This window comes from Pseudomonas deceptionensis, assembly GCF_900106095.1.
GTDB classification, from domain to species: domain Bacteria; phylum Pseudomonadota; class Gammaproteobacteria; order Pseudomonadales; family Pseudomonadaceae; genus Aquipseudomonas; species Aquipseudomonas deceptionensis.
The window spans coordinates 885,172-1,000,514 of the sequence record NZ_FNUD01000002.1 but is presented as its reverse complement, the minus strand read 5'-3'; the positions used below and the strand labels follow the sequence as shown (position 1 = coordinate 1,000,514).

Sequence of the window (115,343 nt, the reverse complement as noted above, 5' to 3'; positions counted from 1 at the left end):
CGAACAGCCGAGCACAAAAGGGGCATCGACCTGGCCTTTAGTGAGTTCTGCGCATAGATTTCGCAGCCGATCAAAGGCTTCGCTACTGGTGTCACGCAGACGGATACCGGCGTCCGTGAGCTTCAGACCGCGCCCTTCCTTGACGAACAGACTCACGCCCAGGTGCTCTTCAAGCACTTTTAGCTGACGACTGACCGCGCCGTGGGTGACGTTCAACTGCTCGGCAGCCTGGCTGACGCTGCCCAGGCGGGCGGTGGCTTCAAATGCGCGCAAGGCATTAAGGGGCGGGAGGTCGCGGCTCATGATATATGTGAGTTTTCCTGACAGGTTACGGCGATCTTATCGGTTTTCATCCTGGGCTGTCGCGGGTAAAGTCAGGCCATCGACCTTCGTAACTTTTTATCTGGAGCGTCACATGACTCAATCCACTTTGCGTACCGGCCCTGATGCCAATGGCCTGTTTGGCTCATTCGGCGGCCGTTACGTGGCTGAAACCCTGATGCCGCTGATCCTCGACCTGGATCGCGAGTACGAGCGGGCTAAAAAAGACCCTGAGTTCATCAAGGAACTGGCCTACTTCCAGCGCGATTACGTGGGCCGCCCGAGCCCGCTGTACTTCGCCGAGCGGCTCACCGAGTTCTGTGGCGGCGCCAAGATCTACCTCAAGCGCGAAGAGCTGAACCACACCGGCGCGCACAAGATCAACAACTGCATCGGCCAGATCCTGCTGGCACGGCGCATGGGCAAAAAACGCATCATCGCCGAGACCGGCGCCGGCATGCACGGCGTGGCCACCGCCACCGTGGCGGCCCGCTTTGGTCTGCAGTGCGTGATCTACATGGGCACCACCGACATCGAGCGCCAGCAGGCCAACGTGTTCCGCATGAAGCTGCTGGGCGCTGAAGTGATCCCGGTCGTTGCGGGCACCGGCACCCTGAAGGACGCGATGAACGAAGCCCTGCGCGACTGGGTGACCAACGTCGACGACACCTTCTACCTGATCGGTACCGTGGCTGGCCCACACCCGTACCCGGCGATGGTGCGCGACTTCCAGGCCGTGATCGGCAAGGAAACCCGCGACCAGATGCAAGCCCAGGAAGGCCGCCTGCCGGACAGCCTGGTGGCGTGCATCGGCGGGGGCTCCAACGCGATGGGCCTGTTCCACCCGTTTCTGGATGACACCAGCGTCGAAATCATCGGCGTGGAAGCCGCGGGCTACGGCATCGAAACCGGCAAGCATGCGGCAAGCCTCAATGGCGGCGAGCCGGGCGTGCTGCACGGCAACCGCACCTTCCTGCTGCAGGACGACGATGGCCAGATCATCGACGCCCACTCGATTTCTGCCGGTCTTGATTACCCCGGCATCGGCCCTGAGCACGCGTGGTTGCACGACATCGGCCGCGTCGAATACACCTCGGTGACCGACAACGAAGCCCTGGAGGCATTCCATAAATGCTGCCGCCTTGAAGGCATTATCCCGGCCCTTGAAACCGCCCACGCGCTGGCCGAAGTTTTCAAGCGCGCACCTACCCTGCCGGCCGATCACCTGATGGTGGTCAACCTGTCCGGGCGAGGCGACAAAGACATGCAAACCGTGATGCACCACATGGAAAACTCCCAGCAGGAGAAACACTGATGAGCCGCCTGCAAACGCGTTTTAACGAACTCAAGGAACAAAACCGCGCAGCGCTGGTGACCTTCGTCACCGCCGGTGACCCGGATTACGCCACCTCGCTGGCGATCCTCAAGGGTTTGCCTGCAGCGGGTGCCGACGTGATCGAGCTGGGCATGCCCTTCACCGACCCAATGGCCGACGGCCCGGCGATTCAGCTGGCCAACATCCGTGCGCTGGCGGCCAAGCAGAACCTGGCGAAAACCCTGCAAATGGTTCGCGAGTTCCGTGAAGGCAACAGCGATACGCCGCTGGTGCTGATGGGCTACTTCAACCCGATCCACCACTACGGTGTGCCCGCGTTTGTGGCCGAGGCCAAAGCGGCCGGCGTAGACGGCCTGATCGTGGTCGACATGCCACCTGAGCACAACAGCGAGCTGTGTGACCCGGCACAGGCCGCCGGCCTGGACTTTATCCGCCTGACCACGCCGACCACGGACGATGTGCGCTTGCCGACCGTATTGGCGGGCAGCTCGGGATTTGTGTACTACGTGTCGGTGGCAGGCGTGACCGGCGCAGGTTCCGCGACCACCGAGCAAGTGAGCGCGGCCATTGAGCGCCTGCGTCGCCATACCGACTTGCCGATCAGCGTGGGCTTCGGCATTCGCACCCCTGAGCAGGCGGCCGCGATTGCCCGTTTGGCGGATGGCGTGGTGGTCGGTTCGGCACTGATCGACAAGATCGAAAATGCCGCGACCCCTGAACAGGCGGTGGATGGCGTGCTGAGCTTGTGCGCTGCACTGGCAGAAGGCGTGCGCAACGCTCGCTAGGTCAAGAGCGCCCTCACCCTAACCCTCTCCCAAAGAGAGGGGGACTGATTGGGGGATGCCATCCATCTGCGTCACACCACAAATCGGCTCCCTCTCCCTTTGGGAGAGGGCTGGGGTGAGGGCAAAAGGCCTATACCGTCTTACTTCTGCGTACCGTCATCGTGCAGCAAGTTGGCCTGGGTCAGGTTGCAGCCCGCCGGCACACTGCGGGTCAGCCACACGTTGCCGCCAATGGTCGAGCCCTGACCAATGGTAATACGGCCCAGAATCGTAGCCCCGGCATAGATCACCACGTCATCCTCAACAATCGGATGGCGCGGATGACCTTTTTGCAGCTGGCCCGACTCGTCCGCCGGGAAGCGCTTGGCCCCCAGGGTCACTGCCTGATAGATCCTCACACGTTCGCCGATGATCGCGGTTTCTCCGATCACAACACCCGTCCCGTGGTCGATAAAGAAGCTGCGGCCAATCTGCGCGCCCGGGTGAATATCAATGCCGGTGGCCGAGTGCGCAATCTCTGAACTGATCCGCGCCAGCAACGGCAACCCGGCGCGGTACAGGTGATGCGCCAGACGGTGGTGAATCACCGCCAGAATCCCCGGATAGCACAACAGCACTTCATCCACACTGCGCGCCGCCGGGTCGCCGTGGTAGGCGGCCAGTACGTCGGTGTCCAGGACAGTGCGCAGGCCCGGCAACGCCAGGGCGAAATCCTGAATCAGCAAGGTGGCCGTGTCGCTGACGCCATCATCAGGCTGGCCGCTCTGGCGCGCCGCATAGCGCAACTCCAGCTTGGCCTGGGCCAACAAGGCATTAAGCGCTACGTCGAGGGTGTGGCCGACGTAAAAGTCTTCACTCTCTTCACGCAAATCCACCGGGCCCAGGCGCATTGGAAACAATGCACCGCAGAGGGCTTCAAGAATATCGGCCATCGCGGCACGCGACGGCAGCTCGCGGCCCCCCTGCTCACCACTGACACGCCCGTTTTGCGTGCGCCACTGGTTTCGCGCCGTGCGCAGTTGGCAGACGATGGCCTGCAATTGCCAAGGATTGGAACGATCACTCACGATGAATACTCCGCACGCTGGCGGCTGGTTTAACCAGCCGCGAATTGGCAATGATTTTACGGTATCAAAGAGTTTCTGAGTGGAGCAATGAGCGCTTAACGTCGACGCCAGATGCGCCAGCCCACAGCGGTGATGATCAGCAACGCCAGCCCGCCCAGGATGGCCATGCTCAAGCCGTGGTAACTGAACAGTGGCTTCTCGATGCGCACATACCCGGGCTCGGCAAACAACTCGCGCATCGCCATGTTGGCCTGCTCAAGGCTGATGGCCTGGAGCTGCCTCGCGGGATCGGTGAAGTGGCCCTCGTCATAGTCACCCAGCGAGGCCCAGTAGTAATCGGCCAGGGCGCTGTTGCCTTGCACTGTCCACGCCTTGCGGGCAATGGCAGTGTTCTTGAGCCGGGCAAACATTTGGGGGTCCAGCCCGTCCTTGAGCAATCGGGCCTTGAGTTGTTCAACAACCTGCCGGGCCTGAGGCAACTGATCGCGCTCAAGGTCCGCATTGAGGCTTAAAAAGCTCACGCCGCCGAACACCTCGCGCTCAGCCCATGGCCCGTAAGACAAGCCGTGCTTGAGCCGCAGCTCGCTGTACAGCGCCCACTCCAGATAATCGCGAAGCAGGTTCCAGGTTTCATCGGACTGACCCTCAATCACCGGCTCCGGCAACAGCCAGTGCAGGGTCGCGCTATCACCGACGACGCCGCGCACCAGTTCGCGCTCGGCGTCGGCCTTGGCATCGATTTCGGCCAAGGGCCGGTGTTCGCTGGGCTCGACCGGCTCGAGAGCACCGTAGGTGCGCTCCAGGTAGGCCGGCAGCAGCCGGTCAAGGTCGCCGACGATAATCAGCGTCATGTTGTTGGGCGCGTACCAGTTCTGGCGCACGGTCTCTAACTGCTGACGCGTGAGGTCATGCACCTCGGCCCGCTCGGCGCATTTGAGACCCAGCTCAACCGCCAGCTGATTGCTGGCACTGTGACCCAGATCCTGACGGTCCAGCCACCGCTGCAAATGCGAATAGTGGCCGCCGTCTTCGCGCTCAACCACTTGCTTGGCGTCGCTGATACGTTGCTCGGTGAGTTGCGTATGGGTGATCAGCCCCAGGAGCAAGTCGAGGATCTTGCGCTGGTTTTTGGCCGGGGCTTCGATCACAAAGGTGGTGTCGGCGCTGCTGGTAAAGGCGTTCCACTCGCCACCCAGGGCTTGCATGCGCTCCTCCAGGCCACCTTCGCCGGTATCGTCAGTGCCACTGAACAGCAAGTGTTCCAGCAGGTGCGGCAATTGCTGATCGGCACACGTGAAGTCGTCCAGCCCCACGCCGACCACGAGGCGAATGGCCACGTGCCCGCGATCATTGCCGGGTTTGAGGATCAGTTGCAGACCATTGGGCAGTTGGTAGCCCTCGACGCTGTAACGATCAAGGGCAAAACCCTGACCTGCACCAAGCAGCAAACAGATGAGCAGCAGGCAACGCATAAACCATCCCTGAATATTTGAGTCCGTGTTGAAGCAGTGGTGCAGCTTAGCCGCTGCTTTACGACTGACAACAGGCCCGAGGGCAACGTTCAAGGAAAATGCTGGGTATCCGCGGCGGCATCCACCTCCAGCGCACCGATTTCAGAGGTTTCCAGCACCACGTAAGCACTGCCGCAAAACAGCGAGTTCAAGCGCCTCATATCAGCAATCAGCTCCAGGTGCATGGAACTGGTCTCGATACTTTGCGTGATTTTACGCTGCAGACGACTTACATGAGCGTGGGCCAAACGTCGCTCCTGGGCGCGGAAGCGGCGCTTCTCGCGCAGCAGTTGGCGTGCACTTTGCGGGTCTGAATTCAGGAAGACGGTGAGCCCAAGCCGCAGGTTGTCGATCAAGTGAGTATGCAGACCCACCAGTTCTTCCAGCCCTGTCTCTGAGAACGATCGGCGCTGCGAGGTTTTCTGTTGTTGCACTTTGCGCAGCATGCGTTCGATCACGTCACTGGCGAGTTTGAGGTTGATCGCCAGCTCGATGATTTCTGCCCAGCGCCGGCTGTCCTGCTCGCTCAAATCCTCCCGTGGCATCTGTGCCAGGTAGAGTTTGACCGCGCTGTACAACACCTCGACTTCATCGCTCAGGGTGCGCATTTCCTGGGTCACGGCCGTTTGCTTGCCGCGCAGTACGTCGAGCATATTGACCAACATGGTGTCGATCAGGTCGCCAATGCGCAGGGTTTCACGTACCGCATTGGTCAGTGCCAGGCTGGGCGTGTCCAGTGCGGTCGGGTCCAGATGGCGCGGCTTCACCACGCCGTTGGCCTGCTCGCGTTCGGGCAGCAACCAGGCGCAAATGCGGGCCATCACGCCTACCGTCGGCAACATCAGGAAGCAGCGAACCGTGTTGTAGAGCAGGTGAAAACCGATCACCAACTCCTGGGCGCTGTAGCTCAGGCTGTCCATCCAGGCCACCAGCGGATTGAGCACGGGCATGATCAGCAACAGACCAATCAGCTTGTACAGCAGGCTACCCAGTGCCACCTGACGCCCGGCGGCGTTTTGCATATTGGTACTCAGGAACGCCAGCACGCCGCTGCCAATATTGGCGCCAATCACCAGACCGATTGCCACGTGCAGGCTGATCACGCCCGCGCCGGCCAATGTTGCGGTCAGCAGCACGGCGGCCAGGCTTGAGTAGGAGATCATTGCGAACAGGGCGCCGACCAGGGCATCCAGCAGGATGTCGCCGGTCAACGAGGCGAAGATCACCTTCACGCCCTGGGCATGGGTGATGGGTGCCGCGGCTTCGACGATCAGTTGCAGCGCCAGAATAATCAGGCCCAGACCAATCCCGACCCGGCCCAGTTGCCCGGCGCGGGTTTGCTTGCGGGTCAGAAAGAAAATCACACCCAGAAAAATCAGCAGCGGCGACAGCCACGAGAGGTCGAACGTCAGTACCCGGGCCATCAAGGCCGTACCGACATCGGCGCCGAGCATGGTCGCCAGCGCGGGGGTCAGCGCCATCAGCCCCTGACCGACAAAGGAAGTCACCAGCATGGCTGTGGCGTTGCTGCTTTGCACCATGGCGGTGACCACGATCCCGGCGACAAAGGCAAACATGCGTCTGGATACGTTTTGCCCGATGACATGGCGCAGGTTTGTGCCGTAGACCCGCAGAATGCCGGTTCGGACGATGTGTGTGCCCCAGATCAGCAAGGCCACAGCAGAAAGCAAATTGAGCAGGGTCAGCATGCTGGCTCCCTGTGATGGATGTTTCTAAGGATCAGATAGCTACGAGCCGTTCCTACAGATGTTTCTTAAGATGTAGTCGGGAATTGAGCAGAGCGCCAGCATCGCATAGCGGGGGGAAGGTTGAAACATTTGTAAACACGACACCCCCGTAGCAGCCTTCGTTCCTTGGCAGCTGCTACGGGATTGCAGTGTTAAAGCGTGCTGAACAGCGGGAATGTCCCCAGAAGCAGCGCCGCAACCATGATGACCAGGCACACCAGAATGGCCCACTTGAGGGTGAAACGCTGGTGATCGCCAAACTCGATACCGGCCAGAGCCACCAGCAAGTAAGTCGATGGCACCAACGGGCTCAGCAAATGCACTGGCTGGCCAACAATCGAGGCGCGGGCCATTTCGGCGGCCGTGATGCCGTAGTGGCTGGCCGCTTCGGCCAGTACCGGCAATACGCCGTAGTAGAACGCATCGTTGGACATAAAGAAGGTAAACGGCATGCTCACCAGCGCGGTTATCACGGCCAGATAAGGCCCGAGCGCAGGTGGAATCACAGCCAGCAGGCTTTTTGACATGGCGTCGACCATGCCGGTGCCCGACAGGATGCCGGTAAAAATACCCGCGGCAAAAATCAGTCCGACCACTGCCAATACGCTGCCGGCATGGGCGGCGACGCGGTCTTTTTGCTGTTGCAGGCACGGGTAGTTAACGATCATCGCAATGCTGAACGCGACCATGAACAGCACGGGCAAAGGCAGTAGCCCGGCAATCAACGCGATCATCAGCACCAGCGTCAGCGCGCCGTTGAACCAGATCAGTTTCGGCCGGCGGGCATCAGGGTACTGCGAGACGCTGATTTCGCTGTGATCGATTTCATCACCCAGCAGGTGCAACTCGCCCAGACGCGCACGCTCACGTTTGCCATAGAACCAGGCGATGGCCAGGATGGCGACGCAGCCTGCAAGCATGGCCGGGATCATCGGTACAAAGATGTCCGAAGGGTCGACATGCAGCGCACTGGCAGCACGTGCGGTCGGGCCACCCCAGGGCGTCATGTTCATCACGCCACCGGCCAGAATGATCAGCCCGGCCATGATCCGCGGGCTCATGCCGATGCGGCTGTAGAGCGGCAACATGGCGGCTACGCAAATCATGTAAGTGGTCGCGCCGTCGCCATCCAGGGATACCACCAGCGCCAGCACCGCGGTGCCTACCGAGATCTTGAGCGGGTCGCCCTTGACCAGTTTGAGGATCTTGCGCACCGCCGGGTCGAACAGGCCGGAGTCGATCATCAGGGCGAAGTAGAGGATGGCGAACATCAGCATCACCCCGGTCGGGGCCAGCTTGGTGATGCCTTCAAGCATCATCGGGCCGATCTTCGGCGCAAAACCACCGAACACCGCAAACAGGATGGGCACCAGGATCAGAGCGATCAGCGCGGACAGGCGCTTGGTCATGATCAGGTACATGAAGGTAATGACCATGGCGAAGCCAAGGAAGGTCAGCATAAAAGTCACCGTTGTTATTGTTGTTTGGTTGGCGCTGACAGCATGTGGGGGGTGCTGTTCAGGCCGGCCGGTCTATTGCCGGAGATGACGGGATGCTAGAGGGGAATACTTTCAGCCAGCTTTCGCCGGTAAAAAATCTTACTGAAGGGAGTGAAACTCTGTTGCGGGTCAAGGCGGCCCTGTGGGAGCGAGCAGGCTCGCTCCCACGGTTTGAATCGCCTTCTCTGTACGGGCTTTAATCCAGCTTAAGCACTTTGGCCAACACGATTTTCGGGCCCTTCATCTTTTTGATGATGATGCGCAGGCCTTCGACTTCCAGCTGTTCTTCTTCGGCAGGTACCCGCTTGAGGGTGTCGTAGATCAGGCCTGCGACGGTTTCAGCTTCGATGTGGTCCAGGTCCACACCCAGCAGGCGCTCGATCTTGAACAGCGGCGTATCACCGCGTACCAGCAGTTTGCCGGGCTGATAAGACAGGATGCCGCGCTCGGCCTTGCGGTGTTCGTCCTGAATGTCGCCCACCAGCACTTCCAGCACGTCTTCCATGGTCAGGTAGCCAACGACCTTGCCGTCAGCCTCTTCGACCAGGGCAAAGTGGGCACCGCCCTTGCGGAACTGCTCAAGCAATTGCGACAGCGGCATGTGGCGCGAAACGCGCTCCAGTGGCCGGGTCAGCTCTTCAAGGTTGAAGGTCTCGGGCAAGTGATCAAGGTCGGCCAGTTCGAGCAGCAGGTCCTTGATGTGCAGCAAGCCGACGAAGGTGTTGGTGTCTGCGTCGTAGACCGGATAGCGGCTGAATTTGTGGCGACGGAACAGTGCCAGGATTTCCTTGAGCGGGGCCTTGGAATCCAGGGTCACCAGGTCTTCGCGGGAGTTGGCCCAGTCGACCACTTCCAGCTCGCCCATTTCGACGGCCGAAGCCAGCACACGCATGCCCTGGTCACTCGGGTCCTGACCACGGCTTGAGTGCAGGATCAGTTTGAGTTCTTCGCGGCTATAGGCGTGATCGTGATGCGCGCCGGGCTCACCTTGACCAGCAATACGCAAGATGGCGTTAGCGCTGGCGTTGAGCAGGTAAATGGCCGGGTACATGGCCCAGTAAAAGAGGTACAGCGGCACGGCGGTCCACAGCGACAGAGTCTCTGGCTTGCGAATGGCCCACGATTTCGGGGCCAGCTCGCCGACCACGATGTGCAGGTACGAAATGATGAAGAAGGCCGTAAAGAACGATACACCCTTGATCACTTCAGGCGACTCGACACCGATCGCACCCAGCAGCGGCTCAAGGATGTGCGCGAAGGCCGGCTCACCGACCCAGCCCAGGCCCAGCGAGGCCAGGGTGATACCCAACTGGCACGCCGACAGGTAAGCGTCGAGCTGGTTGTGAACGGTGCGCAGGATCTGTCCGCGCCAGCCGTTGTCCTCGGCAATCGCTTCGACCCGGGTCGAACGCAGTTTGACCATGGCAAATTCGGCCGCAACGAAGAAGCCGTTGAGCAAAACCAGGATCAGAGCAAAAAGAATCATGCCGAAGTCGGCGAAGAGTGTGGCGAGGGTAAAGCCTGGGGAAGGGTCCATGATGGAGTTTTAAGGGTTCCGTCGTTTCAAATAGGGGGAAAGGGTCAAGCAATGTAGCGGCTGACGTGGCCCTTGCCTAGTGGGAAAAGGCCGCAGGGCCTAGTCGACCAGCGTCCTGGGCTGCGATTTTGTCACCTGAGCGGGCGCAAAATGGCAGGTAAACGTGCTGCCGTGGCCCAGCACGCTGCTGATCTCCAGACGCGCACGATGACGCAACAATACATGCTTGACGATGGCCAGCCCCAGCCCGGTGCCGCCCGTGTTGGCGTTGCGGCTGGAGTCCACCCTGTAGAAACGCTCCGTCAGGCGCGACAGGTGCTTGTTGTCGATACCCACGCCCGAGTCCTGGACGCTCAGGTGCGCGCCCGCCTTGTCCGCCCACCAGCGGATGTGGACCTTGCCGCCATCCGGGGTGTACTTGACCGCGTTAAACACCAGATTGGAAAACGCGCTGCGCAGTTCGGCCTCACTGCCTTTGAGCGAGACCTGCGGCTCGACCTCCAGTGTGATCGTCTGGTTACGCTGCCCGGACAACGCCTGGCCGTCGCTTTTGATCGAGCGCAGCAACGCGTCGATGTCCACCGGCTGGTTGTCCGAGGGGTAGTCCGTGGCTTCAAGCTTGGCCAGCAGCAGCAAGTCGTTGAGCAAGGTTTGCATGCGCTCGCCCTGTTGCTGCATTTGCGACAGAGGGCGTTTCCAACGCGGGTTCACGTCGTCGACGTTATCGAGCAGGGTTTCCAGATAACCGCAGATCACCGTCAACGGTGTGCGCAGCTCATGGGACACGTTGGCGATAAAGTCTTTGCGCATCTGCTCCAGCTGATGAATCCGGGTGACGTCGCGCACCAGCATCAGGTGTTCGTTGTTGCCGTAGCGAGTGATGTAGAGCTGGATGTGCAGGTGGTCGTTGACCGGTGAAGGGATATCCAGCGGCTCGGCGTAGCTGCCTTGCTCGAAATATTCTTTGAAGCGCGGGTGGCGTACCAGGTTGCTGACGGGCTGGCCGCTGTCCTGAGGTGTCTTGAGCCCCAGCAACGTTTCGGCGGCGCGGTTCCACCATTCCAGGTTGCCGTCGCTGTCGAGCATCACCACGGCGTCCTTGAGGGCAGCCGTAGACTCCTGGACCCGATCGATCACCGCTTGCAGGCGGCCACGGACCCGCTGATCGCGGCGTTGCAGGTGGTAGATACTGTCAAACACTTCGCCCCACAGGCCGTAGCCATCGGGGGGCGCTTCGTCGGGCTTATGCTGGCGCAGCCATTGGTGCAGGCGCAGCAACTGCTTGAGGGTCCAGCCCAGATAAAACGCCAGACCAATGGCCAGGCTCCAGCCGTAATAGCCACTGAGCAGCCCGACCACCAGGCAGCCGGTGACCAGAAGCAACAAATGACGAATCAGAGTGCCATGCCAGTTTTGATTCACGTCGCGCGGGTCCTTGCTTGCCGTTGGATCAGATAAAGCCGGTATCAGGCCTTGGTCGAAAATCGGTAACCGGTGCCACGCACGGTTTGTACCAGATTTTCATAGGCCTCACCGAGGGCTTTGCGCAGTCGGCGGATGTGCACGTCCACGGTGCGCTCTTCCACGTACACATTGCCGCCCCAAACCTGGTCGAGCAATTGGCCGCGGGTGTAGGCGCGTTCCTGGTGGGTCATGAAGAATTGCAGCAGGCGGTATTCGGTGGGGCCCATTTCGGCGGGGGTGCCGTCGATGGTTACGCGGTGGCTGATGGGGTCGAGCAGCAAGCCGCCGATTTCGATCGGCGATTCAGCATCGGCCGGGCCTGCGCGGCGCAGTACGGCCTTGAGGCGGGCAACCAGTTCACGCGGGGAAAACGGCTTGGTGATGTAATCATCCGCGCCGACTTCCAGCCCCTGGATCTTGTTGTCCTCTTCACCCTTGGCCGTGAGCATGATGATCGGGATATCGCTGGTCAGCTCTTCGCGCTTGAGGCGACGGGCCAGCTCGATGCCCGAAGTGCCGCCGGGCAGCATCCAGTCGAGCAGGATCAGGTCCGGCTTACGGTCCACGATGATGGCATGGGCGTCCTGAGCATTATCGGCTTCAAGGCAGTCGTAGCCTGCCATTTCCAAGGCCACGGCGATCATTTCACGAATCGGCGCCTCGTCATCAACGATCAAAATGCTCCTGCCAACCATGCCGTTCCCCTCATGTCATTAAACTGTCTTGTGGCGCATTAGATAACGGAATTATTGCAGTCGTGTGACAGCTTTGGGGATGGAGCGCGCGCTAGCGGTTGGTGAACTACGCTTTGAGTGCAAATCGTACAACCACAATGAGGACGATTCCGATGACTTATAGCTCGTTTTCCCTAAAGACATTGCTGTTAGCTGCAGCCTTTACCTTGCCAGGTCTGGCGTTTGCGGCTGATCCGGCGATGACCAAGGATGGCATGCTCGTCGACCACAAAGGCATGACGCTCTACACCTTCGCCAAGGATGCGGGCGGCAAATCGATGTGCAATGACAAGTGCGCAGCCAACTGGCCACCACTGGCCGCAGAGAGTATGGCAAAGGACATGGGCAAGTGGACCGCCATCAAGCGCGATGACGGCCATATGCAATGGGCCTATGACGGCAAGCCGCTGTATACCTTTGTCATGGACAAGAAGGCCGGTGACATGATCGGCGACGGCAAAATGGACGGCGCGTGGAAAGTGGCCAAGCCTTAGGCCCTTTTAAAAAGACCATAAAAAAACCTCGCCTCCCTTTCACGGGAGGCGAGGTTTTTTATGGCGCTGGTTTTAAGCCGCGTTTGTCGATTGCGGACGACGCACGTCAGGCTGTTTCCAGGAGTCGGCAGTCGCTTCGTCGATGGCTTGCTGGATCGCCTTTTTGCGGTGCTCTTCAGCACGGCGGCTGAAGAACCACACCATGAAGGTCACCAGCGATACCGCCAGCAGAATCAGGCTGGCCACGGCGTTGATTTCGGGTTTAACCCCCAGACGCACCGCCGAGAACACTTCCATCGGCAAGGTCGTGGAGCCCGGACCGGACACGAAGCTGGCCAATACCAGGTCATCGAGTGACAGGGCAAAGGACATCATGGCGCCCGCTGCCAGAGACGGCGCGATCATCGGGATGGTGATCAAAAAGAACACCTTCCACGGCTTGGCACCCAGGTCCATGGCCGCTTCTTCGATCGACAGGTCCAGCTCACGCAAGCGGGATGACACCACCACGGCCACATAGGCCGAGCAGAACGTGGTGTGGGCGATCCAGATCGTGACGATGCCACGCTCTTGCGGCCAGCCGATCATCTGCGCCATGGCCACGAACAGCAGCAACAGCGACAGACCGGTGATCACTTCCGGCATTACCAGCGGCGCAGTCACCAGGCCGCCAAACAGCGTGCGGCCCTTGAACTGGCTGATACGGGTCAGCACGAATGCCGCCAGCGTACCCAGTGCAACCGCTGCAATCGCCGTGTAGAAGGCGATTTCAATGGAACGCATCACCGACCCCATCAACTGGGTGTTGTCCAGCAGGCCCACGTACCACTTCAGCGACCAGCCGCCCCATACCGTCACCAGCTTGGAGGCGTTGAACGAGTAGATCACCAGGATCAGCATCGGCAGGTAGATGAACAACAACCCCGCGACCAGCATAAAACTAGAGAAACGGATGCGATTCATATCTTGCCCTCCAGCTCTTTAGCCTGGCTGCGGTTGAACAGAATGATGGGCACGATCAGGATCGCCAGCATGACGACAGCCAGCGCGGACGCTACGGGCCAGTCACGGTTGTTGAAGAACTCTTGCCACAACACTTTACCGATCATCAGGGTTTCCGGGCCGCCCAGCAGTTCCGGAATCACGAACTCGCCCACCACCGGGATAAACACCAGCATGCAGCCGGCGATAATGCCGTTTTTCGATAACGGGACAGTGATTTTCCAGAAGCTGTTGAACGTGCTAGAACCCAGGTCTGACGCGGCTTCCAGCAGGCTGGTGTCGTGTTTCACAAGGTTGGCGTACAGCGGCAGGATCATGAACGGCAGGTACGAATACACAATACCGATATACACCGCGATGTTGGTGTTGAGGATCTGCAACGGTTCGCTAATCCAGCCCATCGACATCAAGAAGCCATTGAGCAGGCCGTTGTTGCTGAGGATGCCCATCCACGCGTAAACGCGGATCAGGATCGCGGTCCAGGTCGGCATCATGATCAGCAGCACCAGCACGGTCTGCATTTCTTTGCGCGCATTGGCGATGGCGTAAGCCATCGGATAACCGATCAGCAGGCACAACGCCGTGCTGAAAAAGGCCATCTTCAACGAACCCAGATAGGCGGCGATATACAACTCATCGTCGCCCAACATGGCGTAGTTGCCCAGATTCAGCAGCAGCTGAATTTTTTGGTCAACGTAGCTGTAGATCTCGGTGTACGGCGGAATTGCGACGTCGGCTTCAGCAAAACTGATCTTCAGAACGATGAAGAAGGGCAGCATGAAGAACAGAAACAGCCACAGGAATGGAATCCCGATGACCATATGGCGGCCACCGGGGGTTATTCGTTGCAGTCGGCGCTTGAGCTTTCGCATGTTCATGAGCGCAGTACCACGCCGCTGTCGTCTTCCCACCACACGTAGACTTCATCGTCCCAGGTAGGGCGGGCGCCACGGCGTTCGGCGTTGGCCACGAACGACTGCACCAGCTTGCCGCTCGGCAGCTCGACGTAGAACACCGAGTGACCGCCCAGGTAGGCGATGTCATGCACCTTGCCGCGCGACCAGTTGTATTCGCAGGTCGGCTTCTCGGTGGTGACGAGCATTTTTTCCGGGCGGATTGCGTAGGTGGTGTGCTTGTCTTCCACCGAGGTGCTGACGCCGTGACCGACATAAATGTCGTTCTCCAGCTCCGGGCAGTTGATGCGCGCATAGCCTTCGGCGTCGTCGACCACTTCACCTTCGAACAGGTTGACGTTGCCGATGAACTCGCACACCAGACGGCTGACCGGGGTTTCGTAGATGTCGATCGGGCTGCCGATCTGGGCAATCCAGCCCTGGTGCATGATGGCAATGCGCTGGGCCATGGTCATGGCCTCTTCCTGGTCGTGGGTCACCATGACGCAGGTCACGCCAACGCGCTCGATGATCTCTACCAATTCGAGCTGCATTTGCGAACGCAGTTTTTTATCCAGAGCACCCATCGGCTCATCGAGCAGCAGCAGCTTTGGACGCTTGGCCAGCGAACGAGCCAGGGCCACACGCTGACGCTGACCACCGGACAACTGATGCGGCTTGCGCTTGGCGTACTGGCTCATGTGCACCAGCTTGAGCATCTCACCCACCCGGGCATCGATCTCGGCATTGGACATTTTGTCCTGCTTGAGGCCGAAGGCGATGTTCTGGGCCACGGTCATGTGCGGGAACAGGGCGTAGGACTGGAACATCATGTTGATAGGCCGCTCGTAGGGCGGCATGTCAGTGATGTCTACGCCATCGAGGAAAATACGGCCTTCTGTTGGGCGCTCGAAACCGGCGAGCATACGCAGCAAGGTAGATTTGCCCGATCCCGATCCGCCGAGCATGGCGAAAATTTCGCCTTTGTTGATTTCCAGGGACACATCGTCCACGGCAATCGTCTCGTCGAATTTTTTCGTGACCCGGTCGATTTTGACCAGCACCTGTTTAGGTGTCTGATCGCCCTCGAGGGCTTTCTTATAGGCGCCGGAGGCAACAGCCATTTACGAAACTCCCAACAAATTTAGCAGCCCGACCTAGATGGTCGGGCCTTGGATAGGTGGTCTTGCGAGCTTATCTACCCGTCTTGACCTTGGTCCACGTACGCGTCATCAGACGCTGTATTTTCGGCGGCAACTCGGTTGAGACGTAGGTTTTGTCCAGCACCGCCTGAGTGGGGTACACCGCCTCGTCGGTACGAATCGATTCTTCCATCACCTTGTCAGCGGCCGGGTTAGGGTTTGCATAGCCCACATAGTCGCTGACCTGAGCAATCACTTCAGGCTTGAGCAAGTAGTTGATGAACGTGTGGGCTTCCTTGACGTTGCTGGAATCCTTGGGGATCGCCAGCATGTCAAACCACAGTGCGCCGCCTTCCTTGGGCACGATATAGGCGATGTTGACGCCTTTTTTGGCCTCTTCGGCGCGCGCTTTTGCCTGGAACACATCACCTGAGAAGCCAATCGCAACACAGATATTGCCGTTGGCCAGGTCGGAAATGTACTTGGAAGAATGGAAGTAGGTGACGTAAGGACGCACCGACATCAGTGTCGCTTCAGCCTTTTTGTAATCTTTAGGGTTGGTGCTGTTGGCATCCAGCCCCAGATAGTTGAGCACGGTCGGCAGCATTTCATCGGCCGAGTCCAGGAAGGCCACGCCGCACGATTGCAGCTTCTTCATGTTCTCGGGTTTGAACACTACGTCCCAGGAATCGATGGTGTCGACGCCCAGCACTTCTTTGACCTTGTCGACGTTGTAACCAATCCCGTTGGTGCCCCACAGATACGGCACGGCATATTGGTTGCCCGGGTCGTTGGCCTGAAGGCGCTTGAGCAAGGCCGGGTCGAGGTTGGAATAATTCGGCAACTGCGACAGGTCGAGCTTCTGGAACGCACCCGCCTTGATCTGCTTGCCCAGGAAGTGGTTAGACGGAACGACCACGTCATAACCGGTACGGCCGGCCAGCAGCTTGCCTTCCAGGGTTTCGTTGGAGTCGAAGACGTCATACACCGGCTTGATGCCGGTGGCTTTCTCGAAATCAGCCAGGGTGTTCGGCGCGATGTAGTCCGACCAGTTATAAATGTGCACGGTAGGTGCCGCCTGTACGCTGACGGCAAGCGTCAAACCAGCTCCGACCAGCAAGGTCTTGCGAAACAAAGATATAGACACGTGGTGGTCCTCTAAATAGTTGGGCCTGAGTGGCCCGCGTCACACACCAGCCTGAACTGGCAAAGACAAAACCGGCGCGCAACTTACCCTCGATAAACCGGCACAGCAAAGTTTTCCGTGATTAATTGCCGTAACACTCTGATTTAGTCCGAAATCTGCCCCGCAGGAGCTGCCGTTGGCAGCCCCTGCGGGAATTACGGGTTACTTGCCGGATTTGATCTTGGTCCAGCTGCGCGTCAGCAAACGCAAGGTAGTTGGCGGCAAATCGCTGATGGCGTACAGCTTGGCTTTCACTTCATCCGACGGGTAAATGCTCGGGTCGCCAGAGATGTCTTTATTCACTAGCGGCGTTGCAGCCTTGTTACCGTTCGGGAAGCGCACGCTGTTGGTGATTTCAGCCATTACCTCTGGCTGCATCAGGAAGTTCATCCAGGCGTAAGCGGCGTCGACGTTCTCGGCATCCTTGGGAATGGCGACCATGTCATAGAAGCTGCCAGCGCCTTCTTTCGGAATGGCGTACTTCAGCTTGACCTTGTCACCCGCTTCTTTGGCGCGAGTAATGGACTGTTCGATGTCACCCGAGTAACCCACAGCCACGCAGATGTTGCCGTTGGCCAGGTCCGAGATGTACTTGGACGAGTGGAAGTAGCCCACCGAAGGACGAATCTTCAGGAACAGTGCTTCGGCTTCGGCCAGTTGTTTCTTGTCTTGCGAGTTGGTCGGGTAGCCCAGGTAATGCAGCGCTGCCGGGATCATCTCGGTTGGCGAGTCGAGGAAGCTTATGCCGCAGCTTTTCAGCTTGGCCGCGTTCTCCGGCTTGAACAGCACGTCCCAGGAATCGATGGTGTCGACGCCCAGTGCGGCTTTGACTTTTTCAGGGTTGTAGCCGATGCCGATGGTGCCCCACATGTAAGGGAACGCATGTTTGTTGCCTGAGTCGCTGGCATCGCCCACGGCTTTGAGCAGCGCAGGGTCGAGGTTTTTCCAGTTGGGCAGCTTGGACTTGTCCAGCTCCTGGTAAACCTGGGCCTTGATCTGCTTGGCCAGGAAATTGTTGGACGGCACGACGATGTCGTAGCCGGACTTGCCCGCCAGCAGTTTGGCCTCAAGGGTCTCGTTGCTGTCGAACACGTCGTAGACCACCTTGATACCGGTCTGGTCTTCGAATTTTTTAACGGTGTCCGGTGCGATGTAATCGGACCAGTTGTAGATGTGCAGCACTTTATCTGCTGCTTGAGCTGCCCCGGCCATCACACCCATCAAGGAGAGGGCGAGAAGGGTCTTGCCAGCTTTTTTAAAACCTGATGCCTTCATCTGTAATGCTCCAATTGTTCTTTTAAACCACCGTTTCAGCGACCTGATCTCAAGGTGACTAAAGCCGGCGGCTAGTCTGGCAAGATCCGTGGCAGGCTTTCAAGGGAAGAGCCTTGATTCTTAAGGCTCTGAGCGCAATTGCCTGCTTTCAAACTGCAGTTGTCCTGCGCCCAAAGCCTAGCAGTTAACCTTGCAATACTTCCAAGGTCAGATCCAGGCACTTACGGGCCTTGGTCACCAACTCGTCGATCTCGTCTTTGCTGATCACCAGAGGTGGCGAAATGATCATGGTGTCGCCTACGGCGCGCATGATCAGGCCGTTATCAAAGCAGAACTGTCGGCAGATCATGCCAACGCCACGGCCTTCGTAACGTTTGCGCGTGGCTTTGTCCTGCACCAGTTCAATGGCGCCCAACAGACCCACACCGCGCACTTCGCCCACCAACGGGTGATCGTTCAGTTCACGTAGACGCTTTTGCAAATACGGTGCCGTTTCGGCGTGAACCTTCTCGATAATTTTTTCTTCGCGCAGGATGCGGATGTTTTCCAGAGCCACTGCCGCCGCTACCGGGTGACCCGAGTAGGTGAAGCCGTGGTTGAAATCGCCACCTTCATTAAGTACCGCAACCACTTCGTCGCGCACGATCAGGCCACCCATCGGGATATAACCCGAGGTCAGGCCCTTGGCGATGGTCATCATGTCCGGCTTGAGGTCGTAGAAATCGCTACCAAACCACTCACCGGTGCGACCAAAACCACAGATCACTTCGTCGGCAACAAACAGGATGTCGTACTTGGCCAGAATCTCTTTGATGCGCGGCCAGTAGGTGGCTGGCGGAACGATCACGCCGCCCGCGCCCTGAATCGGCTCGGCAATAAAAGCACCGACATTGTCGACGCCCAGTTCGAGAATTTTCTCTTCCAGCTGATTGGCAGCCCAGATGCCGAACTCCTCCGGGGACATGTCGCCACCTTCACCAAACCAGTACGGCTGGGCAATGTGGGTGATGCCCGGGATCGGCAAGTCGCCCTGTTCGTGCATGTACGTCATGCCGCCCAGGCTGGCGCCGGCCACGGTGGAACCGTGGTAGCCGTTCTTGCGGCTGATGATGACTTTCTTGTTGGGCTGGCCCTTGATCGCCCAGTAGTGGCGAACCATGCGCAGCATGGTGTCGTTGCCTTCAGAGCCGGAACCGGTGAAAAACACGTGGTTCATGCCTTGCGGCGCGATATCGGCGATGGCTTTGGACAGTTCAAGTACCGGCGGGTGAGCCGTCATGAAAAACAGGTTGTAGTACGGCAGTTCGCGCATTTGCTTGCTGGCGGCTTCAGCCAGCTCGTCACGTCCGTAGCCGATGGCAACACACCAAAGACCGGCCATGCCGTCGAGAATTTTGTGGCCTTCGCTGTCCCACAGGTACACGCCTTTGGCGTGCGTAATAATGCGTGGGCCGACTTCTTTCAACTGTTTGAAGTCACTGAACGGTGCCAGGTGGTGATCGTTGCTCAGTTGTTGCCATTCGAGGGTTTGCGGGTTCTTGCTAGTCATACAACTCTCCTTGATTCAGTAGAGGAGGGGCTGCGCATCCCAGGCGCAGCCCCCCGGCGTGTCAGACGGCGAACAGCAGGAATTCCCGCTCCCACGAACTGATGACGCGCTTGAAGTTTTCATGCTCGGCACGTTTGACTGCCACGTAGCCTGCGATGAACTTGGTACCCAGGTATTTCTCAACGGTCTTGCTGCTTTCCATCCGTGCCAGTGCTTCTTCGAGGGTCAGGGGCAGGCGCAAGTTGCGACGCTCATAACCACGACCCACCACTGGCGCGCTCGGATTGATACCTTCAACCATGCCGATGTAGCCACACAACAGGCTGGCGGCAATCGCCAGGTACGGGTTGGCATCGGCACCCGGCAAGCGGTTTTCAACACGGCGGTTTTGCGGGCCGGCATCCGGCACACGCAGCCCCACGGTGCGGTTCTCTTCACCCCATTCCACGTTTACCGGTGCCGAGGTATCCGGCAGGAAGCGGCGGAACGAGTTCACGTTCGGTGCAAACAGGGGCAGCAGCTCAGGAATGAACTTCTGCAAACCGCCGATGTGATTGAGGAACAGTTGGCTCATGGTCCCGTCTTCATTGGAGAAGACGTTTTTGCCGGTTTCGATATCAATGATGCTCTGGTGCAAGTGCATGGCGCTGCCAGGCTCACCGGTCATGGGTTTGGCCATGAAGGTAGCGGCTACGTCGTGCTTGAGCGCGGCTTCGCGCATGGTGCGCTTGAACACCAGGATCTGGTCGGCCAGCGACAGTGCGTCGCCATGACGGAAGTTGATTTCCATCTGCGCCGTGCCGTCTTCATGGATCAGCGTGTCCAGATCCAGCTCTTGCAGTTCGCACCAGTCGTAGACGTCTTCGAACAAAGGGTCGAATTCGTTGGCGGCTTCTATAGAGAAGGACTGACGGCCGGTTTCCGGGCGACCGGAGCGACCAATCGGCGGCTGCAACGGGTAGTCCGGGTCGTCACTGCGCTTGGTCAGGTAAAACTCCATTTCTGGCGCCACAATCGGCTGCCAGCCGCGATCGGCATAGAGTTTCAGTACCTTTTTAAGCACGTTGCGCGGCGACAACTCAATCGGGTTGCCCTGCTTGTCATAGGTGTCGTGAATCACCTGAGCGGTCGGCTCAATGGCCCACGGCACCACAAATACTGCGTTCTGGTCGGGACGGCAGATCATGTCGATGTCTGCCGGATCGAGAAGCTCGTAATAGATGTCGTCTTCGACATAGTCGCCCGTTACGGTTTGCAGCAATACGCTCTCGGGCAGGCGCATGCCTTTTTCGGCAATGAACTTGTTGGTCGGCGAAATCTTCCCGCGAGTAATCCCGGTGAGGTCGGCGATCATGCATTCGACTTCTGTGATCTTGTGGTCTTTCAACCAATCGGTGAGCTGGTCGAGGTTGTTACTCATAAATGCCTCTGGGCTGAGTGTCCTGACTTGAATAAGTCAGGCGTTTACTGACGCATCCGCGTCGCGTTGTGTCGCGCGCCGTCTACAGGCATCTCCAAATGCCTGAAAGATGGCGAGGTAAATCGGGTTAGAGCTTACCTGCCATTCAGGGTGCCACTGAACCGCTAAAGCAAAAGCCTTGCCGCCCTCCACCGAAACCGCCTCAACCAGGCCGTCCGGGGCAACAGCTTCAACCCGCAGGCCCGGCGCCACGCGCTCGATGCCCTGGGTGTGAATCGAGTTGACCGAGAACTCCGGTGGCAAGCCCAGGCCGGCCAGTACACCACCGGGCTGCACGTGCATCCCGTGGCTCGGCGCGTATTGCACGTCAACCGGTGCGCTGGGGTCTTCGCGGTGCTCGATATAGCCGTCGACTTCGTGCAGTTTCTGGTGAAGTGAGCCACCCAGGGCTACATTCAACTCCTGAAAGCCGCGGCAAATGCCGAGCACGGGTACGCCGGCAGCCAGTGCGGCGCGAATCAGGGGGAGGGTGGCGCGATCACGGTCAGGGTCATGCAGCGTGCCAGGCGCGCTGGCAGGACCGTGATATAAATGAGGTTCGATATTGGAAGGCGACCCGGTAAAAAGCAGGCCGTCCAGACTGTCCAGAATATCGTTCGGATCTATCAGTTCCGCCATTGACGGAAGGATCAGAGGCAAGCCTTTGGCGGCCACCGCGACTGCTCGCACGTACTTATCGCCGGTGACGTGATAAGGATGCAAACCGATCTGCTTGGTGCAGGCGGTGACGCCGATTAACGGCAGGCGTGACATGTAACACCCCGGTATTATTGCTGTTATGGGTTTGAATCGAGCTTAGCCTTGTTCATTTTTTTACACAACACCCCCGTAAAAAATACAACACGGCCCGCTCAAGCCTGCGGGCGGCAAGGCTTCAAAAAGGTGAAAGACGCCCTAAAAAGCGTCAAAAATGGCCTTTAGGCGCTTTTTGAGGGCAAAAAAGAGGCTGCTTGACTTCGGTATGCCGTTCGGGTTGACTGAAACCCGTAGCGCTCAATGATTGATATTTTTAACAACAAAGGTGTTGCATCATGTCGGTACCCCCGCGTGCCGTTCAGCTTAACGAAGCGAACGCGTTCCTTAAGGATCATCCTGAGGTTCTGTACGTAGACCTTCTCATTGCGGATATGAATGGTGTGGTGCGCGGTAAGCGCATTGAACGCACCAGCCTCCACAAGGTTTACGAGAAAGGCATCAACCTGCCTGCCTCTCTATTTGCGCTTGATATCAATGGCTCAACGGTGGAAAGCACCGGCCTGGGTCTGGATATCGGCGACGCAGACAGAATCTGTTATCCCATCCCTGACACCCTGTGCAATGAGCCATGGCAAAAGCGCCCAACCGCGCAACTGCTGATGACCATGCACGAAATTGAAGGTGAACCTTTCTTCGCCGACCCTCGCGAAGTATTGCGTCAAGTTGTTACTAAATTTGACGATCTGGGCCTCACCATCTGCGCCGCTTTCGAGCTGGAGTTCTACCTGATTGACCAGGAGAACGTTAACGGCCGCCCACAACCGCCACGTTCGCCTATTTCCGGCAAGCGTCCGCACTCGACTCAGGTTTACCTGATCGATGACCTCGATGAATACGTCGACTGCCTCCAGGACATTCTGGAAGGTGCCAAAGAACAAGGCATCCCGGCTGACGCCATCGTTAAAGAAAGTGCCCCGGCGCAGTTCGAAGTGAACCTGCACCACGTTGCCGACCCGATCAAGGCCTGCGACTACGCGGTACTGCTCAAGCGACTGATCAAGAACATCGCCTACGACCATGAGATGGACACCACGTTCATGGCCAAGCCTTATCCGGGCCAGGCGGGCAACGGGCTTCACGTCCATATTTCGATTCTGGACAAAGAGGGCAAAAATATTTTTGCCAGCGAGGATCCCGAGCAGAACGCCGCACTGCGTCACGCGATCGGCGGTGTGCTGGAGACCCTGCCAGCGCAGATGGCCTTCCTTTGCCCTAACGTCAACTCCTACCGTCGTTTCGGCGCACAGTTCTACGTGCCGAACTCGCCGTGCTGGGGCCTGGATAACCGTACCGTGGCCATTCGCGTACCCACCGGCTCGTCCGATTCGGTACGTATCGAACACCGGGTTGCTGGTGCCGATGCCAACCCGTACCTGTTGATGGCCTCTGTTCTGGCCGGTATTCACCACGGTCTGACCAACCAGATCGAACCGGGTGCGCCGGTCGAAGGCAACAGCTACGAGCAGAACGAGCAAAGCCTGCCAAACAACCTGCGTGATGCGTTGCGCGAGCTGGATGACAGCGAAGTCATGGCCAAATACATCGACCCGAAATACATCGATATTTTTGTCGCCTGTAAAGAGAGCGAGCTGGAGGAGTTCGAACACTCCATCTCCGACCTCGAATACAACTGGTACCTGCATACCGTGTAAACGATTGCAGTCCAAAAAAAACGCCGTCGGCTTTACAGCCCGCGGCGTTTTTTTATGCGCCTGCCTTGTACACCCTCGTACAATGCCGACTGCCCCGCAGGAGAGACTCATGACGCGCCCCGCCACACCTCGAAAGCCACGCGTTCGCAGCCAGGCCCGGATCGATTTGATACTGGCGGCTGCCCGAACATTGCTGGCGACTGAAGGGGTGTCCAGTTTGTCGATTTACAGCGTGGCCGAACGCGCCGCAATCCCGCCGTCGTCGGTCTATCACTTTTTCGCAGGCGTGCCCGCGCTGCTCCAGGCATTGACCGGTGATGTGCATGCGGCCTTCCGCGCCTGCCTGCAAGCGCCGATAGAGCATCAAGGATTGAACAGCTGGCGTGATTTGTCGCGCGTGGTCGAACAACGCATGTTGGCGATTTACAACGAAGACGCGGCTGCCCGGCAATTGATTCTGGCCCAGCATGGCCTCACCGAAGTCACTCGGGCCGACCGCCAGCACGACCTTGAATTGGGCCAACTGATGCAGGCGCTGTTTATGCACCATTTTGAACTGCCGGTCCTGCCACAGGATGTGGATGTTTTTGCGCTGGCGATGGAGTTGGGGGATCGGGTGTACGCGCGCTCCATCCAGCTGCACGACAGCATCACCCCGCGCCTGGCCGAAGAAGGCTTGCGAGTGGTTGATGCGTATTTAGGGTTGTACTTGCCACCGTATCTGCCCAAGCGCGAGATCCCCGCAGGGAACCTGTAGCCGCTGTCGAGGCACGCGGCTACACCTCATGCGGTGTTCATCAAAACGGCGCATCACCCAAAATGGTCGCGCGGTGCATAACGCGGCGATTGGGGCGGTAATCGTCCACGGCGTAATGCTGGGTCGAACGGTTATCCCAGAACGCCACGTCGTTTTCCTGCCAGCGCCAGCGAATGGTGTATTCCGGGCGGGTGGCGTGGGCGAACAGCAGCTTGAGGATCGCTTCACTTTCAGCCTCTGAAAGTTCATTGATCTTGGTGGTAAAGCCTTCGTTGACGAACAGCGACTTGCGCCCGCTCACCGGGTGAGTGCGCACTACCGGGTGCGACAGTGGCGGGTTGTTTTTGCGGGTTTGCTCCCAGCGCGCCAAATCTTCAGGGGTCGAACCGAAACGCTCCAGCGGGAACGATTTGGTGAAATCGTGCGTCGCGGTCAAACCATCCAGCAGCACTTGCAGAGGTTTGGACAGCCCCTCAAACGCGGCAATCCCGCCCGCCCACAAGGTGTCGCCACCAAAGGCCGGCAACTGCTTGGCACTGAGCACCGCGCCCATCGCAGGCGTCGGCAAAAAGGTCACGTCGGTGTGCCACACCGCGTTGTCGCGCACGTCGGTCACCGCCGTGTCCAGTACCAGCACTTCTGGCTGCTCCGGCACGTTGGGGTAAATCGGGTGAATGTGCAGGTCGCCAAAGTGGGCGGCAAAACGTGCCTGCTGCTGCGGCGTGATCGCCTGGTTCTTGAAAAACACCACATGGTGCGCAAGCAACGCCTGCTCGATGGCATTGCGATGTTCCAGGTTCAGGGGCAGGGTCAGGTCAACGCCGTCAATCTGGGCGCCAAGGGCAGAGCTAATCGGGGTGATGGTCAGGCTCATGGTCAATCTCTTAATCAGCGCGCCGATTGATCAGCGGCGAGTGTGTTTAGTGAGCCTGGCCGTGCCACGGCACCAGCTTGCGTTGCAGGGCGCGCAGGCCCATTTCCATGGCGAAGGCGATGATGGCAATCACCAGAATCCCCAACACCACCACATCGGTGACCAAAAACTGCGCGGCGGACTGCACCATAAAACCCAGGCCGCTGGTGGCGGCGATCAGCTCGGCAGCCACCAGGGTCGACCAGCCCACACCCAACCCGATTCGCACACCGGTCAAAATATCCGGCAGGGCGCTGGGCAAAATCACATGGCGGATCAACTGCCAGCGCGTAGCGCCCAACGATTGCGCTGCACGCACTTTTGCCGGGTCCACGGTGCGCACGCCGGTGGCGGTGGCAATCGCAATTGGGGCAAAAATCGCCAGGTAAATCAGCAGCACTTTCGACAACTCGCCAATCCCGCACCAGATCACAATCAGCGGCAAATACGCCAACGGCGGAATCGGCCGGTAAAATTCAATCAGCGGGTCGAAAATCCCCCGCGCAATGCGGTTGTGACCAATGGCGATACCCACCGGCACGGCCGTTAAAATCGCAAAGCCCAGGCCCAGGCCGATACGGCTCAAACTCGCGCCCAAGTGCTGCCACAAAGTGGAGTCCATGTAGCCTTTGGTCGCCAGCAACCAGCCTTTTTCCAGCACGGCGGACGGCGGTGGCAAAAACAGCGGCTCGATCAACCCGGCAGCGGTCACGGCCCACCAGATGGCAATCAAGGTCACGAGGGTCAAGACGCTGATTAAGCGCGTGCTCAGGCTGCGCTTGATCGGGCGCGGGGCGTGGGGCGCCGCAACCGGGGCGGCGGCGACTGCTTCATAACTGCTCATGCGCGCTCCTGCCGCTGGGCGGCACCGCGTTGTGAAAACACGCGCTCAAGCACGTGCTCACGGGTTTCGATAAAACGAGGGTCGGACTTGATCGAACGTGCGGATTCGCCAGCGTTGTAGCGCTGGCCGAAATCCAGGGTCAGACGCTCAACGATGCGGCCCGGATTGGGCGCCAGCAAAATCAGGTCAGTAGCTAGAAACACCGCTTCTTCAATGTCGTGGGTAATCAGGAACACCGGCTTGTCGGTACGGCGGCACACTTGCAGCAGCAGTTCTTGCATCTGCTCACGGGTGAACGCATCGAGGGCGCCAAAGGGTTCGTCCATCAACAGCACCCGAGGATCGGCCGCCAGGGCACGGGCCAGGCCGACCCGCTGTTTTTGACCGCCCGACAGCTCCCACACGCGGCGATGCTCAAAGCCCGACAAGTCGACCAGGGCGAGCATTTCACGGGCGCGGATCTCGCGTTTGTCACGGGGTACACCGGCCAGCTCAAGGCCGAAGGCCACATTGGCCAGCACGTCTTGCCACGGCAGCAACACGTCGTCCTGAAACACCACACCGCGTTCGGCGCTCGGGCCTTTGACCGGCGCGCCATCAAGGGTGATGCGCCCGGCGCTGGGCTCCACAAAACCCGCAATCAGGTTCAGCAAAGACGTTTTGCCGCTGCCCGACGGGCCAAGTGCGACCAGCAGTTGCTGAGGGCCGAGGCTGACGGAAATATCCGACAGCACCGGCTCGGCGGCGCCTGGGTACTGTGCGCTGATGCGCTCCAGTGATAACAAGGCCATGACGGTCGACTCCTCAGCGCGGGTTGATTATTGGGTGATAAAGGTGGCGTTGACCGACGGCGCGTAGTCCGCCAGCACGGCATCGACCTTGCCCTGCTCTTTGAGGAAGGCGGCGGTGTCGGTCAGGGCTTTGGTGGTCGGCGCGCCGAGCAAGGCAATCTGGTCATTGGCCAGCGGGTACACGTTGCCTTGCAGCAGTACCGGAATGTCCGAAGCCTTGGCGCCCGACAGTTTCACCACCTTGTCGACATTGCTCTGATTGGCCAGCCAGGCTTTCGGGTCCTTGCGGTAGTCGGCGTAGGCATCCAGGGTGACTTTGGCAAATTCCTTGACGATTTCAGGGTGCTTGGCGGCGAAGTCTTTGCGCACGATCCAGGCATCAAACGTCGGCGCGCCCACCTTGGCCAGCTCGCCCGACGTAATCAGCACTTTGCCGTTCTCTTTGGCTGCGCCCAGTGCCGGGTCCCATACGTAGGTGGCGTCGATATCGCCACGCTTCCAGGCCGCCACAATGGCCGGTGGCGCGAGGTTCAAAATCTGTACTTTGGCCGGGTCGATATTCCAGTGCTTGAGCGCTGCCAACAGGCTGTAGTGACCGGTGGAGACAAATGGCACGGCGACTTTTTTACCGATCAGATCCTGCGGACCGTTAATCCCGGAACCGTCGCGGGCCACCAGTGCTTCAGCGCCGCCAATCTGGGTAGCAATCAAAAAGGTTTCAACCGGCACCTTGCGGGTGATCGCAGCCGTCAGCGGGCTCGAACCGAGGTAACCGATTTGCACATCGCCCGAGGCGATGGCGGCAATGATGTCCGAACCGTTATCGAATTTGCGCCAGTTGATCTTGGCCCCGGTGGCTTTTTCATAAGCGCCGTCGGCCTGGGCGACTTTTGCCGGATCAACGGTAGTTTGGTAAGCAACAGTGACATCGGTGGCGGCCTGCGCGAAGAAGCTGGCACCCGCCAGGGACAAAGCAGCCAAAAGGCGTAGGGGGGAGTGCAGTTTCATCAGGAAGCTCCTCGGCAGGCGGCCGGACATCGGCAGAACACGAGGTTAAATGATCTAAGAACCGGTAAATAAATAACTTTTAAGCATTAGCTTATGTGGTTCCGAAACATCCAGAAACGCACACGGTGGTCATCTGCTATGGCGTTTTGAAGAGCATGTGATCAGGTCGCGTTTTTAAGAACCAAACGCTATTAAAAGATTCATAAAATTATGTTTAAGGATTAGACGAAAGCCCGATAGCATTCCTTCACATGCGCGCAGGAAATATTCTGCGATATGCCTATTTGATCTGAAAAGCTTAGAAACAATTCTTTTTGGCTTTATCAAATAGGCATTACTCTGCGCCCAAACGGAAAATGACTAGACAAAGGTCGTAGACACTCTTGGTTACGATTGACTTGCCGGTCACCGTCTGGCGCTAATCGCGCATCTGTAGCACCCGGACGTCAGATTCGGGGCTAAAGAACTACAAAAATTAGAAACGCAAAGGAGCAACACAATGAACAAGTCCACCTTGGCCATCGCTGTGGCCGTAGGGTTGTTGGCACAACAAGCAAGCGCTGCTGGCTTTATTGAAGACAGCAAAGCCACGCTGAAACTGCGTAACTTCTATATCAACAACGACAACCGTGATTCGGAAGCAGGCACTGCTGCCAACAAAAAAGCAGGCGTGCAAAGCAAAGTTGAAGAGTGGGGCCAGGGCTTCCAGCTGGACTTCACCTCCGGCTATACCCAGGGCACAGTCGGTTTTGGTGTGGATGCCATTGGCCTGCTCGGCGTCAAGCTGGACTCGAGCGCTGGCAAGCACGGCAACCCGACCGGTGCAAACTCCGGCGGCTCGGTATTCCCAAGCGATGGCAACCACGCTGTAGACGATTTCTCCAGCCTGGGCCTGACCGCTAAAGCCAAGGTTTCCCAGACCGAACTGCGCATCGGTACCCTGCAGCCAAAACTGCCGGTTATCGTCACCAACGACGGTCGCATGCTGCCGCAAACCTTCCAGGGCGGCCAGATCACCTCCAGCGAGTTCAAGGACCTGACCTTCACCGGCGGTCAGATCGAACACGCCAAGGGCCGTAACTCGAGCAACAACGAAGGCCTGTCGATTGCCGGCGCCAACGCTGGCTCGAACTACGCCAAAGGCGAGTTCGTCAACAAGTTCTACTACGGCGGAGCGGACTACAAGGTCAACAAAGACCTGTTGCTGCAGTACTACTACGGCAACCTGGAAGATTTCTACAAGCAACACTTCCTGGGCCTGGTTCACAACTGGTCCATCGGCCCGGGCGTGTTGAAATCTGACCTGCGCTACTTCAACAGCTCTGACGACGGCAAGAACGGCCACGATGCTGCCTACTACACCTCGGGCGACTACCACACCCAGGCCAGCGGCAAAGGCAAGGTTGATAACAACCTGATCAGCGGCCTGTTCCTGTACACCGTTGAAGGTCACACCTTCGGTGGCGGTTACCAGGTCAGCAACGGCAGCAGCGACTTCCCGTTCCTGAACCAGGGCGACGGCGCGTCGGCTTACATCCCTACCGACATGCAGATCTCGAAATTCGCCCGTGCCGGCGAACGCACCTGGCAGGCGCGTTACTCGTATGACTTCGCCAAAGTGGGCGTTCCTGGCCTGACAGCAGGCGCCGTTTACCTGCGTGGCGACAACATCGACACCTACAACAGCAGCAAAGTACAAACCAGCAATGGCGCTTCCGAGTGGGAACGCGATATCACCGTGGCTTACGTTATCCAGGAAGGCGCGTTGAAAAACCTCGGCCTGACGTGGAAAAACGCCATGTGGCGCAACGATATTGCTTCGACTCGCGACCAGGACGAAAACCGTCTGATCGTCAGCTACTCGATCCCGTTGTTGTAAGCAGGTTGTAGTAAAAGGTAAGAAAAATCCTGCCCGGCGCAATGCCGGGCAGGGTGTTTACCGAAGACCAGAACGATCAATTCGCAACACATTAATAGTCGTAGCTCCCTGCCACTCCCCTTGCCTAAACCTGTGTCCAGAGTGGACCCGGGGCTTTGTTGCGTCCAATGAAACAGTTTTTAATATTCTTTTTAGCGCTAACTAAATCGATATTTATTCTTTTTAATTCGCTTATGTCGCAGGCAGAGTAGGCCCATCACGCCCTGCCATTCCCTATAAAAAGGAGCTGCACCATGAGCCTCAGACTCGGCGACATCGCCCCCGATTTCGAACAGGATTCCAGCGCCGGCAAGATTCACTTTCATGAATGGCTGGGCGACAGCTGGGGCGTGCTGTTCTCGCACCCCGCGGACTTCACCCCGGTGTGCACCACCGAGCTGGGCTTTACCGCCAAGCTCAAGGACGAGTTCGCCAAGCGGGGCGTCAAAGCCATCGCACTGTCGGTAGACCCGGTGGACTCGCACCACAAGTGGATCGAAGACATCAACGAAACCCAGAACACCGTGGTCAACTTTCCGATCCTGGCCGATGCCGATCGCAAGGTGTCGGACCTCTATGACCTGATTCACCCCAATGCCAGCGACACCCTGACCGTGCGCTCGCTGTTCGTGATTGATCCGAAAAAGAAAATCCGCCTGACCATCACTTATCCGGCCAGCACCGGGCGCAACTTCAACGAAATTTTGCGCGTGATTGATTCGCTGCAACTGACCGACAACTACAAAGTCGCGACCCCGGCCAACTGGCAGGACGGCGACGACGTCGTGATCGTGCCGTCGATCAAGGACGAGGACGAAATCAAGCAACGCTTCCCCAAAGGCTACCGCGCCGTGAAGCCCTACCTGCGCCTGACGCCACAGCCCAACAAGTAACCCACACACCCTGTAACCGCTGCCGCAGGCTGCGATGGGCTGCGCAGCAGGCCCAATATTACTGAAGGTCCTTCGGACCTTATCGCAGCCTGCGGCAGCGGCTACAAATTTTACCGTCTTCCATGCAACAGGGTTTCAGGCCGTTTCGACGGCCTTTTTTTTGCATTTTATTTAACAAAATCGCATATGCATTTTAAGAATAAACAAATGAATAAATATGATTTATAGATATATAAATCACCTGTTAAGGTCTGTTCACTCAAGCGAAAACGCTGACAGCGAAATGCGCATATTCATTCAAGGAAACGTCTAGATGCTGGTCGTGACTCTCGGAGGAAGCCCAAGCCAACGATCCCGTTCGGGAGTGTTGCTGGACTACGCCAAACACTGGTTGAACCAGCAAGGCGTTGAAGTGGTGAGTTATCAGGTACGTGACTTCCCGGCCGAAGACTTGCTGCACGCACGCTTCGACAGCCCGAAAATTATCGACCTGCTGCAACAGATTGAAAACGCCGACGGCCTCGTGATCGCGACCCCGGTGTACAAAGCCTCGTTCAGCGGCGCACTGAAAACCGTGCTCGACTTGCTGCCTGAACGCGCCCTGAGCCACAAAGTGGTCCTGCCCATCGCCACCGGCGGCAGCATCGCCCACATGCTGGCCGTGGACTACGCCCTCAAGCCCGTACTGTCGGCCCTCAAGGCCCAGGAAATGCTGCACGGCATTTTTGCCGATGACAGCCAGATTGCTTACGGCGAAGGCAGCGCGAAGGCGCAGCTTGCACCGGTGTTGGAACAACGTTTGAGCGAGGCTCTTGAGCAGTTCTACAGCGCCCTGGCCCGCCGCCCGAAACCGCTGGACCCCAACATCCTCAACGACCGGCTGCGCACCGCGCGCTGGAGTATCTGAGCCAACACATTACTCAACTGTGGGAGCGAGCCTGCTCGCGAAAGGATCACGGCGGTCTGTCAGAAAACCAAACCGCCTGAATCGCGAGCAGGCTCGCTCCCACAGAAAAAGCTCCACCACCTTACTGACCCGCTAACGGCTCGGCAGGTGCAACCCGAATCTCGAACTGCAAATAGGAGAGCGCCATGCGCACTGTCATTTTGCGTCGTGGTCTGGTCGCACTGTTAGCTGCGGCTGTGTCCTTCGGCGCTGTTACCCAGGCTCAAGCCGATACCCTGCGCATCGGTTATCAAAAATACGGCACGCTGATGCTGCTCAAGGCCAAAGGCACGCTGGACAAGCGTCTGGCCGAGCAGGGCATCGACGTGCAATGGACCGAATTCCCCGGTGGCCCGCAACTGCTTGAAGGCCTGAACGTGGGCTCCATCGACTTCGGCGTAACCGGCGAAACCCCGCCTGTGTTCGCCCAGGCAGCAGGCGCCGACCTGCTCTACGTCGCCTACGAACCGCCAGCCCCTACCAGTGAAGCCATCCTGGTCCCCAAAGACTCACCGATCACCTCGGTCAAAGACCTCAAAGGCAAAAAAGTCGTCCTCAACAAAGGCTCCAACGTTCATTACCTGCTGGTGCGTGCCCTTGAAGACGCCGGCCTGAAATACACCGATATCCAGACCGTCTTCCTGCCTCCGGCCGATGCCCGTGCGGCGTTCGAGCGAGGCAGCGTCGATGCCTGGGTCATCTGGGACCCCTACCAGGCCGCGGCCGAACAGCAACTGCAAGCGCGCACCCTGCGTGACGCCAGCGGCATTGCTGACAACCACCAGTTCTATCTGGCCACCAAGCCGTACGCCGAACAGCATCCCAAGGTGATCGAAACCCTGGTCGATGAAGTGCGCAACATTGGCGAATGGGCCAAGGCCCACCCTGAAGACGTGACTCAACAAGTTGCGCCGCTGCTGGGCCTGTCACCAGAAATCACCCTCACGGCGGTCAAACGCCAAGGCTACGGCGCGCAGTTCTTGACCCCGGAAGTGGTCAACGCCCAGCAAAAAATTGCCGACAGTTTTTACCAGCTCAAGCTGATTCCCAAGCCGCTGGTTGTGAAAGACGTGATCTGGACGCCACCGGCCAATCTGGCCAAAGCCAACTAACGCTTGCTGCCCCCCATTTAGGAGACCACTCCATGAGCCTCAATATTTTCTGGTTCCTGCCTACCCACGGTGATGGCCATTACCTTGGCACCTCCGAAGGCGCCCGCGCGGTTGACTACGGCTACCTGCAACAAGTCGCCCAGGCGGCTGACCGTTTGGGGTTTGGCGGGGTACTGATCCCTACAGGGCGTTCGTGCGAAGACTCGTGGCTGGTGGCCGCGTCGCTGATCCCCGTGACCCAGCGCCTGAAATTTTTGGTGGCGCTGCGCCCTGGCATTGTTTCGCCCACCGTGGCGGCCCGTCAGGCTGCGACCCTGGACCGTCTGTCCGGTGGCCGTGCGCTATTCAACCTAGTGACCGGCGGTGACCCGGAAGAACTGGCCGGCGATGGCCTGTTCCTCAGTCACGAAGAGCGCTATCAGGCCTCGGTTGAATTCACCCGCATCTGGCGACGCGTGCTCGAAGGCGAAACCGTGGACTACGACGGCCAGCACATCACCGTCAAAGGCGCGAAATTGCTCTACCCGCCAATCCAGCAACCGCGTCCGCCGCTGTACTTCGGCGGCTCGTCGGAAGCGGCGCAAGACCTGGCAGCCGAACAAGTAGAAATGGTGCTGACCTGGGGCGAGCCACCGGCCGCCGTCGCTGAGAAAATCGAACAGGTTCGGGCCAAGGCCGCCAAACACGGGCGCACCGTTCGCTTCGGCATTCGCTTGCACGTGATCGTGCGCGAAACCAACGACGAAGCCTGGAAAGCGGCTGACAAACTTATTTCTCACCTGGACGACGACACCATCGCCCGCGCCCAAGCCTCACTGGCACGATTTGATTCGGTCGGCCAGCAACGCATGGCCGCGCTGCATGGCGGCAGCCGCGACAACCTCGAAGTCAGCCCCAACCTGTGGGCCGGCGTAGGCCTGGTACGCGGCGGCGCAGGTACGGCCCTGGTCGGTGACGGCCCAACCGTGGCGGCGCGGGTCAAGGAGTACGCGGACCTGGGCATCGACACCTTTATTTTTTCTGGCTACCCGCACCTGGAAGAGTCGTACCGCGTGGCCGAATTGCTGTTCCCGCATCTGGATATCGAGCGCCCTGAGCTGCCAAAAAGCGCCGGCTATGTGAGCCCGTTTGGAGAAATGGTCGCCAACGACATCCTCCCTAAAGCTGCATCGCAGAGCTGAGGTCCCCATGAGTACAGGCAAGGCCTTGGGCCTCAATAAAATCGGTCACACCCTGGCGCCCTGGGCCTTGCCTGTGTTGCTGCTGGCGGTATGGCAGCTGTCTGTGTCGGCGGGCTGGTTATCGACACGCATCCTGCCCGCCCCCAGCGCCGTCATCGCGGCCGGGATCGAGCTGGTGCGCAGTGGCGAGATCTGGAAACACCTGGCCATCAGCGGCTGGCGCGCCGGGTTGGGCTTTGCCATCGGCGGCAGCATCGGCCTGGCGCTGGGCTTTATCACCGGCTTGTCGAAGTGGGGCGAACGCCTGCTCGACAGCTCGGTGCAAATGATCCGCAACGTGCCACATCTGGCGCTGATTCCGCTGGTGATTCTGTGGTTCGGTATCGATGAATCGGCAAAGATTTTTCTGGTGGCGCTGGGCACTTTGTTTCCGATCTACCTCAACACCTACCACGGCATCCGCAACGTTGACCCGGCCCTGGTCGAGATGGCGCGCAGCTACGGCTTGTCGGGTTTTCGCTTGTTCTGGCAAGTGATCCTGCCCGGTGCCTTGCCTTCGATCCTGGTGGGCGTGCGCTTTGCGCTGGGCTTTATGTGGCTGACATTAATCGTGGCCGAAACCATCTCCGCCAGCTCCGGCATTGGCTACCTGGCGATGAACGCCCGGGAGTTTTTGCAAACCGACGTGGTGGTGCTGGCGATTGTTTTGTACGCCGTACTCGGCAAATTGGCCGATACCGCAGCCCGGGGGCTGGAGCGCGTATGGCTACGCTGGCACCCGGCGTATCAAGTGGCTAAAGGCGGTGCAGCATGACAGCTCAACAACCCCCGCGTTTGCGTCAGGGCATACCGCTTGCCATCAATGGCCTGCAAAAGGCATTCGGCGAACGTCAGGTTCTGCGCAACATCAATCTACACATCCCGGCCGGGCAATTTGTGGCCATCGTGGGGCGCAGCGGCTGCGGCAAAAGCACCCTGATGCGCCTGCTGGCCGGGCTTGATCAGCCCACGGGCGGCGAACTGCTGGCCGGCAGTGCACCGCTGCAAGAAGCCCGCGATGACACGCGGCTGATGTTTCAGGAAGCGCGCCTGCTGCCCTGGAAAAAAGTCATCGACAACGTGGGCCTTGGCCTCAAGGGCGATTGGCGGCCCAAGGCGCTGAAAGCGCTGGAAGAAGTGGGCCTGGCCGAACGCGCCAACGAATGGCCCGCCGCGCTGTCGGGCGGGCAAAAACAGCGTGTGGCCCTGGCCCGCGCCCTGATTCACCAACCGCGCCTGCTGTTGCTGGACGAACCGCTGGGCGCGCTGGATGCCCTGACCCGCATCGAAATGCAGCAACTGATCGAACGCCTGTGGCGCCAGCATGGTTTCACCGTGTTGCTGGTGACCCACGACGTGAGCGAAGCCGTTGCGATTGCAGACCGTGTGATTTTGATTGAAGAGGGCGAGGTGGGGCTGGACCTCATCGTCGAACTGCCGCGCCCACGGGTACGCGGCTCGCACCGGCTGGCCGCGCTGGAAACCGAAGTACTCAACCGCGTACTGGCGTTGCCAGGCGCACCGCCCGAACCCGAACCCGTCGCACCGCTGCCCACGCAACTGCGCTGGGCGCAATAACCTCACTTTTTTTATCCCAAGACAGGAATCGACACCATGACCATTAAAGCCATCAACGTTCGCAACCAGTTCAAAGGCCACATCAAGGAAATCGTGCTGGGCGACGTACTGTCGGAAATCGACGTACAAACCGCATCCGGCATCGTGACCTCCGTCATCACCACCCGCTCGGTCAAAGAGCTGGAACTGGTCGTGGGCAGCGAAGTGATTGCCTTCGTAAAATCCACCGAAGTGTCCATCGCCAAGTTGTAAATCATGCGTGATCCACACCCCCGAACGGCGTGAGCCCTTCGGGGTTTTTTGTGGCTCACATTTGCCCTTGCGCGGGATCAGGCGTCTTGCAGCACCAGCACTTGCAGTACATCACACCCTTGCTGCAACAACAAAGACGACGCCTCGCACACGGCGCTCAAGTCGTGAGGGTCATGGCTGCGGGCGCTCATCAGCGCCAAACAGCGCAACAAATTCTTGGCCGCCTGAATGCGCTGCTCGGCACAGGCCAGCAGGGCAGATACAGAGGCGTGGGTATCGATTAACAAGACGTTTGAGCCGACGGGGTTGTCGGTTTGGGGAAAGTACTGGGACATGTTTTTAACTCCTAAAGAGAAGGAGCCACTTCAATCAGCTTGCACGCAGAAAGAGGGTGGCAATTGTGCGCGGGTGTGCAAGACCGGTCCCAGACAACCCGGCAGATCCGAAGATCTCCCGCGCACAACCGCCATAACGCCGATTGCAGGCGCAGAGCCTACCAAGCGAAATGAAAAGTTGGAAATCTGAGAGTCAGGCTTGCACGCCTGATCGCCGATTTTTCAGCGACGGGGCGGACTATAGGCAGCCCGCTGGGGGCATCACAATGGGGGGCAGAACGTGAAAGCCCGATCCCACACAAGTGCGCGAAAGGTCTGTAAATACCGACCTCAACTGTGGGAGCGAGCCTGCTCGCGAAGGCCATTCGCGAGCAGGCTCGCTCCCACACACACCTTCGGTTTTTTCGAGTGCAAACTGCACTTCGTCGTGGACCCAAGGGCAGGGCCCGCCCATTGCAGGCGGGCCTTGGCTGTCAACGTACCAAATGCAAAAACTGCATATGACGCTCGTACTGGTCGAGGATGTCGTTGATGATTTGCTCTTTGGTGTAGCCCGTCAGGTCGTAGTCCTGGCTGCCTTCGGCCAAATGCACTTCCGCACGGTAGTAACGGCGGTTGCGCAGTTGCTCTTTTTTGCCGAAACCACCCCGCGCAAATGACGGCGTGAAGTAACCACGCATCTGTACCTGATAGATGAACGGATGCTCTTCGCCGTGGCCGATTTCCAGGCTCACGTTGTCGTTGGCCGGGTCCGGCTGTGTGACAACGTTAAGCCCTTTCTCCAGGAAGACCGCGCTCACTTCTTCAATCGCCGGGCGCACTGTGGTGTCCATGAAGCGGTACACCTCGTCACGGGACGGGAAGTGTACGGCCTGGCTCAGGCGCTGACGCCAGCCGCCTCGACGCGAGTGCGAAACCGGCGCCAGGGAGTGCATCTGCGCGATTTGCTTCTGCGACTCAAGGTAGAACGCCTTGTGCAGGCCCCACATCATCAGCAGCAATATCAGCGAGAACGGCAGCGAGGTGAGCACCACCGCCGACTTGAGCGCATCGATACTGCCCGAGAACAACAGCGCACTGGTGACCAGCGCGGTCATCGCACCCCAGAACACCCGCAGCCATTTCGGACCGTCTTCGTCGGCGTTGTTGCCACGCGCCGAGAGGGTAGACAGCACCACGGTGCCGGAGTCAGCCGAGGTCACGAAGAACACGAAGCTGATGAACACCGTCACCGCAATCACGGTTCGGCTCCACGGGTAGGTCTCAAGCAGCAGGTAAAGCGTGCGCGACGGGTCGTCGATAGCCGACTGGCCGAGGGCAACCATGCCGTGGTTGAGCACCTGGTCGATGGCGCTGTTGCCGAAGATCGACATCCACGCCAGGGTGAAGCCCAGCGGGATCAGCAGCACGCCGAACACGAACTCGCGGATGGTACGGCCACGGGAGATACGCGCAATAAACAAGCCCACAAACGGCGACCATGCGATCCACCAGGCCCAATAGAACACGGTCCAGCCGCCCAGCCAGTCGTTGGGTTTGTCGTAGGCGTACACGTCGAAACTCTTGGTCGGCAACGCGCCCAGGTAGTCACCGATGTTCTGCACCAGGGTATTGAGCAAATGCTGGGTAGGGCCTGCGAACAGCACAAACAGCAGCAGCGCGCACGCCAGCAGCATGTTGATGTCGGACATCACCCGCACGCCTTTATCGACGCCGGCAATGGCCACCAGAATCGCCGCACCCATCATCAGGGTGATCAACCCTACCTGCACCCATTGGGTGTGAGGCAGGCCGAACAGGTAATCGAGCCCGGAGTTGAGGTGCAACACCCCAAAGCCCATGTCGGCGCCAAGGCCAAACACGGTGGCGATGATGCCGAAGCCATCCACCGCATAACCGATCGGCCCGTTGATGCGCTTGCCGATCAGTGGGTAAAGCGCCGAACGCAGCGCCAGCGGCAGGTTGTGGCGATAAGCGAAGTAGGCCAGCGCCATGCCGACAAAGGCGAACACCCCCCAGCCATGCAGGCCCCAGTGCAGGAACAGCAACTGCATGCCTTGGCGCGCAGCCTCTGACGTGCCGGCCGGGCCTTGAGGCGGGGCGAGCATATGGGTCAGGGGTTCGGAAACGCAGAAGAAAAATAGCGTGATGCTGATCCCGGCGGCAAACAGCATGCCCGCCCAGGACAGGTAACTGAACTCGGGTTCGTCGTGGTCGGCACCGAGCTTGATCTTGCCGTAGCCGGACAAGGCGGTGACGACCACGAAGATCAGATACAGGGTCATCGCTAACATGTAGTACCAGCCGACCGTATTGGCCGCCCAGTTTTGTGCTGCCAGCAGCCATTCACCGGCCGCTTGTGGCATGGCGATTACCACCAGACCGAAGATCAGGATAAACGCGGCGGCAAAGTAAAACACCGGCGGGTTCATGCGGATCACAGACGTCTCCGACGTCGTGGGTACACTCATCGGATGTGCACCTTATAGAGGTAAAACGGGATCAAAAAGAGCGGATTCGGCAAGGGTTAGCCTCCTGTTGTGAGCGGGCAGCGGACCACCGGTTTAAGTTGAACGAGCATTCAAGTTAAACATGGATGGCCTTTCAGCACTAATCGCAGCCCACGGCTACACGTGTCATACGTTAGCTCATGGCAGGGTATGACACATGGCCATGATCAACGTTCAACCGTTATAGCGTGGGGCTATCAGGGGGTTGCTGTGGGTTGAGAGCGGGGAGGATTTATGGCTGTGAAAAAAAATTTCAAGGCCACATAAAATTTGGGTGACGTAAAGCAAATCCTTGTTCATCCACCGCCCCAACTCACGCATTCTCATTTCACGCGATGGTGTTGGCACAATATAACCATCGCAAAGCCGCCGTTCTTAATGTCGGATATTTCCGTAACTAAATTTATTATGTAGGAGAGGGTTAAAGCGGGCGCTGAAGTGCGCGCCCCAGTTTAAAAAACAGACAAATCCAGCGGCCGAATAGCCCCCATCCAGATTGCATGGTCGGTGTGGTCGCGCAGGTCATCGCCGGTGTTGGGGTGCATAAACACCACCAACCCGTTGCGGTTGAGCGCCAGCCACGGCAACACCACACCCACCAGTTCAGGGCCGAAGGCCAATTGGCAGCTCCAGTCCGGATGCGGGCCCACCGGGCGTTCGTGGACGCGGCCCATGGTGACGCCGAACAGTTGCGCAGCCTCCAGGCACAAGGCGCGGGCTTGATCGAGGGTGGTGGCGTCGAAGTAGACGTGGGCGTGGTAGCCCTTGATTCGTTGCATAGGGGGGCCTCGTGAAAGGATGCATTTAATGGGTCAGCTGGCTTGCACCCGCATTCTGCTCCGCCAGCATCCAGTCGACAAAGACCTGGACCAGTCTGTTACGCCGTTTTCGGGCAGGCATCACCGCGTAATAGCCAAATGCCGATTGCGCCGACTCAACGAAAGGCCGACACAACACGCCCTGCTCCAGCAAGTTATCCACAAGGTGCTTCCAGCCAATGGCCATGCCTTGCCCGGCTATCGCGGCCTGAATCAGCAGGGTGTAGTTGTCGAAGCGTAGCTGGCCCGGCGCAGGCGCCTGCCCAAGCTGGAAGGCGTCAAATAGCCGGTACCAGTCGAACCACTGGCGGGCATGTTCGCCGCGCAATTGCAGCAACGGGAAGTCGCCCAGGGCTTGAGCCGATAACGGCAGCACCTTCCCGGACAACAGGTGCGGGCTGCACACCGGGAATACTTCTTCGTTGAACAACCACTGGGATTCACCCTGGGTAAATCGCCCCTGGCCAAACAATACCGCCACGTCGATATCGCCATGCAGGGCGTCATGGCTACGCTCGCGGGTAATCAGGCTCACATCGATGTGTGGATAAAGCCCATGAAAACGCGGCAGACGCGGCATCAACCAATAGGCCGCAAACGCAAAGTCGGTGGCGACTTGCAGCACTTCACGGGCAGGTTGTTCACGTAACGCCTGCAAACCTGCGTCGATTTGTTGCAAACCCGCCTGAACATGCAAGAACAGGCCAAGGCCCGTCTCGGTCAGGGCAATACCGCGATAGATACGATCAAACAGGCGAACACCCAAGCGCTGCTCCAGCCGTTTGAGTTGCTGGCTGATGGCTGGCTGGGTAGTGCCCAGTTCCTGTGCCGCAGCGGTAAAACTGCGATGTCGGGCTGCCGCCTCAAAAGTGCGCAGCAGGTCGAGGGACACGTCACCCAGAGCTTCATACATTAGCAGTGCTTATCCGAGTCATTGCGGTGCATGGGTTTTACCACGCCAAACGTGGCCTTCATGCTGCTGGTCAGCACTTTCGCATAAATTTTTGAAAGGTCGCCCGCCTATGTCGCGCAAAAATATCCTGTTCATCATGGCTGACCAAATGGCCGCCCCGTTGTTGCCAATTTACGGCCCGTCCCCGATCAAACTCCCGCACCTGAGCCGTTTGGCGGCTCAAGGCGTGGTGTTCGACGCGGCGTACTGCAACAGCCCGCTGTGCGCGCCGTCGCGCTTCACCCTGGTCAGCGGCCAGCTGCCGAGCAAAATCGGCGCCTACGACAACGCGGCAGACTTGCCCGCTGATGTGCCGACCTACGCACACTACCTGCGCCGCTTGGGTTACCGCACGGCACTGGCGGGCAAGATGCACTTTTGCGGGCCCGACCAGTTGCATGGCTTTGAAGAGCGCCTGACCAGTGATATTTACCCCGCCGACTATGGCTGGTCGGTCAATTGGGATGAGCCGGATGCGCGGCCCAGCTGGTACCACAACATGGCCTCGGTGCTGCAAGCCGGGCCGTGTGTGCGCACCAATCAGCTGGATTTTGACGAAGAAGTGGTGTTCAAGGCCCAGCAATACCTGTTCGACCACATTCGCCAGGACGGCGACCAGCCGTTTTGCCTGACCGTGTCCATGACCCATCCACACGACCCGTACACCATCCCCAAACCGTTCTGGGATTTGTATGGCGACGAAGAGATTCCGCTGCCCGACACCCCGCCACAAGCCAGCCTCGACCCGCACTCGCAACGACTGCTCAAGGCCTACGACCTGTGGGACAAACCACTGCCTGTGGATAAAATTCGCGACGCCCGCCGCGCGTATTTCGGCGCGTGCAGCTACATCGACCACAACATCGGCCGACTGCTGCAAACCCTTGAAGAGACCGGGCTGGCCGATGACACGGTGATCGTGTTTTCCGGCGATCACGGCGACATGCTGGGCGAACGCGGGCTCTGGTACAAAATGCACTGGTTCGAGATGGCCGCACGGGTGCCGCTGCTGGTGTACGCACCGGGGCAATTTGATGCGGCGCGCATAGGCGCCGCCGTTTCGACTGCCGACCTGTTGCCCACTTTTGTCGAGCTGGCGGGTGGCACGCTGGAGGACAATCTGGCGCTGGACGGGCGCTCGCTGGTGCCTCACCTGCTCGGCGAAGGCGGGCATGACGAGGTGTTCGGCGAGTACATGGCCGAAGGCACCATCAGCCCGTTGATGATGATCCGACGTGGCGCCTACAAATTTATCTACAGTGAAGACGATCCCTGCCTGCTATATGACCTGCACAACGACCCGCGCGAACGGGAAGAGCTCAGTCAGTCACCCGGGCATCAGGCGCTGTTCAACGCATTTTTGGCGCAGGCACGGGCCAAATGGGACATCCCGCTGATTCACCGGCAAGTGCTCGCCAGCCAGCGTCGCCGACGGCTGGTCACACAAGCACTGGCCACGGGCAAGCTCACCAGCTGGGATCATCAACCCTGGGTCGACGCCAGCCAGCAATATATGCGCAACCACATCGACCTCGACGACCTGGAGCGCACGGCACGTTATCCACAGCCTGGCGCCTTGCACCCGACAGGGTTAAACGACACTCTGCCCAAGACCGATATTTGAAGAGTCCTACATGGCCTGGCCCAAACTCCCATACTTATTGCCCTTTTTAAGCTGGCTACCCAAGCAAACCCGCGCCAGCGTGAGCCGCGATGCAGTGGTGGGGCTCAGTGGTGCAATTCTGGCGTTGCCGCAGTCCATCGCCTACGCCCTGATTGCCGGGTTACCGCCCGAGTACGGACTGTATGCGGCCATTGTGCCGGTGATCATCGCCTGCCTGTGGGGCTCGTCGTGGCATTTGATTTGCGGCCCTACGGCGGCGATTTCCATCGTGCTGTTTGCCAGCGTCAGCCCGCTGGCGGTGCCCGGCACTCAGGACTACATCAGCCTGATCCTGCTGCTGACGTTCCTGGCCGGGGTGTTTCAGTGGCTGCTCGGGATGCTGAAGTTTGGCGCGCTTGCCAATTTTGTCTCGCACTCGGTGGTGCTCGGTTTCACCTTGGGCGCGGCGGTGGTGATTGCGCTGGGCCAGTTGCCGAACGTGCTGGGCCTGAATTTATCGAGCAAGGCCACTGCTCTGGACAGCCTGTTGACGCTACTCGCCCATGTCCGCCAATTCGATCCCGCCTCGCTGGGGCTGGGGGCAAGCACATTGGCGCTGGGCATCGCGCTCAAGCTGTGGCTGCCACGCTGGCCCACGTTGCTGATTACGCTGGTGCTCGCCAGCCTGGCGGTGTGGCTGTTGCCGCACGTGTTCGGGCATGTCGAGCTGGTGCAATCGTTTGTAGGGCGCTTGCCACCCTTCAGCCCGCTCCCGCTGGATGTGGAAACCATCTTGCGCTTGCTGCCTGGCGCCGTGGCAGTGGGCATGCTGGGGCTGGTGACCAGCCTGTCCATTGCCCGCTCGTTAGCGACACGTTCGCAGCAGATGCTCGACGCTAACCAGGAAGTTCGCGCACAAGGCCTGTCCAACGTGGTGGGCTCGCTGTTCTCCGGGTATTTGTCGTCGGGTTCGTTTACGCGCTCGGGGTTGAGCTACGAAGGCGGTGCCAGTTCACCACTGGCCGGGGTGTTTTCAGCGCTGTGGGTGGCGTTGTTCGCCGTGGCCGGCTCGAAGCTGATCGCGCACATTCCAATCCCTGCGATGGCGGGGAGTATTTTGCTGATTTGCTGGGGGCTGGTGGACACGCGGGGTATTCGGGCGCTGTGGCGGGTGAGCCGCGCCGAGTTCGCCGTGATGGCGCTAACCTGCGTGGCGACCTTGTTGCTGGAGCTGCAAACGGCGATTTATGCCGGGGTGCTGGCTTCGCTGTTTTTCTACCTTAAGCGCACGTCACGCCCGCGCATCCACCAATGGCGCGAGGGTGACGAGGAGGTGCTGCGGGTCGGCGGGTCGATTTTTTTTGGCGCCAGCCATTACCTGCAAGTTCGCTTGCAACGTACCCAGGGCCAGCGCGTGGTGATCGAGGCGCAGCACATCAACTTTATCGATTATTCAGGGGTTGAAATGTTGCATCAGGAGGCCCGCAGGTTGCGGGGCCTGGGGCGCAGCTTGACCTTGCGCCGGGCGCGGGCACAGGTGGTGGAGGAATTGAAAAAACTGGAAGGGGCGGATAAATGCCCGATTCTGTTTGAGGCCTAAGGTTGGCCCTCAGCCCAACCCTCTCACGGAGGGATGGGCTGAGGGCTTGCTTTACAGCGCCAACAACCTGCGCAACTCGGCCAGCGCCGGGGCCGTGTCCGGACGCACGCCGCGCCACAGGTAGAACGCTTCGCCCGCCTGTTCGGCGAGCATCCCCAGACCATCCATCACCTGACCCGCGCCATGTTCGGTGGCCCACAGGCAAAACGGTGTTGGCGCCTTGCCGTACATCATGTCGTAACACAGGGTTTTACCCGGCTCGATCAGGCTGCTGGCAATCGATGGCAATTCGCCGCTCAAGCTGGCGGAGGTGGCGTTGATGATCAGGTCGACCGGCTCGTGCAGCCAGTCAAAACCACTGGCCGCCACCGGGCCCAGGTCGCTGAACAGTTCGGCCAGCAACTCGGCCTTCTCAACCGTGCGATTGGCGATGGTCACAGAAGCCGGCCCTTCGGCCAGGATGGGCTCCAATGCACCACGCACCGCACCGCCCGCGCCAAGCACCAAAATGCGTTTGCCCTTGAGGCTGAAGCCGGCATTGACCGTGAGGTCACGCACCAGGCCGGCACCGTCGGTGTTGTCCCCCAGCAAACTGCCATCGGGCTGTTTGCTCAGCGTGTTGACCGCTCCTGCGCGCTGCGCCCGGGCGGTCAGCTGATTGGCCAGCCGATAAGCCTCTTCCTTGAAGGGCACGGTGACGTTGGCGCCACGCCCTGCTTGAAAGAACGCCTTGGCGCAGCCGGCAAAATCATCCAGCGGCGCGAGCAAGGTGTCGTATTGCATGACCTGGCCGGTTTGTTCGGCAAACAGGCGATGCAGTACCGGGGATTTGCTGTGGGCAATCGGGTTACCAAAAACGACGTAACGATCCATCAGGCAAACTCCTCGGGCAATGTCAGGCGTTGGCTAACCAGTCGCGGTCTTGCAGGAAGTATTCCGTCAAACGCGCTTCCGGGCTGCCCGGCTCGGCTTTCCAGTCGTAGCCCCAGCGAACTTGCGGCGGCAGCGACATCAGGATCGACTCGGTGCGACCGCCCGATTGCAGGCCAAACAGGGTGCCACGGTCATAGACCAGGTTGAACTCCACGTAGCGGCCACGGCGGAATTCCTGGAATTCACGCTGCTGGGCGGTGTATTCGTCGTTTTTGCGGCGCTGAACGATCGGCAGGTAGGCGTCGATATAGGCGTCGCCAATGGCACGAATAAACGCGAAGCAGGTGTCGAAATCCCACTCGTTCAGGTCATCAAAAAACAGACCGCCAATGCCGCGCGGCTCGTTGCGATGCTTGATGTGGAAGTAGGTATCGCACCAGGCTTTGTAGCGCGGGTACACATCGGCGCCAAACGGTGCGCAAGCCTGCTCGGCCACGCGGTGCCAATGCACGCAGTCTTCTTCAACGGCGTAGTAGGGCGTGAGGTCAAAGCCGCCACCGAACCACCAGACCGGCTCTTCGCCTTCTTTTTCGGCGATGAAAAAACGCACGTTAGCGTGGGAAGTCGGCACATGCGGGTTATGCGGGTGGATCACCAGCGACACACCCAGGGCTTCAAAACCACGGCCCGCCAGTTCAGGGCGATGGGCGCTGGCCGATGGCGGCAGGCCGCTGCCAAACACGTGGGAAAAGTTAACCCCGCCTTTCTCTATCACGTGGCCATTTTCGATCACACGGGTGCGACCGCCGCCCCCCGCCGGACGCTGCCAAGCGTCTTCGATGAATTGCGTGCCACCGTCTTCAGTTTGCAGTGCGTTGCAAATGCGGTCTTGAAGGTCGAGCAGGTAGGCTTTTACAGCCTCGGTGCGAGTAGTCATGACATCACCTTAAATCGGGCAAAGCGACGCGGCACTTCGTTCTGAGCGGGGCCGGCGGCAAAGGGCCGCTAGCATAACACCGCACCCCGCATCACCGCTGTTGACGAAGGTCACGCTTAAGCGTTGGATGGTGGCTTCGTGAAATGAGCGAGGACAGTGCAGATGGCTAAGCGTATCCAGTTTCGGGCCCACGGCGGCCCTGAAGTACTTGAGTATGTCGACTACCAGCCCGCCGAGCCGGGCCCGCAACACGTGCGGGTGCGCAACCAGGCCATCGGTCTGAACTTCATTGATACCTATTACCGTGGTGGCTTGTACCCGCTGCCCGAGCTGCCGTCCGGGCTGGGCAATGAAGGCGCCGGGATCGTTGATGCGGTGGGCAGTGAAGTGCACACCGTTAAAGTCGGCGACCGCGTGGCTTACGGAACCGGCCCGCTGGGTGCCTACAGCGAGCTGCATGTATTGCCCGCCGCGAACGTGGTGAAGCTGCCCGATGACATTTCGTTTGAACTGGCCGCCGCTGTGATGCTGAAAGGGCTGACAACACAGTACTTGCTGCGTCAGACCTACGAGCTCAAAGGTGGCGAAACTATCTTGTTTCATGCCGCCGCCGGTGGCGTCGGTTCGATTGCCTGCCAATGGGCCAAAGCGTTGGGCGTAAAACTGATCGGCACCGTCAGTTCAGCCGAAAAAGCCGCTCACGCCAAAGCGCTGGGCGCGTGGGAAACCATCGATTACAGCCATGAAGATGTAGCCAAGCGGGTACTGGAATTGACCGACGGCAAGAAGTGCCCGGTGGTCTACGACGGTGTCGGCAAGGACACCTGGCTGACCTCTCTGGACTGCGTGGCACCTCGCGGGCTGATGGTCAGCTTTGGTAATGCCTCTGGCGCAGTGACGGGCGTGAACCTGGGGATTTTGTCGCAGAAGGGTTCGCTGTACGTCACCCGGCCGACACTGGCTACGTACGCCAATAACACCGAAAACCTGCAAAAAATGGCCGATGAACTGTTTGGGATGATTCGCAGTGGCAGCATCAAGGTCGATATCAGCCAGCGTTTTGCGCTGAGCGATGCGGCCAGGGCGCAGACTGAGTTGTCGGCACGTCGCACCACGGGTTCGACGATTTTGTTGCCTTAATAAAAACACCTCGATTGATCACTCCCCCGTGGGAGCGAGCCTGCTCGCGAAAGCCTCAAGAGCGCCGCGTTTATCCAGTGAACGCGCTATCGTTAAGGACCTTCGCGAGCAGGCTCGCTCCCACAAGGATGGGAGTGCTTTTTAAGACGGGCGAACCACCTTGCCGGTGGCCAGGTCGCGGATCATGCTCGGGTTTTTACGCCCGCCCAGATTACCGCCCAGCACATGATCGATCTGCCCACGGAAGTACTGCTCAACTTTTAACCGTGTACGCGCAGCAGGCAAGCCCGCAGGGTTGGCCGAAGTCGATACAACCGGTCCCACCAACGCGCACAGCTCTCGCACCTGCGGGTGATCGCTCACGCGCAACGCCACGGTGTCATGCACGCCAGTGATCCACTCGGGCAGCAAGCCCTGATGCGGCACCAGCCAGGTGTTCGGCCCCGGCCAGGTGCTGGCCATACGGTCGAGCCATTCCTGCGGGAAATCTTCAAACAGAAAGTCGAACTGGTGAATGTTGTCTGCCACAAGAATCAGGCCTTTATCCACAGGCCGCGATTTGATCGCCAGCAACCGCTCGACCGCCTCTTCATCCCACGGGTTGCAGCCCAAACCCCAGACTGCCTCGGTCGGATAAGCAATCACCGCGCCTGCGCGAATGGCTCTTGCAGCTTGTTGGACGCGCCAGGTGCTGATCATTGAATGTCTCCAGATATGTACTGTGCGCAGTGTACTTAGCTGGCGCGAGCAAACCAACGCCCACCCTCCAGCACCACACGCCCCTCCAGCTCAAGTTCGGTGAGGGCGGCCAGCAATCGGGGCAACTCCCAACCGCTGGCGCTGACCAGTGCTTCGCTGGTGTAAGGCGCTGCCTGCAACAGTTGCACTAATGGATGACAGCTTGGCGTAAACGAATCCGCTGTGGATAACGGCATTGAGCGCCAGCCACGCAGGCCTTCCAGAATATGTTCGACCGTCTCGACCAGCGTGGCGCCATCGCGGATCAATTGATGACAACCCCGCGCACCGGGGTGGTGGATTGAGCCGGGTATTGCGTACACCTCGCGCCCCTGCTCGGCGGCCAGGCGGGCGGTGATCAGCGAACCGCTGGCCACGCTGGCTTCGACCACCAGCACCCCAAGTGACAAACCGCTGATGATTCGATTACGCCGCGGGAAGTTGGCCGCCTGCGGCCCGGCATCCAGAGGGAACTCCGAAACCACCGCGCTGCCACTCGCAATCATCGCGTCCGCCAGGGCGCGGTGGCGCTGTGGATAAAGTTTTTGCAGGCCGGTGCCCAATACCCCCACCGTCTGCCCGCCGACGTCCAGCGCCGCTTGATGCGCCGCGCCATCTACCCCCAGCGCCAGCCCGCTGGTGATCACAAAACCGGCACCGGCCAGGCTGCGGGAAAAGGCTGAGGTCGTGTCCAGACCCGGCCGTGAGGCGCGTCGGCTACCGACCATTGCCAACTGCGGTTTTTCCAGTATGGAAGGGTCACCGGCCACAAATAACACCGGCGGCGCATCGCTTAGCTCACTCAATAGTGCCGGGTAATCGGCATGGTCGTGCAGCAGCACATGATGGCTGGAGCCCTCAAGCCAGCGCAATGCAGCGCTGGCGCCATCGCGAACTTCAGGGCTGCGCCGCGCCTGGGCACTGGCGGCGGGGAGCCCCAGGGCGGTCCATGCACTGGCCGGCGCGCTAAGCGCCGAACTGGCCGAGCCGAAGGCTCTGAAGAGGGTGTAATAGCGACGTGGCCCAACCTCGGGCAAGCGTTGCAGGCGCAACCGGGCTTCCAGCTCGGCCGGAGAAAAATCTGACAGCGGCATGGGATCATCCTTGATCTGTTTTTTATCGAAACGCAAAGAACAAGCTGTGGATAAGTCTGTTAACAAGTTGTTTGGAAAACGATGAGAAACGCCGGATTGAGCACCCGGGCGACCCTTGAAATCGAATGTAGAAACCCAACCTTAGTTGAACGTCGTACAGAGGCTGCGCACGTTGGTTTCAAATTGAGACATGCGGCCGTGCAGCACGGCAGCTAGTCGTTTCATCCGCGGGTGAATCCCTTTATTATGTGCGCTCGCGTGAAACGCCAGAGCCCGAGCGGGTTCTCTCTGAAGGAGACGTTTTGCACAGGTTGCTCGAGTCCACAGGACCCACCTGACAACCGTTTTTGAATCTTTCACACAGTGCACCAATCAAACTTATGGCTATTTTAAACATCCTCGAATTCCCGGACTCGCGACTGCGCACCATCGCCAAACCTGTGACGGTTGTGGACGACGAAGTCCGTCAATTGATCGATGACATGTTTGAAACCATGTACGAGGCGCCGGGCATCGGCCTGGCCGCCACTCAGGTCAACGTCCACAAACGCATCGTGGTCATGGACCTGAGTGAAGACCGCAGCGAACCGATGGTGTTTATCAACCCCGAGTTCGAGACCCTGACCGACGAGATGGGCCAGTACCAGGAAGGCTGCCTTTCGGTACCGGGTTACTACGAGAACGTTGATCGCCCGCAGCGCGTCAAGATCAAGGCCCTGGACCGTGACGGCAAGCCTTTCGAGCTGATTGCCGAAGGCCTGCTGGCGGTGTGCATTCAGCATGAGTGCGACCACCTCAACGGCAAGCTGTTCGTCGATTATCTGTCTACGCTCAAGCGTGACCGGATCAAGAAGAAGCTGGAAAAACTGCACCGCCAGAACGCTTGATCGGTTCTCTGAGGTCAGCGCTGCTCTTGTAGTCGCTGACGAGGAACGAAGGCTGCGATCGGGTGCGTAGCAGCCGTAAAACCCGCGCCCTGAATGCCGCTGACACACCGAGTCGTCTGATTGGCGGCCGCTTCGCACCCGATCGCAGCCTCGTTCCTTGTCAGCGGCTACAGGTATCTCGCAGGACTCTCCCCCCCATTCCAAGTGAGTAATCCATGACTGAGCCATTGCGCATCGTCTTTGCTGGCACCCCAGAATTCGCCGCCGAACACCTCAAGGCACTGCTGAACACGCCTTACGAGATCGTCGCGGTTTACACCCAACCGGATCGTCCGGCCGGGCGCGGGCAAAAGCTGATGCCAAGCCCGGTCAAGCAGCTGGCGCTGGAACACAACATCACGGTGATGCAGCCACCAACCCTGCGTGCCCCTGAGGCCCAGGCCGAACTGGCTGCCCTCAAGCCGGACTTGCTGGTGGTGGTGGCCTACGGCCTGATCCTGCCGCAAGTGGTACTGGATATTCCGCGCCTGGGCTGCATCAACAGCCACGCGTCGCTGCTGCCACGCTGGCGTGGGGCCGCGCCGATCCAGCGCGCCATCGAAGCAGGCGACAGTGAAAGCGGCGTGACCGTGATGCGCATGGAGGCGGGTCTGGACACCGGCCCCATGCTGCTCAAGTCCGTCACCCCAATCAGCGCCGACGACACCGGCGGCAGCCTGCACGACCGCCTCGCCGAGCTGGGCCCGCCCGCCGTCATCCAGGCCATTGCCGGTCTGGCAGCCGGTACGCTGCAAGGCGAGGTGCAAGACGACAGCCTGGCGACCTACGCCCACAAGCTGAACAAAGACGAAGCTCGCATCGACTGGAGCCGCCCGGCTGTTGAGCTGGAACGCCTGATTCGTGCCTTTAACCCATGGCCGGTTTGCCACAGCACGCTCAGTGGCGAAGCCCTGAAAGTGCTGGCCGCCACCGTAGCGGACGCCAACGGCGCGCCGGGGCAAATTATTGCTGCCAGCAAAGACGGCCTGATCGTCGGCTGCGGTGAAGGCGCGCTGTGCCTCACTCGCCTGCAATTGCCTGGCGGCAAAGCGCTGAACTTCAGTGATTTTTTCAACAGTCGCCGTGAGAAATTCGCTGTCGGCATCACCCTCGGTCAAACGGAAAACGCGCAATGAACCCTCGTCTGGCCGCCGCCAAGGCACTGACTGCAGTGCTGAACGGCAAAGCATCGCTCAACAGCTCCTTGCCGCTGCAACTGGACAAGGTTGAGGTGCGCGATCGCGGCCTGACCCAGGACCTGGCGTTCGGCACCGCACGCTGGCACCCACGCTTGTCGGCGCTGGCCAACAAGCTGCTGCAAAAGCCGTTCAAGGCCGCTGACGCCGATGTTGAAGCACTGCTGCTGGTGGGTTTGTATCAACTGCTCTATACCCGCATTCCGGCCCACGCTGCCATCGGCGAAACCGTAGGCTGCGCCGACAAGCTGAAAAAGCCGTGGGCCAAAGCCCTGCTCAACGCCGTACTGCGCAACGCCCAGCGCGAGAGCGAAGCCTTGCTGGCCGAGCTTGAGCACGACCCGGTGGTACGTACCGCCCACCCGCGCTGGCTGCAAAAATCCCTCAAGGCATTCTGGCCTGAGCAATGGGAAGCCATTTGCGCGGCCAACAACGCACACCCACCAATGATTTTGCGGGTTAACCGTCGCCATAAAACCCGCGACGCGTACCTGCAATTGCTGGTCGACGTCGATATCGAAGCCCAGCCGTGCGTCTACAGCCAGGACGGTATCGTGCTGGCCCAGGCGTGCGATGTGCGCAATCTGCCGGGCTTTGCCGAAGGCTGGATCAGCGTGCAGGACGAGGCCGCACAACTGGCCGCCGACCTGCTGGACCTGGCGCCGGGCCAGCGCGTACTCGACGCCTGCTGCGCACCGGGCGGCAAGACTTGCCACATCCTGGAAGTCGAACCTGCACTGGCCGGCGTGGTCGCGGTTGATCTGGAAGCCAAGCGCCTGGTGCGTGTGCGCGAGAACCTTGAGCGTCTGGGCCTGAGCGCCGAGCTGATCGCCGCCGATGGCCGCGACACCGCTGCCTGGTGGGACGGCAAGCCATTCCAGCGCATCCTGCTCGATGCTCCGTGCTCGGCCACCGGGGTGATCCGCCGCCACCCGGACATCAAGCTGACCCGCCAACCGGATGACATCGCCGCACTCGCCACCTTGCAAGGCGAACTGCTGGACGCGATGTGGCCAACGCTGGAAGTCGGTGGCATCTTGCTCTATGCCACGTGCTCGACGTTGCCGACCGAAAACACCGAAGTGATCGAAGCCTTCCTTGCCCGCACCCCGGGCGCACGGGAGCTGGATATCGCAGGGCAGTTCGGCATCAAGCAGCCCCACGGTCGCCAGTTGCTGGCACAAGAGGGCGGGCACGACGGTTTCTATTACGCCAAATTGATCAAGATCGCTGCAGCTCGCGGCTAATGGTTTGAACAGGGAATGACGGCATGAAAATCATCATCCTCGGTGCCGGACAAGTGGGCGGCACGCTGGCCGAGCATCTGGCCAGCGAGGCTAACGATATTACTGTGGTCGACACCGACGGTGATCGCCTGCGCGACCTGGGTGATCGCCTCGATATCCGTACCGTGCAGGGCCGCGCCTCGCTGCCCAATGTACTGCGCCAGGCAGGGGCGGATGACGCCGACATGCTGGTGGCGGTGACCAACAGCGACGAGACCAACATGGTCGCGTGCCAAGTGGCCTACACGCTGTTTCACACCCCGACCAAAATCGCCCGGGTGCGCGAGGCGGCGTATCTGACACGCGGCGAAGAGCTGTTCGATAACGATGCGATCCCGGTCGACGTATTGATCAGCCCCGAGCAAGTGGTCACCAACTACATCAAGCGCCTGATCGAACACCCCGGCGCCTTGCAGGTGATCGACTTCGCCGGAGGCAAAGCACAATTGGTCGCGGTCAAGGCGTACTACGGTGGCCCGCTGATTGGTCAGCAACTGCGCCAGCTGCGCGAACACATGCCGAATGTAGATACGCGGGTAGCGGCTATTTTCCGGCGTGACCGGCCGATTACGCCTCGTGGGGACACTATTATTGAGGCCGACGATGAGGTGTTTTTCATCGCAGCCAAGGCAAACATTCGCGCAGTGATGAGCGAAATGCGCCGCCTCGACGAGAGCTACAAACGCATTGTCATTGCCGGCGGCGGTCAGATCGGCGAACGTCTGGCCGAGGCCATCGAAAGCCGTTATCAGGTCAAGATCATCGAGATGAATGCTGCGCGTTGCCGCTATCTGTCCGACACCCTGGACAGCACCGTGGTGCTGCAAGGCAGCGCTTCGGACCGTGACCTGATGCTCGAAGAGAACATCGCGGATGCCGACCTGTTTCTGGCCCTGACCAACGACGACGAAGCCAACATCATGTCGTCGCTGCTGGCTAAACGTCTGGGCGCGAAGAAGGTGATGACCATCATCAACAACCCGGCCTATGTGGATTTGATTCAGGGTGGCGAAATCGACATCGCTATCAGCCCGCAGCTGGCCACCATCGGCACCTTGCTGGCCCACGTGCGCCGTGGCGATATCGTCAGCGTGCACTCATTGCGCCGGGGCGCGGCGGAGGCCATCGAGGCCATTGCCCACGGTGATTCGAAATCGAGCAAGGTGATTGGCCGCAGCATCGGCGAAATCCATCTGCCACCAGGCACCACGATTGGCGCGATCATTCGTGACGAAGAAGTGCTGATTGCCCACGACGCCACCATCATCAATGCTGGCGACCACGTTATTTTGTTCCTTGTGGATAAAAAGCATATTCGCGACGTGGAGAAGCTGTTCCACGTGGGATTGAGTTTTTTCTAACAGGAAAAGGAGTCAGGGATGCTCGATTCGCTGGAAAAAATGCTGGCCAAGGGTGTGGATAACTCATTGCTGCGCTTTGGTCTGGGCAAGGGCTACCTCGACCTTGGGGATAACCTCAAGGCGGCGGAGCACCTGCAACGTTGTGTGACGTTTGACCCCAAGTATTCGGCAGCCTGGAAGTTGCTGGGCAAGGCGCAGTTGGCAGCCGGCGATCGTGTAGCCGCGCGCACGGCGTGGGAGCAGGGGATTGCAGCGGCCCAGGCCCATGGCGACAAACAGGCCGAGAAAGAAATGACGGTATTTTTGAAGAAGCTGGATAAAGCCTCATGACACTGCAGATCTAATGTGGGAGCGAGCAGGCTCGCTCCCACAAGGTTTCATCCGTTTCAGTACCAGCGTGCCTCACCCGGTGGACGTTTTTTGAAGCGCTTCATGCTCCACATGTACTGACTCGGGTAAGCCCGCACATATTTCTCCACCACCTGGCTCATGGCCGCGCACGAGGTTGCCGTGTCGGTGCTGTACATCTCTTCGGGTGCCGCTTCCAGGATCACTTTAAAGCCCGAACCGTCTGGCAGGCGCAAGGCGTGCAGGAACACCCCGACCGCTTTGCCACCCGCCAGCATGTTCGGCACAAATTTGCTGGTCAGGGCCATGGTGCCCAGGAACGGCACAAAAATACCGGCCGACTCTGCAGGTTCCGGGTCAGCCGGAATACCGACCTGACCGCCTTTGCGCACTTCCTTGATGACACTCAGAATGCCCTCTTTGGTCGATGCGGCCACGCGGTTGCCCAGTTGCACGCGCTGTTTGCGCAGCAATTCATCAACGGCCTTGAGTTTGGGCGGGCGGTAAAAAATGATCGGTTTGCACTGGCTGCAGTAGAAGTGGTTGAGCACTTCCCAGTTGCCCAGGTGGCTGGTGATGCCGACCACGCCCTTGCCTGAAGCCAGGGCGTCCTTAAGCACGTCCAGCCCTTCGACTTCACGCACCAGGTCGATCGAACGCTGGGCCGGCCAGATCCAGGCGCAAGCGCTCTCGGTCAGGCTTTTGCCGATGTCCTTGAGGCTTTGGCCCACCAGTTGTTCGCGGGCGACCGGGTCCATCTCGGGGAAGCACTTGGCCAGGTTGATACGCACGACATCGCGCGATCGATTGGGCAGTTTCCACATCAACCAGCCAATGGCCGACCCCACGCGCTGCACTGCACCCCACGGGAGCATGGCAAACAATCGCAAAGCCCCGACCAGCAAGGCGCCTTTAAACTTTTCCACAGGGTTTTCCCATTCAAAACAAAACGACTATGTAGCCGCTGACGAGGAACGAGGCTGCGACAGGGTGCGCAGCAGCCTCACTGTTGTAGGTCCTTCGGACCTTATCGCAGCCTTCGGCAGCGGCTACAGGGTTCAATGCAATAGGCCAGCATTCTAACCGCCGTTTGCCAGTTCGGCGTAACGGTCGCACGAGGTGGCGTGGTCCATGACCATCCCGCTGGCCTGCATGAAGGCGTAGCAAATGGTCGGGCCGACGAACGTAAACCCGGCTTTTTTCAGGGCTTTGCTCATGGCCTCAGCCTGCGGCGTAACCGCCGGGAATTCATGGCGCTCGGTGAAGTGGTTGATCTTCGGCTTGCCGCCCACAAACGACCATAAAAACTCGACGGGGTCCTCCAGCGCCAGCCAGGCCAGGGCATTGCGCCGTGCGCCAGCCACCTTGAGACGGTTGCGGATAATCCCCGGATCGAGCAACAGCGCCTCTATTTCGGCATCAGTCATGGCCGCCAAACGCTGCACATCGAAGCCGAACATCACCTTGCGATAGTGTTCGCGCTTCTTTAAAACCGTGATCCAGGACAAACCCGCCTGGAACCCTTCGAGCAATAACAACTCGAACAGCCCATGCGCATCGCGCAACGGCACGCCCCACTCTTGATCGTGATACGCCACATACAGCGGGTCTTCTGAACACCAGAAACAACGTGCCATATAGGCTCCAAAGGGTGGAGGCGCGACCGAATCGGGTATACTCCCGCTCTTTAAATCGCAGCCCAAGAAACAGGTGAATTTGTGAGCCAGCCTACGCCAGCAGTGCGTACCTTCCAAGACTTGATCCTCGCCCTCCAGCAATACTGGGCCGAGCAAGGTTGTGTGGTGCTTCAGCCCTACGATATGGAAGTGGGCGCCGGCACATTCCATACCGCCACGTTTTTGCGCTCCCTGGGCCCAGAAACCTGGAACGCCGCTTATGTGCAGCCCAGTCGTCGCCCGACTGACGGCCGCTACGGCGAAAACCCGAACCGTTTGCAGCACTACTACCAGTTCCAGGTGGTATTGAAGCCAAACCCGCCTAACTTCCAGGAGCTGTACCTGGGTTCGCTGAAACATATCGGCCTGGACCCGCTGGTTCACGACATCCGTTTCGTGGAAGACAACTGGGAGTCGCCAACACTGGGCGCCTGGGGCCTGGGCTGGGAAATCTGGCTCAACGGTATGGAAGTCACCCAGTTCACTTACTTCCAGCAAGTAGGCGGCATTGAGTGCTACCCGGTTACCGGTGAAATCACCTACGGCCTTGAGCGTCTGGCGATGTACCTGCAGGGCGTAGATTCCGTCTACGACCTGGTATGGACTGACGGCCCGTTCGGCAAAGTGACTTACGGCGATGTGTTCCATCAGAACGAGGTCGAGCAGTCGACCTACAACTTCGAACACGCCAACGTCGACAAACTGTTCGAGCTGTTCGATTTCTACGAAAGCGAAGCCAAGCGCCTGATCGAACTCGACCAGCCGCTGCCGTTGCCAAGCTACGAAATGGTGCTCAAGGCGTCCCACACCTTCAACTTGCTGGATGCTCGCCGGGCCATTTCCGTGACCGCGCGTCAGCAGTACATATTGCGTGTGCGTACCTTGGCCCGTGCCGTGGCGCAGGCCTATCTCGAAGCTCGCGCCAAGCTGGGCTTCCCGATGGCTCCACCTGATTTGCGTGATGAAGTGTTGGCTAAGTTGGAGGCTGCACAATGAGTGCTCAAGATTTTCTGGTTGAACTGGGCACTGAAGAACTGCCGCCAAAAGCCCTCAATACCTTGGCAGATGCATTCCTGGCCGGGATTGAAAAAGGCCTGCAAGCTGCAGGTCTGAGCTTCAGCGCCAAAAAAGTCTACGCCGCACCGCGTCGTCTGGCCGTGCTGCTGACCCAGCTCGAAATCCAGCAACCGGACCGCAGCATCAACATCGACGGCCCGCCGCGTCAGGCAGCGTTCGATGCTGAAGGCAACCCGACACAAGCAGCTCTTGGTTTTGCCAAGAAGTGCGGCGTTGAGCTGAGCGAAATCGATCAGAGCGGCCCGAAACTGCGTTTCAGCCAGGTGATCGTCGGCAAGCCGACCGCCAGCCTGCTGCCGACCATCGTTGAAGACTCGCTCAATGATCTGCCAATCCCCAAGCGCATGCGCTGGGGTGCTCGCAAGGTCGAGTTCGTGCGTCCAACCCAATGGCTGGTCATGCTGCTGGGCGATGAAGTGATCGATTGCACGATCCTCGCGCAAAAATCGGGTCGCGATTCCCGTGGTCACCGTTTCCACCATCCGGAAAACGTGCGTATCACCGCGCCGGCCAACTACCTCGAAGACCTGCGCAAAGCCTACGTGCTGGCAGACTTCAATGAGCGTCGTGAGCTGATCTCCAAGCGCGTGGCCGAGCTGGCGACGATGCAGGAAGGTACTGCCATCGTGCCGCTTGGCCTGCTCGACGAAGTGACCGCACTGGTTGAGTGGCCGGTCCCGCTGGTGTGCTCGTTTGAAGAACGCTTCCTGGATGTACCGCAAGAAGCCCTCATCACCACCATGCAGGACAACCAGAAGTATTTCTGCCTGCTGGACGTTGATGGCAAGTTGCTCCCGCGTTTTATTACCGTGGCCAACATCGAGAGCAAAGACCCGCAGCAGATCGTCTCGGGTAACGAGAAAGTGGTTCGCCCACGTCTGACCGATGCCGAGTTCTTCTTCAAGCAAGACAAGAAGCAGACGCTCGAAAGCTTCAACTTGCGCCTGCAAAACGTGGTGTTCCAGGCTCAACTGGGCAGCGTTTACGACAAGGCCGAGCGCGTTTCCAAACTGGCGGCATTCATTGCTCCGCGCATTGGCGGCGACGCATCGCGCGCAGCCCGTGCAGGTATGCTGTCCAAGTGCGACCTGGCCACTGAAATGGTCGGCGAGTTCCCGGAGATGCAAGGCATTGCCGGCTACTACTACGCCCTCAACGATGGCGAGCCAGAAGACGTTGCACTGGCGCTGAACGAGCAGTACATGCCGCGTGGCGCTGGCGCTGAGTTGCCAGGCACCCTGACCGGTGCTGCGGTGGCCATCGCTGACAAGCTCGACACCCTGGTGGGCATTTTCGGCATCGGCATGCTGCCGACCGGCAGCAAAGACCCGTATGCACTGCGTCGTGCCGCGCTGGGTATCTTGCGCATCCTGATCGACAAAAAACTCGACCTCGACCTGACTGAAGCCGTGAAATTCGCTGTCAGCGCTTTCGGTGCCAAGATCAAGTCAGCCGGTTTGGCGGATCAGGTACTGGAATTCATCTTCGACCGCCTGCGTGCGCGTTACGAAGACGAAGGCGTGGACGTGGCCACTTACCTCTCGGTACGTGCCCTCAACCCGACTTCGGCGCTGGATTTCGATCAGCGGGTACAAGCCGTTCAAGCCTTCCGTCAATTGCCGGAAGCTGCTGCCCTGGCCGCTGTGAACAAGCGTGTATCGAACTTGCTGAGCAAGGTTGAAGGCACGGTTTCAACTCATGTTGAAGCCCGTTATTTCGACAATGCCAGTGAGTTCTCGCTGTTCTCGGCCATCCAGAAAGCCGACGAAGCCGTTCAGCCAATGGCTGCTGCCCGTCAGTACAACGAGGCCCTGACCCGTCTGGCTTCGCTGCGCGAGCCAGTGGATGCGTTCTTTGAAGCGGTGATGGTCAACGCTGAAGACCCTAGCGTGCGGGCTAACCGCTACGCATTGTTGGCGCGCTTGCGCGGCCTGTTCCTGGGCGTTGCCGATATTTCACTGCTGGGCTAAGGGGTTACCGTTGAAACTGCTGATTCTCGATCGGGACGGAGTGATCAATTACGACTCCGACGCTTACATCAAGTCAGTCGAGGAGTGGATCCCGCTCCCCGGCGCGATCGAGGCCATTGCGCAGTTGAGCAAGGCCGGCTGGACAGTCGCCATCGCGACCAACCAGTCCGGCATTGCCCGCGGCTATTACGATGTCGCCACGCTGGACGCCATGCACGCCCGTTTACGGGCGCTGGTGGCAGAGCAGGGAGGCGAGGTCGGGTTGATCGTTTATTGCCCCCACGGTCCCGACGAGGGCTGTGCGTGCCGCAAACCCAAGCCGGGCATGTTGCAAACGATTGCCACACATTACGGCGCTGATTTGGCCCAATGTTGGTTTGTCGGTGACAGTTTGGGTGACTTGCAGGCTGCACAAGCCGTCGATTCTCAGCCCGTTTTGGTAAAAACCGGAAAAGGCCTACAAACTTTGGCCAAATCATTACCGGTTAATACCCTAATATTTGACGATCTGGCGGCAGTTGCCGCAGAACTTATCCACAAATAGAGCAGGTTTGAACACTCCCCATCACTCTGCGTTTTGGGTTGTTCAGTCGTGCTTTATCCGCAACGGTAAAAGTCGCTATGTCGATCCTGCAGGCCATCAGAACCTTCTTCTTTTACCTGCTGCTGGGCACCAGCTCTCTGCTGTGGTGCTCGCTGAGCTTTTTTGTCGCCCCTTTTTTGCCGTTCCGTGCGCGTTATCGGTTTATTAACGTGTACTGGTGCCGCTGCGCGCTGTGGCTGACGCGAGTGTTTTTGAAAATTGACGTTCGCGTGACGGGTGCAGAAAACATCCCGCAGCAGCCCTGCGTGATTCTGGCCAACCACCAAAGTACCTGGGAGACGTTTTTTCTCTCGGCCTACTTTCAGCCGTTGAGCCAGGTACTCAAGCGCGAGCTGCTGTACGTGCCGTTTTTTGGCTGGGCGATGGCCATGCTGCGCCCGATTGCCATCGATCGCGACAACCCCAAGGCGGCGCTCAAGCACATCGCCAAAAAGGGTGACGAGCTGCTCAAGGACAACATCTGGGTACTGATCTTCCCGGAAGGCACCCGCGTACCGTTTGGCCAGGTGGGCAAGTTCTCCCGCGGTGGTACGGCCTTGGCGGTCAACGCCGAGCTACCGGTACTGCCGATTGCCCACAATGCTGGCAAGTACTGGCCCAAGACCGGCTGGGCTAAAAAGCCCGGTACGATTGAGCTGGTGATTGGTGAGCCGATGTACGCCAACGGCACTGGCCCGCGTGCGATTGCCGAGCTGAACGACCGGGTTCAAGCCTGGAACGAACAGACTCAGCGAGACATGGGCTCACTGCCGCCACTGGCTGCGCGGGTTGAGACGATTGTGAGCTAAGCAAATTGTGGATAAGTTGTGCACAAGTTTTGGATTTATTTCTAAAAACAGTCGTAACCTGATGATTTAGATACTTATTTCTTCAACAGTTTTTTTAGCGAAAAACGTGCATAAGTTTTTCTAAGCACATAAAAAAACCGGCTTATACGCCGGTTTTTTTGTGTCTGGGATTCAGGTAAATCCCTGTAGAAGCCCGCTTTAGACCTTATCGATATCCACGTTCCTGGTCTCCTTGAGGCACAGCAGGCCCACCACCAGGCTGACCCCGGTAATCACCACCGGATACCACAGGCCGTAGAAGATATCCCCGGTGTAGACCACCAGCGCAAATGACACCGTTGGCAGGAAGCCACCAAACCAGCCATTACCAATGTGGTACGGCAGGGACATTGAGGTGTAGCGGATGCGGGTCGGGAACAGTTCGACCATCACCGCGGCCAGCGGGCCATAGGTCATGGTGGCAATAAGGGTCAGCAGCACCATGATCAGTACCACCATCGGCTGGTTCACCATGCTTGGATCAGCTTTGGCCGGGTAGCCCGCCTCGGTGATCGCCGCACGCATGGCGGCCTCGTCAAAGCCCTTGATCTGTTGCTCACCCACCGAGACCATCACCTCAGACCCGGATGCGACGGCCTGAGAGGTGTACGGCAACCCCTGTTTCACGAGGAAGGTTTTGACCTTGTCACACGGGCTGTCAAAACGCGCCTTGCCTACCGGGTCAAACTGGAAGGTGCAGGTGGACGGATCGGCCATCACCACAATCGGTGACTGGCGGCTGGCGGTGTCGATCTGCGGGTTGGCGTAATGGCTCAGGCCTTTGAACAACGGGAAATACAGCACTGTGGCCAGCAACAGGCCAAGCATCAAAATCGGTTTGCGCCCCACCTTGTCCGATAGCCAGCCGAAGAAGATAAAGAACGGTGCACCGATGATCACACTGATAATCAGCAACATGTTGGCCTGGGCCGGGTCAATCTTGAGCATCTGCGTGAGGAAGAACAGCACGTAGAACTGCGCCGTATAGAAGGTCACGGCTTGGCCGGCGTTGATCCCGAACAGCGCAATCAATACGATCTTGAGGTTTTCCCATTTGCCGAACGACTCACGGATCGGCGATTTGCTGGTTTTACCTTCGGCCTTCATTTTCACAAACGCCGGCGACTCGTGCATGCTCATACGAATCCAGGTCGAGATGCCCAGCAGCACAATGGACAGCAGGAACGGCAGGCGCCAGCCCCAGACCTCAAACTGGTCTCCGGTCAGGTAACGGCAGCTCAGTACAACCACCAACGAGAGCAACAGACCCAGTGTGGCGGTGGATTGAATCCAGCTGGTATTGAAACCGCGCTTGCCGGGAGCGGCGTGCTCGGCCACGTAGGTAGCGGCGCCACCATATTCTCCGCCCAGCGCCAGCCCTTGGAGCATGCGCAACAACACCAGCATGATTGGGGCCGCAATGCCGATACTGGTATAGGTAGGTAGCAGGCCGACAGCAAAGGTCGATAAGCCCATCAGAATAATGGTCATGAGGAATGTGTATTTACGCCCGATCATGTCGCCCAATCGGCCAAACACCAGTGCCCCGAACGGTCTGACCAAAAAACCGGCAGCAAAGGCCATCAAGGCAAAAATGAACGCTGTAGTGTCGTTCACCCCGGCAAAGAATTGCTTGCTGAGCACGGTCGCCAAAGCGCCATACAAGAAAAAGTCATACCACTCGAAGACAGTCCCGAGGGATGAGGCAAAAATAATCTTGCGCTCTTCCCGGCCGGTTGTTGCCTTGGCGGGAGCCGCCTGTTGTGCAATTGCGTCTGACATGTTCAATGTCCTCAGCCCTGTGGGCCACAGTGATTATTGTTGTTGTCCACTGTCGGTTCCGGATGACTGCGCCCGAAACCACGATCGCGTTCAGGCGACCGGTGCTACTACCGCGCGGCTAACGCCTGCTGTTTTGTCCTGCGCGTCATTCAACGTTTGCAGAATTAACTGCGCGGCTTTTTCGCCAATCATCAGGGTCGGTGAACAGGTATTACCCGACACGATGCTCGGCATGATCGATGCGTCTGCCACCCTTAAACCCGCGACACCATGAACGCGTAATTGGGCATCGACCACTGCCTCGGCGTCCTGGCCCATGCGGCAGGTTCCCACCGGGTGAAAGATAGTCGTACCAATACGGGCGGCAGCTTCGTACAGCTCTTGCTCCGTTTGCAGATCCTTGCCCGGAAGGTATTCCTCGGGCGTAAAGGCCTGCAGGGCAGGGCGAGACACGATACGCCGGGTCAGGCGAATCGCATCTGCCGCGACCCTTAAATCGTCAGGATGGCTCAGATAATTGGGGTCGATCAGCGGCGCGTCATCTGGGTTGGCCGAACTGATATCGACCCGGCCCCGGCTTTTAGGACGCAAATTGCACACTGAAGCCGTAAAAGCAGGGAAGGTGTGCAGCGGTTCGCCAAAGCGCTCAAGGGACAGCGGCTGAACGTGGTACTGCAAGTTGGCCGAGGGCTGATCAGGGTCGGACTTAACGAACGCGCCCAACTGACTTGGCGCCATGGCCAAAGGGCCACTGCGATCGTAGGCATACCGCAGGCCCATGCCTACTTTTCCCCACAGGCTATTGGCCACCTGGTTTAGGGTACGGGCCTTGGTCAGTTTGAAAATCAGCCGCAGTTGCAGATGGTCCTGCAGGTTGCCACCCACGCCAGGCAACTCGCGCTGCACAGTTATCCCCAAGCTTTCCAGCAGGGGCCGCGGGCCGATACCCGAGCGCTGCAAGATCCCCGGAGAGCCAATGGAGCCCGCGCACAAGATAATCTCGCGACCCGCCGCGAAGCGGTGCTCGGCACCTTGCCAGCGAGCGCTGACATCCGTCGCCCGGCCGTTCTCAAGCAGCACTTTATCGACCTGAACATCGGTCAATACGGTCAGGTTCGGGCGTTTAAGCACCGGGCGCAAAAATGCCTTGGAAGCATTCCAGCGCACACCGGATCGTTGATTGACCTGAAAGTATCCACAGCCCTGATTGTCACCACCGTTGAAGTCGCTGACGCTGGCAATCCCGCTTTGTGCAGCCGCGTCACGAAACGCATCCAGAATGGGCCAGGTATAACGCTGTTGCTCAACCCGCCATTCGCCATCACCGCCATGCAGGTCGCCGTTGCCGGCAAAGTGTTTTTCGCTGCGTTTGAACAGCGGGAGGACATCGTTCCAGGCCCAGCCAGTATTGCCCTGCTCGGCCCAACGGTCGTAATCGCCCGCCTGGCCGCGCATATAGATCATGCCGTTGATCGACGAACTGCCGCCCAGCACCTTGCCCCGGGGATAACTCAGGCTGCGACCTTGTAAGCCGGCCTGTGCCTCGGTTTTGAAACACCAGTCGGTACGCGGGTTGCCGATGCAATACAGGTAACCCACAGGGATATGAATCCACGGGTAGTTATCTTGCCCACCCGCCTCGAGCAGCAACACGCTGTGACGGGGGTCGGCAGACAGCCGGTTGGCCAGCACGGAGCCCGCAGGTCCGGCGCCCACGACGATGAAGTCGTACACTTTATTGGCTGATGGCATCCATCACCTCGCCTTTTATTGTTCTTGTCTTGCTCCATCGTATTGATTATTTTCGAGTTTGAAACGCGTGATTTCACCCATGGCTTGTGCGTTTTTGCACAGCCCGTTCATCACTATCGCTTGGGGGATGGCATGTTCGACTGGAATGACATGCGCTACTTTCTGGAGCTGCAGCGCAGCGGGCGCCTGCTGACGGCCGCCAAGCGCCTGAACACGACCCACAGCACCGTCGCCCGCCATATTGAAAGCATCGAGCAGCACCTTGGCGCAGCGCTGTTTGTGCAAAACGCCCAGGGCTACGAACTGACGCCCGCCGGCCAAGCGCTGCTCAGGCACGCCGAAGCCATGGAAAATACCGCATTGTTGGCGCAGGAAGAAATCACCCAGGCCATCGCCCCTATGGGGAAGATCCGTCTTGGCGTAACTGAAGGTATCGGGATCATGTTCATCACTTCGCGGCTGCGCGGGTTATTTGAGCGCTACCCTGGGCTGGAAGTGGAGCTGGTGGCGGTACCGCGCTTTGTCAGCATTCTCAACCGCGAAGCTGAAATCAGCATCCATCTGGACCGCCCCAACGCTGACCTGTTGATAACTCGCAAACTCACCGACTATACGCTGGCGCTGTATGCCAGCCGTCTTTACCTCGACAAGGCACCGCCCTTGAACAGCCGCGAGGACCTCGCCAATCACTACTGGATCGGCTACGTCGACGACCTGCTGTTCAGCCAGGAGCTGTTGTTCCTCAACAACTTCTGTCGCACCCCGACCGTCACCTTTCGCAGCACCAGCGTCATTGCGCAACAACAAGCCGCGCGGGCCGGACTGGGCATCGCGGTGTTGCCCAATTACATGGCCAGTAACGACCCGGAACTGGTGCGTGTTCTGCCCGAAGAGTCGGTGCAACGCAGCTACTGGATCAGTACCCGCCGCGAATTGCACAAGTCGGTGAGATTGCGGGTGGTATGGGATTTTTTGCTGGAGTTGTGCAAGGAAGAGCAGGGGGTCTTGCTGGCGCCGTAGCAAAAAAAACCCGCCGTGTCGTGAGACATGGCGGGTTTTTTATTGGGTTGAGGTCAAAGATCTACCCCGGCCCATCACACATCAGAAGTCCAGGTTGGACACTGCCAGTGCGTTGCTCTCGATGAATTCGCGGCGCGGTTCTACGGCGTCGCCCATCAAGGTGTTGAAGATCTGGTCGGCGCCGACCGCGTCTTCGATGGTCACTTTGAGCATGCGACGCACGCTTGGGTCCATCGTGGTTTCCCAGAGCTGATCCGGGTTCATTTCGCCCAGACCTTTGTAGCGCTGGATGGTGTGACGCTTAGTGCTTTCCGCCATCAACCACTCAAGTGCTTCCTTGAACTCGGTCACGGCTTTTTTACGTTCGCCACGCTGGATGTACGCGCCGTCGTCCAACAAGGTGCTCAGTTGAGCGCCCAGGGTCACAACGGTTTTGTAATCGTTGCTGCCGAAGAAGTCGCGGTTGAAGGTGATGAACGTCGAGTGGCCGTGGGAGATCAATTCGACCTCTGGCAACCAGACATTACGCTCATGGTCTTCACGCAGGCTGGCTTTGTATACCAGACCCGACTTCTCGACCAGACGCAGGCGCTCTTCGAACTTGGCCATCCAGTCTTGCATGGCAGCGTGATCGCCCAGCTGCTCAAGGCTAACGGCTGGCAGGTAGATGAAGTGCTCGGTCAGCTCCTGAGGGTACAGGCGCGACAAACGCTTGAGAGTCTTCATCACCATGCGGAAGTCGTACACCAGGCGCTCCAGCGCCTCACCAGAGATACCTGGAGCTTCGTCGTTCAAGTGCAGGCTGGCATCTTCAAGGGCCGACTGGGTCATGTACTCTTCCATGGCCTCGTCGTCTTTGATGTATTGCTCTTGCTTGCCTTTTTTCACTTTGTACAACGGTGGCTGAGCAATGTAGATGTAGCCACGCTCAATCAGCTCCGGCAACTGACGGAAGAAGAAGGTCAGCAGCAGGGTACGGATGTGCGAACCGTCGACGTCAGCATCGGTCATGATGATGATGTTGTGATAGCGCAGTTTGTCGATGTTGTACTCATCGCGGCCAATGCCACAGCCCAAGGCGGTGATCAAGGTGCCTACTTCTTGCGAAGAGATCATCTTGTCGAAGCGGGCTTTCTCGACGTTGAGGATTTTACCTTTCAACGGCAGGATGGCCTGGGTACGGCGGTTACGACCCTGCTTGGCGGAACCGCCAGCAGAGTCACCTTCCACGAGGTACAGTTCGGACAGCGCCGGGTCTTTTTCCTGGCAGTCAGCCAGTTTTCCAGGCAAGCCTGCGATGTCCAGCGCGCCTTTACGACGGGTCATCTCACGGGCTTTACGCGCGGCCTCACGGGCACGGGCGGCGTCGATCATCTTGCCAACAATCAGCTTGGCTTCGTTCGGGTGTTCCAGCAGGAAGTCGGAGAAGAACTTGCCCATTTCCTGTTCAACAGCGGTCTTCACTTCGGAAGAAACCAGCTTGTCTTTGGTCTGGGAGCTGAACTTCGGATCCGGCACTTTCACCGAAATGATCGCAGTCAGGCCTTCACGGGCATCGTCACCGGTGGTGGCGACTTTGTGCTTCTTGGCCAGGCCTTCTGCTTCGATGTAGGTGTTGAGGTTACGCGTCAGGGCAGAGCGGAAGCCCACCAAGTGCGTACCACCATCGCGCTGCGGAATGTTGTTGGTGAAGCACAACAGGTTCTCGTTGAAGCTGTCGTTCCACTGCAGTGCGATTTCTACGCCGATGCCGTCTTCACGTTGAACATTGAAGTGGAACACCTCGTTAACCGGGGTCTTGTTGGTGTTCAGGTAATCAACAAACGCACGCAGGCCGCCTTCGTACTTGAACAGTTCTTCCTTACCGCTGCGCTCATCCTTGAGGACGATGCCGACACCAGAGTTGAGGAAGGACAGTTCACGAATCCGCTTGGCCAGGATGTCCCAGCTGAAGTGGATATTTTTGAAGGTCTGATCAGATGGTTTGAAATGGATCTGAGTACCGGTGGTTTCACTTTCGCCGACGATAGCCATCGGTGCTTGCGGAACGCCGTGGACGTAGGTCTGTTCCCAGATCTTGCCGCTGCGACGCACAGTCAGGACCAGCAGTTCGGACAGGGCGTTTACCACCGAAACACCTACACCGTGCAATCCGCCGGATACCTTGTAGGAGTTGTCATCGAACTTACCGCCAGCGTGCAGCACGGTCATGATGACCTCGGCTGCGGAAACGCCTTCTTCTTTATGCACATCAACCGGAATACCGCGGCCGTTGTCGCGCACGGTGATTGATTCGTCCGGATGGATGGTGATGGTGATGTCGTCGCAATGGCCAGCCAGCGCTTCGTCGATAGAGTTGTCGACTACTTCGAACACCATGTGGTGCAGACCGCTGCCATCGTCAGTATCACCAATGTACATACCGGGACGTTTGCGTACGGCATCAAGGCCTTTCAGCACTTTAATGCTCGTTGAGTCGTACGTGTTTTCTTCGCTCAATGCCTTCACTCCCGATGGTCGTGGGTCTGGGTGATACAGCCCTGTTCCACGTGGAACAGGGCAACTGGCGTTTCCGTCTGCCAGCCTTCCCTCAATAATTCGTGATCTACACAGGTAATAAATACCTGGCAGCGTAAGTCTTCCAACAAGCGACACAATGCGTTGCGATGCTGCTCGTCCAGCTCAGACGGCAAGTCATCTACCAGATAAATACATTGGCCACGCCGGGCTTGGCTGACCAAGTGCCCTTGAGCAATGCGCAGCGCACAGACCACCAACTTCTGCTGCCCCCGTGACAAGATGTCTGCGGCGTTGTTTGCACCCAGCTTGAGGCGCAAATCAGCACGTTGTGGCCCGGCCTGGGTATGGCCCATTTGCTGGTCCCGGTGGACAGACGCGGCGAGTACAGCACTCAGCTCACGGTCTTTATCCCAACCACGGTAATAGCTCAGCGTTAACCCTTCGAGATCAAGCAACTCGCTCAGGGTCTGCTCAAAGACTGGTTTCAAGGCTTTGATGTAGGCGCGGCGGTATTCATCAATTTCAGCACTGGCCAGGCACAGTTCCCGGTCCCAGGCCGCTTGTGAAACGGCGTCGAGTGTACCATGCCGCAGCCATGAGTTCCGCTGCCGCAGGGCCTTCTGTAGCCGCTGCCAGGTCGACATGAACCGCGGCTCGACATGGAACACGCCCCAGTCGAGAAACTGCCTGCGGATCTTTGGAGCCCCCTCAAGGAGACGGAAGCTGTCCGGGTTGATCAATTGCAGCGGCAGGATCTCGGCCAGTTGCGCGGCACTGCGCGCATTCTGGCCGTCGATACGAATCTGGAACTCCCCTTGCCGGTCCCGCGAAATACCCAGCGCACTGTGCCCGCCTTCCGCCAGTTCGACCTGGCCAAAAACCGTACAGCTCTGCTGCTCGTGTTGAATCACAGGATTTAGCCGCACACTGCGAAACGAACGCGCCAGCCCCAGCAAGTGGATAGCTTCCAGCACGCTGGTTTTTCCGCTGCCGTTGGCGCCGTACAGGATATTGATGCGGGGGGAGGGGGAGAAGGTCACCGGGTGCAGGTTACGCACCGCGGTGACTGTGACACGACTGAGGGACATCTAGCGTGGGCTGTGCATGGGTTACAGGCGCATCGGCATAACAACGTAGGCCGAGTCGTCGTTGTCCGACTCTTGCACCAAGGCGCTGCTGTTGGAGTCCGACAGGATCAGACGCACTTGTTCAGTGGTCATCACGCCCAGCACATCCAGCAGATAGCTCACGTTGAAGCCAATTTCCAGCGAGCCGCCGTTGTAGTCGACGCCTACTTCTTCTTCCGCTTCTTCCTGCTCCGGGTTGTTGGCCTGGATTTTCAGTTGGCCATTGGCCAATTGCAGGCGGATACCACGGTACTTCTCGTTGGACAAAATCGCAGTACGGCTGAACGCTTCACGCAGTGCCTGACGGTCACCGATAACGATCTTGTCGCCACCTTTAGGCAGCACGCGCTCGTAATCCGGGAACTTGCCGTCTACCAGCTTGGAGGTGAAGGTGAACTCACCGGTGGTGGCACGGATGTGATGTGCCCCCAAGACGATGCTCACTTCGCCGTCCGGCTCGGTCAGCAAGCGGGCCAGTTCCAGAATGCCTTTGCGCGGCACGATGACCTGGTGACGGTCCGGTTGGCCGATATCGGCTTTCATCGAACACATGGCCAGACGGTGACCGTCGGTAGCCACGGCACGAATGATCCCGGCCGACACTTCCAGCAGCATGCCGTTGAGGTAGTAACGAACGTCTTGCTGGGCCATGGCGAAGCTGGTGCGCTCGATCAGGCGACGCAATTTGCTTTGCTGCAGGTTGCAGGTCAGCGAACCCGGGCCTTCTTCAACCGTCGGGAAGTCGTTGGCAGGCAAGGTGGACAAGGTAAAGCGGCTACGCCCTGCTTTGACCACCAGCTTGTTGTCGTCCAGCTTGATGTCGATCAGTGCATCGTTGGGCAAGCTTTTGCAGATATCCATCAGCTTGCGCGCAGGCACGGTGATTTCGCCTGGCTCGGCCGGCTCTTCAAGCTGCACACGGCCAACCAGTTCGACCTCAAGGTCGGTACCGGTCAGCGACAGTTGCTGGCCTTCGACAACCAACAGCACGTTGGACAATACCGGCAAGGTCTGGCGGCGTTCAACGACGCCTGCGACCAGTTGCAGGGGTTTCAACAGGGCTTCGCGTTGAATGGTGAAATGCATGGTCTAGTCCCTTGCCTTAATAAGCTGCGCTGGTGTCATCAGGTTGTCAGTGTACGCAGCAGGTTCTTGTAGTCCTCGCGGATGTCCGCGTCGGATTCCTTGAGCTCGTTGATCTTGCGGCATGCGTGCAAGACCGTGGTGTGATCGCGACCGCCAAACACGTCGCCGATTTCCGGCAAGCTGTGGTTGGTCAGTTCTTTGGACAGTGCCATGGCAACCTGACGTGGTCGCGCTACCGAGCGCGAGCGGCGCTTGGACAGCAGGTCCGAAATCTTGATCTTGTAGTACTCAGCCACCGTGCGCTGAATGTTATCCACAGAGACCAGCTTGTCCTGCAGCGCCAGCAAGTCTTTCAGGGACTCACGGATCAGCTCGATGGTGATGTCGCGGCCCATGAAGTGCGAGTGAGCGATAACGCGCTTGAGCGCGCCTTCGAGTTCACGCACGTTGGAGCGAATACGCTGGGCAATAAAGAACGCCGCATCATGGGGCAGATCGACCTTGGCCTGATCGGCCTTCTTCATGAGGATCGCGACCCGGGTCTCAAGCTCTGGCGGCTCGACGGCTACCGTCAAACCCCAGCCAAAACGCGACTTGAGGCGCTCTTCGAGGCCTTCGATTTCTTTCGGGTAACGGTCGCTGGTCAGAATCACTTGCTGACCACCTTCAAGCAGGGCGTTGAAGGTGTGGAAAAACTCTTCCTGGGACCGCTCTTTGCGCGCGAAGAATTGAATGTCATCGATGAGCAAGGCGTCTACCGAACGGTAGAAACGCTTGAACTCGTTGATCGCGTTGAGCTGCAAGGCCTTGACCATGTCGGCTACAAAACGCTCGGAATGCAGGTACACGACCTTGGCATTCGGGTTCTTCTTTAACAGGTGGTTACCCACCGCGTGCATCAAGTGAGTTTTACCCAAGCCAACGCCGCCATAAAGGAAGAGCGGGTTGTAACCATGCTTGGGGTTGTCCGCCACCTGCCACGCCGCAGCGCGAGCCAGTTGGTTGGACTTGCCCTCAACGAAGTTTTCGAAGGTAAAGGTACGGTTCAAGTAGCTGGTGTGCTTGAGCGCACCCTCAACTTGAACAGTGCGCTGTTCGGCGCGCACGGGAGCTTGCTGCGAGCTGGCGCCAGCCATTGGATCGAAACTGGCACGCGAAGGCTCTTCGCTCGCCTGAGCCGCCTGTTTAGGGGCAGGGGCGGGAGCAGAGGCTTGGCTGCTCGATGGACTCGCTGGCGCCGGGGCTTGTTGAGAAGCCGCAGCGGCCAGTGGCGCATTGGGGGCAGCACGAGGCGCCGAGCTGCGTTTGCTGCCTATTAACAAGGACAACGCAGGCGCCATGCCATTGCTGTGCTCGTTCAACAGTTCAAGCAAACGGCTCAGATACTTTTCGTTAACCCAGTCGAGAACGAAACGGTTGGGTGCATACACGCGCAACTCGTCGCCTTCGGCTTCGACCTGTAGTGGACGGATCCAGGTGTTGAATTGCTGGGCAGGCAGCTCATCGCGCAAAAGCTCCACGCACTGCTGCCAAAGTTCCACTGACACGGATATCCCCTAAGTTGAAAGCCGGTGAGGCAAAAACAGGCGCCATTGTAACGGCCGCTGGCCTACTTATCCACATGTAGGTTGCCTGCCTATAAGGAGGAATCCGGCTTTTTACGGTAAACAAAGCGACAAATGGTATGTGCATAAGGTCTGTGGATAAGCGGGCCTAAGCCCGTTGCACAAGTGGGGTCGAAACTCTGTGCATAACTGGCCTGTGGATAAATAGGCCTTTAATGCACAGCTTATCCGCGGGTGCAGCACAGGCAGAGCACGGTTTTTGGACAACCTTTCTGATCGCTGAAAGCCTTGATCCACAAGGGCTGCATTAAGTTATCCACAGAAAATGGCTCCTATAAGAGTAGTTACATCTTTAAAAGAGCTTTAAATACTTCATTTTTTTATTTCTATAGTTGGCAGGCGAAAGGCTTGTGCAAAACGCCAAACATCTATTTACCGGTAAACGCTGGTTGGAAATTGACCTATTGGCTTGCTTTCTCTAGAATCGCCGGTCTCTTAAAACGGGGGCCATTCCGGCCCGTTGTGGACGAACCAGGTAGCACGACATGAAACGTACTTTCCAACCAAGCACTATCAAACGCGCCCGCACTCACGGTTTCCGTGCACGCATGGCTACTAAAAACGGCCGTGCAGTCCTGTCGCGTCGCCGCGCCAAAGGCCGTGCACGTCTGGCAGTTTGATAATCAGACAATGGTGGTGAGTCAGGACTTCAGTCGGGAAAAGCGGTTACTCACTCCCCGACATTTCAAGGCAGTCTTTGACTCCCCCACCGGCAAGGTTCCGGGGAAAAATCTCCTGCTCCTTGCGCGTAGCAACGATCTTGATCACCCCCGCCTGGGGTTAGTGATCGGGAAAAAGAGCGTAAAGCTCTCCGTTGAGCGCAATCGCCTTAAGCGTTTGATGCGTGAATCGTTTCGTCTCCACCAGGATTTACTGGTTGGTTGGGATATCGTTATCGTCGCGCGCAAAGGTTTGGGTGACGTAGAGAACCCCGAATTGATTCAGCATTTCGGCAAACTCTGGAAGCGTCTGGCCCGTAATACGCCAGTTCCAGCAGTAAAAACCGAAACTGTAGGGGTAGGCAGTCCTGATGCGTAAACTGGCGCTCGTTCCGATCCAGTTTTATCGCTATGCCATTAGTCCTTTGATGGCCAGCCACTGCCGTTTCTACCCCAGTTGTTCCTGCTACGCGTTGGAAGCCATCGAAAATCATGGCCTTCTGCGCGGCGGCTGGCTGACCTTTCGTCGTTTAGGTCGCTGTCACCCGTGGAATCCCGGTGGTTACGACCCGGTTCCACCTATCCCTACCTCCCGTTCTTCTTGATGGCCGAGTAATCATGGATATTAAACGCACGATCCTGATCGTCGCTCTCGCAGTCGTGTCCTACGTTATGGTTCTGAAATGGAACCAGGACTACGGCCAAGCTGCCTTGCCGACTCAGAATGTTGCCGCCAGCAGCACAACCGCACCGGCTTTGCCCGATACGGTTTCAGGTAACAACGCTTCGAACAGTGCCGATGTACCCAGCGCCAATACAGATACCAGCACACCCACTGAAACTCCGGTGGCTGCAAGCAAAGACCTCATCCACGTAAAAACGGATGTTCTGGACATCGCGATTGATCCGCAGGGTGGTGATATTGCCCAGCTGCGTCTGCCGCTGTATCCACGTCGCCAGGATCACCCGGATGTTCCTTTCCAGTTGTTCGATAACGGCAACGAACGCACCTATCTGGCACAAAGTGGCCTGACAGGCGTTGATGGCCCGGACGCCCGTTCGTCAGGTCGTCCTGTTTTCAGCACTGAGAAAAAGACTTACGAGCTGGCCCCAGGCCAGGATCAACTGGTTGTTGATCTGAAGTTCAGCGAAAACGGCATCAATTACATCAAGCGTTTCACGCTCAAGCGTGGTCTGTACGATGTACAAGTCAGCTATTTGATTGATAACGAGAGCAGCAAGCCGTGGAACGGCAACCTGTTCGCGCAATTGAAGCGTGACGCCAGCTCCGATCCTTCTTCCAGCACCGCCACCGGCACTGCGACTTACCTGGGCGCTGCCCTGTGGACAAGTTCAGAGCCGTACAAAAAAGTGTCGATGAAAGATATCGACAAGGCTCAGCTGAAAGAAACCGTTCAAGGCGGCTGGGTTGCCTGGTTGCAACACTACTTTGTGACTGCGTGGATTCCTCAGAAAGGCGATAACAACGTCGTTCAGACCCGCAAAGACAACCAAGGCAACTACATCATCGGTTTTACTGGCCCAACCTTGACCGTTGAGCCGGGCAAAACGGCTGAAACCAGCGCTACGTTGTACGCCGGTCCAAAAAGCCAGGGTGTACTCAAAGAGTTATCCCCAGGTCTGGAACTGACCGTCGACTACGGCATTCTGTGGTTCATTGCCCAGCCTATTTTCTGGCTGCTGCAACATATCCACAGCCTGGTAGGTAACTGGGGTTGGTCGATTATCTTCCTGACCATGCTGATCAAAGGGATCTTCTTCCCTCTGTCGGCCGCCAGCTACAAATCGATGGCTCGCATGCGCGCCGTGGCACCAAAACTGGCCGCTCTGAAAGAGCAGTTCGGTGATGACCGCCAGAAAATGTCGCAAGCGATGATGGAGCTGTACAAGAAAGAGAAGATCAACCCACTGGGCGGCTGCTTGCCGATTCTGGTGCAGATGCCGGTCTTCCTGTCCTTGTACTGGGTACTTCTGGAAAGTGTTGAAATGCGCCAGGCGCCGTTCATGCTCTGGATTACCGACCTGTCGATCAAAGACCCGTTCTTCATTCTGCCGATCATCATGGGCGCAACCATGTTCATCCAGCAGCGTCTGAACCCGACTCCGCCGGATCCGATGCAGGCCAAGGTGATGAAGCTGATGCCTATCATCTTCACCTTCTTCTTCCTGTGGTTCCCTGCTGGTCTGGTGCTGTACTGGGTTGTGAACAACTGCCTGTCCATCGCTCAACAGTGGTACATCACCCGTAAAGTTGAAGCTGCTACCAAAAAAGCAGCCGAGTAACTTACTCTGGTGAACACCACTCAAAACGCCCCCTAGTGGGGCGTTTTGCTATCCGTCACTTTTGTTTTGAGGCCTGTTTATGAGTGTTCCGGCTGAGACCATTGCCGCAGTAGCGACTGCCCAGGGCCGAGGTGGTGTGGGAATCGTGCGTATTTCCGGCCCGCTCGCCAGTGTTGCGGCGCAAGCGTTCAGCGAGCGTGAACTGAAACCTCGCTACGCCCATTACGGCCCTTTTTACGGCGAAAACCGTGAAGTGCTGGATGAAGGCATTGCGCTGTACTTCCCGGGACCCAACTCGTTTACCGGCGAAGACGTGCTGGAACTGCAAGGCCATGGCGGCCCGATTGTTCTGGATATGTTGCTGCAGCGCTGCATTCAACTCGGTTGCCGTCTGGCTCGTCCGGGGGAATTCAGCGAGCGGGCGTTTCTGAATGACAAACTCGACCTTGCCCAGGCCGAGGCGATTGCCGACTTGATCGAGGCAAGTTCTGCACAGGCTGCACGTAACGCATTGCGTTCCTTGCAAGGCGCTTTCTCTGAGCGTGTGCATAACTTGACCGAGCAATTGATCGGTTTGCGTATCTATGTCGAAGCGGCGATTGATTTCCCGGAAGAAGAAATCGACTTTTTGGCCGATGGCCATGTGCTTGGCATGCTCGATAAGGTTCGCGAAGAGTTATCCACCGTTCAGCGCGAAGCCGGGCAGGGTGCCTTGCTGCGTGATGGTATGACCGTGGTGATTGCCGGCCGGCCAAATGCGGGGAAATCGAGTCTGCTCAACGCCCTCGCCGGACGTGAAGCGGCCATCGTGACCGAGATTGCCGGCACAACCCGTGACGTGTTGCGTGAACATATCCACATCGATGGCATGCCGTTGCATGTGGTCGACACCGCAGGTCTGCGAGATACAGACGACCAAGTGGAGAAAATCGGTGTGCAACGGGCACTCAAGGCCATTGGCGAAGCCGATCGGGTGCTGTTGGTGGTCGATGCCACTGCACCGGAAGCGGACGACCCGTTTGCGCTGTGGCCTGAGTTTCTTGAGCAGCGTCCAGATCCGGCGAAAGTGACGTTGATCCGTAATAAGGCCGACCTGAGCGGTGAGAACATTGCCCTGCAGCTGTGTGACGATGGCCACGTGACGATCAGCCTTAGCGCCCGATCAACGGATGGCCTGGATTTGCTGCGTGAACACCTCAAGGCCTGCATGGGTTATGAGCAGACCTCTGAAAGCAGCTTCAGCGCGCGCCGCCGCCACCTGGAGGCGTTGCAGCACGCCAGCAAGGCACTTGAACACGGCAGGGCGCAACTGACCCTGGCGGGCGCAGGGGAGTTGCTGGCTGAGGATTTGCGCCAGGCACAGCATTCGCTGGGCGAGATTACCGGTGCATTCAGTTCTGATGACTTGCTGGGGCGGATTTTCTCCAGTTTCTGTATAGGCAAGTAACCAGCTCGACGTTTGTGGGAGGGGCTTGCTCGCGATTCGGGCACCTCAAGGGTACAGTTGAACCTCAGTGATGCCATCGCAGGCAAGCCCGTTCCCACAGGTTGGCATTGTTCTGCCTTTGTCCTATAGTTTTGGCGATTCAATCCCACGAGGTGTTAGTCCAATGCGCAATTGATGCCGCCGCGATGTTAGCGGCCAGATCTCATCCCCCTCACCGCAGGGGCAGTTCTGGGCATCTTTGGAGTGCATATGGCTCTCGTTACCTCTGTAACGCTGGAAAGCGTTTCTTACCAACTGCCCGATGGCAGTTCCCTGTTCACAGACCTTGATCTGCATATCGACCATCGCCGTACCGGTCTGGTGGGGCGTAATGGTGTGGGCAAAAGCCTGTTGGCACGCCTGATTGCCGGGCATATCTCCCCCTCCACAGGCCGTTGCACACGTAGTGGCACCGTGTATTACCTGGCTCAGCACGTTAGCCCCGAACCCGGTCATACCGTTGCCGACCTTGCCGGTGTACGGCCCGTTATCAGCGCCCTTGAGCGAATAGAGCAGGGCAGCACTGAGCAAGCGGACTTCGATTGTATCGGCGAACGCTGGGGCATCCGTCAGCAACTGCTCGACCAGCTGGCCAAAAACAATCTTGCACACCTGACGCCCTCAACCCCTGCTTCAGACCTCAGTGGGGGCGAAGCCATGCGCGTGGCCCTGATGGGCGCTTTCTTGTCTCAAGCCGACCTGTTGATACTGGATGAGCCCACTAATCATCTGGATCACCAGCACCGTCGTGCGCTCCATGAGCAGTTGCTGAACTGGCCCAACGGCTTGCTGGTGATCAGCCACGATCGCGATGTGTTGGAGAACATGGAGGTTATTGTTGAGTTGTCTTCCATGGGGCTCACCCGTTATGGAGGTGGTTTTTCGTTTTATACACAGGCAAAAGCCGAGCAACTTCGAGCGGCGCAGCTACAACTGGCGTCAGCCAAGCTTGAACGCAAGCGACAGGAACAGGCCCTGCGTGAGCAAAAAGAGCGTCTGGAACGCAGTCAATCCCGCGGCCATAAACAGGCCAGTGATGCTAATCAGGCCAAAGTTTTGCTGGGCCGGCAAAAGGAACGCAGCCAGGCCAGCAGCGGCAAACTGCGGGTACAACAGGACGCGGCACGGGAACAATTGTCTGCTCAAGTGCGCCAGGCCGCGAGTCAGGTAGAAGAGCAACAGGCCATCTTTGTCTACCCGCCCCAAGCCTGCCAAAGCGCACCGGTGCAAATCGCTGAGTTGATTGATGCTCGTCTGCCACAGGGAGCTGAGCATTTACGCTCGATCAATGTCACGCTGACTCGTGGCCAGCGTATTGCCCTGGTGGGGCCGAACGGCTGCGGCAAGTCGACCTTGCTCAAGGTACTGGTCGGTCAGCTGCCGGTTGTTTCAGGTCAGGCCCGGACCTTCGTAACCACCGCTTATCTCGACCAGCACCTGGGACTGTTAAAGCCCGAGCAAACAGTTCTTGAGCAGTTGCAGCCCCTCAATCGGCAGCTCAATGAAGGAGAATTACGCACTCGGCTGGCGCAATTAGGCCTAAACGCGGATCGAATCAACCAGCCATGTAACCGGTTGAGTGGCGGTGAACGCCTGAAAGCCGCCATGGCTTGCGTGTTTTATGCCGCGTCCCCGCCACAGCTCTTGTTGCTCGATGAACCCGCCAATCACCTGGATCTGCCTTCGGTTCAGGCGCTGGAGAGCATGCTCAAACAGTACTCGGGAACTCTGGTTGTCACCTCCCACGATGAGGTGTTCCTGACTGCAATTGGAGTTACCCACAGACTTGAGGCATCACCCACAGGCTGGCTGATTACGCCTCAATAACGGTGCTGACTTGTACCGTTTATCACTTTAATCACTGACCGATCGTCCGACCGCTTGATGGATTGACCATTCAAGCGGTTTTCGGCTGCCTGTTTACTGGCCAAAAACCCTCTAAATCGTCGAATAAGCTCTGTGCATAACTAGCCCTCAGGTCAGTGGGTAAGTAGGCCTGAAAACTGAAGATAACCACCCCTGTGGATAACCACCTGTTTTACCCACAGGCTTAAAGCACTTATCCCAACCCCTTATCGGTGTATAACCACAGACTTTTGAATCTCTGTACAGTACGTAGAATATAGCCTGTAGCAATCTATCCACAGAAATGTGCCTCAGTAGAAATAAACATAAAAACAAAGCTTTATAAATTTCTTCTCTATTTATTTATCTATCTTGCCTTATCCACAGCTGGTTAAATTTTGTGCAAAGGGTTCTTTAAGAAGGGCGAAGTCCCTATACTTCGCGGTCTATCCAAAAACTCCCTAGTAACAGGCACGAGGTGCGTGGTGAATTTCCCTTCCCGTTTTGCAGTGATCGTCATCGGCGGCGGTCACGCCGGAACCGAGGCTGCACTTGCTTCAGCACGCATGGGCGTAAAAACCCTGCTGTTGACCCACAACGTGGAAACCCTCGGGCAAATGAGCTGCAATCCTGCGATTGGCGGGATTGGTAAAAGCCATCTGGTTAAAGAAATCGATGCCCTTGGCGGCGCGATGGCAATGGCTACCGATAAAGGCGGCATTCAGTTCCGTGTACTCAATGGGCGCAAAGGCCCGGCAGTGCGGGCAACCCGTGCACAGGCCGACCGGATTCTGTACAAGGCGGCGATACGCGAAACGCTGGAAAACCAGCCCAACCTGTGGATATTTCAACAGGCAGCTGATGACCTGATCGTTGAACAGGATCAAGTGCGTGGCGTAGTGACCCAAATGGGCCTGCGTTTTATGGCTGATGCGGTGGTTTTGACCACAGGCACCTTCCTGGGTGGACTTATCCACATTGGAATGCAGAATTACTCGGGCGGCCGAGCCGGTGATCCACCTTCGATAGCCTTGGCACACCGCCTGCGTGAACTGCCTCTGCGGGTGGGCCGCCTGAAAACCGGTACACCACCGCGTATCGATGGCCGCTCTGTGGATTTCTCGGTCATGACCGAGCAACCAGGGGATACCCCGATCCCAGTGATGTCGTTCATGGGCAACAAAGAACAGCATCCGGCCCAGGTCAGTTGCTGGATTACCCATACCAACGCCCGCACACACGAAATCATCGCGTCCAACCTCGATCGCTCACCGATGTACTCAGGTGTAATCGAAGGGATTGGCCCGCGTTACTGCCCGTCGATCGAAGACAAAATCCATCGCTTTGCCGACAAGGAAAGCCATCAGGTCTTCATCGAGCCGGAAGGTTTGACCACACACGAGCTGTATCCGAACGGGATCTCCACCTCCCTGCCGTTCGATGTGCAAATCCAGATCGTGCAATCGATTCGCGGCATGGAAAACGCCCACATCGTGCGGCCCGGCTACGCCATCGAATACGACTACTTCGATCCGCGCGACCTGAAGTACAGCCTCGAAACCAAAGTGATTGGCGGTTTGTTCTTTGCAGGACAAATCAACGGCACTACCGGTTACGAAGAAGCCGGTGCTCAAGGTTTGCTGGCTGGCGCCAACGCGGCATTGCTCGCACAGGGCAAGGAAAGCTGGTGCCCGCGTCGCGATGAGGCGTACATCGGGGTATTGGTCGACGACCTGATTACCTTGGGTACTCAAGAACCGTATCGGATGTTCACATCCCGTGCCGAATACCGCCTGATCCTGCGCGAAGACAACGCTGACATGCGCTTGACCGAAAAAGGTCGCGAGTTGGGCCTGGTCGATGACGCCCGTTGGGCTGCTTTCTGCACCAAGCGTGAAAGCATCGCGCAAGAAGAACAGCGACTGAAAAGTACCTGGGTTCGCCCGGGCACTGAGCAGGGCGATGCCATTGCTGCCAAATTCGGCACACCGCTGACCCATGAATACAATTTGCTCAATCTGCTGACCCGTCCTGAAATCGACTACGTCGGCCTGGTTGAAGTGACCGGGCAGGGCGCCGAAGATCCGTTGGTCGCCGAACAGGTTGAGATCAAAACCAAGTACGCCGGTTATATCGATCGTCAACAAGACGAAATTGCCCGTCTGCGCGCCAGTGAAAATACCAAACTGCCTGTGGATATCGATTACACGAACATCTCCGGGCTGTCGAAAGAGATCCAGAGCAAGCTTGGCGCAACCCGTCCAGAGACCCTGGGTCAGGCTTCGCGTATCCCCGGCGTCACGCCGGCGGCGATTTCCCTGTTGATGATTCACCTGAAAAAGCGCGGCGCTGGCCGCACGTTGGAGCAAAACGCTTGAGTTCGCTGGTTACCGCACAACACGCCGAAGAGTTATCCACAGGTGCACGCCAGTTGGGCGTTGCACTGACCGAAAGCCAGCACCAGCAATTGCTGGGCTACCTGGCCCTGTTGATCAAATGGAACAAGGCCTACAACCTCACGGCTGTGCGTAACCCGGACGAAATGGTTTCGCGCCATTTGCTCGACAGTCTCAGCGTGATGCCCTTCATCGAAAACGGCCGTTGGCTGGATGTGGGCAGCGGCGGCGGCATGCCGGGGATTCCCCTGGCGATCCTGTTTCCTGAGTCTCAAGTGACCTGTCTGGACAGCAACGGCAAGAAAACCCGTTTTCTGACCCAGGTTAAACTCGAGCTCAAACTGGATAACTTGCAAGTTATCCACAGTCGCGTTGAGGAGTTTCAGCCAGAGCTGCCATTCAATGGAATTGTTTCCAGGGCTTTCAGCAGCATGGAAAACTTCAGCAACTGGACGCGCCACCTGGGCAACAGCGAAACGCGCTGGTTGGCAATGAAGGGCGTTCATCCTGCCGATGAGCTGGTAGCATTGCCGTCTGATTTTCGTCTAGATAGCGAACACGCCTTGACCGTTCCAGGTTGCCAAGGCCAACGCCATCTGCTGATACTGCGCCGCACGGCATGATTGGGAACGCAAGCAAGAATGGCTAAGGTATTCGCAATAGCGAACCAAAAGGGTGGTGTGGGTAAAACCACCACCTGTATCAACCTCGCAGCATCGCTGGTCGCGACCAAGCGCCGCGTGCTTCTGATCGACCTCGATCCGCAAGGCAACGCCACCATGGGTAGCGGTGTGGATAAACACGGTCTCGAGAATTCGGTCTACGACCTGTTGATCGGTGAATGCGACCTGGCTCAGGCCATGCATATCTCCGAACACGGTGGTTACCAGCTTCTGCCCGCTAACCGTGATCTGACGGCAGCCGAAGTTGTACTGCTCGAAATGCAGATGAAAGAAAGTCGTCTGCGCACTGCACTGGCGCCGGTTCGCGAGAGCTACGATTACATTCTGATCGATTGCCCGCCGTCGCTGTCGATGCTTACCCTGAACGCTCTGGTTGCTGCCGATGGGGTCATTATCCCCATGCAGTGCGAGTACTTCGCACTCGAAGGCTTGAGCGACCTTGTGGATAACATCAAGCGCATTGCCGAGCTGCTGAACCCGAACCTGAAGATCGAAGGCCTGTTGCGGACCATGTATGACCCGCGTCTGAGCCTGATGAACGATGTGTCGGCTCAGCTCAAGGAACACTTCGGCGAACAGCTGTACGACACGGTGATCCCGCGCAACATTCGTCTGGCCGAAGCCCCGAGCTACGGCATGCCTGCATTGGCCTATGACAAAAACTCCCGTGGCGCGATTGCTTACCTTGCCCTGGCAGGCGAGCTGGTTCGTCGTCAACGTCGTACCACCCGCACGCCTCAGCCAACTTAAGGAAATCCCATGGCCGTCAAGAAACGAGGTCTCGGACGCGGACTGGATGCACTCCTGAGTGGTCCAACGGTCAGCTCGCTGGAAGAGCAAGCGGTCAAGGTTGATCAAAGCGAACTGCAACACTTGCCTCTGGACCTGATCCAGCGCGGCAAGTATCAGCCTCGTCGTGACATGGATCCCCAGGCGCTTGAAGAGCTGGCCAGCTCGATCAGGACTCAAGGGGTGATGCAGCCAATCGTGGTTCGCCCGATTGATGGCAACCGCTTTGAGATCATCGCCGGTGAACGTCGCTGGCGCGCCAGCCAACAGGCAGGCAAGGACACCATCCCGGCGATGGTGCGTGATGTGCCGGACGAAACGGCCATCGCGATGGCGCTGATTGAAAACATTCAGCGCGAAGATCTCAATCCGATTGAAGAAGCCGTCGCCTTGCAGCGCTTGCAGCAAGAGTTCCAGCTGACTCAGCAACAAGTCGCCGACGCTGTGGGTAAGTCCCGGGTGTCTGTGGCTAACTTGTTGCGATTGATTTCCTTGCCGGAAGTGATCAAGACCATGCTGTCCCACGGTGACCTGGAAATGGGTCATGCGCGGGCATTGCTCGGTTTGCCTGAAGCTCAGCAGGTTGAAGGGGCGCGACACGTTGTCGCACGAGGCCTGACAGTACGTCAGACTGAAGCCCTGGTTCGCCAGTGGCTCAGTGGCAAACAAGAGCCGGCTGAACCGGTTAAAACCGATCCGGACATTGCCCGACTCGAACAGCGTCTGGCAGAGCGGCTAGGCTCTGCGGTGCAGATCCGTCACGGAAAGAAGGGAAAAGGCCAATTAGTGATTGGTTACAATTCTCTTGATGAGCTTCAAGGCGTGCTTGCCCACATCCGCTGAAACAATTCCTCTTGTAGCGCGCAGTCGGAAATCACTACCTGACAGTTGAATAGGGGCTTAAGCGCCCCTATACTCTGCGCGCATTTTGTCGGCACAAATTATGCCAAGTTTTTCACTTTTGGTAGCCGACCTTTGAGGAGCAGTTGTGATGGAAACCCGCACGCCAAACCGCTTGCCGTTCCATCGCTTGGCGGTTTTTCCGGTTTTGCTGGCTCAATTTGTCGTTTTATTGCTGGCTGCTTTGGGGCTCTGGCAATGGCATGGAGTCGTCGCCGGATATTCAGGACTCTGCGGAGGACTGATAGCTTTGCTACCCAATGTGTATTTTGCTCACAGGGCTTTTCGGTTTTCCGGCGCCCGAGCAGCGCAAGCCATCGTCCGGTCGTTTTACGCTGGCGAGGCAGGCAAGTTAATTTTGACGGCAGTGCTGTTCGCGCTGACGTTTGCAGGTGTGAAGCCATTGGCGCCGTTAGCAGTATTCGGCGTCTTCGTGCTGACCCAACTGGTCAGTTGGTTCGCTCCCCTGCTAATGAGAACAACACTTTCGAGACCTTAGGGCGTTTGAGGCAACCATGGCAGAAACAACCGCTTCGGGCTATATCCAGCACCACTTACAGAACCTGACCTTTGGGCAGCTACCTGATGGCGGCTGGGGCTTTGCTCACACCGTTGCAGAAGCTAAATCAATGGGCTTTTGGGCTTTCCACGTCGATACACTCGGCTGGTCGCTGTTTGTCGGTCTGATCTTCATCCTCGTTTTCCGCATGGCGGCCAAGAAGGCAACTTCCGGTCAGCCAGGCGCACTGCAGAACTTCGTCGAAGTACTGGTGGAATTCGTTGATGGCAGTGTTAAAGACAGCTTCCACGGTCGCAGTGCAGTTATCGCACCGCTGGCGCTGACCATTTTCGTTTGGGTGTTCCTGATGAACGCCATCGACCTGGTTCCAGTTGACTGGATTCCACAGTTGGCGATCCTGATCACTGGCGATGAGCACTTCCCATTCCGTGCCGTACCGACGACTGATCCTAACGCGACCATGGGCATGGCCCTGTCGGTCTTTGCGTTGATCATCTTCTACAGCATCAAGATCAAGGGCTTCGGCGGCTTCATCGGCGAACTGACCCTGCACCCGTTCGGCAGCAAGAACATTTTTGTTCAGGCGCTGTTGATTCCGGTGAACTTCCTGCTCGAATTCGTAACGCTGATTGCCAAGCCTATTTCGTTGGCACTGCGTCTGTTCGGCAACATGTACGCTGGCGAACTGGTGTTTATCCTGATCGCCGTAATGTTCGGCAGCGGCCTGCTTTGGCTTAGCGGTCTGGGCGTGGTGCTGCAATGGGCGTGGGCTGTATTCCACATCCTGATCATCACCTTGCAAGCGTTCATCTTCATGATGTTGACCATCGTTTACTTGTCGATGGCACACGAAGATAACCACTAAGATCCGCTTCGGCGAGTCTGGTGCCCCTCTCGCTTTCGGGTGAGAGGGACGCAAAATGATTTTGTTTTACCGCTTTAATCTAAAAACCTAAACCATACGACGTAAAAGTCGGGAGGAAAGATGGAAACTGTAGTTGGTCTAACCGCTATCGCTGTTGCACTGTTGATCGGCCTGGGCGCACTGGGTACCGCAATTGGTTTCGGCCTGTTGGGTGGCAAGTTCCTGGAAGGCGCAGCGCGTCAACCAGAAATGGTCCCAATGCTGCAAGTTAAAATGTTCATCGTTGCCGGTCTGCTCGACGCCGTAACCATGATCGGTGTTGGTATCGCACTGTTCTTCACCTTCGCGAACCCCTTCGTTGGTCAACTCGCTGGCTAATCACTCGAATTTTCGAGTTGATTAGAGTGATGGACAACGAACGAGCGAGGTGTTGGCGTGAACATTAATGCAACCCTGATTGGCCAGTCCGTTGCGTTCTTCATTTTTGTACTGTTTTGCATGAAGTTCGTGTGGCCTCCGGTCATCGCGGCATTGCAAGAACGTCAGAAGAAGATTGCGGCTGGATTGGACGCTGCTAACCGAGCAGCTCGCGACCTGGAGTTGGCCCAAGATAAAGCGGGTCAACAACTGCGCGAAGCTAAGGCTCAAGCAGCTGAAATCATTGAGCAAGCCAAGAAACGCGGTACTCAGATCGTAGACGAAGCCCGTGAACAGGCTCGCGTTGAAGCTGACCGTGTGAAGGCTCAGGCTCAGGCCGAGATCGAACAGGAAATCAACAGTGTTAAAGACGCGCTGCGCACCCAATTGGGTAGCCTGGCCGTTGAAGGCGCTGAAAAAATCCTGGGCGCCACAATCGATCAAAACGCGCACGCGGAGCTGGTTAACAAACTGGCTGCTGAAATTTAAGCGAGGGCGATCATGGCAGAATTGACCACGTTGGCCCGACCTTACGCTAAGGCAGCCTTCGAGCACGCCCAGGCCCACCAGCAACTGGCCTCTTGGTCAGCCATGCTCGGCCTGGCTGCAGCAGTGTCGCAAGACGACACTATGCAGCGCGTGCTCAAGGCCCCGCGACTGACGAGCGCAGAAAAGGCCGCCACGTTTATTGACGTGTGCGGCGACAAGTTCGATGTAAAAGTACAGAACTTCATCCACGTCGTTGCCGAAAACGACCGTCTCCCGCTTTTGCCGGAGATTGCCGCTCTGTTTGACCTGTACAAGGCTGAACAAGAGAAGTCGGTAGACGTAGAAGTGACCAGTGCTTTTGCATTGAACCAAGAACAGCAAGACAAACTCGCCAAGGTTCTCAGTGCACGACTCGACCGGGAAGTGCGCCTGCAAGTTGCGGAGGATGCCAGCCTTATAGGTGGTGTCATCATCCGCGCCGGCGACCTGGTTATCGATGGCTCGGTTCGCGGAAAACTCGCAAGCCTTGCCGAAGCATTGAAATCTTGAGTTTGAAGGGGCAGCAGAGCAATGCAGCAACTCAATCCTTCCGAAATAAGTGAAATTATCAAGGGCCGCATCGAAAAACTCGATGTGACCTCCCAAGCCCGTAACGAAGGCACCATCGTCAGCGTATCTGACGGTATTGTGCGGATTCACGGTCTGGCCGACGTAATGTACGGCGAGATGATCGAGTTTCCGGGCAGCGTCTTCGGTATGGCTCTCAACCTTGAGCAAGACTCTGTAGGTGCCGTAGTACTGGGCTCGTACACGACTCTGGCTGAAGGCATGAGCGCCAAGTGCACTGGCCGCATCCTGGAAGTTCCGGTTGGTAAGGAACTGCTGGGTCGCGTTGTCGACGCACTGGGTAACCCAGTTGATGGCAAAGGTCCGCTGAACAACACCGAGACTGATGCAGTCGAGAAAGTTGCTCCAGGCGTGATCTGGCGTAAGTCGGTAGACCAGCCTGTACAGACTGGCTACAAGGCTGTCGATGCCATGATCCCTGTCGGCCGTGGCCAGCGTGAGCTGATCATCGGTGACCGTCAGATCGGTAAAACCGCTCTGGCGATCGACGCGATCATCAACCAGAAGAACAGCGGCATTTTCTGTGTATACGTAGCGATCGGTCAGAAGCAATCGACTATCGCCAACGTGGTTCGCAAGCTGGAAGAAAACGGCGCGTTGGCTAACACCATCGTCGTTGCTGCCAGTGCATCCGAATCCGCAGCGCTGCAGTTCCTGGCACCGTACTCCGGTTGCACCATGGGCGAATACTTCCGCGACCGCGGTGAAGACGCGCTGATCGTTTATGACGATCTGTCCAAGCAAGCAGTGGCTTACCGCCAGATTTCCCTGCTGCTGCGCCGTCCACCAGGCCGTGAAGCTTACCCAGGCGACGTGTTCTATCTCCACTCCCGTCTTCTGGAGCGCGCATCCCGCGTTTCCGAAGAGTACGTAGAGAAGTTCACCAACGGCGCAGTGACCGGCAAAACCGGTTCCCTGACCGCACTGCCGATCATCGAAACCCAGGCTGGCGACGTTTCCGCGTTCGTTCCGACCAACGTGATTTCCATCACTGACGGTCAGATCTTCCTGGAATCGGCCATGTTCAACTCCGGGATCCGTCCTGCAGTGAACGCCGGTGTTTCGGTATCCCGTGTGGGTGGTGCCGCGCAGACCAAGATCATCAAGAAGCTGTCCGGTGGTATCCGTACCGCTCTGGCTCAGTACCGTGAACTGGCGGCATTCGCCCAGTTCGCATCTGACCTGGACGAAGCGACCCGTAAGCAACTTGAGCATGGTCAGCGCGTTACCGAGCTGATGAAGCAGAAGCAATACGCACCAATGTCGATCGCTGACATGGCGCTGTCGCTGTATGCCGCTGAGCGTGGGTTCCTGACTGACGTCGAAATCACCAAGGTCGGTAGCTTTGAACAAGCGCTGATTGCTTACTTCAACCGCGATCACGCCGAGCTTATGGCGAAGATCAACGTTAAAGGTGACTTCAATGACGAAATCGACGCTGGCATCAAAGCCGGTATCGAGAAGTTCAAGGCCACCCAAACCTGGTAAGCCGCAGCGGGAGCCGCAAGGCTCCCGCTTGCTAACCTGATAGGTGTTACATGGCAGGCGCAAAAGAGATTCGCAGTAAGATTGCGAGCATCAAAAGCACGCAAAAGATTACCAGCGCCATGGAAAAAGTGGCGGTCAGCAAAATGCGCAAGGCACAAATGCGCATGTCTGCTAGCCGTCCTTATGCGGAGCGCATCCGCCAGGTTATTGGGCATTTGGCTAACGCCAACCCGGAATACCGCCACCCGTTCATGATCGACCGCGAAATCAAGCGTGTAGGTTATGTGGTTGTGAGCAGTGACCGTGGTTTGTGCGGTGGCTTGAATACCAACCTGTTCAAGGCTTTGGTCAAGGACATGGCGGTAAACCGTGAAAACGGCGTCGAGATTGATCTGTGCGTGGTCGGTAGCAAAGGTGCGGCTTTTTTCCGTAACTTCGGCGGTAACGTCGTCGCTGCAATCAGCCATCTGGGTGAAGAACCGTCGATCAATGACTTGATCGGCAGCGTTAAGGTGATGCTGGATGCTTACCTGGAAGGCCGTATTGATCGCCTGTCCGTGGTGTCCAACAAGTTCATCAACACCATGACGCAACAGCCGACTGTGGAGCAATTGATTCCACTGGTGGCGACCCCGGATCAAGAACTCAAGCACCACTGGGACTATCTCTACGAACCAGACGCCAAAGAGCTGCTAGACGGCTTGATGGTACGTTACGTGGAGTCGCAGGTGTACCAGGCGGTGGTCGAGAACAGTGCAGCTGAACAAGCTGCGCGGATGATCGCGATGAAGAACGCCACTGATAACGCCGGTGATTTGATCAGCGATTTGCAGCTGATCTACAACAAGGCGCGTCAGGCTGCGATCACCCAAGAGATCTCGGAAATCGTCGGCGGCGCTGCCGCGGTTTAACGGTTCAAATATTCAGAGGATCCAGCTATGAGTAGCGGACGTATCGTTCAAATCATCGGCGCCGTGATCGACGTGGAATTTCCACGCGAAAACGTACCGAGCATCTACAACGCGCTGAAAGTACAAAGCGCGGCCGGAACCACTCTGGAAGTTCAGCAGCAGCTGGGCGACGGCGTGGTTCGTACCATTGCGATGGGTTCCACCGAGGGCTTGAAGCGCGGTCTGGAAGTCACCGACACTGGCGCAGCCATCTCCGTACCGGTCGGTAAAGCGACTCTGGGCCGGATCATGGACGTTCTGGGCAACCCGATCGACGAAGCTGGTCCGATTGAAACCGAAGAGCGCTGGGGCATTCACCGCCCTGCACCGACCTTCGCTGAACAAGCGGGCGGCAACGACCTTCTGGAAACCGGCATCAAGGTTATCGACCTGATCTGCCCGTTTGCAAAAGGCGGTAAGGTTGGTCTGTTCGGTGGTGCCGGTGTAGGCAAAACCGTAAACATGATGGAACTGATCCGTAACATCGCCATGGAACACAGCGGTTACTCTGTGTTTGCTGGTGTGGGCGAGCGTACCCGTGAGGGTAACGACTTCTACCACGAGATGAAGGATTCCAGCGTACTGGACAAAGTGGCACTGGTTTACGGTCAGATGAACGAGCCGCCGGGTAACCGTCTGCGCGTAGCACTGACCGGCCTGACCATGGCCGAGAAGTTCCGTGACGAAGGTAACGACGTACTGTTGTTCGTTGACAACATCTACCGTTACACCTTGGCCGGTACTGAAGTATCCGCACTGCTGGGCCGTATGCCTTCTGCAGTAGGTTACCAGCCGACTCTGGCTGAAGAGATGGGTACTCTGCAAGAGCGCATCACTTCGACCAAGAACGGTTCGATCACTTCGATCCAAGCGGTATACGTACCTGCGGATGACTTGACTGACCCGTCGCCTGCGACCACCTTCGCCCACTTGGACGCTACCGTTGTACTGTCCCGTGACATCGCCTCCCTGGGTATCTACCCAGCGGTCGATCCACTGGACTCGACTTCGCGCCAGCTGGATCCGATGGTAATCGGCCAGGAACACTACGACACCGCTCGCGGCGTTCAGTACGTGTTGCAGCGTTACAAAGAACTGAAGGACATCATTGCGATCCTGGGTATGGACGAGCTGTCGGAAGTCGACAAGCAGTTGGTATCCCGCGCTCGTAAGATCCAGCGTTTCTTGTCTCAGCCGTTCTTCGTGGCTGAAGTCTTCACTGGCGCTTCGGGTAAATACGTTTCCCTGAAAGACACCATTGCTGGCTTCAAAGGCATCCTCAACGGTGACTACGACCACCTGCCAGAACAAGCGTTCTACATGGTCGGCGGCATCGAAGAAGCGATCGAGAAAGCCAAGAAACTGTAATTCCAGCGCCCGGCAACGGGCGCTAATCAGGTTGAGGCAATCAGATGGCTAATATGATGACAGTCCATTGCGATATCGTCAGTGCGGAAGGAGAAATCTTTTCCGGTCAGGTCGAGATGGTGATTGCGCACGGCAGCCTGGGTGATCTTGGTATCGCTCTGGGTCACGCTCCGCTGATCACTGAGCTCAAACCAGGCCCGATCCGCCTGATCAAGCTGGGTGGGGAATCCGAGGTGTTTTACATCTCCGGTGGTTACCTCGAGGTTCAGCCGAACATGGTCAAGGTTCTTGCCGACACCGTGCAACGTGCTGCCGACCTGGATGAAGCCTCCGCTCAGGAAGCCGTCAAGGCTGCCGAGAAGGCTCTGAACGAAAGAGGCGCAGAATTCGATTACGGTTCTGCTGCTGCACGACTGGCCGAGGCTGCAGCTCAGCTGCGCACCGTCCAGCAAATCCGCAAGAAGTTCGGCGGCTAAGCCTCCTGTCTTATTGTGTGATTGATTAAAAAGGGTAGCCTCGGCTACCCTTTTTCTTTTTCCGCGAAAAACTTTTTGGTCGCAACCGCTGACCACCCAGGATTGGTAGCCAGTCATGTCTCTTGATATCGTTATTCTCGCTGCAGGTCAGGGCACCCGCATGCGTTCAGCTCTGCCCAAGGTTCTGCACCCCGTGGCAGGCAACTCCATGCTGGGCCATGTTATCCACAGTGCTCGCCAGCTCAAGCCAACCGGTATCCACGTAGTCATTGGCCACGGTGCCGAACTGGTGCGTGAACGCCTCGCCGCTGACGACCTGAACTTTGTGCTGCAAGACAAGCAACTGGGTACCGGCCATGCCGTGGCTCAGGCGCTGCCATTTTTGACCGCACAAAACGTGCTGATCCTGTACGGCGATGTACCGCTGATCGAGGTCGAGACCTTGCAGCGTTTGCTCAAGCAAGTCGGCCCTGAGCAACTGGGCTTGCTGACCGTAAACCTGGCTGACCCGACCGGTTATGGCCGGATCGTGCGAGACGCCAACGGCAAGGTCAGCGCCATCGTAGAGCATAAGGATGCGACCGAAGCTGAGCGTGCCATCACTGAAGGCAATACGGGAATTTTGGCGTTGCCGACCCAGCACCTGGGTAACTGGATGAGCCGCCTTTCGAACAATAACGTCCAGGGCGAGTATTACCTGACTGACGTTATCGCCATGGCTGTGAGCGATGGTCTGGTGGTTGCCACTGAACATGCCCACGACCCGATGGAAGTGCAGGGCGCCAATGACCGCAAACAGCTCAGTGAGCTGGAACGTCATTACCAGTTGCGAGAAGGCCGTCGCCTGATGGCACTGGGTGTGACCTTGCGTGACCCGGCCCGTTTCGATGTACGCGGCGAAGTCACTGTCGGCCGTGATGTGCTGATCGATATCAACGTGATTCTTGAAGGCCGTGTGGTCATTGAAGATGACGTGGTGATTGGCCCGAACTGCGTGATCAAGGACAGCACCTTGCGCAAAGGCGTGGTGGTCAAGGCCAACAGCCATCTTGACGGTGCCGTGATGGGGGAGAACAGCGATGCGGGTCCTTTCGCCCGTTTGCGCCCGGGTAGCGTGCTGGATGCCCGTGCCCATGTGGGTAACTTTGTTGAATTGAAAAACGCCCATCTGGGTGAAGACGCCAAGTGCGGTCATCTGACTTACCTGGGGGATGCCGAAGTCGGCCCGCGCACCAATATTGGCGCGGGCACCATCACCTGTAACTACGATGGCGCCAACAAGTGGAAAACCGTGTTGGGGGCGGATGTGTTCATCGGTTCGAACAACTCGCTGGTCGCGCCTGTGGATATCTCCAACGGTGCAACCACTGCAGCCGGTTCAACCATTAATCAGGATGTAGGCCCTGAGCAGCTGGCCGTTGGTCGCGCGCGCCAGCGCAATATTGATGGCTGGAAGCGTCCAGTCAAACAGCCAAAGCCTTGACGTAAAGTTATCCACAGATCGCATCTGGCGATAGGTGGTTACTAACAGGTCATCCTATAACTGTTTTAAATCAATAACTTACCTAAAGCCTTATCCTCGCCCTGTGGATAAGGCTTTTTTATTTCAGCTTAAAATCATACTTTTAACCAATGAATACTGGGCGATATCGAGTTATTCACAGTAAATAACGCGCAAGAATTTCTTGACGGATATTTCGAGATAAGGTTTCATTGCTTTCGTTATCTTTCGAAACGAAACTTAAGCCGTTATGTCTAAACGCAACACGCCACAACGCAGACACAACATCCTGGCCTTGCTTGCTGAGCAAGGTGAAGTCAGTGTGGATGAACTGGCCAAGCGCTTCGAAACCTCTGAGGTTACGATTCGCAAGGATTTGGCTGCACTCGAAAGTAACGGTCTGTTATTACGGCGTTACGGCGGGGCTATTACCATGCCGCAAGAACTGGTCAGTGATGTACCCCAACCGGTTTCTCTTTATAAACAAGCCATCGCCCGTGCGGCCGTAGGCCTGATTAAAGAGCACGCACGCATCATCATCGATAGCGGCAGCACCACGGCCTCGATGATTCCACAGCTAGGCCAGCAACCCGGCCTGGTAGTGATGACCAACTCCCTGCACGTCGCCAACGCACTCAGCGAACTGGAACATGAGCCTGTGTTGCTGATGACCGGTGGCACCTGGGATCCGCACTCCGAGTCCTTTCAGGGACAGGTTGCCGAACAGGTGTTGCGCTCTTACGACTTCGATCAACTGTTCATCGGTGCTGATGGCATAGACCTGCAGCGCGGCACGACAACTTTTAACGAGTTGTTGGGTCTGAGCCGGGTCATGGCTGACGTCGCACGTGAAGTGATCGTAATGGTCGAGTCGGACAAGATTGGTCGCAAGATACCCAACCTGGAACTGCCCTGGAGCAGCGTCCATACCCTTATTACAGATGATCGCTTGCCGCTTGAGGCTCGCGAACAGATTCAGGCCCGGGGCATAACACTGTTATGCGCGGCCCTAAGCTAGGAGAACTTTATGTGCGGAATCGTTGGCGCAGTCGCTGAACGTAATATCACGGCCATTCTGTTGGAAGGCCTGAAACGTCTTGAATACCGTGGCTATGACAGTGCAGGCGTTGCTGTTTTCACCAACAACGGGACCCTGGAGCGCACGCGTCGCAACGGTAAAGTTGCCGAGCTGGAACAAGCGCTGGCCGGTGAACCCCTGGCAGGGCGTCTGGGTATTGCCCATACTCGTTGGGCAACCCACGGCGCGCCGTGCGAGCGTAACGCTCACCCACATTTCTCCGGTTCCGATCTGGCCGTGGTACACAACGGCATCATCGAAAACCACGAAGCCCTGCGTGCGCAACTTAAAGGCCTGGGTTACGAATTTACTTCGGACACTGACACCGAAGTCATTGCCCACCTGCTCAATCACAAACTCAAAGACAACAGCGACCTGACCGCGGCCCTCAAAGCCACCGTTAAAGAATTGCACGGTGCGTATGGCCTGGCCGTGATCAGCGCCAAACAACCGGATCGCCTGGTAGCTGCACGTAGCGGCAGCCCGCTGGTGATTGGCTTGGGCCTGGGTGAAAACTTCCTGGCCTCCGACCAATTGGCACTGCGCCAAGTGACTGACCGCTTCATGTACCTGGAAGAAGGCGACATCGCTGAAATCCATCGTGACAGCGTGCAGATCTGGGATGTGAATGGCCAAAGCGTTCAGCGTGAAGCCGTGCAATACAGTGATGGCGCCGAAGCTGCTGACAAGGGCGAATATCGCCACTACATGCTCAAGGAAATCCACGAGCAGCCAGCTGTAGTACAACGCACTCTGGAAAACCGTCTGGGTCAGGACCACGTACTGGTACAAGCCTTCGGTCCACAGGCGAAAGAATTGTTCGCCAAAGTACGCAATGTTCAGATCGTTGCCTGTGGTACCAGCTACCACGCGGGCATGGTTGCCCGTTACTGGCTCGAAAGCCTGGCCGGTATTCCATGCCAGGTCGAAGTGGCCAGCGAGTTCCGCTACCGCAAAGTTGTGGTGCAGCCGGATACCCTGTTTGTTTCGATCTCACAGTCGGGCGAAACCGCTGACACCCTCGCCGCACTGCGTAATGCAAAAGAACTGGGCTTCCTTGGCAGCCTGGCGATTTGCAACGTAGGTATCAGCTCGCTGGTGCGTGAGTCTGACCTGACGCTGCTGACCCAAGCCGGTCGTGAAATTGGCGTGGCTTCCACCAAAGCGTTCACCACCCAGCTGGTTGGCTTGCTGCTGTTGACCCTGTCCCTGGGCCAGGTTCGCGGCACCCTGGAAGCAGGCGTTGAAGCACAACTGGTTGAAGAGCTGCGTCGTTTGCCTGCGCGTTTGGGTGAAGCCCTGGCGATGGATTCGATTATCGAAAAAGTGGCCGAGCTGTTCGCCGACAAGCACCACACCCTGTTCCTGGGCCGTGGCGCTCAGTTCCCGGTGGCAATGGAAGGTGCACTCAAGCTCAAAGAAATTTCGTACATCCATGCTGAAGCGTATCCAGCGGGCGAGTTGAAGCACGGCCCTCTGGCGCTTGTGGATAACGACATGCCGGTGGTTACCGTTGCGCCGAACAATGAGCTGTTGGAAAAACTGAAATCCAACCTGCAAGAAGTGCGTGCCCGTGGTGGTGAGTTGATCGTGTTTGCCGATGAGCAAGCCGGTATGACCAATGGCGAAGGCACCCATGTGATCAACATGCCGCACATCCACGATGTGCTGGCGCCGATTCTCTACACTATCCCGCTGCAATTGCTGTCTTACTACGTGGCCGTGCTCAAGGGCACCGACGTAGACCAGCCGCGTAACCTGGCCAAATCCGTCACTGTGGAATAAATGCTGCTGCGACTATTGGTAGTGGATTTAGAGAAATAAAACTGTCGCAGGAGCCGGCTAGGTCTGTCCTACCGCCTCCTGCCTTTCGCTACTGGCTCCGCTCCTGTCTTTGACCACCCAACGGATTGCTCAGGCATGCAAAGCGAGGCGCCGTCTTGTGCGGATCCTCGCGCCTGATGAACTAGCAGGAAGGCGTAATTACAGGTGGAAATCGCCCGCAGCTTCCGGCTGGTAAAGCACTTTCCTGATCTCAATCCGGCGGGTCCTATCAGAAATTCGCCAGTCGATGGAATCCCCCTCCTGATAGCCCAGGATGGCGGCGCCAATGTCGGAATACACGGAATGCTTCCCTGCGTTGCTGTCCGCGTCTTCAGGGTAGACCAAGGCCACTTCGATCTCTTCGTCGTCCAGCTGCAGCAAGGCCCTGGAGTTCATCGTGACGACATTGCTCGCCACCTGCTGCGGCTTGACGACAATGGCTCGCTCAAGCTCATGTTCGAGTTCAACAACGACCGGGCCTTGCTCGAGCGCGATTAGACTCTCGAGCCTGGCTTTGTCGATTTCAGTGATGTAGATCCTGGTGGAGTCGCCAACGGTACCTTCGCGCAAGAGCTGGAGATAGTGCTTCGCCGTCATGGAAAATGACTTCAATGTCGGCGTTTCGCTCTCAAGCACAAAGCCGCTGCGCAGAAAGGCTTTCAGCGAGCGTGCGTTGTCCGGGTGGATCTTGGCGATGAGTTTCTTTGCCCGCATGTCGAGAAAGGCCAGTTTCATACCTTCGCGGATCGTGCGGGCGCCAAGGTTTCGGCCCCATTTGTCGCTGTCTCCGATGACCAGGACTATCTCGCAATTTGAGCCGGTCTTGATTAGACGGACAAAGCCCACCGGAGCGTCATGCCGGTCATAGGCCATGAAGAATCGGCCGCCCTGGTTGAATAGATGGGTCAGGATCGGCAATTGAGTCCGATCGATGACTTGTTCGATGGAGCGGGAGACATGACGCGAATCGCTCAGATAGCAGGTGACGCGTTCATCCTCCAACCAATCCATCAACGTTAACGCGTGCGCACGAGTAATTTCAGGGCACAGAGAAATGAAAGGCTTGTTCATCTTGACCACACTTATATGTAAAGGATGGAAGCCCTTCACGGCTATGCTCATGACGGTTCTTCGGCAACCGGCTATTTTAAGACATAACGTGAGTAATGCCGAACCCGAACCAGTCAAACGCTCAAGCCTTGATGAAGCCGACTATCAGTCACAATGATCAGCGATGCATCGTTGTTCCCTTTAATCTGACCCAGAGACCCATATCAAATGTATGTGGATGTCTTGTCATTACTGGGTGCAACAGTTTTAATTCTCTGGATTCACACCCACTCGACCCGCTCTGCGGGTCGAGTGGTTTCTGGCCTGTGGATAACGTCAGCAAGGAGGCGGCATGCTGTACACCAATGCTCTGAGACAGTTGGATATGCAGGATATTTCGATTGTTTTGTTGTTGATCGAAAACCGCAGCGCCAAGCGGGTTTCAGAAATTTTAAATCTCAGTCAGTCGAGTATCAGTTACAGCCTGAAAAAACTCAGACACTGTTTCGACGACAAACTGTTCGAAAGCAGTGAGGGCGCCATGCAACCTACAGCGCGGGTGCTGGCGATGAAGCCTTATCTGCAAAACATCATGCAGTGCATTAACCAATGCGCCATAGAAGGGGCGGGGCAGAGCAGTGTGCCGCGTCAGTGGAATATCACGGCCCCCGAATATTTTGAAATCCTGATGTTGCCCACGCTGTTGCAGCAGGTGCGTTCAACCGGGCGCAATTGGTCGCTGAGCATGAGCCGTTTGGGCAAGGATTTGCCGATCAATGAGTTGCTGGCCTCAGACATCGATGTCTGCTTTGGCTTCGGCCCGGGATATCACCAGCGACACCCGTTATTGAATTACCGCAGCCTGAATGAAGATGCTTTTGTGTGCTTGTCCAGTGTGCCAAAACATCAGCCGAAAACTGCTTTGGATATCGACGAGTTTTGTGAAACCCCTCAAATATTTCCAACACCTTGGTTGTCGGAAAAAAACATGGTGGATGGCTGGCTGGAGAAGCAGTCCCGCAGGCGAACTATTTTAACCCGCGCCAATTCCTATCATGCGGGGGTCAATATTTTATTGGCGGTACCTGCACTGATCGTTGTTCCGGAAAAAATAGTGGCGACGCTAAATGTTTCACCCAAAATAAAAATGCTTAAACCGCCAGCTGGTTTTCCGACATTTACTCTGGACATGATCTGGAGCCGAGAAAGAAATATCCACAGCGATTTTCATCAGCTGGAAGCGTTGATTGAAAAAATAAAAATATGATTTCTGCGGCTCAGCCCAACCTGTGGGAGTGTGGTGCGCTATACATCTCCCTTCTGTTTGCATCGCAAGGTGGTGTGCGGCCTTGAACTGAAAAGGAAAATTCTATGTTTAAACATTTTTTCAAACCCGCCCGCACCAGCGCGGTTTTTTTATTTTCTTGCCTGGCGGCTTCGGTTGCCTGCGCTGGCGACAAAACCACTTACCCCGATGCCGCTGCCAGTGATCCCAAAACCATGGGCTGGATGGTCGGTGCGCCACCACCTCCTGATCGCATCGTACGTTTTGCCGACGGCAGTTATTTTAATTTTCCGGCCATGCGCTGGAGTGTTTCCAATTTTCGCCAATTGATGCCCACCACCAATGTTTCCCGTGGCTTGGGTGATCCCGTGCCGCTGGCCAGCGCCTTGCGTACGGATATCGACGGTTTGACCTTTGTGCCATTGGGCAGCAAGCAACCAATGACTTGGGAGCAGTCACTGGCGGCTAATTACACCGACGGTATTGTGGTACTGCACCGCGGAAAAATTATTTATGAGCGTTACTTCGGCGTGTTGAACCCCGAAGGCCAGCACGCCGCAATGTCGATGACTAAATCGGTGGTGGGCACCATGGGCGCGATGCTGGTGGCTGATGGCACGCTGGATGCCAATAAAAAAATTGCAGAGTATGTTCCGGAGCTGGCCAAGTCGGCTTTTGGCAACGCCACCTTGCGTCAGGTGCTGGACATGACCACCGGGCTCAAATACAGCGAAGATTATGCCGACCCGAATGCTGAAGTCTGGAAGCACGCACAGGCCGGGAACCCGCTGCCTAAACCCAAGGATTACACCGGCCCGCAAAGCTACATGGAGTATTTGCAGACGGTTGAACCCCAGGGCGAGCACGGTGAAGCGTTCGCTTATAAAACAGTGAATACCGATGTGCTGGGTTGGGTGCTTGCGCGGGTAACCGGAAAAAATGTCGCACAACTAATGTCTGAAAAAATCTGGCAGCGTATCGGCGCTGAACAGGATGCGTATTTCACCGTCGACTCCATTGGAACGCCTTTCGCAGGCGGTGGCCTGAATACCGGGCTGCGTGATATGGCGCGCTTTGGCGAGATGATCCGCAATGATGGCCAGTATCTGGGCCAACAAATCGTGCCTAAAGCGGTGGTGGATGAAATTCGTGCCGGCGGTGACAAGTCGGCCTTTTCCAAGGCTGGTTATGACCTGCTCAAAGGCAGCAGTTATCGCAATATGTGGTGGGTGACGCACAACGCCGACGGTGCTTTCATGGCGCGTGGTGTGTACGGCCAACGCACCTACATCGACCCCAAAGCCGAGATGGTGATTGTGCGTTATGCGTCCAACCCGATTGCCAGCAATTCAGCGAACGACCCGGTGACCATTCCGGCGTTTGAGGCCCTGGCCAAACAGTTGATCGATCACCCGCAGTAATGCAGCACCTGTAATCGCTGTGGATAAGTTTTTATGCGCAGCGATTACCCCTCTCGGCAAAGATGAAGAATGCGTTGGCTGGACAAAAGTTTCATCACTTCTGCGATATCGTTACTAGATATTTCATAAGTGAGAATTTCCATGCGCGTCGATTTAGATGCCGAGGAGGAGAGGCTTGAGTCTTTGCCTCGTTTTCAAAGTGCCTCTGCACAGGCCAGCCAGCTCTATCAACTGAGTGCAGTGCTGGCGGTTTTAGTGATTTTGGCGTGGGCGCTGGCCTTTTCCATTGGGCTGTTCTCATCGGAGTCGCTGTGGCCGGTGCTGCTTAATAACAATGCGGCAGCTCTGCTGGTGCTGGGGGCTGGTGCTCAATCGGCCTATTGGGTGGCACGTTGGCGTCGCGAGGCACTCAACCCTGCGCCTGAAGTGTTCCAGGACGAACCCGACGAACAACCCGAAGGTATTGAACGCTTGAACCAGCGGATCAATACAGGGGCACAACGCCTGTTAGCCACGATCGGTGAGCCGGTGTTGTGGCTGGCCGGTGTGGGCGGCGCTGCGTGGTGGAGCGTGCAACACACCTGGAGCCTGGCATTGCCGGGCTACGCGATGGGTGCGTGGGGCAGTATCGCGGCAGGGCTCGCCATTGCGCTCGCATTTGCGCTGCTGGTGTTCGAGCGTTATCTGGCACAGCAGTTACCTGCGCAATGGCCGGAAGCACACGTGCTCGCGCCGTTGGCTCGCGTCCCGATTCTGACTTTTTTACTGAGCGCCGTTTGCCTGTTATTCAGCAGCGACGATGCGCTGTGGCCAGCCCGTTTGGCCGTGTTGACGGGGCTGCTGCCTGCCGCTGTGGCGATTGAGTTGATCCTGCGTGCGGTGGCGGCGTTGTTCAGTCCGCGTCGCGACAAGCTCGAACCACGGATGATTGCCCAAAGTTTTGTTGCGGGCATGTTGCGTTGGCCGCCTCAACCATTGCTGGCGCTGCAGCACGAACTGCATAACCGCTTTGGTATCGACCTGCGTCAAATCTGGGCGTTTACGTACATGCGTAAAGCGTTCTTCCCGGTGCTGGCGGTGGTGGTTGCGGTCGGCTGGGTACTGAGCGGCGTGAATGAAATCCCGCTTCAAGGTCGCGGGATTTATGAGCGCTTCGGTAAACCGGTTGACGTGTTGGGGCCGGGACTGCACGCCGGTTTGCCTTGGCCATTGGGCCGGGTATTGGCGGTCGAAAATGGTGTGGTGCATGAATTGGCGACCAGCACTGAATCGACCATCGATCCGTTGCTCACGCCTGCCGATGGCTTGCCACCGCTTACGGCCAACCGGTTGTGGGACGCCACCCATGTGAATGACAAGTCTCAGGTGATTGCCAGCGACAGCGGCGACAGGCAGGGCTTTCAAATCGTCAACATGGACGTGCGTTTTGTGTACCGCATTGGCCTGAGTGACCGTGCTGCCATGGCCGCCACTTATCACAGCGATGACGTCCCGACGCTGATCCGCAGTACCGCAAGTCGCATTCTGGTCCACGACTTTGCCTCGCGCACACTCGATGGTGTGCTCGGTGAACAGCGCAGCGCGTTGGCCGATGACATCGGTCGCGCCGTCCAGGCTGATCTGGATACGCTCGACAGCGGGGTCGAAATTCTGGCCACCGTGGTTGAAGCCATTCATCCACCGGCCGGTGCAGCCAATGCGTATCACGGTGTCCAGGCTGCCCAAATCAGTGCGCAGGCCTTGATTGCCCGTGAGCGGGGGGCCGCCAGTGAACAAACCAACGTGGCGCAATTGCAGGCCAGTGTCGCGCTGGACCAGGCCCATGCATTGGCACGTGAAGTGAACGCTACCGCACAGACGGCGGATCTGCGTTTTGGCGCTGAACAAAAAGCCTACGCCAGCGCCGGCCATGCGTTTTTGCTTGAGCAGTATTTAAGCCAGTTAAGCCTGGGACTGAACAACGCCAGATTGCTGATCCTCGACCATCGCCTCGGGGGCAGCAGTGCGCCGACCCTCGATCTGCGTTCTTTCACGCTGCCGGCCGATCCTGTCGCGCCGCGTAAAGCTGCTCAGTAAGGAGCCCTTATTTTGTCTCAATCTCACGATCACAGCGGCCATCATCATGGCTGTTCACACCACGGCCATCACGCTCATGGTGACGACCACGAGCCGAGCCCGTTCCCGTGGCGACGCATGGGCTGGGCCGCGCTGCTGGTGCTGTTTGCCATCGCCGCTGCCAGCCTGGTGCAAGTACGCTCCGGTGAAGCGACGGTCATCACCCGCTTTGGCAACCCGGCCCGGGTGTTGCTAGAACCGGGGTTGGGCTGGCGCTGGCCGGCACCTTTTGAAGTCAGCGTACCGGTGGATTTGCGTTTGCGTACCACTTCCAGCGGTTTGCAGGACGTGGGCACCCGCGATGGTTTGCGGATTATTGTGCAGGCCTATGTCGCGTGGCAGGTGCAGCCCGATGCCGAGAATGTGCAGCGATTCATGCGCGCGGTGCAGAACCAGCCAGACGAAGCTGCCCGGCAGATTCGTACCTTTGTCGGCTCGGCACTGGAAACCACGGCCGCCAGTTTTGATCTCTCAAGCCTGGTGAACACTGATGCCAGCCAGGTCAGAATTGCCGACTTCGAAGCGCAACTGCGCCAGCAGATCGAACAGCAACTGCTCAGTACTTACGGGGTACGCGTACTGCAAGTGGGTGTCGAACGGCTGACGTTGCCCTCGGTGACGCTCACGGCCACCGTTGACCGTATGCGCGCTGAGCGCGAGACCATCGCCACTGAGCGCACCGCCGTTGGCAAACGTGAAGCGGCGCAGATACGTTCAGCCGCCGAACGCGATGCGCGGATTCTCCAGGCGGATGCCAGCATCAAGGCTGCCGATATTGAAGCCCAGTCGCGGGTCGAAGCGGCGCAGATTTACGGCCGCGCTTATGCCAGTTCGCCCGAGCTGTACAACGAACTGCGCTCGCTCGATACGCTGGGCACGATGGTTAACCCGGGGACAAAAATCATTTTGCGTACCGATGCAGCGCCGTTTCGTGTACTGGTCGACGGCCCGCCGAAGCTGGATGCCAAGGCTGGATCGCAGCCATGAATCAGGAACCTGAAGCGACAAAAGGGGCCAGCAGCCCATGGCAACAGGCCGGGCGCCTGGCTTTTTTGGGCTTGTATGCCGTGACGGTTTTCGCGGCGGTGGCGTGGGGGTTTTCCAACGTGCGCCAGATCGATCCGCAAAATCGTGCGGTGGTGTTACGCATGGGCGCGCTGGATCGCATTCAAAATGCCGGCTTGTTGCTGGCGTGGCCAAGGCCCTTCGAGCAAGTGGTGATCGTCCCTGCTGCAGACCGCGTGAGTGAGCGCAGGATAGATAACCTCATGCGCTCAGATGCCGCGCTGCAGGCCGACCGGGTGGCGACATTTGCTACGCCGATCAACGATGCACTGGCCGGCTCCGGGTATCTGCTGACGGGCGATGCGGGTGTGGTGCAACTGGATGTGCGGGTGTTTTACAACGTCACCGAACCCTATGCCTTTGTGCTGCAAGGTGAGCACGTATTGCCTGCGCTGGACCGTCTGGTAACGCGCAGCGCGGTAGCCCTCACGGCCGCCCGGGATCTGGACACGATCCTGGTGGCTCGCCCCGAACTGATTGGCAGCGACAGCCAGGCGGCCGAACGCCGCGAGCGTCTGCGCGGTGATCTGGTGCAGGGTATCAATCAACAACTTGCCGCCCTGAGTACGACAGGCCAGAGCCTTGGCCTGGAAGTGGTGCGCGTGGATGTGCAATCCAGTTTGCCGGGCCCTGCGGTCAATGCCTTCAACGCGGTACTGACTGCCAGCCAGCACGCCGAACAAGCGGTGGCCGCGGCCCGTAACGAAGCTGCCAAAGTCACCCAGTCGGCCACCCAACAAGCCGACCGCAGTGTCGAGCAGGCGCAGGCTCAAGCCAGTGAGCGCCTGGCCAAGGCGCAGGCGGATACGTCCACCATCATCAATTTGGCCAAGGTGCAGCAGGCCGGTAATGACCCGGGCCTGATGTTGCGTCTGTACCGCGAACGCATGCCGAGGATTTTGAGCCAGGCCGGCTCTGTCACCAGCGTTGATCCTGAAGATGATTCCCGCCTGATTATTCAGGGAGCCGAACAATGAGTACGTCCGCCACTCAACCCGCCGTCAGCCTGCTCAGCGGTGCCGAGCAACGCAGCGCCGCGCGCCAACTGACCCTGGCCATGCTGGCGCTGGGCTTGTTGGGTTTGGGGCTGGTATGGCGCTGGCTGATGCCCGCACAAATCGGCGTCAGTCAGTTGCTGCTGGGCTTCGCTTCCCTATTGGTGGCCGTGCCTGTCATGCGTTCGGCCTGGTACAGCCTGCGCTACCCGAGCCTGCATGGGATCACTGATCAGCTGATTGCCCTGGCCATGCTCGGTGCCTGGGCCACCGGAGATTTGCTGACGGCGGCACTGCTGCCAATCATCATGATCTTCGGCCACGTGCTTGAAGAGCGCAGCGTGATCGGTTCACAAGAAGCGATCCACGCACTGGGCAAGCTGACCCGCAGCCAGGCGCGCCTGTTTCAGGCTGACGGCAGTTTGCTGGAAGTCGACAACGCCACACTTGAAACCGGTGACCAGGTTGAAGTGCGCGCGGGTGACCGGGTACCCGCCGATGGTGTGGTGCTGGCGGGGCAGGCCAGTCTCGACACGGCTTCGATCACCGGTGAGTCGGTACCCCTTGAAGTCAGTGTCGGTCAGCCGATTTTTGGTGGGGCGATCAACCTTGATGGCTTGCTGCGGGTGCAAGTCACGCGCACCGGTCAGGAGTCGACCCTGGGTAAAGTCATCGCTTTGATGCAAAGCGCCGAGCGCGCCAAACCGCCGATCACGCGGTTGCTTGAGCGCTACGCCGGCAGCTACATGGTGCTGGTGTTGATGATCGCGGCAGTGACCTGGTTTATCACCAACGATGCACAGGTAATGCTCGCCGTGTTGGTGGCGGCGTGCCCTTGCGCGTTGGTCCTGTCGGCACCGGCGACGGCGATTGCCGGCATTGCCGTGGCTGCACGCCACGGGATTTTGATCCGCAGTTCGGCGTTCCTTGAAGAGCTGGCGGATCTCACGTCTTTGGTTGTGGATAAAACCGGCACCCTGACTTACGGCACCTTGCGGCTGCAAGGGATTGAAACGGAGCAGACCGACCAACAACCGCTACTGCAACTGGCCGCCAGTTTGGGCGCCGCCAGCAGTCACCCGGTGAGCAGGGCCCTGGCCGGTCTGGTGAGTCACGAACACATGCTGGCGCTGAGCGATGTTCGTGAGCGTCAGGGGTTGGGCGTAGTTGCCAGCACGGAGCAGGGCGAAGCGGCCTTGGGCCGCCCCGAGTTGTTCAGCCAGTTGGGTATCAGCACGACCACCGTGCCTGATCACGACGGGCCCATTGCAGGCCTGTCGCTCAATGATGCGTTTCTCGGCTGGCTGTTGTTGGCGGACAGCATCAAACCCGAAGCCCGACAGGCGTTGGGTGAGCTGCGCGAGCTGGGGCTTGGCCGTCAGGTCCTGCTGACCGGCGATCGCCAGAGCGTTGCGCAGCATTTGGCACACACGGTAGGCATCAGCGAGGTGCAGGCGCAGGCGCTCCCCGAAGACAAGCTCAACCGTGTATTGAGCGAAATAGACAGCGGTTTCCGGCCCATGGTGGTGGGTGATGGCATCAACGATTCGCTGGCGCTCAAGGCTGGTGTGGTGGGCGTTGCGATGGGCGCAGGGGGGGCGGATATCGCGTTGGCATCCTCGGACATTGTGTTGATAGGCAGTGACTTGAGACGGCTGGGGACCTGCGTTCGCCTGAGCCGCGAGTGCCGTCACACATTGCACGTCAATGTGATCATCGGTCTGGGCTGGACCCTGGCCATTGTGGCTGCTGCGGCTTTTGGCTGGCTGGGCGTGGCGGGGGCAATGATTGCCGCCGTGTTGCATAACCTCAGCACGTTATTGGTGCTGGGCAATGCAGGGCGCTTACTGCGGTTTCATGAGCCTTTGGTGGCACTTAAACCGGCCTGCGATTAATTCGGATAAGTGGTAGCGCACGCTCTAGCGTCTACCTCTGGTCCACGAAGCTGACAGTTTTGGTTAATCGTCTAACCTATAGTTTTGATATCTGAACTGAAGGAGGAACACAGATGCTCGCGCAACTTCCGCCGGCCTTACAGAAACTTCAACTTCCATTACGGCTAAGGCTGTGGGACGGCCACGAGTTCAATTTTGGCCCGACGCCCAGCGTCACGATTGTGGTCAAGGATCCGACCCTCGTGGCTCAATTTACCAACCCCAGTCTCGACCTGCTGGGCAGTGCTTTTGTTGAGGGCCGGCTTGAACTGGAAGGCTCAATCAGCGAAGCCATTCGCGTATGCGATGAATTGAGCCAGGCGCTGGTGAGTGATGACACGGCCAGCGCGCCTCCTCGCGTTTATCACGACAAGGCCACCGATGCCGAGTCCATTTCTTATCACTACGACCTGTCCAACGACTTCTATCAGTTGTGGCTCGACCGCGACATGGCTTATTCCTGTGGGTATTTTGAAACCGGTGAAGAGAGCCTGGATGAAGCACAGCAAGCCAAGTTCCGCCTGCTGTGCCGCAAGCTGCGACTCAAACCCGGTGAATACTTGCTGGATGTTGGCTGTGGCTGGGGCGGGCTGGCGCGTTTTGCCGCGCGGGAATATGGGGTCAAGGTCTTCGGGATTACCTTGAGCAAGGAGCAACTCAAACTTGCTCGTGAACGGGTCAAAGCCGAAGGTCTGCAGGACAAGGTTGATCTGCAACTGCTGGACTACCGCGATCTGCCCCAAGATGGCCGGTTCGATAAAATCGTCAGCGTCGGGATGTTCGAGCACGTGGGGCACGCCAACCTGCGCGAGTATTGCGAAATTCTGTCCAGGGCCGTGCGTGAGGGCGGGCTGGTGATGAACCACGGGATTACATCCAAGCACACCGATGGCCGTCAGGTCGGTCGCGGGGCCGGTGAGTTTATCGATCGTTATGTGTTCCCTAACGGTGAGTTGCCGCATCTGTCGATGATGACTGCCGAGATCAGCGAGGTGGGGCTGGAAGTGGTCGATGTTGAAAGCTTGCGTCTGCATTACGCGCGCACGCTGGAGCATTGGAGCCAGCGACTGGAGCACAACCTTGAGGCTGCCGCCAAACAGGTCCCGGAACAGGCCCTGCGTATTTGGCGGCTGTATCTGGCGGGTTGTGCTTACGCCTTCGCTCATGGATGGATCAACATTGACCAGATCCTGGCGACCAAACCTCATGCCGATGGCTCGCTGGAGCTGCCACCGACCAGGGCGGATATTTATCGCTGAGAGTGGGTTTCCCACGTGATGGGGCCCGGGTCTTGTTCCGGGTTTTTATCCAGGACGAAACGCCCGTTCTGGATACCGATATTTTGATCAACCTGGGCCAGGGCTTTTTGATCGAAGGTCTGTGAGCTTTTTTTGAAGACAAGGTCGTGGCGGGCAACGTTACCTCCCCAGTCGGGTGAGGGCAGGGAGATGTAGCTGATGCGGTATTGGTCGTCAGTGAAGTCCCCCTCAACCACATACACGCCGTAGTGGTTCTCGCCCGGGGAAATGATTTTGTAGACGCCATTGTTGTAGTAATAGAGCACAGCTTCTTCAAAAGGCTTTTCGCTGTACATTTTTTTGTAGTGCAGCCGGTGGATGTAAGTCGGCTGACCGACCTCCACGTTTATCAGAGGCTTGGCGGGAGGAGTGGCAGGCGTTTGAGCTTGAGCAAGCGTGCTGATGCTGAAGACAAAACCCAATAGCGGGAACTTCATTGTTGTTGTCCTTATGCTGAACGACACGGAGGATTCCGTGCCGCTCAGTTTAAGGAGTCCTGTTTGACCCTTTGGATCACGCCAGTTGATTCAGACCCTTCCTACAGCATGCGCTGGCTAAACCTATAAAACAGGCGAAACCAGCCGCGCAACCCGCATGGCCAGTTGCTGCAAGCGGTGAGTGGCCTTGATATCCGCTTCCGTAATTTCGCGGGCCAGTGCGAAGTCATCGAGCAGCATGTGCTCGACCTGTCTGGCGAACGCATCGTCGACGGTGAGCAGCATCACTTCAAAGTTGAGACGGAACGAGCGGTTGTCCATATTGGCGCTGCCAATGGCGCTGATTTCGTCGTCGACCAACACCACTTTTTGATGCACAAAGCCGGGTTGGTAACGGAAGATCCGCACGCCTGCGCGTACGGCTTCGAAGGCATACAGGCTGGACGCGGCGTAGACGATTTTATGGTCCGGGCGGGACGGTATCAGGATGCGCACATCCACCCCGCGCAGCACGGCGAGTCGCAGCGCAGCGAACACTGCTTCATCGGGGACAAAGTAGGGGGTCGTTATCCATACCCGGCGGTTGGCGGCATGGATGGCCTCAACGAAAAACAGCGAGCAGGTTTCGTATGGGTCCGCCGGGCCGCTGGCCAGGAACTGGCAGAGCACGCCATCTTCCGGATAGCTCTGGGGCAATATCAGGGGCGGCAATTTGCGAGCGGCCCAGAACCAGTCTTCAGCAAATGATTCCTGCAGGCAGGCAACCACAGGCCCGGTGACTTCGACGTGAGTGTCGCGCCAGGGTGACAGAGGTGGTTTGGCACCCAGGTATTCAACGCCTACGTTGTGCCCACCGACAAAGCCTCGCACTCCATCCACGACCACCACTTTTCGATGGTTGCGAAAGTTCACCTGGAAGCGACTGATCCAGCCACCACGGGTGGCGAATGCATAGGTTTGTACACCGCCTGCGCGCAAGCTTTCCCCGTAACTTTTGGGCAGCGAATGGCTGCCAATACTGTCGTACAACACATGCACCGCGACGCCTTGGGCTGCTTTCTCAAGGAGCAGTGCGTGCAGCTTCATGCCAAGGTCATCGTCGTGGATGATAAAGAACTGGACCAGCACCACTTCTTTGGCGGAGCGAATGGCGTCGAAAATGGCGTCGAACGTAGCCGTGCCATTGATCAACAAACGCACCGAGTTGTTTGCCAGGCAGGGCATGCGTCCCAACTTCGGCATTGCCCGCAACGAGGTATAGGCTTTTGAGTTGCGAGCAGAGAGTGCTTCTTCGACCCACGGTCGCCAGTCCAGGTCGGTGATGGCGTCGCGCATTTCCTTGTTGGCATCACGCCGGGCGCGAATGTAATCATCAAATGTGCTGCGACCAAAGATCAGATACGGGATCAGGGTGAAGTAAGGAATGAAGAACAGTGACATGGCCCAGGCGATCGAACCCTGCGCCGTCCTGACGGTGAGCACCGCATGTACGGCGGCAATCAGGCCTAAGCTGTGGATCAGTAAAATCAGATAACCAAATACGTGCGGGCCTAGATAATCCATGCGTATCCTTGCTCCTCAATGTCCAATGCCAAGTCTTGACCGACCTGAATGTATTGATTGGTTGCGGGTGCAACACTTACCCATTTTTGACGTCTAACGCGAACAATAGCGTAGGAGTAACTTGATGAATGTTCGTCTGCTTGGGTTGTTCATGGCCTGTGGTTTATCGATCCCGGTGGCTCAAGCCCAAATGCTTCAGCCGGGGCTTTGGGAATTGACCTCCAGCAATATGCAGGTTGATGGCCAGCAGTTGCCTGAACTGCAGGTAATGTTAGGTCAATTACAGAACATGCTGACCCCGGAACAAAAAGCCCAGTTGGAGAACCAGGGGCTGACCATGGGGGGTAAAGGTGTTCGGGTGTGCCTGACACCCGATCAAGTGAAATCAGACAACATCCCGCTGACAGATCCCAAGTCTGGTTGTAACCAGCAGATCACTGAGCGTAGTGGAAATCAGTGGAAGTTTCGCTTTAGTTGTCCAAAAGCCCAGGGCGCAGGTGTGGCAACATTTGCCAGTGATCGTGAATTCACCACCCAAGTGAATGGCACCTTTAATGCGACCGGGATTCAGCAGAAGGGCAGCATGGATACCCGCGCTGTCTGGCTGGGACAAAACTGTGGAACAGTCAAACCACGTACCTGATCAGAACTCGTTTTGCAGCGCTTTATAGCCGCGCACCAGATCGACATTGGTGCGCGCTACATCCTCTGAAAACTCCGATGCACTGACACTGACTGGAGCGAATTGGCTCAGGTCAGTGTTTGGCCCGATGCGGGTCGTGGACGGAACGTAAAAATTCTCAGGCAGGTCGCGGCCATCGACGACCGAGTTATGCCGCACCACACAGCCGTCACCCAGCTCGCAATTGAACAGCACACTGTTGAATCCGATAAAGACTCGATCGCCCACACGGCATGGCCCGTGGACGATGGAGCGGTGCGCTATCGAGGTGCTCTCACCAATAGTGACTGCCGCCCCGGACTTCGAGTGAATCACCACCCCGTCCTGGATATTGGAATTGGCCCCGATAGTGATCGGGAGCATGCCTCCTTCACTGTCTACCTCGTCGGCGCGTATCACGGCATAAGGCCCGACAAATACGTTTTCGCCGATCACCACCTTGCCGCAAATAATCGCGGTTCTATCGACGTACGCTGACTCGGCGATCTGCGGTAAATCACCGGACGGATTTTTGCGGATCATCGTGTTCTCCAGTTCCAGTGGCTCTCGGCCACGGCGTCATGGCTGTGCAAACTTTCGGCGTGGACCACTTTGAGGCTAAAGCCTTTCACCCCTGGGACAACCTTTAACGCGACATTCAGTCGGCGCGCTGCATCCTCACAGAACATCAGGTTCTGACCATTGGCTAACGCGAAGGCTTGTTCATCTGCGCGCTTCACTGCGGTTTGTACGGCGGTACCCAATGCCGCTTCTGCTTGATCGATCAGCATGCTGATTGGGAACTGCTGCAGCTCAGTGCTGAGAAGTGTCTTTAGGTAGGCGGTGCTTCGTTGGCTATGGGGCGTTGCAACAATGCCCTGCGAACTGCCAAGCCAGGTTAAAACTTCGGCGTGTTGCAGTGGCTTGTTGGCGAAGTCATTAACGAATTGTTGCTGGATTAACTGCCTGGCCAATGCGGCTGAGCACGGGCAAGTCGATGAGTAATCCACGTCAATTTTTAGTTCCACGTGGAACATTCCGTTTTTCAGGGAGGCATCGATACTCACCGGGTAACTCTTCCAGCCACTCAAAGGGCTGACTAAGGCGGGGCGTTTAAGCAGTACGTGGGTGTGAATTCGCAGGTATGCGCAGATCGATAAATCGTCATGGCTGTCGAGAAATTGCTGCAAAACTTTTTTAAAAACGAGAGGGTTCAGGTCCTGCGACTCGAGTACTTCTAGCGCTAAATAAAGTCGCGACATATGAATCCCGCGCGCTTCACCGTCATCCAGGCTTACACCTGCGTCGGCTGTTGCGGTGAGTCGCTGACCGTCAATCACAACCGGTAGCGCAATGCCGCACATTCCAACCCATTCTAGTGGGACAGCTTGTCGGGCGTTTTGTGACGCAATGTCGGGAAGGGTGAGGGCATTCATAAAGGCTTCCATCGAGGGAGTTGGCGTTTTGTTACTCAATAACAATTCTAATGCTTTGTATTGTTATAATGTATCATTATCGACGATCGAAAATGATCGAGCCAACAAGCGGGCGCTTTGACCTGCCAACCCTGATGAGGAACTCCCATGCCTAAACGTCTGCCGGTGACAGTGCTGTCCGGATTTCTCGGAGCAGGAAAAAGCACCCTGCTAAATTATATTTTGCGTAACCGCGACAACTTGCGCGTGGCGGTGATCGTTAATGACATGAGCGAAATAAATATTGATGGCGGGGCAGTCCAGCGCGACGTGACCTTGAATCGTGCAGAAGAAAAACTCGTCGAAATGAGCAATGGCTGCATCTGCTGCACCCTTCGGGAAGACTTGCTGGAGGAGGTCAGTGCATTGGCGAAGGACGGACGATTCGATTATTTGCTGATCGAATCAACCGGTATTTCAGAACCGCTCCCGGTAGCAGAAACCTTCACTTTTCGCGATGAAGCGGGCCAAAGCCTGGCCGATATTGCCCGGCTGGACACCATGGTCACGGTGGTGGATGGCCTGAATTTCTTGCAGGATTTTCAAGCCGCAGAGAGCCTGGACTCACGGGGCGAAACCCTTGGGGAATCCGACGAACGGTCAATTACTGATTTGTTGATTGAGCAAATCGAGTTCGCTGACGTTATTTTGATCAGCAAAATTGATCTCATCAGCAGTGCTGATCGTCAGGAATTAATCGCCATTCTGGAGCGGCTGAACGCCCAGGCTGAAATCATTCCTATGGTGATGGGCGAAGTTCCGCTCAATAAAATTCTGGATACCGGACGTTTTGACTTTGAGCGTGCGGCCCAAGCTCCCGGCTGGTTACAGGAGTTACGCGGCGAGCATGTGCCCGAAACCGAAGAATATGGCATTGCCTCCAGCGCTTATCGCGCGCGCCGGCCCTTCCATCCGGAACGGTTTTTTAATTTTATTGAGCGTCCATGGACCAACGGTAAATTGCTGCGCTCTAAAGGTTTTTTTTGGCTGGCCAGTAAATATCAGGAAGCGGGCAGCTGGTCCCAGGCGGGTGGTTTGATGCGTTACGGGTTTGCCGGGCGCTGGTGGCGCTATGTCCCCCGCGACCAGTGGCCACAAGATCCGGAAGCGAAGGCCGAAATTCTTCAGAAATGGCTGCCGGACACCGCCGATTGCCGGCAGGAGTTGGTGTTTATTGGTCAACACATCGACTTTGCCTTGCTGACGGCTGAGCTCGATGCCTGTTTGCTCAGCGATGCAGAGATGGCACTGGGCGCAGAAGGCTGGAAACAGCTGAGCGACCCGTTCGGTGAATGGCATGAAGAGGTGGCTGCGTGATGAATGCCTTTGCTCAGACGGCTCAACCTTTGATTCATCAGGTTCGCGGGCAAACCCCGGATGCCATGACGCGAATCCTTGATGAAGCGGTGAATCTGGCGATCTGGCAGCGTCAGTTGCCTGTGCAAATTGTTGATTTCGGAGCGTTATTGCTCTCCCTGGACGAGCCATTGGCTGACGCCATCGTTCTGGAAGTAGCCAATGAAGATACGCGACCCAACCTCCACGGCCTGGCATCCAGGTTTCATGATCTGGAAGGCTATGCAGGCTTTATTGCCGATGTTTCCTGGCTGGTCAGTGCCTATGCGTGTCTGTTGGGCGCAAAACGCATTGGGCTGCGTCTCAGGGCCCTGGATAAGGCCATGTGTCCACGCTTTCATGTGGATCACGTACCTGTGCGGCTTATTACCACTTATGCGGGGATTGGTAGCCAGTGGCTGGAGGAAGGCGTTATGGAGCGTCGTCAGCTGGGGCAGGTACAGGCCGAGCCAAACGAGGTCGGGTTGATTCAGCAAATAAATGCCGGTGAAGTGGCCTTGCTCAAGGGCGAAAAGTGGCAGGGTAACGAGGGAGCGGGCTTGATCCATCGTTCGCCTGCTCTGGCGCAGGGCGAACGACGTCTGATTTTGACCCTCGACTGGCTGGCCTGAGGCATATTGCTCGCTTGGACCTCTACAGAAGCTGGCGATCATGCTGCAGAACATTCCTACCCACGTGATTGCCGGGCCCCTTGGCGCCGGCAAAACCAGTCTGATTCAGCACCTGATGGCGCACAAACCCGCGCACGAACGCTGGGCGGTGCTGGTTAATGAGTTCGGCCAAATCGGCCTGGATGCTGCCCTGATGAGCCAGGCAGATGACGCAATCGCCATTGCCGAAGTGGCAGGCGGATGCGTGTGTTGCGTCAATGGCGCGCCTTTTCAGATCGGCTTGAGCCGTCTATTACGCAAGGCTCGCCCCGATCGACTGTTTATCGAACCTTCCGGTTTGGGTCATCCCGTACAGATTTTGAAGCAGCTCAGCGAGGCGCCCTGGCTCGGTGTTTTGGCCTTGCAGCCGAGTGTGATGGTGCTGGATGCGCAAGCACTGGCCCAGGGCAAACCCTTGCCTGCAACCCAGCAAGAGGCCCTGAAAAGTGCTGGTTTAGTGGTCATGAATAAATCTAATAGTGTCCCAAATGAGCAACGTGAGCAGATTGCATGCAGCCTGCCAAAGTGCCCTGTTTTATGGGTCGAGCATGGGCGAATCCCTTTAAATACGCTGCCTGCAGCCCACATGAATATCTCTCATGCTGTGGATAACTCATTGATTTATAAGGATTTTAATCAAATTAACAGCGTGTTTACCGACCCTCGGACACCGATTGTGATGACTCAGTCGCAGCCCGAAGGGTGGAGTGTGGGCTGGCGTTGGCATGCCTTGCGGCAATTCGACTTGGGCTTGCTGCAACAGTGGCTGCAAAGCCTGGATTGGCGACGTGCGAAGCTGGTTATTCACGGTTCAGAGGGCTGGTTTTCAACTAATTCTGTGGATAACTCGATCGCGCAGTGGAAATCGAGCGAGTGGCGCAAGGATTCACGCCTGGAACTGATCTTTGATCACCCACAAAATCTGGAATTGCTCCGGTCGGGGCTGGAAAACTGCCTGTTAAGAGAAGTTCATTAGGGGGGAGGGTGTGGCGCGGCCCGGTAATCAGGGGGTTTTAGGCTAAATCTGTGCTGGTAAAATTGTCCTACAACTAAAAGTGTTCGCACAGTATTTTCTGCCTAAAACCCTTTCGATGTGTCTATCTCAAGGGTTTTGGCCTGTTTTACAGTAAAGTTATCCACAGGCAAGAGGTGTTGGCGCGGTCGGCCGGGCTCAGTGGCGTGTTTTGCTGTGTTCCTGGCGCCATTGGCTGAGCTCAATCACCTGGGCGGTGGGAATTTCGCTCGGCTGGGGCTCTGTCTGAATCGGGTAGGGCGGCAATTCGATTTTTGCGCTATGGGCGCCGAATTGGGTGATGGACCCGGTATGGCGCTGATCGCCTGTTACCGTGAATTCGAAGTTATACACACGGGCCAGACGCTTGTTGCCGCTGGCATCGGCGATAAAGCCAATCTTTTTGAGGGCCACGTTTTCATCCAGCAACTCGATATCAAGTTTTTTACAGTGCTGTTTGACCCGCTCCAGCGCCCGCTCGCGCATACCGTGGTTATGCCACAGCCAGGCAGCAGCCGTTGCCAGCAGCATCAGCACAAACATATTTCCAAGGGTCAGCATTACATGTGCTCCAACAGATTGTGCTCAGCTTAACTGCGTGTTCAACCTGTCGTACAGGCCGCGTTTCGTCGCATACTGCGTGGCTTGAATCCACCCGTAGTCTGGAATCCGGCATGAAACGTACACCTCATTTACTCGCCATCCAATCCCACGTGGTTTTCGGCCATGCCGGCAACAGCGCTGCGGTTTTTCCTATGCAGCGCGTCGGGGTGAATGTCTGGCCTTTGAACACGGTGCAGTTCTCGAACCACACTCAGTATGGTCAGTGGACAGGCGAAGTGTTGGCTCCCGAGCAAATTCCTTCACTGGTCGACGGGATCGCCGCCATCGGTGAGCTGGGCAACTGTGATGCGGTCCTGTCCGGGTACCTGGGCAGCGCAGCGCAGGGGCGAGCCATTTTGAGCGGCGTGGCGCGCATTAAAGCCGTCAATCCCCATGCGCTGTATTTGTGTGACCCGGTGATGGGGCACCCTGAGAAAGGCTGCATCGTCCCACAAGAGGTCAGTGATTTTCTGCTCGAAGAAGCCGTCGCGATGGCGGACTTCCTGTGCCCCAATCAGCTGGAACTGGACAGTTTCTGCGGCCGCCATCCGCAATCCTTGTTCGACTGCCTGGCCATGGCCCGCAGCTTGCTGGCCCGAGGCCCGAAAGCGGTGCTGGTGAAGCATTTGTCTTATCCCGGCAAACCGGCAGAAAGTTTTGAGATGTTGCTGGTAACGGCCGAGGGGAGCTGGCATTTGCGCCGTCCATTGCTGGCCTTCCCGCGTCAGCCCGTGGGCGTGGGCGATTTGACGTCAGGGTTGTTTCTGGCGCGGGTATTACTGGGTGACAGCCTGGTGGCCGCTTTTGAGTTCACCGCTGCGGCGGTGCATGAGGTGCTGCTGGAAACCCAGGCCTGTACCAGCTACGAATTGCAGTTGATCCGGGCCCAGGACCGCATCGCTCATCCGCGTGTGCGGTTTGAGGCCATGCCGATCAGTTTGTAAGCACATTCGGATTTTTTGTGGGAGCGAGCCTGCTCGCGAACGACCTTCGCCAGCAGGCTCGCTCCCACAGATTAAAAATCTGTAGCGGTTACACCGTCTCGTCTTTCAACTCACGATAACGCTGCTCCAGTTCCTGACGGATCTGGCGGCGTTGTTTGCCCTGAAGAAAGCGGCGCTTGTCTTCGCTGTTCAATGGCTGCAACGGCGGAACAGCGGCCGGTTTACGATCATCGTCCACTGCCACCATGGTGAAAAAGCAACTGTTGGTGTGGCGCACCGAGCGTTCACGAATATTTTCGGTGACGACTTTGATCCCGACTTCCATCGAGGTGTTGCCGGTGTAGTTGACTGACGCGAGGAAGGTCACCAGCTCACCGACATGAACCGGCTCGCGGAAAATAACCTGGTCCACCGACAGGGTGACCACATATCGACCCGCATAGCGGCTGGCGCAGGCATAAGCGACTTCATCGAGGTACTTGAGCAGGGTTCCGCCGTGAACATTGCCAGAAAAATTGGCCATATCCGGGGTCATCAAGACCGTCATCGACAGTTGGGCGTTTCCGGGTTCCATAGCAGCAGGCTCGCGGTTGTATTGCAGCAGTGAAGTGGGTATCTCTGCGGATACTTGTCGATTTTTGAAACAGTTATTAACGGGACGTTGCCGTTTTGACTGCCGTCACGCGTATATCCATCTGTTTCCATATATTGCACCGCCTTTCCGCTGGAAGTCGCGGTGTTAACCTGCAAAAGCCCATTTATTGGGTAATTCCTACATTTAAAACGGTCGATGCTCACAGCCTAAAAAGCGGTGTCTCTCGTCTTGTTGTCTGGTGAAAATTAAACAAGGAGTGCCACGCCATGCATGCCATCAGTTTTATTCAGGATCTGGCAGTCATCATGCTGGTCGCGGGTGTGGTGACGATTCTTTTCCACAGGTTCAAGCAGCCGGTGGTGTTGGGCTACATCGTGGCGGGTTTTATTATTGGCCCGCACACCCCGCCGTTTGGCCTGATCCACGATGAAGAAACGATCAAGACCCTGGCCGAGCTGGGGGTGATCTTTTTGATGTTTTGCCTGGGGCTGGAGTTCAGCCTGCGCAAGTTGTTCAAGGTCGGGGCGACCGCCTTTATCGCAGCGTTTATGGAAATTACGCTGATGATCTGGATCGGCTACGAAATTGGCCGCTGGTTCGACTGGAACACCATGGATTCGCTGTTTTTAGGCGCAATTCTGGCTATTTCGTCGACCACCATCATCGTCAAAGCCCTTAACGACTTGAAAATGAAAAATGAGCGCTTCGCGCAGCTTATTTTTGGCGTGCTGATCGTTGAAGACATCCTGGGTATCGGGATTATTGCGCTGCTGTCGAGCATCGCTGTCAGCGGCAGTGTCAGCCCCGAAGAAGTTTTTTCGACGGTCGGTAAATTGTCGTTGTTCATGATTGTGGCGCTGGTTATCGGCATTTTGCTGGTGCCGCGTGTGCTGGCGTATGTGGCCAAGTTCGAAAGCAATGAAATGTTGCTGATCACCGTGCTGGGGCTGTGTTTTGGCTTCTGCCTGCTGGTGGTCAAACTGGAATACAGCATGGTGCTTGGTGCGTTTTTGATCGGAGCGATCATGGCCGAGTCGCGTCAACTGCTGAAGATTGAACGCCTGATCGAGCCGGTCCGTGATTTGTTCAGCGCGATCTTTTTTGTCGCCATCGGGCTGATGCTAGACCCGGTAATCCTGCTGGAATATGCGCTGCCAATCGTCGTGATCACCATCGCGGTGGTGCTGGGCAAGGTGCTGTCCTGCGGGCTTGGGGCGTTTATCGCAGGCAATGACGGACGTACCTCGCTGCGGGTTGGTATGGGGCTGTCTCAGATTGGAGAGTTTTCGTTCATCATCGCGGCGCTGGGCATGACATTGCAGGTCACCAGCAGCTTCCTGTACCCCGTAGCGGTGGCCGTATCGGTGTTGACGACCCTGATGACGCCTTACCTGATTCGCGCCGCAGACCCGCTCTCACTCAAGCTGGCACAGGTGGTACCTGGTCGCCTTTCGCGGGTGCTGGGGTTGTATGGCGAATGGCTGCGCAATATTCAGCCCCAAGGGGAGGGCGCGTTACTGGCGGCAATCATCCGAAAAATACTGCTGCAAGTTGGCGTCAATCTGGCGCTGGTCATCGCTATTTTCTTCGCCGGCGGCTATTTCGCACCCCGCATCGGGCGCTACTTGCAGGGCTGGATTCTGGAGCCGAGCTGGCAAAAAGGGATGATCTGGGGCGCGGCTTTGCTGTTGTCGCTACCGTTCCTGATCGCGGCGTATCGCAAGCTCAAGGCGCTGTCGATGCTGCTGGCGGAGATGGGGGTCAAGCCTGAAA

Annotated in this window: 104 protein-coding genes (2 of these 104 only partly in view); 61 read left to right on the top strand and 43 right to left on the bottom strand. The window is 57.7% G+C overall.

The features are described 5' to 3' along the window. Positions 1-303, bottom strand: the 5' end (the start) of a protein-coding gene (locus tag BLW11_RS04355; protein WP_048361452.1) for a LysR family transcriptional regulator. The gene continues 588 nt to the left of window position 1, outside the view; only the first 303 of its 891 coding nucleotides appear in the window; the start codon lies at positions 301-303; its stop codon lies beyond the left edge, outside the window. 112 nt (positions 304-415) lie between these two features. Here BLW11_RS04355 and trpB point away from each other — a divergent pair, with 112 nt between their 5' ends. Together trpB and trpA are read left to right on the top strand one after the other, a co-directional pair. Continuing rightward, positions 416-1,636, top strand: a complete 1,221-nt coding sequence (trpB, locus tag BLW11_RS04350; RefSeq protein WP_048361453.1) for a tryptophan synthase subunit beta — start codon at positions 416-418, stop codon at positions 1,634-1,636. Next, positions 1,636-2,442 carry a tryptophan synthase subunit alpha gene (gene trpA, locus BLW11_RS04345; RefSeq protein WP_048361454.1) on the top strand — a complete coding sequence of 269 codons (807 nt, stop codon included), beginning with the start codon at positions 1,636-1,638 and terminating at the stop codon, positions 2,440-2,442. The genes trpB and trpA overlap by 1 nt, the downstream gene beginning before the upstream one ends. A 140-nt stretch (positions 2,443-2,582) precedes the next feature. Here trpA and epsC read toward each other — a convergent pair whose 3' ends face one another. The 7 genes from epsC to phoB all read right to left on the bottom strand — a co-directional run bounded on the left by epsC (position 2,583) and on the right by phoB (position 11,963). Further along, entirely contained in the window at positions 2,583-3,509 is a 927-nt protein-coding gene (gene epsC / locus BLW11_RS04340) for a serine O-acetyltransferase EpsC (protein ID WP_048361455.1), read from the bottom strand. Between the two features lie 95 nt (positions 3,510-3,604). Continuing rightward, positions 3,605-4,981, bottom strand: coding sequence for a M16 family metallopeptidase (locus BLW11_RS04335; protein ID WP_048361456.1), 1,377 nt, complete (start codon positions 4,979-4,981; stop codon positions 3,605-3,607). An 89-nt stretch (positions 4,982-5,070) separates the two neighbouring features. Continuing rightward, the gene (locus BLW11_RS04330) at positions 5,071-6,729 is read right to left on the bottom strand and encodes a Na/Pi cotransporter family protein (protein WP_048361457.1); all 1,659 of its coding nucleotides are present in this window, start codon (positions 6,727-6,729) and stop codon (positions 5,071-5,073) included. A 191-nt stretch (positions 6,730-6,920) separates the two neighbouring features. Further along, complete coding sequence (locus BLW11_RS04325) at positions 6,921-8,228, bottom strand: CitMHS family transporter (protein ID WP_048361458.1); 1,308 nt, start codon at positions 8,226-8,228, stop codon at positions 6,921-6,923. A 235-nt stretch (positions 8,229-8,463) separates the two neighbouring features. After that, entirely contained in the window at positions 8,464-9,804 is a 1,341-nt protein-coding gene (locus BLW11_RS04320; protein WP_048361459.1) for a hemolysin family protein, read from the bottom strand. 99 nt (positions 9,805-9,903) lie between these two features. Then, positions 9,904-11,226, bottom strand: a complete 1,323-nt coding sequence (gene phoR, locus BLW11_RS04315; protein WP_048361460.1) for a phosphate regulon sensor histidine kinase PhoR — start codon at positions 11,224-11,226, stop codon at positions 9,904-9,906. A gap of 44 nt (positions 11,227-11,270) precedes the next feature. Continuing rightward, positions 11,271-11,963: a phosphate regulon transcriptional regulator PhoB gene (gene phoB / locus BLW11_RS04310; protein WP_016782809.1), complete on the bottom strand. Its 693-nt coding sequence runs from the start codon at positions 11,961-11,963 to the stop codon at positions 11,271-11,273. Between the two features lie 152 nt (positions 11,964-12,115). Between phoB and BLW11_RS04305 the strand changes: the two genes are divergently transcribed. After that, positions 12,116-12,496, top strand: coding sequence for a COG4315 family predicted lipoprotein (locus tag BLW11_RS04305; protein WP_048361461.1), 381 nt, complete (start codon positions 12,116-12,118; stop codon positions 12,494-12,496). Positions 12,497-12,568: 72 nt separating this feature from the next. On the opposite strand, the gene BLW11_RS04300 is transcribed toward BLW11_RS04305, so the two are convergent. From BLW11_RS04300 to BLW11_RS04265, 8 genes are all read right to left on the bottom strand, one after another. After that, entirely contained in the window at positions 12,569-13,459 is an 891-nt protein-coding gene (locus BLW11_RS04300; RefSeq protein ID WP_048361462.1) for an ABC transporter permease subunit, read from the bottom strand. Continuing rightward, positions 13,456-14,376: an ABC transporter permease subunit gene (locus BLW11_RS04295; RefSeq protein WP_048362107.1), complete on the bottom strand. Its 921-nt coding sequence runs from the start codon at positions 14,374-14,376 to the stop codon at positions 13,456-13,458. The genes BLW11_RS04300 and BLW11_RS04295 overlap by 4 nt, the downstream gene beginning before the upstream one ends. After that, positions 14,373-15,515: an ABC transporter ATP-binding protein gene (locus tag BLW11_RS04290; RefSeq protein ID WP_048362174.1), complete on the bottom strand. Its 1,143-nt coding sequence runs from the start codon at positions 15,513-15,515 to the stop codon at positions 14,373-14,375. The genes BLW11_RS04295 and BLW11_RS04290 overlap by 4 nt, the downstream gene beginning before the upstream one ends. A 70-nt stretch (positions 15,516-15,585) precedes the next feature. Then, positions 15,586-16,680: a polyamine ABC transporter substrate-binding protein gene (locus BLW11_RS04285; protein ID WP_048362175.1), complete on the bottom strand. Its 1,095-nt coding sequence runs from the start codon at positions 16,678-16,680 to the stop codon at positions 15,586-15,588. Positions 16,681-16,881: 201 nt separating this feature from the next. After that, the gene (locus tag BLW11_RS04280; RefSeq protein WP_048362176.1) at positions 16,882-17,994 is read right to left on the bottom strand and encodes a polyamine ABC transporter substrate-binding protein; all 1,113 of its coding nucleotides are present in this window, start codon (positions 17,992-17,994) and stop codon (positions 16,882-16,884) included. A gap of 184 nt (positions 17,995-18,178) precedes the next feature. Beyond that, positions 18,179-19,543 carry an aspartate aminotransferase family protein gene (locus BLW11_RS04275; protein WP_048362177.1) on the bottom strand — a complete coding sequence of 455 codons (1,365 nt, stop codon included), beginning with the start codon at positions 19,541-19,543 and terminating at the stop codon, positions 18,179-18,181. Between the two features lie 61 nt (positions 19,544-19,604). After that, positions 19,605-20,963 (bottom strand): glutamine synthetase family protein, encoded by a 1,359-nt coding sequence (locus BLW11_RS04270; RefSeq protein WP_048362178.1) that lies wholly within the window; start codon positions 20,961-20,963, stop codon positions 19,605-19,607. A 36-nt stretch (positions 20,964-20,999) separates the two neighbouring features. After that, positions 21,000-21,776 (bottom strand): gamma-glutamyl-gamma-aminobutyrate hydrolase family protein, encoded by a 777-nt coding sequence (locus BLW11_RS04265; protein ID WP_048362179.1) that lies wholly within the window; start codon positions 21,774-21,776, stop codon positions 21,000-21,002. 278 nt (positions 21,777-22,054) lie between these two features. On the opposite strand from BLW11_RS04265, the gene BLW11_RS04260 reads away from it, so the two are divergent. Both BLW11_RS04260 and BLW11_RS04255 read left to right on the top strand, forming a co-directional pair. Next, complete coding sequence (locus BLW11_RS04260) at positions 22,055-23,431, top strand: glutamine synthetase family protein (protein WP_048362180.1); 1,377 nt, start codon at positions 22,055-22,057, stop codon at positions 23,429-23,431. A 109-nt stretch (positions 23,432-23,540) separates the two neighbouring features. Continuing rightward, a complete protein-coding gene (locus BLW11_RS04255) occupies positions 23,541-24,188 on the top strand; it encodes a TetR/AcrR family transcriptional regulator (RefSeq protein ID WP_048362181.1) in 648 nt (215 codons plus the stop codon). A 40-nt stretch (positions 24,189-24,228) separates the two neighbouring features. Here BLW11_RS04255 and tauD read toward each other — a convergent pair whose 3' ends face one another. From tauD to tauA, 4 genes are read right to left on the bottom strand one after another with little or no spacing between them, the layout of a single operon-like run. Further along, entirely contained in the window at positions 24,229-25,062 is an 834-nt protein-coding gene (gene tauD, locus BLW11_RS04250) for a taurine dioxygenase (RefSeq protein WP_048362182.1), read from the bottom strand. A 46-nt stretch (positions 25,063-25,108) separates the two neighbouring features. Further along, positions 25,109-25,945, bottom strand: coding sequence for a taurine ABC transporter permease TauC (gene tauC / locus BLW11_RS04245; protein WP_048362183.1), 837 nt, complete (start codon positions 25,943-25,945; stop codon positions 25,109-25,111). Next, entirely contained in the window at positions 25,942-26,736 is a 795-nt protein-coding gene (tauB, locus tag BLW11_RS04240) for a taurine ABC transporter ATP-binding subunit (protein ID WP_048362184.1), read from the bottom strand. The genes tauC and tauB overlap by 4 nt, the downstream gene beginning before the upstream one ends. A 27-nt stretch (positions 26,737-26,763) precedes the next feature. Beyond that, entirely contained in the window at positions 26,764-27,744 is a 981-nt protein-coding gene (gene tauA, locus BLW11_RS04235; RefSeq protein ID WP_048362185.1) for a taurine ABC transporter substrate-binding protein, read from the bottom strand. Positions 27,745-28,243: 499 nt separating this feature from the next. Here tauA and BLW11_RS04230 point away from each other — a divergent pair, with 499 nt between their 5' ends. The 8 genes from BLW11_RS04230 (at position 28,244) to BLW11_RS04195 (ending at position 35,663) form a co-directional block, all read left to right on the top strand. Then, a complete protein-coding gene (locus tag BLW11_RS04230; protein WP_048362186.1) occupies positions 28,244-29,623 on the top strand; it encodes an OprD family porin in 1,380 nt (459 codons plus the stop codon). Between the two features lie 293 nt (positions 29,624-29,916). Further along, the gene (locus tag BLW11_RS04225; RefSeq protein ID WP_048362187.1) at positions 29,917-30,555 is read left to right on the top strand and encodes a peroxiredoxin; all 639 of its coding nucleotides are present in this window, start codon (positions 29,917-29,919) and stop codon (positions 30,553-30,555) included. 313 nt (positions 30,556-30,868) lie between these two features. Next, positions 30,869-31,462: an NADPH-dependent FMN reductase gene (gene ssuE, locus BLW11_RS04220; protein ID WP_048362188.1), complete on the top strand. Its 594-nt coding sequence runs from the start codon at positions 30,869-30,871 to the stop codon at positions 31,460-31,462. 185 nt (positions 31,463-31,647) lie between these two features. Next, entirely contained in the window at positions 31,648-32,613 is a 966-nt protein-coding gene (locus BLW11_RS04215) for a sulfonate ABC transporter substrate-binding protein (protein ID WP_048362189.1), read from the top strand. A 32-nt stretch (positions 32,614-32,645) separates the two neighbouring features. Then, the gene (ssuD, locus tag BLW11_RS04210) at positions 32,646-33,794 is read left to right on the top strand and encodes an FMNH2-dependent alkanesulfonate monooxygenase (protein ID WP_048362190.1); all 1,149 of its coding nucleotides are present in this window, start codon (positions 32,646-32,648) and stop codon (positions 33,792-33,794) included. 7 nt (positions 33,795-33,801) lie between these two features. Next, complete coding sequence (ssuC, locus tag BLW11_RS04205) at positions 33,802-34,608, top strand: aliphatic sulfonate ABC transporter permease SsuC (protein ID WP_048362191.1); 807 nt, start codon at positions 33,802-33,804, stop codon at positions 34,606-34,608. Next, complete coding sequence (gene ssuB, locus BLW11_RS04200) at positions 34,605-35,411, top strand: aliphatic sulfonates ABC transporter ATP-binding protein (protein ID WP_048362192.1); 807 nt, start codon at positions 34,605-34,607, stop codon at positions 35,409-35,411. Before ssuC ends, ssuB begins: the two co-directional genes overlap by 4 nt. Positions 35,412-35,447: 36 nt before the next feature. Beyond that, a complete protein-coding gene (locus BLW11_RS04195) occupies positions 35,448-35,663 on the top strand; it encodes a TOBE domain-containing protein (protein ID WP_003444581.1) in 216 nt (71 codons plus the stop codon). 77 nt (positions 35,664-35,740) lie between these two features. Here BLW11_RS04195 and BLW11_RS04190 read toward each other — a convergent pair whose 3' ends face one another. The 4 genes from BLW11_RS04190 to BLW11_RS04175 form a co-directional block, all read right to left on the bottom strand. Beyond that, the gene (locus BLW11_RS04190; protein WP_048362193.1) at positions 35,741-35,998 is read right to left on the bottom strand and encodes a hypothetical protein; all 258 of its coding nucleotides are present in this window, start codon (positions 35,996-35,998) and stop codon (positions 35,741-35,743) included. Between the two features lie 473 nt (positions 35,999-36,471). After that, positions 36,472-38,469, bottom strand: a complete 1,998-nt coding sequence (gene betT, locus BLW11_RS04185) for a choline transporter BetT (protein ID WP_048362194.1) — start codon at positions 38,467-38,469, stop codon at positions 36,472-36,474. 491 nt (positions 38,470-38,960) lie between these two features. Continuing rightward, positions 38,961-39,287: a DOPA 4,5-dioxygenase family protein gene (locus BLW11_RS04180; protein ID WP_048362195.1), complete on the bottom strand. Its 327-nt coding sequence runs from the start codon at positions 39,285-39,287 to the stop codon at positions 38,961-38,963. Between the two features lie 25 nt (positions 39,288-39,312). Further along, positions 39,313-40,239, bottom strand: coding sequence for a choline sulfate utilization transcriptional regulator (locus tag BLW11_RS04175; protein WP_048362196.1), 927 nt, complete (start codon positions 40,237-40,239; stop codon positions 39,313-39,315). A 109-nt stretch (positions 40,240-40,348) separates the two neighbouring features. Between BLW11_RS04175 and betC the strand changes: the two genes are divergently transcribed. Both betC and BLW11_RS04165 read left to right on the top strand, forming a co-directional pair. After that, entirely contained in the window at positions 40,349-41,902 is a 1,554-nt protein-coding gene (gene betC, locus BLW11_RS04170; protein ID WP_048362197.1) for a choline-sulfatase, read from the top strand. Between the two features lie 10 nt (positions 41,903-41,912). Continuing rightward, positions 41,913-43,481, top strand: coding sequence for a SulP family inorganic anion transporter (locus tag BLW11_RS04165; protein ID WP_048362198.1), 1,569 nt, complete (start codon positions 41,913-41,915; stop codon positions 43,479-43,481). A gap of 51 nt (positions 43,482-43,532) precedes the next feature. On the opposite strand, the gene aroE is transcribed toward BLW11_RS04165, so the two are convergent. Together aroE and hemF are read right to left on the bottom strand one after the other, a co-directional pair. Continuing rightward, on the bottom strand, positions 43,533-44,354 hold the full coding sequence (aroE, locus tag BLW11_RS04160; RefSeq protein ID WP_048362199.1) for a shikimate dehydrogenase: 822 nt from the start codon (positions 44,352-44,354) through the stop codon (positions 43,533-43,535). Between the two features lie 22 nt (positions 44,355-44,376). Continuing rightward, positions 44,377-45,291 (bottom strand): oxygen-dependent coproporphyrinogen oxidase, encoded by a 915-nt coding sequence (gene hemF, locus BLW11_RS04155; protein WP_048362200.1) that lies wholly within the window; start codon positions 45,289-45,291, stop codon positions 44,377-44,379. Between the two features lie 162 nt (positions 45,292-45,453). Between hemF and BLW11_RS04150 the strand changes: the two genes are divergently transcribed. Continuing rightward, entirely contained in the window at positions 45,454-46,431 is a 978-nt protein-coding gene (locus BLW11_RS04150) for an NADPH:quinone reductase (RefSeq protein WP_048362201.1), read from the top strand. A 141-nt stretch (positions 46,432-46,572) separates the two neighbouring features. Here BLW11_RS04150 and tsaC read toward each other — a convergent pair whose 3' ends face one another. Beyond that, positions 46,573-47,130 (bottom strand): L-threonylcarbamoyladenylate synthase type 1 TsaC, encoded by a 558-nt coding sequence (gene tsaC / locus BLW11_RS04145; RefSeq protein ID WP_048362202.1) that lies wholly within the window; start codon positions 47,128-47,130, stop codon positions 46,573-46,575. A gap of 35 nt (positions 47,131-47,165) precedes the next feature. Beyond that, positions 47,166-48,263, bottom strand: a complete 1,098-nt coding sequence (gene dprA, locus BLW11_RS04140) for a DNA-processing protein DprA (protein WP_048362203.1) — start codon at positions 48,261-48,263, stop codon at positions 47,166-47,168. A gap of 380 nt (positions 48,264-48,643) precedes the next feature. Here dprA and def point away from each other — a divergent pair, with 380 nt between their 5' ends. From def to BLW11_RS04115, 5 genes are all read left to right on the top strand, one after another. Further along, positions 48,644-49,150 carry a peptide deformylase gene (gene def / locus BLW11_RS04135; protein WP_048362204.1) on the top strand — a complete coding sequence of 169 codons (507 nt, stop codon included), beginning with the start codon at positions 48,644-48,646 and terminating at the stop codon, positions 49,148-49,150. Positions 49,151-49,365: 215 nt separating this feature from the next. Further along, the gene (gene fmt, locus BLW11_RS04130) at positions 49,366-50,325 is read left to right on the top strand and encodes a methionyl-tRNA formyltransferase (protein WP_048362205.1); all 960 of its coding nucleotides are present in this window, start codon (positions 49,366-49,368) and stop codon (positions 50,323-50,325) included. Then, positions 50,322-51,632, top strand: a complete 1,311-nt coding sequence (gene rsmB, locus BLW11_RS04125; protein ID WP_048362206.1) for a 16S rRNA (cytosine(967)-C(5))-methyltransferase RsmB — start codon at positions 50,322-50,324, stop codon at positions 51,630-51,632. Before fmt ends, rsmB begins: the two co-directional genes overlap by 4 nt. Before the next feature lie 23 nt (positions 51,633-51,655). Next, complete coding sequence (trkA, locus tag BLW11_RS04120; protein WP_048362207.1) at positions 51,656-53,032, top strand: Trk system potassium transporter TrkA; 1,377 nt, start codon at positions 51,656-51,658, stop codon at positions 53,030-53,032. Positions 53,033-53,050: 18 nt separating this feature from the next. Next, positions 53,051-53,362: a tetratricopeptide repeat protein gene (locus tag BLW11_RS04115; protein WP_048362208.1), complete on the top strand. Its 312-nt coding sequence runs from the start codon at positions 53,051-53,053 to the stop codon at positions 53,360-53,362. A gap of 56 nt (positions 53,363-53,418) precedes the next feature. On the opposite strand, the gene BLW11_RS04110 is transcribed toward BLW11_RS04115, so the two are convergent. Both BLW11_RS04110 and BLW11_RS04105 read right to left on the bottom strand, forming a co-directional pair. Next, a complete protein-coding gene (locus BLW11_RS04110; protein WP_048362209.1) occupies positions 53,419-54,306 on the bottom strand; it encodes a lysophospholipid acyltransferase in 888 nt (295 codons plus the stop codon). Positions 54,307-54,459: 153 nt separating this feature from the next. Continuing rightward, the gene (locus tag BLW11_RS04105) at positions 54,460-55,017 is read right to left on the bottom strand and encodes a DNA-3-methyladenine glycosylase I (protein WP_048362210.1); all 558 of its coding nucleotides are present in this window, start codon (positions 55,015-55,017) and stop codon (positions 54,460-54,462) included. Between the two features lie 81 nt (positions 55,018-55,098). On the opposite strand from BLW11_RS04105, the gene glyQ reads away from it, so the two are divergent. The 4 genes from glyQ (at position 55,099) to BLW11_RS04085 (ending at position 59,495) form a co-directional block, all read left to right on the top strand. Continuing rightward, complete coding sequence (gene glyQ / locus BLW11_RS04100) at positions 55,099-56,052, top strand: glycine--tRNA ligase subunit alpha (RefSeq protein WP_019828634.1); 954 nt, start codon at positions 55,099-55,101, stop codon at positions 56,050-56,052. Then, the gene (gene glyS, locus BLW11_RS04095) at positions 56,049-58,103 is read left to right on the top strand and encodes a glycine--tRNA ligase subunit beta (protein WP_048362211.1); all 2,055 of its coding nucleotides are present in this window, start codon (positions 56,049-56,051) and stop codon (positions 58,101-58,103) included. Before glyQ ends, glyS begins: the two co-directional genes overlap by 4 nt. A 10-nt stretch (positions 58,104-58,113) precedes the next feature. Continuing rightward, positions 58,114-58,647 carry a D-glycero-beta-D-manno-heptose 1,7-bisphosphate 7-phosphatase gene (gmhB, locus tag BLW11_RS04090; protein WP_048362212.1) on the top strand — a complete coding sequence of 178 codons (534 nt, stop codon included), beginning with the start codon at positions 58,114-58,116 and terminating at the stop codon, positions 58,645-58,647. 77 nt (positions 58,648-58,724) lie between these two features. Further along, the gene (locus tag BLW11_RS04085; protein WP_048362213.1) at positions 58,725-59,495 is read left to right on the top strand and encodes a lysophospholipid acyltransferase family protein; all 771 of its coding nucleotides are present in this window, start codon (positions 58,725-58,727) and stop codon (positions 59,493-59,495) included. Positions 59,496-59,693: 198 nt separating this feature from the next. Here the strand turns inward: BLW11_RS04085 and BLW11_RS04080 are convergent, their stop codons facing one another. Next, complete coding sequence (locus tag BLW11_RS04080; RefSeq protein WP_048362214.1) at positions 59,694-61,316, bottom strand: MFS transporter; 1,623 nt, start codon at positions 61,314-61,316, stop codon at positions 59,694-59,696. Positions 61,317-61,406: 90 nt separating this feature from the next. After that, positions 61,407-63,068, bottom strand: a complete 1,662-nt coding sequence (locus tag BLW11_RS04075) for a GMC family oxidoreductase (protein ID WP_048362215.1) — start codon at positions 63,066-63,068, stop codon at positions 61,407-61,409. A gap of 132 nt (positions 63,069-63,200) precedes the next feature. Here BLW11_RS04075 and BLW11_RS04070 point away from each other — a divergent pair, with 132 nt between their 5' ends. Next, positions 63,201-64,088, top strand: a complete 888-nt coding sequence (locus BLW11_RS04070; protein ID WP_048362287.1) for a LysR family transcriptional regulator — start codon at positions 63,201-63,203, stop codon at positions 64,086-64,088. An 81-nt stretch (positions 64,089-64,169) separates the two neighbouring features. Here BLW11_RS04070 and gyrB read toward each other — a convergent pair whose 3' ends face one another. The 4 genes from gyrB to dnaA are packed head-to-tail and all read right to left on the bottom strand — an operon-like array spanning position 64,170 to position 70,368. Then, positions 64,170-66,587: a DNA topoisomerase (ATP-hydrolyzing) subunit B gene (gyrB, locus tag BLW11_RS04065; protein ID WP_048362288.1), complete on the bottom strand. Its 2,418-nt coding sequence runs from the start codon at positions 66,585-66,587 to the stop codon at positions 64,170-64,172. Between the two features lie 5 nt (positions 66,588-66,592). After that, entirely contained in the window at positions 66,593-67,696 is a 1,104-nt protein-coding gene (recF, locus tag BLW11_RS04060; protein ID WP_019828642.1) for a DNA replication/repair protein RecF, read from the bottom strand. A 21-nt stretch (positions 67,697-67,717) separates the two neighbouring features. Beyond that, entirely contained in the window at positions 67,718-68,821 is a 1,104-nt protein-coding gene (gene dnaN, locus BLW11_RS04055) for a DNA polymerase III subunit beta (RefSeq protein ID WP_048362216.1), read from the bottom strand. Positions 68,822-68,859: 38 nt separating this feature from the next. Continuing rightward, the gene (gene dnaA / locus BLW11_RS04050; protein ID WP_048362217.1) at positions 68,860-70,368 is read right to left on the bottom strand and encodes a chromosomal replication initiator protein DnaA; all 1,509 of its coding nucleotides are present in this window, start codon (positions 70,366-70,368) and stop codon (positions 68,860-68,862) included. A gap of 563 nt (positions 70,369-70,931) precedes the next feature. On the opposite strand from dnaA, the gene rpmH reads away from it, so the two are divergent. The 22 genes from rpmH (at position 70,932) to glmS (ending at position 93,072) form a co-directional block, all read left to right on the top strand. Continuing rightward, complete coding sequence (gene rpmH, locus BLW11_RS04045) at positions 70,932-71,066, top strand: 50S ribosomal protein L34 (protein ID WP_003213577.1); 135 nt, start codon at positions 70,932-70,934, stop codon at positions 71,064-71,066. Positions 71,067-71,082: 16 nt separating this feature from the next. Then, complete coding sequence (rnpA, locus tag BLW11_RS04040; RefSeq protein WP_019828646.1) at positions 71,083-71,484, top strand: ribonuclease P protein component; 402 nt, start codon at positions 71,083-71,085, stop codon at positions 71,482-71,484. Next, positions 71,477-71,710, top strand: coding sequence for a membrane protein insertion efficiency factor YidD (yidD, locus tag BLW11_RS04035; RefSeq protein WP_019828647.1), 234 nt, complete (start codon positions 71,477-71,479; stop codon positions 71,708-71,710). The genes rnpA and yidD overlap by 8 nt, the downstream gene beginning before the upstream one ends. Before the next feature lie 13 nt (positions 71,711-71,723). Beyond that, positions 71,724-73,409, top strand: a complete 1,686-nt coding sequence (yidC, locus tag BLW11_RS04030) for a membrane protein insertase YidC (protein ID WP_048362218.1) — start codon at positions 71,724-71,726, stop codon at positions 73,407-73,409. A 79-nt stretch (positions 73,410-73,488) separates the two neighbouring features. Next, complete coding sequence (gene mnmE, locus BLW11_RS04025; protein ID WP_048362219.1) at positions 73,489-74,856, top strand: tRNA uridine-5-carboxymethylaminomethyl(34) synthesis GTPase MnmE; 1,368 nt, start codon at positions 73,489-73,491, stop codon at positions 74,854-74,856. A gap of 249 nt (positions 74,857-75,105) precedes the next feature. Then, complete coding sequence (locus tag BLW11_RS04020; protein ID WP_048362220.1) at positions 75,106-76,722, top strand: ABC-F family ATP-binding cassette domain-containing protein; 1,617 nt, start codon at positions 75,106-75,108, stop codon at positions 76,720-76,722. Positions 76,723-77,225: 503 nt separating this feature from the next. After that, on the top strand, positions 77,226-79,118 hold the full coding sequence (mnmG, locus tag BLW11_RS04015; protein ID WP_019828655.1) for a tRNA uridine-5-carboxymethylaminomethyl(34) synthesis enzyme MnmG: 1,893 nt from the start codon (positions 77,226-77,228) through the stop codon (positions 79,116-79,118). Further along, positions 79,115-79,759: a 16S rRNA (guanine(527)-N(7))-methyltransferase RsmG gene (rsmG, locus tag BLW11_RS04010; RefSeq protein WP_046809501.1), complete on the top strand. Its 645-nt coding sequence runs from the start codon at positions 79,115-79,117 to the stop codon at positions 79,757-79,759. The genes mnmG and rsmG overlap by 4 nt, the downstream gene beginning before the upstream one ends. A gap of 18 nt (positions 79,760-79,777) precedes the next feature. Further along, positions 79,778-80,569: a ParA family protein gene (locus tag BLW11_RS04005; RefSeq protein WP_046809500.1), complete on the top strand. Its 792-nt coding sequence runs from the start codon at positions 79,778-79,780 to the stop codon at positions 80,567-80,569. A gap of 9 nt (positions 80,570-80,578) precedes the next feature. After that, entirely contained in the window at positions 80,579-81,451 is an 873-nt protein-coding gene (locus BLW11_RS04000) for a ParB/RepB/Spo0J family partition protein (protein WP_048362221.1), read from the top strand. A 148-nt stretch (positions 81,452-81,599) separates the two neighbouring features. Further along, positions 81,600-82,007 (top strand): F0F1 ATP synthase subunit I, encoded by a 408-nt coding sequence (locus BLW11_RS03995; RefSeq protein WP_003437994.1) that lies wholly within the window; start codon positions 81,600-81,602, stop codon positions 82,005-82,007. 16 nt (positions 82,008-82,023) lie between these two features. Further along, a complete protein-coding gene (gene atpB / locus BLW11_RS03990; protein WP_048362222.1) occupies positions 82,024-82,893 on the top strand; it encodes a F0F1 ATP synthase subunit A in 870 nt (289 codons plus the stop codon). 120 nt (positions 82,894-83,013) lie between these two features. Continuing rightward, the gene (atpE, locus tag BLW11_RS03985; protein ID WP_002555987.1) at positions 83,014-83,271 is read left to right on the top strand and encodes a F0F1 ATP synthase subunit C; all 258 of its coding nucleotides are present in this window, start codon (positions 83,014-83,016) and stop codon (positions 83,269-83,271) included. 57 nt (positions 83,272-83,328) lie between these two features. Continuing rightward, positions 83,329-83,799 carry a F0F1 ATP synthase subunit B gene (locus BLW11_RS03980; protein ID WP_003437998.1) on the top strand — a complete coding sequence of 157 codons (471 nt, stop codon included), beginning with the start codon at positions 83,329-83,331 and terminating at the stop codon, positions 83,797-83,799. Positions 83,800-83,811: 12 nt separating this feature from the next. Then, positions 83,812-84,348, top strand: a complete 537-nt coding sequence (locus BLW11_RS03975; RefSeq protein WP_048362223.1) for a F0F1 ATP synthase subunit delta — start codon at positions 83,812-83,814, stop codon at positions 84,346-84,348. 21 nt (positions 84,349-84,369) lie between these two features. Next, positions 84,370-85,914 carry a F0F1 ATP synthase subunit alpha gene (gene atpA, locus BLW11_RS03970; protein ID WP_048362224.1) on the top strand — a complete coding sequence of 515 codons (1,545 nt, stop codon included), beginning with the start codon at positions 84,370-84,372 and terminating at the stop codon, positions 85,912-85,914. 50 nt (positions 85,915-85,964) lie between these two features. After that, positions 85,965-86,825 (top strand): F0F1 ATP synthase subunit gamma, encoded by an 861-nt coding sequence (atpG, locus tag BLW11_RS03965; protein WP_048362225.1) that lies wholly within the window; start codon positions 85,965-85,967, stop codon positions 86,823-86,825. Between the two features lie 27 nt (positions 86,826-86,852). Next, positions 86,853-88,232, top strand: a complete 1,380-nt coding sequence (gene atpD / locus BLW11_RS03960; protein ID WP_048362226.1) for a F0F1 ATP synthase subunit beta — start codon at positions 86,853-86,855, stop codon at positions 88,230-88,232. A 56-nt stretch (positions 88,233-88,288) separates the two neighbouring features. Beyond that, positions 88,289-88,708, top strand: coding sequence for a F0F1 ATP synthase subunit epsilon (locus BLW11_RS03955; RefSeq protein ID WP_048362289.1), 420 nt, complete (start codon positions 88,289-88,291; stop codon positions 88,706-88,708). 115 nt (positions 88,709-88,823) lie between these two features. Next, positions 88,824-90,191 carry a bifunctional UDP-N-acetylglucosamine diphosphorylase/glucosamine-1-phosphate N-acetyltransferase GlmU gene (glmU, locus tag BLW11_RS03950; RefSeq protein ID WP_048362227.1) on the top strand — a complete coding sequence of 456 codons (1,368 nt, stop codon included), beginning with the start codon at positions 88,824-88,826 and terminating at the stop codon, positions 90,189-90,191. A 268-nt stretch (positions 90,192-90,459) separates the two neighbouring features. Then, entirely contained in the window at positions 90,460-91,227 is a 768-nt protein-coding gene (locus BLW11_RS03945) for a DeoR/GlpR family DNA-binding transcription regulator (protein WP_048362228.1), read from the top strand. A gap of 9 nt (positions 91,228-91,236) precedes the next feature. Then, a complete protein-coding gene (gene glmS / locus BLW11_RS03940; RefSeq protein ID WP_048362229.1) occupies positions 91,237-93,072 on the top strand; it encodes a glutamine--fructose-6-phosphate transaminase (isomerizing) in 1,836 nt (611 codons plus the stop codon). A gap of 198 nt (positions 93,073-93,270) precedes the next feature. Here the strand turns inward: glmS and BLW11_RS03935 are convergent, their stop codons facing one another. Further along, a complete protein-coding gene (locus BLW11_RS03935; RefSeq protein ID WP_193790206.1) occupies positions 93,271-94,233 on the bottom strand; it encodes a bifunctional GNAT family N-acetyltransferase/nucleoside diphosphate kinase regulator in 963 nt (320 codons plus the stop codon). A 280-nt stretch (positions 94,234-94,513) separates the two neighbouring features. Here BLW11_RS03935 and BLW11_RS03930 point away from each other — a divergent pair, with 280 nt between their 5' ends. The 7 genes from BLW11_RS03930 to cfaB all read left to right on the top strand — a co-directional run bounded on the left by BLW11_RS03930 (position 94,514) and on the right by cfaB (position 104,235). Continuing rightward, entirely contained in the window at positions 94,514-95,428 is a 915-nt protein-coding gene (locus BLW11_RS03930) for a LysR substrate-binding domain-containing protein (protein ID WP_048362230.1), read from the top strand. A gap of 104 nt (positions 95,429-95,532) precedes the next feature. Further along, positions 95,533-96,867: a serine hydrolase domain-containing protein gene (locus BLW11_RS03925; protein ID WP_048362231.1), complete on the top strand. Its 1,335-nt coding sequence runs from the start codon at positions 95,533-95,535 to the stop codon at positions 96,865-96,867. A 141-nt stretch (positions 96,868-97,008) separates the two neighbouring features. Beyond that, positions 97,009-98,943 carry a protease modulator HflK gene (hflK, locus tag BLW11_RS03920; RefSeq protein ID WP_048362232.1) on the top strand — a complete coding sequence of 645 codons (1,935 nt, stop codon included), beginning with the start codon at positions 97,009-97,011 and terminating at the stop codon, positions 98,941-98,943. Positions 98,944-98,955: 12 nt separating this feature from the next. Then, on the top strand, positions 98,956-99,969 hold the full coding sequence (hflC, locus tag BLW11_RS03915; protein ID WP_048362233.1) for a protease modulator HflC: 1,014 nt from the start codon (positions 98,956-98,958) through the stop codon (positions 99,967-99,969). Beyond that, positions 99,966-101,024 (top strand): protease modulator HflK, encoded by a 1,059-nt coding sequence (hflK, locus tag BLW11_RS03910; protein WP_048362234.1) that lies wholly within the window; start codon positions 99,966-99,968, stop codon positions 101,022-101,024. The genes hflC and hflK (BLW11_RS03910) overlap by 4 nt, the downstream gene beginning before the upstream one ends. Then, the gene (locus tag BLW11_RS03905; protein WP_048362235.1) at positions 101,021-102,937 is read left to right on the top strand and encodes a cation-translocating P-type ATPase; all 1,917 of its coding nucleotides are present in this window, start codon (positions 101,021-101,023) and stop codon (positions 102,935-102,937) included. Before hflK (BLW11_RS03910) ends, BLW11_RS03905 begins: the two co-directional genes overlap by 4 nt. 113 nt (positions 102,938-103,050) lie before the next feature. After that, complete coding sequence (gene cfaB / locus BLW11_RS03900; RefSeq protein ID WP_048362236.1) at positions 103,051-104,235, top strand: C17 cyclopropane fatty acid synthase CfaB; 1,185 nt, start codon at positions 103,051-103,053, stop codon at positions 104,233-104,235. Here the strand turns inward: cfaB and BLW11_RS03895 are convergent. Together BLW11_RS03895 and cls are read right to left on the bottom strand one after the other, a co-directional pair. Continuing rightward, positions 104,226-104,711 carry a hypothetical protein gene (locus BLW11_RS03895; RefSeq protein WP_053069590.1) on the bottom strand — a complete coding sequence of 162 codons (486 nt, stop codon included), beginning with the start codon at positions 104,709-104,711 and terminating at the stop codon, positions 104,226-104,228. The genes cfaB and BLW11_RS03895 overlap by 10 nt on opposite strands. A gap of 123 nt (positions 104,712-104,834) precedes the next feature. Beyond that, positions 104,835-106,274 (bottom strand): cardiolipin synthase, encoded by a 1,440-nt coding sequence (gene cls, locus BLW11_RS03890; protein ID WP_048362237.1) that lies wholly within the window; start codon positions 106,272-106,274, stop codon positions 104,835-104,837. 124 nt (positions 106,275-106,398) lie between these two features. Between cls and BLW11_RS03885 the strand changes: the two genes are divergently transcribed. Then, positions 106,399-106,917: a DUF3617 domain-containing protein gene (locus BLW11_RS03885; protein WP_048362238.1), complete on the top strand. Its 519-nt coding sequence runs from the start codon at positions 106,399-106,401 to the stop codon at positions 106,915-106,917. On the opposite strand, the gene BLW11_RS03880 is transcribed toward BLW11_RS03885, so the two are convergent. Continuing rightward, positions 106,918-107,478 carry a gamma carbonic anhydrase family protein gene (locus BLW11_RS03880; protein WP_048362239.1) on the bottom strand — a complete coding sequence of 187 codons (561 nt, stop codon included), beginning with the start codon at positions 107,476-107,478 and terminating at the stop codon, positions 106,918-106,920. It lies immediately after the preceding gene. Beyond that, positions 107,475-108,371 carry a GTP cyclohydrolase FolE2 gene (folE2, locus tag BLW11_RS03875; protein WP_048362240.1) on the bottom strand — a complete coding sequence of 299 codons (897 nt, stop codon included), beginning with the start codon at positions 108,369-108,371 and terminating at the stop codon, positions 107,475-107,477. The genes BLW11_RS03880 and folE2 overlap by 4 nt, the downstream gene beginning before the upstream one ends. 147 nt (positions 108,372-108,518) lie before the next feature. Here folE2 and zigA point away from each other — a divergent pair, with 147 nt between their 5' ends. Genes zigA through BLW11_RS03860 form a run of 3 tightly spaced genes read left to right on the top strand, consistent with a single transcriptional unit; the run spans position 108,519 to position 111,392 of the window. After that, positions 108,519-109,727, top strand: a complete 1,209-nt coding sequence (gene zigA, locus BLW11_RS03870; protein WP_048362241.1) for a zinc metallochaperone GTPase ZigA — start codon at positions 108,519-108,521, stop codon at positions 109,725-109,727. Continuing rightward, positions 109,727-110,377: a DUF1826 domain-containing protein gene (locus tag BLW11_RS03865; protein WP_048362242.1), complete on the top strand. Its 651-nt coding sequence runs from the start codon at positions 109,727-109,729 to the stop codon at positions 110,375-110,377. The genes zigA and BLW11_RS03865 overlap by 1 nt, the downstream gene beginning before the upstream one ends. Positions 110,378-110,417: 40 nt before the next feature. Next, the gene (locus tag BLW11_RS03860; protein WP_048362243.1) at positions 110,418-111,392 is read left to right on the top strand and encodes a CobW family GTP-binding protein; all 975 of its coding nucleotides are present in this window, start codon (positions 110,418-110,420) and stop codon (positions 111,390-111,392) included. Between the two features lie 195 nt (positions 111,393-111,587). Here the strand turns inward: BLW11_RS03860 and BLW11_RS03855 are convergent, their stop codons facing one another. Next, positions 111,588-111,989, bottom strand: coding sequence for a DUF3301 domain-containing protein (locus BLW11_RS03855; RefSeq protein ID WP_048362244.1), 402 nt, complete (start codon positions 111,987-111,989; stop codon positions 111,588-111,590). Positions 111,990-112,102: 113 nt separating this feature from the next. Between BLW11_RS03855 and pdxY the strand changes: the two genes are divergently transcribed. Continuing rightward, a complete protein-coding gene (gene pdxY / locus BLW11_RS03850; RefSeq protein WP_048362245.1) occupies positions 112,103-112,975 on the top strand; it encodes a pyridoxal kinase PdxY in 873 nt (290 codons plus the stop codon). Between the two features lie 88 nt (positions 112,976-113,063). On the opposite strand, the gene BLW11_RS03845 is transcribed toward pdxY, so the two are convergent. After that, the gene (locus tag BLW11_RS03845; protein ID WP_048362246.1) at positions 113,064-113,549 is read right to left on the bottom strand and encodes an acyl-CoA thioesterase; all 486 of its coding nucleotides are present in this window, start codon (positions 113,547-113,549) and stop codon (positions 113,064-113,066) included. 287 nt (positions 113,550-113,836) lie between these two features. Here BLW11_RS03845 and BLW11_RS03840 point away from each other — a divergent pair, with 287 nt between their 5' ends. Continuing rightward, positions 113,837-115,343: the 5' portion of a cation:proton antiporter gene (locus BLW11_RS03840; protein ID WP_048362247.1), read on the top strand. Its footprint extends 254 nt past the window's final position; the window shows 1,507 of its 1,761 coding nt (coding positions 1-1,507); the start codon lies at positions 113,837-113,839; its stop codon lies beyond the right edge, outside the window.

What these genes read in the sequence shown, in the direction of transcription:
- trpB (WP_048361453.1), top strand. Translation starts at nt 416, where the DNA reads ATGACTCAATCCACTTTGCGTACCGGCCCTGATGCCAATGGCCTGTTT.
- trpA (WP_048361454.1), top strand. Translation starts at nt 1,636, where the DNA reads ATGAGCCGCCTGCAAACGCGTTTTAACGAACTCAAGGAACAAAACCGC.
- BLW11_RS04335 (WP_048361456.1), bottom strand. Translation starts at nt 4,981, where the DNA reads ATGCGTTGCCTGCTGCTCATCTGTTTGCTGCTTGGTGCAGGTCAGGGT.
- BLW11_RS04330 (WP_048361457.1), bottom strand. Translation starts at nt 6,729, where the DNA reads ATGCTGACCCTGCTCAATTTGCTTTCTGCTGTGGCCTTGCTGATCTGG.
- BLW11_RS04325 (WP_048361458.1), bottom strand. Translation starts at nt 8,228, where the DNA reads ATGCTGACCTTCCTTGGCTTCGCCATGGTCATTACCTTCATGTACCTG.
- BLW11_RS04320 (WP_048361459.1), bottom strand. Translation starts at nt 9,804, where the DNA reads ATGGACCCTTCCCCAGGCTTTACCCTCGCCACACTCTTCGCCGACTTC.
- phoB (WP_016782809.1), bottom strand. Translation starts at nt 11,963, where the DNA reads ATGGTTGGCAGGAGCATTTTGATCGTTGATGACGAGGCGCCGATTCGT.
- BLW11_RS04305 (WP_048361461.1), top strand. Translation starts at nt 12,116, where the DNA reads ATGACTTATAGCTCGTTTTCCCTAAAGACATTGCTGTTAGCTGCAGCC.
- BLW11_RS04300 (WP_048361462.1), bottom strand. Translation starts at nt 13,459, where the DNA reads ATGAATCGCATCCGTTTCTCTAGTTTTATGCTGGTCGCGGGGTTGTTG.
- BLW11_RS04295 (WP_048362107.1), bottom strand. Translation starts at nt 14,376, where the DNA reads ATGAACATGCGAAAGCTCAAGCGCCGACTGCAACGAATAACCCCCGGT.
- BLW11_RS04290 (WP_048362174.1), bottom strand. Translation starts at nt 15,515, where the DNA reads ATGGCTGTTGCCTCCGGCGCCTATAAGAAAGCCCTCGAGGGCGATCAG.
- BLW11_RS04280 (WP_048362176.1), bottom strand. Translation starts at nt 17,994, where the DNA reads ATGAAGGCATCAGGTTTTAAAAAAGCTGGCAAGACCCTTCTCGCCCTC.
- BLW11_RS04275 (WP_048362177.1), bottom strand. Translation starts at nt 19,543, where the DNA reads ATGACTAGCAAGAACCCGCAAACCCTCGAATGGCAACAACTGAGCAAC.
- BLW11_RS04270 (WP_048362178.1), bottom strand. Translation starts at nt 20,963, where the DNA reads ATGAGTAACAACCTCGACCAGCTCACCGATTGGTTGAAAGACCACAAG.
- BLW11_RS04265 (WP_048362179.1), bottom strand. Translation starts at nt 21,776, where the DNA reads ATGTCACGCCTGCCGTTAATCGGCGTCACCGCCTGCACCAAGCAGATC.
- BLW11_RS04260 (WP_048362180.1), top strand. Translation starts at nt 22,055, where the DNA reads ATGTCGGTACCCCCGCGTGCCGTTCAGCTTAACGAAGCGAACGCGTTC.
- BLW11_RS04255 (WP_048362181.1), top strand. Translation starts at nt 23,541, where the DNA reads ATGACGCGCCCCGCCACACCTCGAAAGCCACGCGTTCGCAGCCAGGCC.
- tauD (WP_048362182.1), bottom strand. Translation starts at nt 25,062, where the DNA reads ATGAGCCTGACCATCACCCCGATTAGCTCTGCCCTTGGCGCCCAGATT.
- tauC (WP_048362183.1), bottom strand. Translation starts at nt 25,945, where the DNA reads ATGAGCAGTTATGAAGCAGTCGCCGCCGCCCCGGTTGCGGCGCCCCAC.
- tauB (WP_048362184.1), bottom strand. Translation starts at nt 26,736, where the DNA reads ATGGCCTTGTTATCACTGGAGCGCATCAGCGCACAGTACCCAGGCGCC.
- tauA (WP_048362185.1), bottom strand. Translation starts at nt 27,744, where the DNA reads ATGAAACTGCACTCCCCCCTACGCCTTTTGGCTGCTTTGTCCCTGGCG.
- BLW11_RS04230 (WP_048362186.1), top strand. Translation starts at nt 28,244, where the DNA reads ATGAACAAGTCCACCTTGGCCATCGCTGTGGCCGTAGGGTTGTTGGCA.
- BLW11_RS04225 (WP_048362187.1), top strand. Translation starts at nt 29,917, where the DNA reads ATGAGCCTCAGACTCGGCGACATCGCCCCCGATTTCGAACAGGATTCC.
- ssuE (WP_048362188.1), top strand. Translation starts at nt 30,869, where the DNA reads ATGCTGGTCGTGACTCTCGGAGGAAGCCCAAGCCAACGATCCCGTTCG.
- BLW11_RS04215 (WP_048362189.1), top strand. Translation starts at nt 31,648, where the DNA reads ATGCGCACTGTCATTTTGCGTCGTGGTCTGGTCGCACTGTTAGCTGCG.
- ssuD (WP_048362190.1), top strand. Translation starts at nt 32,646, where the DNA reads ATGAGCCTCAATATTTTCTGGTTCCTGCCTACCCACGGTGATGGCCAT.
- ssuC (WP_048362191.1), top strand. Translation starts at nt 33,802, where the DNA reads ATGAGTACAGGCAAGGCCTTGGGCCTCAATAAAATCGGTCACACCCTG.
- ssuB (WP_048362192.1), top strand. Translation starts at nt 34,605, where the DNA reads ATGACAGCTCAACAACCCCCGCGTTTGCGTCAGGGCATACCGCTTGCC.
- BLW11_RS04195 (WP_003444581.1), top strand. Translation starts at nt 35,448, where the DNA reads ATGACCATTAAAGCCATCAACGTTCGCAACCAGTTCAAAGGCCACATC.
- BLW11_RS04190 (WP_048362193.1), bottom strand. Translation starts at nt 35,998, where the DNA reads ATGTCCCAGTACTTTCCCCAAACCGACAACCCCGTCGGCTCAAACGTC.
- betT (WP_048362194.1), bottom strand. Translation starts at nt 38,469, where the DNA reads ATGAGTGTACCCACGACGTCGGAGACGTCTGTGATCCGCATGAACCCG.
- BLW11_RS04180 (WP_048362195.1), bottom strand. Translation starts at nt 39,287, where the DNA reads ATGCAACGAATCAAGGGCTACCACGCCCACGTCTACTTCGACGCCACC.
- BLW11_RS04175 (WP_048362196.1), bottom strand. Translation starts at nt 40,239, where the DNA reads ATGTATGAAGCTCTGGGTGACGTGTCCCTCGACCTGCTGCGCACTTTT.
- betC (WP_048362197.1), top strand. Translation starts at nt 40,349, where the DNA reads ATGTCGCGCAAAAATATCCTGTTCATCATGGCTGACCAAATGGCCGCC.
- BLW11_RS04165 (WP_048362198.1), top strand. Translation starts at nt 41,913, where the DNA reads ATGGCCTGGCCCAAACTCCCATACTTATTGCCCTTTTTAAGCTGGCTA.
- aroE (WP_048362199.1), bottom strand. Translation starts at nt 44,354, where the DNA reads ATGGATCGTTACGTCGTTTTTGGTAACCCGATTGCCCACAGCAAATCC.
- hemF (WP_048362200.1), bottom strand. Translation starts at nt 45,291, where the DNA reads ATGACTACTCGCACCGAGGCTGTAAAAGCCTACCTGCTCGACCTTCAA.
- BLW11_RS04150 (WP_048362201.1), top strand. Translation starts at nt 45,454, where the DNA reads ATGGCTAAGCGTATCCAGTTTCGGGCCCACGGCGGCCCTGAAGTACTT.
- tsaC (WP_048362202.1), bottom strand. Translation starts at nt 47,130, where the DNA reads ATGATCAGCACCTGGCGCGTCCAACAAGCTGCAAGAGCCATTCGCGCA.
- dprA (WP_048362203.1), bottom strand. Translation starts at nt 48,263, where the DNA reads ATGCCGCTGTCAGATTTTTCTCCGGCCGAGCTGGAAGCCCGGTTGCGC.
- def (WP_048362204.1), top strand. Translation starts at nt 48,644, where the DNA reads ATGGCTATTTTAAACATCCTCGAATTCCCGGACTCGCGACTGCGCACC.
- fmt (WP_048362205.1), top strand. Translation starts at nt 49,366, where the DNA reads ATGACTGAGCCATTGCGCATCGTCTTTGCTGGCACCCCAGAATTCGCC.
- rsmB (WP_048362206.1), top strand. Translation starts at nt 50,322, where the DNA reads ATGAACCCTCGTCTGGCCGCCGCCAAGGCACTGACTGCAGTGCTGAAC.
- trkA (WP_048362207.1), top strand. Translation starts at nt 51,656, where the DNA reads ATGAAAATCATCATCCTCGGTGCCGGACAAGTGGGCGGCACGCTGGCC.
- BLW11_RS04115 (WP_048362208.1), top strand. Translation starts at nt 53,051, where the DNA reads ATGCTCGATTCGCTGGAAAAAATGCTGGCCAAGGGTGTGGATAACTCA.
- BLW11_RS04105 (WP_048362210.1), bottom strand. Translation starts at nt 55,017, where the DNA reads ATGGCACGTTGTTTCTGGTGTTCAGAAGACCCGCTGTATGTGGCGTAT.
- glyS (WP_048362211.1), top strand. Translation starts at nt 56,049, where the DNA reads ATGAGTGCTCAAGATTTTCTGGTTGAACTGGGCACTGAAGAACTGCCG.
- BLW11_RS04085 (WP_048362213.1), top strand. Translation starts at nt 58,725, where the DNA reads ATGTCGATCCTGCAGGCCATCAGAACCTTCTTCTTTTACCTGCTGCTG.
- BLW11_RS04080 (WP_048362214.1), bottom strand. Translation starts at nt 61,316, where the DNA reads ATGTCAGACGCAATTGCACAACAGGCGGCTCCCGCCAAGGCAACAACC.
- BLW11_RS04075 (WP_048362215.1), bottom strand. Translation starts at nt 63,068, where the DNA reads ATGCCATCAGCCAATAAAGTGTACGACTTCATCGTCGTGGGCGCCGGA.
- BLW11_RS04070 (WP_048362287.1), top strand. Translation starts at nt 63,201, where the DNA reads ATGTTCGACTGGAATGACATGCGCTACTTTCTGGAGCTGCAGCGCAGC.
- recF (WP_019828642.1), bottom strand. Translation starts at nt 67,696, where the DNA reads ATGTCCCTCAGTCGTGTCACAGTCACCGCGGTGCGTAACCTGCACCCG.
- dnaN (WP_048362216.1), bottom strand. Translation starts at nt 68,821, where the DNA reads ATGCATTTCACCATTCAACGCGAAGCCCTGTTGAAACCCCTGCAACTG.
- rpmH (WP_003213577.1), top strand. Translation starts at nt 70,932, where the DNA reads ATGAAACGTACTTTCCAACCAAGCACTATCAAACGCGCCCGCACTCAC.
- yidD (WP_019828647.1), top strand. Translation starts at nt 71,477, where the DNA reads ATGCGTAAACTGGCGCTCGTTCCGATCCAGTTTTATCGCTATGCCATT.
- yidC (WP_048362218.1), top strand. Translation starts at nt 71,724, where the DNA reads ATGGATATTAAACGCACGATCCTGATCGTCGCTCTCGCAGTCGTGTCC.
- mnmE (WP_048362219.1), top strand. Translation starts at nt 73,489, where the DNA reads ATGAGTGTTCCGGCTGAGACCATTGCCGCAGTAGCGACTGCCCAGGGC.
- BLW11_RS04020 (WP_048362220.1), top strand. Translation starts at nt 75,106, where the DNA reads ATGGCTCTCGTTACCTCTGTAACGCTGGAAAGCGTTTCTTACCAACTG.
- BLW11_RS04005 (WP_046809500.1), top strand. Translation starts at nt 79,778, where the DNA reads ATGGCTAAGGTATTCGCAATAGCGAACCAAAAGGGTGGTGTGGGTAAA.
- BLW11_RS04000 (WP_048362221.1), top strand. Translation starts at nt 80,579, where the DNA reads ATGGCCGTCAAGAAACGAGGTCTCGGACGCGGACTGGATGCACTCCTG.
- BLW11_RS03995 (WP_003437994.1), top strand. Translation starts at nt 81,600, where the DNA reads ATGGAAACCCGCACGCCAAACCGCTTGCCGTTCCATCGCTTGGCGGTT.
- atpB (WP_048362222.1), top strand. Translation starts at nt 82,024, where the DNA reads ATGGCAGAAACAACCGCTTCGGGCTATATCCAGCACCACTTACAGAAC.
- atpE (WP_002555987.1), top strand. Translation starts at nt 83,014, where the DNA reads ATGGAAACTGTAGTTGGTCTAACCGCTATCGCTGTTGCACTGTTGATC.
- BLW11_RS03975 (WP_048362223.1), top strand. Translation starts at nt 83,812, where the DNA reads ATGGCAGAATTGACCACGTTGGCCCGACCTTACGCTAAGGCAGCCTTC.
- atpA (WP_048362224.1), top strand. Translation starts at nt 84,370, where the DNA reads ATGCAGCAACTCAATCCTTCCGAAATAAGTGAAATTATCAAGGGCCGC.
- atpG (WP_048362225.1), top strand. Translation starts at nt 85,965, where the DNA reads ATGGCAGGCGCAAAAGAGATTCGCAGTAAGATTGCGAGCATCAAAAGC.
- atpD (WP_048362226.1), top strand. Translation starts at nt 86,853, where the DNA reads ATGAGTAGCGGACGTATCGTTCAAATCATCGGCGCCGTGATCGACGTG.
- BLW11_RS03955 (WP_048362289.1), top strand. Translation starts at nt 88,289, where the DNA reads ATGACAGTCCATTGCGATATCGTCAGTGCGGAAGGAGAAATCTTTTCC.
- glmU (WP_048362227.1), top strand. Translation starts at nt 88,824, where the DNA reads ATGTCTCTTGATATCGTTATTCTCGCTGCAGGTCAGGGCACCCGCATG.
- BLW11_RS03945 (WP_048362228.1), top strand. Translation starts at nt 90,460, where the DNA reads ATGTCTAAACGCAACACGCCACAACGCAGACACAACATCCTGGCCTTG.
- glmS (WP_048362229.1), top strand. Translation starts at nt 91,237, where the DNA reads ATGTGCGGAATCGTTGGCGCAGTCGCTGAACGTAATATCACGGCCATT.
- BLW11_RS03935 (WP_193790206.1), bottom strand. Translation starts at nt 94,233, where the DNA reads ATGAGCATAGCCGTGAAGGGCTTCCATCCTTTACATATAAGTGTGGTC.
- BLW11_RS03930 (WP_048362230.1), top strand. Translation starts at nt 94,514, where the DNA reads ATGCTGTACACCAATGCTCTGAGACAGTTGGATATGCAGGATATTTCG.
- BLW11_RS03925 (WP_048362231.1), top strand. Translation starts at nt 95,533, where the DNA reads ATGTTTAAACATTTTTTCAAACCCGCCCGCACCAGCGCGGTTTTTTTA.
- hflK (WP_048362232.1), top strand. Translation starts at nt 97,009, where the DNA reads ATGCGCGTCGATTTAGATGCCGAGGAGGAGAGGCTTGAGTCTTTGCCT.
- hflK (WP_048362234.1), top strand. Translation starts at nt 99,966, where the DNA reads ATGAATCAGGAACCTGAAGCGACAAAAGGGGCCAGCAGCCCATGGCAA.
- BLW11_RS03905 (WP_048362235.1), top strand. Translation starts at nt 101,021, where the DNA reads ATGAGTACGTCCGCCACTCAACCCGCCGTCAGCCTGCTCAGCGGTGCC.
- cfaB (WP_048362236.1), top strand. Translation starts at nt 103,051, where the DNA reads ATGCTCGCGCAACTTCCGCCGGCCTTACAGAAACTTCAACTTCCATTA.
- BLW11_RS03895 (WP_053069590.1), bottom strand. Translation starts at nt 104,711, where the DNA reads ATGAAGTTCCCGCTATTGGGTTTTGTCTTCAGCATCAGCACGCTTGCT.
- cls (WP_048362237.1), bottom strand. Translation starts at nt 106,274, where the DNA reads ATGGATTATCTAGGCCCGCACGTATTTGGTTATCTGATTTTACTGATC.
- BLW11_RS03885 (WP_048362238.1), top strand. Translation starts at nt 106,399, where the DNA reads ATGAATGTTCGTCTGCTTGGGTTGTTCATGGCCTGTGGTTTATCGATC.
- BLW11_RS03880 (WP_048362239.1), bottom strand. Translation starts at nt 107,478, where the DNA reads ATGATCCGCAAAAATCCGTCCGGTGATTTACCGCAGATCGCCGAGTCA.
- folE2 (WP_048362240.1), bottom strand. Translation starts at nt 108,371, where the DNA reads ATGAATGCCCTCACCCTTCCCGACATTGCGTCACAAAACGCCCGACAA.
- zigA (WP_048362241.1), top strand. Translation starts at nt 108,519, where the DNA reads ATGCCTAAACGTCTGCCGGTGACAGTGCTGTCCGGATTTCTCGGAGCA.
- BLW11_RS03865 (WP_048362242.1), top strand. Translation starts at nt 109,727, where the DNA reads ATGAATGCCTTTGCTCAGACGGCTCAACCTTTGATTCATCAGGTTCGC.
- BLW11_RS03860 (WP_048362243.1), top strand. Translation starts at nt 110,418, where the DNA reads ATGCTGCAGAACATTCCTACCCACGTGATTGCCGGGCCCCTTGGCGCC.
- BLW11_RS03855 (WP_048362244.1), bottom strand. Translation starts at nt 111,989, where the DNA reads ATGCTGACCCTTGGAAATATGTTTGTGCTGATGCTGCTGGCAACGGCT.
- pdxY (WP_048362245.1), top strand. Translation starts at nt 112,103, where the DNA reads ATGAAACGTACACCTCATTTACTCGCCATCCAATCCCACGTGGTTTTC.
- BLW11_RS03845 (WP_048362246.1), bottom strand. Translation starts at nt 113,549, where the DNA reads ATGGAACCCGGAAACGCCCAACTGTCGATGACGGTCTTGATGACCCCG.